Below are 115,343 nucleotides of genomic sequence, written 5' to 3' on the forward strand. Positions count from 1 at the left end.
AAACTATTATTTTTCGACTGGGAAACCACGGTCACGCATCAGTGCATCAACCTTGGCATCACGGCCTCTAAACTTACGGTATGCTTCGGCAGGGTCCATAGCGTTACGCACAGAGAATAGGTAGTCGACTAAACGCTCTGCTACGTCTTCATCATAAAAGCCACCTGGTGCTTCCGCGAATGCCTCTGCAGCATCAGAAGTCAGTACCTCGGCCCATAAGTAGCCATAGTAACCAGCAGAATACCCTTCGCCAGAGAACACATGGCCAAAATGCGTAGTACGGTGACGCATGACAATTTCTTCAGGCATACCAAGCGCATTCAGCTGTGACTTTTCAAACGCAACGGGGTCGCCAATTTTATCTGGATCTGTGGTGTGGAATAACATATCCATAATCGCAGACGCTAAGTATTCGGTGGTCGCGAAGCCTTGGTTAAAGGTGGCCGACTTCTTGATTTTCGCAATCAGCTCTTTCGGCATCGGTTCGCCGGTTTTATAGTGCACCAAGTAACGATTGATCACTTCGTCTGTGGCCAGCCAACGCTCTAGCAGCTGTGATTGGAACTCAGTGTAATCACGTACCCCTGAGTTTGAGCTTGGGTATTTCACTTGTGATGATAGCGCGTGCAGAGCGTGACCGAACTCATGGAAGTAAGTTTCTGCGTCTGACCAAGAAATCAACGTTGCTTCACCTTCTGGGGCTTTAACAAAGTTAGAGTTGTTTGAGCTCAAGACATTTTGTTTGCCATCAAAGGTAGTGTGATTACGGTAAGATACTGCCCAAGCGCCAGAGCGCTTACCTTTACGAGCAAATGGGTCTAAGTACCAAAGGCCAACGTTTTCACCGGTAGTTTTGTCGGTGACTTCCCATACTTTTACGTCTGGGTGGAATACCGGCACGGTGCCCTTAGCAACTGGCGTAAATTCAAAGTTAAATAAGCGTCCTGCAACATAAAACATGGCTTCACGAAGCTTATCTAGCTGTAAGTAAGCCTTCACTTCATTTGAGTCAAGCTGATACTTAGCTTGGCGAACTTTCTCAGCATAAAAGCGATAATCCCATGGCTTAATAGTGATATCCGCATCTTCTTTGTCGGCAATGGCCTGCATATCTGCCACTTCTTGCTCAACACGAGCGATGGCGGCTGGCCATACTTTCTTCATTAGTGCCATGGCATTGTCTGGCTTTTTCGCCATACGGTCTTCTAAGCGCCATGCAGCATAATTGTCATAACCGAGTAAGTTTACGCGTTCGTGACGTAATTTTAAGATTTCAGAAATAATCGCCTTATTATCTGCTTCATCACCATTGTTGCCGCGGTTGTAATAATTATTCCAGACTTTTTCTCTGATCTCACGCTCAGTGGAGTAGGTTAAAAATGGGTCCATTGAAGAGCGAGAGTTAGTAATGGCATACATCCCCTCTTTGCCACGCGCTTTCGCTGCCGCTGCCGCCGAAGTAATAAACGACTCAGGCAAGCCAGCAAGCTGCTCTTCGGTTAAATAGACCACATAGTTTTCTTCATCAGCCAGCACATTGTTAGCAAACTTAGTATGCAGTTTTGATAATTCTAAGTTTATTTCTGCGTAGCGTTTAGCATCATCGCCCGTCAAGGTAGCACCATTGCGGGCAAAGCCATCATAACGCATTTTGGTAATTCGCTGTTCCTCAGGGGTCAGCTTTTGGAACTCTTCGCCCTCGTAAACCGCTTGAATGCGTTTAAATAATTTTGTGTTTTGGGTGATTTTAGAGCTGTAGGCTGAGTACTTTGGCACCACGCGAGATTGAATATCGCGAAATTCTGGACTCGACAGGTTAGCGCTCCAAATACCGTAGTAGGTAAAAATGCGATCTAAAGCCGCGCCTGATTTTTCTAGTGCCACTATGGTGTTTTCAAATGTCGGCTTAGCGGGGTTGTTGGCAATTGCCTCAATTTCTTTGAGGTTGTCTGCCATTGCGATATCTACCGCAGGCTCTAATAGCTCTAAATCCATCTTGTCAAAATGAGGAACACCTTGGTAAGGTCCTGAAAACGGTTTTAGCAAAGCATTGTCATACTGTTTATCTTGCAGTAGTTTAACTTGTTGTGGTGCTTTATCTGCAGTACCTGCGCAGCCCGTAAGTGCCAAACACACAGCTGCACTTAGTAGAGTAATTGAAGGTTTAAACATAATGTTCCATCGCTTGTTGTTATGTTAGCCACAGATATTACCCATAGCAGACAAAAGTGCAATGTGTTTGCGAGCGGCATGCAATCACAAGCGATAGACTGACATCCCTGAGAGGCCCAGCACAACGCTTGATAGGCTAAGCTAGGCTAATTTTTTTCATCGATTGTTACAATTTAACTTGAAAAATAGGCCAAGATCAGCCAAGTTAGTAAAAAACTGATCTGTAAGGCAAACTGATGGAAGTTGGCATTTTCATTTATGACGGCGCGGAAAGTTTAGATTTTTGCGGACCATTCGAAGTATTTAATACGGTAAAACGGTTTATCGATACTCCCATCAATATCAGTATTGTTGCTCCCAGCCATATTCCAATTACTTCTCGTGGGGGAATGAGTGTAAACCCCCATTACAGTATTTATTCCCACCCCAAGTTCGACTTACTCATTGTCGTAGGTGGATTACATCAAAACATTTGTCGTGACCACAACGTCTTAAATTGGTTAGCAGAAACCGCTAACCACACCTCGCAGTGCGCCGCTGTTTGTACTGGCGTGTTTCTGTATGCCGAAGCAGGCTTAATTGATGGTAAACGCGTCACGACTCATTGGCAGAACTTAGATCAACTTAAAGAACTGTATCCGACACTCGAAGTAGTGGAAAATGCACGCTATGTTATGGATCAGAATTTTACTAGCTCTGCGGCAGTGTCGGCAGGTATTGATATGAGCCTCGCTTTAGTAGAAAAAAAGTTTGGCCAAGCCATTGCGATGGAAACCGCAAATTACATGGACTACGACTGGTCAGCAAACGAGTAAATAGTGTGGCTATTGTGAACTCCAGTGAAGGCGCTAATGCAACGCCTTCACTTCGTCTCCTTTATTTATACTTACCCGTTATGCTCATAAAGCAATGCCATTGCGATTATGATAACGTTGATAATCAATATCGGGACCCGCTGGCACCACCTGCGTTGGGTTGATCATGGTATGGCTAAAGTAATAATGACGCTTAATATGCTCAAAATTCACGGTCTCGGCTATTTCTGGCTGTTGATACAAGTCACGCACATAAGCACTTAAATTTGGGTAGTCTTCAATTTGCTTAAGGTTACATTTAAAGTGACCGTGATAAACGCTGTCGAAGCGGATCAAGGTGGTAAATAAGCGCCAATCGGCTTCAGTCAGTTGACCGCGCACCAAATAACGCTGAGCTGCTAAGCGTTCCTCAAGCTTATCCAGTGCTTTGAAAAGCTCAGTCACCGCTTGTTCATAAGCCGCTTGAGTAGTAGCAAAACCGGCTTTATACACGCCATTGTTGATGTTGTGATAAACGAACTCATTGATCTCGTCTATTTCTGCCGCTAATGACGCCGGGTAGTAATCGTCATAATTGCCTGTAATGTCGTTAAATGCACTATTGAGCATACGAATAATCTCACTCGACTCATTGCTGACAATACGGTCGCGGTGTTTATCCCACAGCACGGGTACCGTAACTCTGCCAGAATAACTAGGATCGTTTTTCGTATACAACTGATGCATAAAGTCTAAGCCAAACAGTTTGTCACCCACTTCTTCTCGTGCACTATTAAAGCTCCAGCCATAGTTGAGCATATCTGGGTCAACGATGGAGACATCAATGTGGGATTGCAATTGCTTTAACTGACGAAAAATCAGCGCGCGATGTGCCCAAGGGCATGCCAAAGAAACATAAAGATGATAACGCCCTGATTCAGCCTTAAATCCTCCCTCACCAGAAGGTCCCGCTTCGCCATTGGCCGTGACCCAGTTTCTTAATTTAGCTGATTCACGCTGAAACTTTCCTTCACTGCTTTTGGTGTCATACCACTTATCATGCCAAGTGCCATCAATTAATAATCCCATGCATCCTCCTAAACAATATCGCCAAAACGGCCTTGTTGATAGTCTCTCACCGCTTGGTGTAGCTCTTCTTGAGTGTTCATTACAAACGGTCCCATATGGGCAATACGTTCATTAATGGCTTTTCCGGCCAAGATGAGAAACCCCGCAGATTCTTGTGAGCGCAGCACAATGGGGTATTGGCTATCAAGCTCTAATAATGATTGTGTGCCATACTGTTGTAATTGGCCACTGTGAATATAAATCAACACTTTATCAAAGTGTGATAGGTCTAACTTCAGCTCATCGCCTGGTTGCAAACTGACATCGGCAAGTGCCCCCTGCCCTGCTAATTGTTGCAAAGGAGAAGCTAAGGTCTGCTCGCCAAGCTGCCAGGTTCCTGCCAGCGCTTTAAATTGGCTACCCGACCCTAAGTCTGTTACCGGCGCTGGATTGTCGGTGGTGTCTTGGTATTTGGGTGCACGCATTTTGTCTTTTGCTGGCATATTGAGCCAGATTTGAAAGCCATGCATCCCCTCACTGTCATTTAATGGCATTTCTGAATGCACCACTCCTCGACCAGTGCTCATCCATTGGACATCGCCGCTGCGGATCGCCTTTACATTGCCCATTTGGTCTTTGTGTTCAAACCCGCCTTTGCGGATATAAGTAAAGGTCTCAATACCGCGATGAGGATGTGCTGGGAAACCAGCCATAAAATCTTTTTTATCATCTGATTTAAGTTCATCAATCATTAAATAGGGATCAAGGCTTTTACCATCAAAACCAGCTATACGGTTAATTTTGACCCCAGCACCATCTTGAGTTGCTTGAGCACGCTTTAATTGTTTGAGTTTCATCTTTAGTCCTAGCAAAACTTATCTTGACACTAGAGTAGCAAAGCATAGTAAGATTAAAATTAGCGAAAATCGTCGCTTTCATTCGTTTTAGCAGAATGAAAAAGACAATTGTCTTAATGTAAAGCCCCATTACAGCTCCTTAGTTTGCAGCTTTTCTGCTGCTTCAAAATATGACTTTTGTCAGTGTTTTTACTGACAACCATCACTGTTACTTGTTACTAGCAAGCGCGATACTGAGCCTAACTTAACAAAGGAGGCCAGTTATGGAGCAGGTCATTAATATACAAGATATGAACTTTGCCTACGGCGAAAAAGAAATACTGCAACACCTTAACCTGAGTATGGTTAGTGGCAAGATCTACGCTGTCCTTGGGCCCAATGGCGCAGGAAAAACTACCCTCATTAATATTCTGCTCGGGCGACTTGCACCACAAAGCGGTCACGTTAGTATTCTTAATCGGCCACCAGGCAGTGATGATTGTCGCGCCCGAGTTGGTGCTATGATGCAAACCAGTAGCTTGCCTTTAAATATCAAAGTGAACGAGTTTTTACAGTTATTCTCGAGCTACTACCCCAAGCCATTTCCTATCACTGAACTGGTTACTCTGTGTCAGCTTGAGGGTGTCAGCGAACAAACCTTTGAAACCTTGTCAGGCGGACAGAAACAGCGTTTATTTATGGCATTGGCTCTGATAGGTAACCCCGACATTGTGATTCTGGATGAGCCCAGCGTTGGCATGGACGTGGAGTCAAGGCAACAGCTTTGGCAAGCGATTTTGGCACTAAAGCAACAAAATAAGACAGTACTATTGACCACCCACTATTTACACGAGGCAGAACACCTGGCCGATGAACTGTATGTTTTACAAGCTGGAAACTGCCAACCTTTAGCGGACATTCCAGAGTTCAATAACCATTATAAACGCTCTGAGATCCGCTTTTGCTGTGATGCCTCTGCTGCCGCTATTGTCTCGGCTTTACCGTTAGTGGAAATCAGCCATCAGCAAGGCAAATACACTATTATGACTGACAGTCCCAACCAGGTGTTATTGCAACTGCTATCACATTTTTCTGTGTCAGAGCTTGTGGTTTCCCCCCACTGCTTAGAGCAGAGTTACCTTTCTTACATGAACGCGAGGAGTGCTTAATAATGTTATCGTCAACGTCTATGATATTAGAGTGTAAAACGGACTTGCTGAGTACCTTTAGAAACAAAAGTTTTGTCATTCCAGCCACACTGTTCCCATGCCTGTTTTACCTCTTTTTTGGCATTGTGTTTAGCCCAGATAAAGCCCAAAGCTATATGTTTATCAATTATCTGATCTTTGGCATGATTGGACCGGCCTTGTTTTCGTTTGGGGTTAATGTCGCGCTGGAAAAACAAAATGGCTGGCTCACGCTTAAACAGTTAGCGCCAGTATCGCCCTACCAGTATTTAGTGGCAAAGTGTGCCAGTGCTATTTCGTTCTCGCTGATTGTCGCGCTATTAATGAGTGGGTTAGCACTCATGGCAGGGGTGAGTCTCGCCCTAACGCAATGGTTGATGGTTGTTGCAATTGCGCTTATTGGCACGCTACCGCTGTGTGTTTTAGGCTTGCTATTAGGAATGTCAGTATCAGTAAAAGCGGCCCCAGCCATTGTCAACCTAGTGTATTTACCGCTGTCTTTGTTATCGGGTTTATGGCTGCCAATCCACCTCTTTCCGGAAGTAATGCAGTGGTGCGCATGGCTATTACCGAGCTTTCACATTTCACAACTGGCACTAAAAGCGATTGATGCATCACTTGGCTATGTGTGGTGGCAGCATTTTCTGGTATTGCTATTGCAAACCATAGTGATGGTGGTCGTTGCTAAAGGTAAGTTTCAGTCGTAGTAATTAGTCAGCCCCCTTTCATTTAACCACTAGAACTTAATAAGCTTCCAGCCCAATATGTAACAATTGTGGGCTGGAAGTGGATGACAGAGGCTACTGCTGACGTGTAGCTAGCTTATGATCAATGCTCCATTGACCTGCACCGGATACCGCCAGTGCCAAAAAGCCACCCGCCATTGCGATATTTTTAAAGAACATCAAAAACTGCATTTGATCGGCTAAATCAAAATGAAACAACAAGGCACTGACGACACTAAATAAAGCAAATGCCAGTGCAGTCAGCTGGGTAAGGACACCGAATAGAATAAACACCCCACCTACTAATTCAAAAGCAATCACCAAAGGCAATAGCTCACCAGGTAAACCACTGGCAGCCATATAGGCTGCATTACCATCGTAATATTGGATTTTATTCACTGCCGCCAGAGTAAAGATGGCCGCCAATCCAACTCGTCCAAGTAGGGTCAAAAGTGCTGCAAACGGTGTGTTAGGCTTAATAATGTTGATCATGTTCATTTTTCTTTCCTCAATAACTGTTTGAAAAAACCACCTAGTGGCTAGTTGTTGAGAGAAAGTATATATCCGAAATAAACAAATAAAATTTATATATTTAAAACTACTTATTCTGTTTTTCAGAATTTAAGCGCTTGGTTTAATAATTAACTCAATATGAGCGCTTCATGGCACAAGTTGACATGGCAGCCGCTCATTACAACATACCCAGCTCAGCCCTTCCCCCTTTATTGTGGTTTGTCGTCAACGGCAGCAACAAGTAAGTCACGGCTCACCCAAAAACCACAAATACTGAGTACGACTAAGAATATGCCATACATAGAGCCAATATAAATCCAGTCAGTTTGATTGAAAAGCAAGCTTAACTTAGTGCCATCATTAAGGAAAAATACGTTCAGTAATGCGCTAAAAATGGTTATACGAAAGTAAATGGGCTTGTCCATATGACTGGCAAATGCAGCAATAATTAGGGCAAACAAGCAGACATAAAATCCAATCACCGACATGGCACCGGTGAGCATGCTGGGGTAAAACGCGACGAGCGAGAGGGTTACGGCGGCCCAGCCGGTGACGCTGTAAATCATTATCAATTCCCTTGAAAATGTAAATGGTGTTCAACATATAAGCAGACGGAAGTATGAGGTAATTTATCTCTTTTAGCAACTAAATCCGAGTCAAAACGCCGTGCCTTTTAACCTTCTGCTGGTTTAGCTCGACTCGGCCAACAGCTTTTCCACCCTGTGCTGCAAAATAGGTAGCTTGAGTTTCTCAAACCACGGATTCTTTTGTAACCAAAAGCGGTTTCTTGGGCTGGGATGGGGTAACGCTAAATAATGGTGATTTTGGTAGTCGCAGCTACTTACATTGGCCGTTAATGTACTAGCCGCGGTTAAATAATACTTTTGCGCGTACTGCCCTATTAGCAACGTCAGTTTGGATTGACGTAATGTGGCTAAAATAGAGCGATGCCAAGTTTGAGCACAAATTGATGGCGGCGGTAAATCACCGGATTTGCCTTTACCTGGGTAACAAAAAGCCATCGGAATAATAGCAAACAAGCTTGGGTCGTAAAATTGCTGCGAACTTACTGCTAACCACTCACGTAAGCGCTTGCCGCTAGCATCATTAAATGGTGTTGAGCTTTGGTGCGCCTTGATACCCGGCGCCTGCCCTATAATAACAATCCGCGCCCGCTCACTGCCTTGGATTATGGGGTTAGCTCCAAGTGGTAGTGAGTCATGACAAAGCTGACATGCGCGAACTTGTGAAAAGATATCCTGCAAACTAAAGCCTCAAAAATAACTCAGCGCTACGCTAACAAAATGCCTGCATAATTGCATTTCATTTTATTGTGAATGTTAGCACTCGAGGTTTAAAGGCTGTTCAGCAAATAAAAGCAAAACAGGCACAGTAAAACAACTGATAATCACTATCATTTAGCTGTTTATTCATGGATAATACTCGCTTATTTTTTGTTGATTTAAGAGGTCTATGCTGTGCCTGCGCTCGGTAACGCCAATCCGTTATTAAGTACTTATCAAGTACAAGTCGTTATTCGTTTTTTCATTGCAATAGTAGGCGGCTATTTTTTCACCGCCCTATGCGCCTCATTACTGGCATTATTATTACCAACCACGCACCTCGACGCGCTGCTATTCGCCTTATCAAGCAGCCTTATTTTTTATACCTTGGTGTTTATTGGGGTCTTTAGTTGCCGCTCATTTCGCCGCCTTTGTGTTGTTAGCACAATGACATTAACCCTGCTCTATGCCTTGCTGATATCACTTGGAGGGACGCTGTGAAAGACTCTTTTTTCCGCAGCATGAGCTGGTTACACACTTGGGTTGGGTTACTCGTCTGTTGGCTGTTATTGCTTATTTTTTTCGCCGGCACGACCAGCTTCTTTCGTCATGAGATCAGTTTTTGGGCACAACCAGCGGTTCATGACTTACCCGACTATAACCCAGCTTTACAACGCCAAATCGTCAGCGACAGCATTGCTAAGCTGCAACAGCAGGCCGCTGACGCCCGTTCATGGCGTATTGAAATGCCCACCGAACGTCGCCCTAGCCTGCTATTAATTACTTCGCAACAACCTGAAGCCGGAGAACGTCGTGGTAAACGCGAATTTAATTACTATAATCCTTTGACGCTTGAGCCATTACCTGACTATCGCGAAACCCGCGGCGGTAACTTCTTCTACCGCTTACATTTTGACCTGCATTATATGGATGCCATTAGTGCACGCTGGATAGTCTGTTTTGCTAGCTTATTTATGCTGATCGCTTTGGTCTCGGGCGTGGTGATCCACAAACGTATTTTTAAAGATTTATTTCAGTTTCGCAGCGGCAAAGGACTCAGGAGCTGGTTAGACGGCCATAATGTGTCTTCGGTTATTGCCCTGCCCTTTCATATTATGATCACCTACACCGGATTGGTGACGTTGATTTTTATGCTGTTGCCACAGCCACAAAAACAGCACTTTGGCGACCGTCAAGCCGTGCGCGCGGAGCAATTTCCTTTCTCAGCCAGTATTGAAAAAAGTGGCCAGCCTTTACAGCAGATAGCACTTGGTACCATTCTGGATCATTATTTTACTAACAATAATGACCTACCCATTCGCCGCATTAGTATCTCATCGCCTGCGGATGCCAATGCCACAATAAAAATCTATGCTAATGCCGTGCGCCAAGTGCAGGACGATCCACCTGGTTGGATGTATCAGGCTGCCAGTGGTGAGTTGCTGGCCACTCAGCATACCGAGTTGTCAGCAGCAGAAAAACTCTATGGTGGCATGATTGCACTGCACACTGGTCGCTTTGCTGAGCCTATGCTACGTTGGCTCTATTTCCTTTGTGGTTTGGCCGGCTGCGCCATGATTGCCACGGGCGCGGTGATGTGGGCAAAACGACTGCGACAAAAATCTAAAGCGACCGGTAAGGGTCCCTTTGGCTTGCGCTTAGTGGAAGCATTGAATCTCGCCACCATCATGGGGCTTCCAGCTGCCACTGCGGCTTTTTTTCACGCTAACCGTCTGCTGCCTATTGACCTTATAGGCCGAGCCGACAAAGAGGTTTTGGCCTTCTTTATAACTTGGGGCGCATTCACATTGGCTGCATTCGTCAGTGCCTCGCGGCGCTCTTGGTGGTTTGCTGCACTGAGCAATGCCCTATTATGGGGCACATTACCATTGGTGAATATGCTTGTAACATCAGACAACACCCTAATTTATCTCTACCAGCAACAGTGGCTTCTGTTTGCTGTTGATGCAATTGCCATTATCACAGCAATTGGTTTTCTAATTCAGGCCAATAAACTGAAGTTAACAGCAAGCTCCTCTGCAGCTAAAGGTAAGCGCATTAAACGCGAGGTAGTCGATTCATGATGTTGGTTGCTTTAATACTGTGTTTAATGGCCTTCGTCGGCTTTGCGCTCAGCAAACCAAACCACTATAAAGAGGTCATGGGCTGTCGGCCTTCAACACAACTTTGCCGCCAGCTCAATCTGCTGAGCTGGGTTCTGCTCAGTATCAGTTTTGTGCTAGCAATTAAAGAGAGTGGGGCATATGGTAGCCTTGAGATACTAGGTTATATGACTTTCTCGGTGTTGTTGTTGGTGTCGCTATTGGCGTTGCGGCCAACCTGGTTGAGATCATTATTTTACCTACTTCCTGCTGCGCTTATTGTCTCCTTACTGATATAGATCAGAGTTTAATCAAGGCGCCGTAACTGGCGCCTTTTTTGGATCATGATTTTACTAGCTTTGGATTGTTAAGCCATTGAAGTAAAATGTTTTTGTCTAAAAATCACACAGTGTTATGGCAATACAACAAGGATTTACTAACTTATTGCCCATTAAGTTAGTAAAAAGCTGATCTATTAGTTCGCACGCCTATCATTAGTTAGTAAAATGCTGATCTCTACTAGCAAACACATTAACTAGGTTAGTAAAAAACGGATCTGTGTAATGCCATTTCCGCTTTTGTTGGTATAAGTCTGATCCATATTATCAGCCCCGATAACACAACTAAGTAAAATACTGATCCATAAACATTGAGTTAGTAATTTGATGATCTCTAATGCTAGCAGAGGAAAACACGATGAGTGGCTAGAATTCTTTTATAAGCTAAAAACACAACGAATAAATGCAAAAAGAAGGGTGGTAATAAATGCAAGACTATCAATTTAACATAATAATCTAATCACTACATTTATCGTCTCTCTAGTGATCGCGGTTAACCGTTTCATCATGACAGCACAATTAAGTCATAAAACAAAAGATACCCAAGTAAACACGCTTATGTTTACTTGGGTTATAGCGCTAAGGCGTATTATTCTTGTTGCCACTCAAGCTGCATGTCCCACACATATCGATGCTCAGGCTCAAGGGGCTGCTGAGAGTCGTCTACTTGTTGCAGCACATTTTGTGCCTCAACTAGGGTAGCATCGCGACCAAACAAGTAACTTTGCTCAGCAACTATGGTTTTATAGGCTTTATTCAAAGCCAACGCTCGTTCTTTAGAAGGGGTAATTAACTCATACAAATTAGTGGCGGATTTGACCTTTTGTTTATTCACTGTTCCGTCTTGATTGAACCAACGCATTAGCATTTCTTGGTTTTGTCTAAACTCATCGCCACCGCCGACACGCATCATATAGGTTAAGAACTCACCTTGCGTTTCGCCCTTATTTGGCACGTCAGTCATGGCTTTTAAATCAATGTAGCCCCAACCAAGCTTACCTTCTACTTTTCTGGCAAAAGAAAATGTTTGATCATAGGTTGAGCCAATGGTCTTATGACAACCATTGCAAAAAGCGAGCTCCTGTTCATGCTGTGGTCGTAACTGCCCCTCTTTATCCTCTATATAGCCATTTAGAGTCCAACCAAAGTTATTATTAATTCCTTGGTCACCTAAATAAAGCGTTTGTGGATAATTTTCAAAGGCTTTTTCTTTTGCCTCGCGGTAATAGGCTGCGCCCAACGATTGCTTTGACTTGAAGTTGTGCTTTTTCATATAACGCACTTCTTTCATTCTTGGTGCATTAAAGATATTCCCTTGCTCATCTACTCCAATGTACCTTACGGTATGTAAAAACTCTGTATTCTCAGGGTACAGTTCGTGAGCCAGCTTGATGCTGTTGGCATCGCCGACATAGTATTGTCTGGCTTTAATTTTAGTGATGCGACTAAGCACACCATCGCCATTCAAGTCCGTACCAATTTGCGATTCTGAAATTTCTGGAGTAGTTATGGTGTCAAGCCCCTTTACAGCCATCTCCACCAAACTGAGGTTGGCAAGGTAGACGTCTTTGCTGAAGCTGCCAGAGGTTTCCCTAAAGGCATCGGCAAGGCGGATCATGACATCACCGGTGGAGCCATTGGTTGGCCAAAAGGTACTAGGAAAGGGCTTGTAATTAAACGCCACCCAACCACTGCCGTCTTTAGCAAAGCCTTGCTCATCGAACGCCTGCTCAGGATAAGCTAAATTTTCAATCGGGGTAATCTCGCCCTTCCAGCTTGGATCGGCTTTTAGCTTTTCAATCAGGGGAGCGTAGTTGTCTTGATTGACCCAGTTAGTAATATCTTGATCTGAGATATTGGCAATAAGCTCAGAGCGATCTTTGAATAGGTTTTTCCAATGGTTCTTAAAACCTAAATCAGAGAATTCATAGGCACCTTGTAAGTTGCCATCACGCATCATATTAGGTCGCTTTTTATCATCATAAGACTGGTGACAAGCGTAGCATGGGTTATTCACGCCATCGGTTTTGGTGTAGCACTGCGGCGGGATCACCGATTCAGGGTTATATACTTCATCATGCGCCATAAACGCCGTAGCAGGAATATCATCTCCCTCAGAGTAGGGCGCAGTGACAGGGGAGCTCAGCACCTTGGTGCCGTTTGCGGTAACAACTGGCGGCTCCTGGCACCCTGTCATGAAGACAGCTAAAGAGACAGCAATAAAGCTAACGTATTTCACTTTTATGACTCCAAAAAATAGTTAAAAAAAGGCAGTGCCTTAGGCACCGCCGGGCGTAATCTAAATCCGTTATCGATTACTGTGCTTTAGGGTCATAAAGCCAAAGCGTATTGTTTTCTTGGAAGCCATCTTCACCGATGATGATACGGCCGTCTTCCATTACGATGACGTTATCAGGCTGAGAAAGCTGGTTTACATCGCAGCGTTCTGCCCCTGTTAATGACGAACGGTAAGTGCCACCCATTACCACAGGTTCAATGCGCGTTAGGTTGTAACTGTTATCAATATGCGCACGGTATACACCACCACAGTCTTTCACTCGTGCAGATAGCTGAATATCACCCTTACCATTAGTCATGGTTTTATCGATATCCGCAATGCCGATATACATATAAGCTTTATCTACGACTTCGCCAGCCACCACATCTTGACCAGTCACCGCTTCTAACACGCGATTATGATTGATGCTGATCCCTTCAAGCTTACGCCATTCGGCCGTAGCACCCATTTGACGAGCGGCTTGACGAGACTCTAGGAAGATTGCACGATTGTCCATCGGCTGACCCGCTGTCACCAAACCACCGCCATTTTCTACGCTAGGATAGTTAGCAGCGCCCTCGGCCCATGCTTTAACATCCGCCACTGATAAGTAGCTGGTTTGGCCATCAACGTAGTCTGAGGTATCAATGTTGTCGTATTGTGCAACCCAAGTTTCTATTTCAGCATTGCTTCCGGAGCCCAGTTCTACCCATGAAACATCAAACCCGGTTACCGCTGGATCGGATAGTCCTGCGTCTTGAGTAAGTTTGGCTGCATACAAAGTACCAGAACTTAGGTCTTCAGGCTGATCAGCAACAAACTTAAATAGCACGCCACCGGTATCATCTTGTGATGAGTAAACAGTGCGACGGTCAGGCATAACTACTGAGTTTTCATGCTCATAACGACCAATAGTGAAATGCTTAACGACATCCGGAGTATCTGATGTTGGGTTTTGAATTTCAGCAATATAGCCATAGCGATATGGATTAGGGAAGTCAGGGGCAGTTAGCGCTTCCATGGTATCGTTACCAGTTTCGCTAGGGTCGTTCCAGGCTGGGTCTTGAGTTGAATCAACCGATGACCAAACGATCCACTCTTCTGAAGTCAGTGGCGTGCCCCAAGGAGATACTGAGCCAAAACAGTTTGCTGCCGTACCTTTAACGCCATCGAAGTCCACCATCATGGCTTCTTCGATAGACCATTGACCACTGGTCGCTTTGCTCATTTTTAAGCGACTTACGCCACCAGGGTAGGCCTCCCAGTTAGTAAACAAGTAGCCCGTATCGGCATCAACAGGAATGAAACCATTAAAATCAGGGTTGTCATTTTTAATGATTTCTTCACCGGTAGAAATGCTGTAATGAACGCCTAAACCGCCCGCTAAACCTTTGTCGCCAAGCTCATCAAAGGTATCGCCAGTTTGGCCAAGAATTTGATATTGGCCAATCGCCGACACCACGGTTTGCTGTTCCATGGTTGATGCCGGCACTGGAGCGCTGGCAATGGCCGCTGGTAGGTTATTAAAGTTAACCCCAGTTAGAACACCTACAGTACCGGTATTAAATGGCTTGCTGTTAAAGCTGTCGGTTTCCGTATTGCTGTCATTAGGGTGCTGAACGTTAAAAAATAAATCCCCACCTTCTGATAAGAACAAGCCAGTTACTTCTGCACCTGCAGGTACCGTGGCTATGCGCACTAGGCCAGGTACGCTGTAACTGCCATCACGACCATCTACGCCATCTTGACCATCTTGACCGTCTTGGCCGTCAGTGCCATCTTGACCATCCGCACCGTTTTGGCCGTTACTACCATTACTGCCGTCAACGCCATCTTGGCCAGCACTGCCTTGTTCACCTTGAGGACCAGCAGGACCAACAGGCCCTTGCTCGCCATCATCGCCATCACACGCTGTGAGAGACATTGCAACCGCCGCTGCAATCAGAGAATATGCTACACGCTTCATGTTTTACTCCAGTTCCGATGTATTGTTTTTGTAAGCGTGCAATAGTGTGCAGTGTCCCTGTTACAGTTAACCGACTAATTTATTAACCCTTTCCTACAGGATTAAGACACTGGTGTGAATACCCAATACAGGTAAATTTGTACAGGGGGTTTACAGTCAATATAAATAGCCTTGCAGTGGTTATTGTGAAATGGGTTTATGCTCCATAAATATCAGCTCATCGCTAGCAAAACCTTTTTCTGTGGCTGTTGCGATAAAATTATCCATTACTGCTTCATCAACTGTGGGGGTTCTAGACAGTAACCACAGGTAATCACGGTTGTAACTGGTAACATAGGCATATTGATAATCGCTGTCTAATTCAAACACCACATAGCTGCCATAGAATGGCCCAAAAAAGGAGACCTTTAAATGTGCGGTATTCTCATCTTCAACAAATTTAGCTTTGCCAATGGCCTCTTTCCAGGTTTGTTCTGCAGTAACATACCCTTTATTGATTACTTTAATGCTACCATCATCATTTAAGCTATATGCCGCTGTGACGTTTTGCATTCCTCGCTCAAAGGAATGGTCTAAGCGCGCAATTTCATACCAAGTACCGGCATAGCGCTCTACATCAAACTGTTTTACCGGCTTAATATTTTCTGGTAACCCCGTGCATGCAGTTAACAGCAGCATAAAGAAAAACAGGGATAGGTGTTGATATTTCATTATTTATTTCCTTCTTCAAACGCCAATAATACGAGAAAAATTTCCATAAAGTTTAGCTTAAATATCATTTTCGCCATATTGGGAAAGGATTTATTAAGTGCTTCTAACCAGCGATTGTTTTACTATTTAGTATAAACTCTCTCTAGAGGTCGCAATGCAAAAGGAACAGAACAAAAAAATACTAACTCGAGGGCTGGGTGCTGAAAGTGGCTTACTTGCTTTCTACATTGAACATGCGCCCCCTTTACCTCCTTACCAGGATTGTCAGCAAGTGCTGCCTCTGGCACTTGGAGAAGTGGCTCATATTGGTGCTCAGTGTGGCAATGGCTGGCGTAAAATTTTTAATGTTTTTGCCAAAACCTTGGCCGCTGGCGCTTTTTTAGATCATCAAATTACTAACTATGAGCGCTGGCAAGACTACCGCGACAACCAATTACTGCAATCCAACTCACAAGAAGCGCTGCTGTTCAGTCCACCAGACTTAGCTGCAAACCGCTATCAATGGCACATTATCGCAGGTCGCACCTATGCAAAAAAGCTACTCAGAGATCACGTTTTTACTAACAACTTGGTTTGGTTAGACAGCGAATTCGCGGTTGACTATGAGCGCCGCCTAATCGTTTCACCGTTTCTTGACTATCGGCAATTAAGTAACATTAAAATCAATAAGTTAGTTAATATAATTAAACAGGCTTCCGGATCGAACAATGATTAAAAGAAAAAATAATTAACGACTGAGATCAGCTTTATACCTAGTAATATACTGATCTCTACTTGTTAGTTGCAGACTGTAAAGATTAAGAGATCAGGATTTTACTAGCTAACCTGTAAGATTTTTCTTTTATTTCAATAGGATCATATTTTTACTAAGTTAGTATTCAAGCCATGCCGTAAGGGTGAGCAGGGTACTTAGTATTTTTGCGTATTGTAGCCGGCAAAACCGAGCGCTTTAAAGTAAGGCCTCGCCGGCTTAAACCCAGCATTATCAAGCAGTTCAGCCAAGCGCATTTTATCGAGTGGGTAAAATTCCCGTTCAAAGTTCACCCTCATGCGCTGCTCGCCGGCGTCCGTTAAGCCTAGCTGTTTGCATACCAAAAGCTGTGCTTCACGCTCAAATGGAGTGACAGGGCGCTCAAGGTCGGCTAAGAACAAATAGCCGCCATTTTTTACTTGCTGCCCCATTAACCGAAATAGCGTTTCTTTATCACCGTTATCGCTAACAAAGTGCATAACGAGCAGGCACAACACCACATCGACCTGATACTCATCGGCTTGCAGCGGACCATGATGAAGCGTGACACGCGAATCTAGTTCAAGCTTATTAAAGTGCTGCTCTGCAATTGCAAGCATATCAGCCGATGTATCTTGGGCAATAAACGTCCAACTGGGGTTTATTTTGGCCAGTTCAATAATCTCTTTTCCTGTACCGGCACCAACCACCAAAATTTTGGCTTGTTGTGGATACAGCGCCATAAGTTGCGCGGCGGTTAATTGATGCAGTAATTCATAACCTGGCACCAACTTTGTAATGCGCTTATCGTAATGTAGTGCTTCCTCACCGTTAAAAGTAGGCATATTCTGCTCCTTAAATTACTGAATGCGTAGTACTCGGCACATTGTTAAGACTCAGGAATGAAGGTTAACGCCGAATACCCGCCGGGCCGCTTATTCACGTGTATGCGGGTAGCAATACGTTCACTCATTTGCGCCACATGGGAAATCACCCCCACTTTACGCCCTTGAGACTGTAAGGCATCCAAGGCATCAATAGCAACCGCCAGAGTCTCTGGATCTAAGGTACCAAACCCCTCATCAATAAACAGCGAGTGGATCTGCACCTTATTGGCCGACAATGCCGCCAAGCCTAACGCTAGTGCCAAAGAGACTAAGAAAGATTCGCCACCAGATAAGGTATTGACGCTACGCTGTTCATCAGCCATATCCTTGTCAATAATAGCAATGTCCAAAGATTGCTCAATGGTAGTCAGCACATAGCGCTTCGACAAGCTGCGCAACTGCTGATTTGCGTATTGCAGTAAAATCCGTAGGGTTTGCGTTTGCGCCCAGTTACGCAACTTTTTACCTGTGGCATCGCCAAGCAGCTTGTCTAATAAATACCAGTGTTCGTAATCTTGCCGCTGTTGCTCAAGTTGGCTGGCTTGGGCGGCAAACTTTTCGCGGTTTTGGCTGTCGAGTTCTAGATGTGTTTGCACCTGCAATAATTGTTGCTGAGTTTGCTGCAACTGCTGCTGCAATTCATTCAGTTGCTGTTGCAACTGCTGCTGCAATTCATTCAGTTGCTGTTGCAACTGCTCCTCATCAACTCCCTCAGGGTAGTGGGTGAGAAGCTGTTCGATTTCTTGCTGTTGGTGCTGCTGCTGTAATTTGGCTTCATGTTGCTGCTGGGTTAATTGGTTATATTGGCGGATCACTTCCTCTGCTGGTGCCAAAGGCTCTCCCAGCAAAGCGTGTAACTGCGCTACATCTTCAATGCCATGATCTTGCGCCAGCCATTGCGCTATACGCTCATTGAGGGTGTGTAATCGTTGTTTTAGATCCTGTTGCTGCGCCTGCAGTTCCGTGATGCTGTGCCTCGCTTTCTCAAGCTCTGTAACAGCCTGATTATAGGCAATCACAGCGTCATGAAGCCTCTGCTGTGCCTGCTCAAGGCCATGTTGATACTCTGCAATCCATTGCTCTCGAGTTTTGTCCGCTGGCAAATAGGCTTGCCGTTCAGACGCCAGCTCCTGCAGCGCTTGTTGGTGCTGATCTCGCTGTGACTCAAATTGCCTAAGCTGCTGTTGTTGGTAACTGCGCTTTTCTTGCTCAGCATCTTGTTGCTGTAGAGTGTTTTTTATTTTTTCTTGCAGCGTCTCAACGTGTTGGCATAACTGTAACCAGCTGCTCACCTGACTTTCTAATTCCTCCAGTGCCTCAGTGTCGCTGTCACTAAAGCGCTGCCACCAAGCTGGTTGCGGTAGCAATTGCTGCAGTCGCTGTTGCAGCTCATGGACGCTGTGTTGATATTTCGCCACCTCACCTTCAAGTTGCGCCTGTTGTTGCGTAAACGCGGTTTGTTCTTGCTGCGACGCCGTGAGTTGTTGCTGTATGGCATCAAGCTGCTGCTGAGCTTGCTGGCATCGTTGCCATTGTTCATCCTGCTGAGTTCTTAATTGATTGAACTGAGCGCGCGCTTGTTGCGCCTCTTCGAGTCGCTGCTGTGCCAGCTCGCTGGTTACATTGTGATAGTCGCTAGGGAGCGCATTCAATTGCTGTTGCTGTGTCTCAATGGCTCGCTGAGATTGCGCCAATTCATGTAGTGTGGACTGTAATAGGGCGTTTTCACGCTCTTTTTGTCCAACTAATTCATTGTAACGTTGCAGCACTTGTTCTCGCGCTTGCTCCGCTGCATGAGTCTGTCCACGGAAATCCTCTAACAACTGTTGCCAATGCTTATCAATGTGTTCGACGGCATAAGGGTGATCTTTAGCGCCACACACCATACACTCTTGTCCTGGCTGTAACTGGGCTCTTAAGTGGCTAATACTGTCGCTGGCACGAAGCTGTACCTGCGCTAAGTTGTCCTGCGATAAGGCAACCCGCTGCTTAGTCAGTTCATCTTGTTGTTTGGTGTCTTTAAGCTGCTCTTCAAGACGTTGCAGCGCTATTTGATGTTGGGTTTGCTGGATCTGCAACTGCGCAAGGTGCTCTTGCTGTTGTTCGAGTTGCTGACGGCTCTGTAGTGCTTGAGTCCAGTTGCTGACTTGCTGATTAACATCAAGGTCTTTAAAGCCAGCTAGTTTTTGTTGCAATGCGCTCAGTTGTGATTGTTCATTTTGCTGCTGTGATTGCGCTTGTTCAAACTGCTGACCTTGCTGTTGCAACCGCTCAGCTAATTGTTGCTGTTGATTTGGTAAGCTACGTAATTGTTGTTGGCGCTTAGCCAATTGCTGTTGCTGAGTGATTAAATCTTGAAATTGTGGCTTTAGCGCCGACCACTGCTGGGCAATACCAGCAAGCCACTGCTGTTGTTCTTGCTTCTTTTCTAGGGCTTGCAACTCAGCCGTTACGTCTGATACTTGCTGTACCAGGGCTTTGATACGCTTATCATATTGCTGCACCAGCGACTGTGCTTCTTCATAATGGCGATTTACTTGTTGCTGTTGCACTTGATGCTTGGCGTGCTCTTCATCAATTTTTTTCACTGCAGCAAAACTATCCGAGAGGCTATCAAACTCTGTCTGCAATTGCTGTAAAGTGTATTGCTGTTGTTGTTTATTTTTCTCACACGCGGCAATCTTAGCCTCAAAGTCTTGTTCACGTAGATGTTTTAGACGTTGTTCCAGTTCATGCGACTTTGCTTGAGCCTGTGTTTGTTGCTCAACATTATCGCGCATTGAGTTAGCTTTGCTGATTTGCTGTGCTTTTTCTTGCTGCGGTGCTAACTGAGCAAGTTGCTGCGCTAGCGTCTGCAACTTCGACTCGACTTGATTAAGCTGCTGTTTTCGTTTTGCTAGAGCATCGAGCCACTGTCGCTGCGCGTTAGCAGTATTAAACTGTTGCTGATGGGAATCTCGTTGCTGAATGAGTTGCTGTTGTTGTTCATGCAATGTGTGCTGTTGTTCTTCAGTGAGCAGTTCAATCTCACCGAGCTTGTCCTCTTGGCGCTGCAGTAGCTGCTTTTTTTCTTTGTGCGCTTCGAACACCGCTTGACCTATTTTACTGAACTTCTCTGTGCCAGTAAGACACTCAAGCAACTGGGCGCGCTCATCACCACTGGCTTTTAAAAAAGCGGCAAATTCATGCTGAGCAAGTAACACAGCTCGGGTAAACTGCTCAAAGTTCAAACCAACCAACTGTTCAATTTTTTGCTCGGTTTCACGTTTACCCTCACACACCAAGGTCTCTTGCGGCCAGGTATACAACTCCAGTTTCGCTGTTTTCAGTTTTCCAGCGCTCTTTTTTCTCGCCCGCTCAACCGACCAACAAGCCAGATAGCGTTTACCGTCTTGGGCTAAAAACTGAACCTTAGCCGAGCCGGATACGCAACCACGACGTAATAGGTTTCTAGGGTCATTGAGTTTTATATCATCGCCATTGAAGGCCACCGTCTTTTTATCATCTGATTTCAATCTGGCTGTTTTGCCATACAACGCCAAACAAATAGCATCCAATAAGGTACTTTTACCGGCGCCAGTGTCACCGGTAATCGCGTATAAGCCAGTATCACTCAGCGGCGCAGCAGTGAAATCAACGTCCGCGTCAACAATTGAAGCCAAGTTTTCTATGGCTATTTTTTCCAGTTTCACCGGTTAGTCCTCCATGGCTGTGATAACGGCGGCAAGTTTGTCATGTAACGCTTTAGGTGCCGTCTGTTGCTCGGGGTCAATATTACGGTAAGCAATATCCAGTAGCGTATTCACGCTTAACGACTCCACCTTACCAAGATCTTCAAATTGCGATTCTTTATCCTCATCCGCTTTACTTACCCGTTCGATACCGCAAAACAGTAGCGGCTTATCTTTTAAAGCGGCATCAATCTCTGCCCGAAAACGACTGCTAGATTCAGTAGCACTGAGGCGCAAACGCACATAAGGTTTTTCTTCATATTGCCCAAAGTCAGTATTGCTTATTTGTTCGCATAGCTCATCAAGCGTGGCAGCACCTTGCTCTGGGATATAAAGAAGGTGTTGAAATCTTGGAATGTAAAGGGGCTTTACATCCAGCAAGTCGCTATCAGAAAACTCTAACAGTAAAACCTGGTGCTGATAGTTACGTTCAGAAAAGGACATTGGCAGCGGGGTGCCGCTATAACGAATTGCATTTTGCTTTGCAACAGTTTGTGCCTTATGCAAATGACCAAGCGCGACATAATCAAATTGCTCGCCAAACACGTTTGCAGAAACAGCATCAAAGCCACCGATATTGATATTGCGCTCAGAATCTTCAGAGATACTGCCACCTTTAGCGTGTAAGTGTCCCATTAAAATAATCGGGCCTGATGGCTTGGCAATAGTTTCGATGGCTTGTTGGTAGGCCTGTGCAACCCCTTGTTGGTAGCTATTATCGCCACTTTGACGGGGTAAATCGCCACCACGCAGGAAGGGCATAGCAACCACATGAGCGGTTGTCGTTGCGGTTGCTAAGGTTAGTACCACCTGCTCTGGTGCGTTTTTGTCAAAGTGACCCACGACATGGGTATTAAAGGATTGCAACAGCGGCTTGGCGGTTTCAATGCCACTAGCAGAGTCATGATTGCCAGCTATCAACACAATATGGAGCTGAGGTAATTGTTTTGAGATGTGCTGAATGAAGGTGTAGAGTTGTTTTTCGGCGCTGGCAGGGGGAGTGGCGGTGTGGAAAATATCCCCGCTAATAAGCAGAATATCAACTTGATGCTGCAGCAGCGTATCGCTTAGCCAATCTAAAAATTGCTGATGCTCAGCTGCTCGTTCATGTTCATAAAACGATTGCCCTAGGTGCCAATCAGATGTGTGTAAAACCTTCATTTAGCGTTCCTTTTCCAATAGAAACGCTAATATAACATCGTCTGGCGATGTTCGTCTTGTGCTTATTCAATGGTGTTAGCTCAATGGCTCAGTTGCCACCATGCCAACATAATCACTGGCAGTGCCAATAAAAAGAACATCGCTGGTACTTTAATGACACGCTTTTGCTTTTCTTGCACTCGCTTGATCGCGGATTTTTCATTGCAAGCGGCTACCTTATCAACGTAAAAATAACCTTCGTCTAAGTAACCTTTACAATTTTGTTCGTCTGCTGGAATTGCAACAAACTTCTCTTGTTTTTTTAGTATGTAGAAATCCATACTGCCCACCACATTTCTTCGCTAAACGGGTATTTAGTACAGAGCAAAACTAACGCCAGTTTTACCCAGAGCTTGTGAAGTGCGCGATTTTAAAGACAAACTTGGGTCAATATCAACCACTAATTCTGTTTTTTTTATTTATTTATAAAATAGAGACAATAAGCTAACAAAATACCTTCTTGGCATGTTAATTTACGAGCCAGACTCAACTAATAATATGACTGTATAACAACCACTTATAAACGTAGGTGGTAGAGGTATCCACGCCGTCAGACAATTTTGTTACTTTATCTCAAAATTTTGCTTTGTGAAGTATTCTTTGTCACTTTATTGACACTGACGATCCGCTTGCAACTGCTACACGAGCGCTAAACTTAATTTTGCGTCATAGCACGGTGGCCAGCCTTAACCTATTGAGAAAAAGAATGATAAGAACGCTCACCTTACTCACGCTGCTGAGCAGCGTAACCCTTTCCACCATGGCAAACGCCAATGCCATAAAGCAAACCAAAGGCAGTTTTGAAGACAAGTTTCGCCAACTCGACGAGACGCTACCTACCGCCAACGTCTATCGCAGTGCCGCAGGAGCCCCTGGGGAGCGCTATTGGCAACAACAAGTAGATTATGACATTGATGTCATGCTGGACGAACAAGCGCGTCGTTTGAGCGCCAGCCAAACTATCCGTTACCAAAATAATTCTCCCCATCAATTAAAATATTTATGGCTACAACTGGACCAGAATATCTTCAAATCGGATTCCATGGCCGAGCGCAGCGCTACTTTTGGGAATGAATTACAGAGTAATCCTATCGCGAAGCCGGCAAAAATTTCCCTCAATCAGCTGCGTCGCCAGCAATTTATGGCCGACAACGAACTGGGTTTTGTGATCAGTAATGTCACCGACAGCAATGGCCAAGAATTAAAAGTGACTATCGTTGATACCATGATGCGGGTCGATTTAAACCAACCACTGGCAAGCAATGAAGCGACCGAGTTTTCGCTCGACTTTGCCTTTAATATTGTTGAAGAAGATGCTGTGGGCGCACGCTCGGGATATGAGCACTTTGAAAAAGATGGCAATGATATTTTCTTGCTGGCGCAATGGTTTCCACGCTTAACTGCTTATACCGACTATGAAGCTTGGACCAATAAAGCCTTTTTAGGCAGTGGCGAGTTTACCCTCGAATTTGGTGACTACGACGTTGAGATCACCGTCCCGGCAGATCATATTGTGTCAGCCACCGGTGAGTTAGCCAACCCCAGTTCAGTGCTCACTAAGACACAGCAAGCACGTTTAGAACAAGCAAAAACAGCCAAGCGCCCGGTTTTCGTTGTCACCGAAGAAGAAGCGTTAGAGAAAGAAAAATCACACAGCAAAGACACCAAAACCTGGCACTTTAAAGCGCAGAATGTCCGCGACTTTGCTTGGGCCTCATCACGTAAATTTATGTGGGATGCCAAAGGTTACCAGCAAGGCGGGGATGAGCAGCCCTTGGTGATGGCAATGTCGTTTTATCCTAAAGAGGGCGGCGACCTTTGGAAAAAGTATTCCACTGAGTCAGTGATCCATACCATGGAAGTCTACTCACGATTTTCATTTGATTACCCATATCCCACCGCACAATCGGTCAATGGCCCAGTAGGGGGAATGGAGTATCCGATGATCACCTTTAATGGTCCGCGCACCAAGTTGCAAGAGGATGGTACCAGAACCTACTCCTTAGCAGAAAAGCGCTTTTTAATTGGGGTGGTTATTCATGAAATCGGCCACATTTACTTTCCTATGATTGTCAACTCCGACGAGCGCCAGTGGACTTGGATGGACGAGGGCTTAAACAGCTTTTTAGATGGCGTGGCTGGGCGTGAATGGGATCCTACCATCCCGTGGGGCGTTGAACCACGAGATATTGCCGCTTATATGAAGTCGGAGCATCAAACCCCAATTATGACGCAATCTGACAGCGTGCTAAGACTGGGGCCAAATGCCTACACTAAGCCTGCAGCGGCACTGAATATTTTACGCGAAGTGATTCTCGGACGAGAGCTATTTGATTTTGCCTTTAAAGAGTATGCTCAGCGCTGGAAATACAAACGTCCCACTCCAGCAGATTTTTTCAGAACCATGGAGGAAGCGTCTGGGGTTGATTTAGACTGGTTTTGGCGCGGCTGGTTTTACAGCACCGACCACGTTGATATTTCACTGGATAAAATTTACCAGCTGAGAATTGATACCAAAAATCCCGACATTGATTATGGTCGCTTACGCGAATTTGAAAAAAACAAGCCCATGTCCTTGTTTGTTAAGCGTAACCGTGAAGAGGGTAGGGCACTGTGGGTTGACAAGAATCAAGATATCCAAGATTTCTACGACCAAAACGACCAATTTACGGTGACCAATAAAGAGCGCAACGAGTATCAGGAATTCCTCGACAAATTAAAACCTTGGGAAAAGCGCACGCTGGAACGTGCGGTGGCCGAGGACAACAACTACTATGTTATGGAATTTAGTAATCTTGGCGGCCTGGTTATGCCTATTTTGTTAGAGTTAACCTATCAAGATGGCAGCAAGGAAGAACGCATGATCCCAGCGGAAATTTGGCGTAAAAATGCTCGCCATGTCAGCAAGTTGATCATTACAGACAAAGACAAGCCACTGGCTTCTGTTAGTGTAGATCCGCGCTGGGAAACGGCTGACGTTGATATTGAAAATAACCACTATCCCAGACGGATCATTGAATCACGTTTAGAAGTGTTTAAGAGAAAGAAACGCGACGGCAAAGTACATCGCGATATTATGCAAGACAGCAAAACCCAGATAAAAACCGATAAAGAGCAAGAGGAAGACTAATGAAAGCTTGGCTTATCGCCATTGTGGTGGTGCTCATAGCGCCACCGAGCTTTGCGCATCAGCTTAAAGCCGCGATCACTACGGTGCTATTCAATAAGCGCACCGGCAACATCGAGATCATGCACCGCTTCCATTTGCATGATACCGAGCATGCCGTAGAAGGGATTTTTGATGATCACGCTGATTTATTTAACAGTGCGGAAGATCGTGCTCGATTCGCTCAATACGTTGACGAGCGCGTAGCTATGCGCATTTCTCCTGCTCAGCCGCTGCCACTCGAACTCGTTGGAGCCGAAATTGATGGTCGATTTTTTTGGGTGTATCAGCAAACCCCCATTCCCAAACAGTTTGATACACTGGAAATGCAGCACGGTGTGTTGCGTGATATTTGGCCACAACAAGTTAATCTGGTTAACTTTGAAGGGTTAGGCAAAGTCAAAAGCTTGAACTTTAACGGTGATGATAACTGGCTTAGCGCCTCTTTCTAAATCATTTAGCCCGCCACAGTGCTGAGCGGGTCCGTCCCACCTTAATAAACTAGCAACAAACATAGCAAACCGCCCTTTCGTGAACTAGAGTTAGAACAATGCGTTGTGTTGCCGTGAATAAAATAGGTAGGGAGAAAGGAATGAATACCTTCTATTTACTGACGTTCTATGTCGCAGCTTGGTTGTTTTGTACACCTCTGCTTGCTACCGATATCGTTCGCTACAATATCTCTCAACAATATAATGATCCCAAACAAGATTATTATATCGCTTTGCTACGTATGGCACTTAATAAAAGCAGAGAACGCTACGGACCGTATCAGCTATTTGAAAACTCCTTTGATCACACCCCACAAGGCAGAACTCTGGAACTTGTTGAGCGAGGTAAATTATTAGATGTGCATTGGAGCATGACCTCTAAACAGCGGGAAAAACAACTCGGAACCGTGTATGTGCCATTACTGAAAGGCATGATGGGCGCTAGGCTGCTTTTAGTACGAGAAGATACCCTAGACAAACTAGGGCTCATTAATTCTCCAGCACAGCTTACCGACTTCACCTTGGGCAGTGGCTCAGATTGGCCAGATACAGCAATATACGAAGCCAATGGCTTTGTGGTGACCACCAGCAATGCCAGTACATTACCTAAAATGTTTCAACAGCGTCGTTTTGACTTATTCCCACGAGCTCTTCATGAGCCATGGACCGAACTGAGTGGCTACCAAAAGGTCAGCGTAGGACCGAGATTTGCCTTGTGTTACCCCGCCGCCATGTACTTTTTTGTGACAAAACACAATACCCGATTAAAAGAGCGCCTCGAATATGGGCTCAATCAAGCCATAGACGATGGTTCGTTTGATCAGCTCTATTTTTCGCACCCCATTCCTAAAGCCGCCATAGAAAAAGCGCAATTTAGTTCGCGGGAGACACTTAAACTGCATAACCCCAACTTGACAAGACATACCCGAGATGTGCTTTATGATGAGCGCTATACTTGGCAGCCAATTCATCAGTGTATTGCGCCAAATTAATACGGCTCAACAAATACTTGAATAGTACGCTAAGGCCTTAGTAAAGTCATAGCACGAAAAGATCGGCTAAACACTGCATATATGGAATTACCTCCACACATCCCGCGTGCCAACAGCCCCTTAGGTCGAGCGATTGGACGATTGATGCTGAAGCTACTGGGCTGGAAGGTTCATGGTCAGTTTCCTAATAGGAGTAAGTTTGTCGCTGCTGTGGCACCGCATACCTCCAATTGGGACTTTTTTGTTGCCATCGCCGTTAAGCTCGCTTTAGATGTCGACATTCGCTTTCTGGGTAAGCACAGTATTTTTATTCCGCCTGTCAGTTGGTTGCTGCGTCACTGGGGTGGCATTGCGGTACGTAGAGACTCACCTCACGGTATGGTTGAGCAAGTCAGTCAGATTTTTGCTGAAAAGGATGCCCTGGTGCTTGGACTCGCACCGGAAGGCACCAGAAAATACACCCTTGAGTGGAAAAAGGGCTTTATTTATATCGCGCAAGCCGCCCAAGTCCCCATTGTGCCCATGGCCATCGACTACCGTAACAAGACCTTTATTATTATGCCGCCGCTACAACCGGATGCCGAAGCCGATGTCGATATGCTGCTTGCCAAAATAAAGTCTAGGTATAGCAAAACCATGGCAAAGTATCCCAACCAAGTCTCTGGAATGTAGCAACTTAAAAGCAACAGCACCTATCCGTTTGCAATGCAGCTTGGGGTTTCATTGCATTAGAACGAGTTAAAATCGAAAAGTGTAAATAATTGTTAATGAAACTTAACCATAGTTATCATGAAGATATTTCAATTTAATGAATTAAAATGAAAACATAAAGTTAAATTAAGGTTGCAATAAGTAATTACTTCTGAATATTATTTCAACATTGAAACATTGCTTTGATGATGAGATGAATGAATGCGTGTATTTATAGTAACCATACTCCTAACGCTAATTACGGCCGCTTTGTGGGCCTTAACGCAATACAGCACCACAACCCCAGCGGATGAAACCGTGACGGCTAAACCAAAGCCACAGCTTAGCGCTGACAAAGCAAAAATCACCACAACACCTGAGCCTAAGGTAACAAAAGAATTAGATAAAGGCGCTGAGCCGCGCTTGCCACTATCTGATTTTTATGCCGTTAATAAGCCCTCCACAAAGGCAAAACAAGTGTTGCAAGGGGCAAACGTATTACCTAAAGATCTCCATAATGAAGCCTACATTGAGTTTGACTTGGACTCGTTAAGAACACTTGAACCTGGCCAAAACTTCGAATTATTGATCCCACAAACACAAGCCTCATTTATTGCTGAAGTGACCGCAATCTCGGAGTCAGGCAATGGCGATAAAAGCATATTTGGCAAAGTCACTGGCGTTGATGGTCGTTTTCATACCACGGTCTTAACGGTTGGCGAGAATGCCGTTTATGGTCAGCTAACCGCCCCCAGTGGCAACTATGTGTTTGAATCTAAAGATCAGTATGGCTGGATAGCAGCCAAGCGCGACCTCTACCGCTCACACCAAGAAGAAGAAATGCATCCATCACACGCGAAGGAACACCATACAGGCGTGCAAGAAGATATCTTTAACCCAAAAAGTAACATTAACTAAAAGAAAGGAAGAAAAATGGAAACAACAGTAAAGGCACTATCGCTGGCAACAGCACTTACGTTATCGTCGGCGGCATCAGCGCAAACCATTGATATTGGTATTTTATATACCGATCAATCTGCCGCTGCAACAGCTAACATTAACACCAAGATAAACCAGCTGGTTTCATTCACCAATCAAGTGTATAGCCAAAACAACTTGAACCTTAATTTGCGCCTAGTAGGCACTCAAAACCTAGGTAATTACGACATTCGGCCGACAGGCGACTGGTTAAACAGCGTAACTGACAGCGGTTACTTAGCCAATTTACGTAATAACTGGGGTGCTGATATGATCGCAGTGATAGGCACTGCTGAGCGCACCGCTCGTGGAACAACCTGTGGTATCGCATGGGTGGGTCAAGGCAGCAGCGCTACGGGTAACCTAAACCCCAGTGCCTCTAGCCGTATGTACAGCATTACCGCTGTTGATTGCGGTGCTACCACATTCGTGCATGAGCTGGGCCATAACCAAGGGCTTACCCACTCACCAGCACAAGGTGATAGCAGTGGCGGTGTGTATGTGGATGGCATGGGCTATGGTGTATATAACCAGTTTGCTAGTATCATGGCTTATCCGCATGTGTACGGTAATGCCACTCAGTATGACTACTTCTCTAACCCAAACTGGTCGGTGAATGGCCTCGCTTATGGTGAATGGGGCAAAGCATTTGCTTGGAAAACAGTCGATGCGACCAAAGCGAGCATTGCTAACTTCAAATAAGCCTGTATTAACCCTTTAGGCAAAACACAAAAGCCCGTGAAAACGGGCTTTTGTGTTTCATATTGCAAGGCAGACTTATTGCTCCATCCATTTTTCAATTTCACGCTGCATAAAGTCACGGATCAAAGGCTGAGCTTGCTCATTAGGGTGTAAGTTATCGTCTTGCATTAAATCCGGTTTACCGGCGATTTCCAGCATAAAGTAAGGCATTAAGTAACTATCTGTGGCCTCTGTCACCGCCTTATAGCTGGCGGTAAACATTGACGTGTAACGTGGCCCAAGATTCGGTGGAATTTGGATCTCCATCACCGCCACTTTCGCCCCTGCTTGTTGGCTAGCACGAACCATCTCAGTTAAGTTCGAGCGCAGGCGCTTAACTGGAAAGCCGCGCAAACCATCATTGCCCCCGAGCTCAATTAACACATGGCTCGGTTGAATATCCTGAAGCTGTTGCGCTATCTTGGCAAGCGCGTTCCCAGTGGTTTGCCCGCTGACGCTGACATTGACGATTGCGATCGATTTTTGTTGCGAATCGTATTTATTTTGTAACAATTTTACCCAACCATCATCTTGTTTCATGCCATAGGCGGCGCTTAAGCTATCACCAACTATCATGAGTTTTTGCTTGGCATTTGCGCTCAAAGGCGTCATAAAGATAACAAGTATGAACAACAACTTTAGGAAATAGTACTTCATGTCAGTGCTTTCTCAGTTAAATATGATCCAAGTAAAGAGCCTAACCAAACAGGTCTCTACCGTCGAGGGTGAGCTCACTATCCTTAGTGATATCGATTTCACTGTCAAGTCGGGAGAGTCCGTTGCCATTGTCGGGGCCTCAGGTTCTGGTAAATCCACCTTACTCAGTTTGTTAGCGGGGCTCGATGTTGCCAGCCAAGGGGAAGTGTTTCTTGATGGCGATGCGCTACAGTCCATGAATGAAGAAGCCAGAGCGCAGCTACGTGCTGAAAAAGTCGGCTTTGTGTTTCAGTCTTTTATGCTAGTGCAAAGTTTAACTGCGTTAGAAAACGTGATGTTACCTGCTGAGTTGGCGGGAGACAAAGGGGCCAAACAACAAGCCACAGAATTACTCGAAAAAGTTGGCTTAGGGCATCGCTTAACGCATTACCCATCGCAGTTATCCGGTGGTGAGCAGCAGCGTGTTGCTATAGCCAGAGCCTTTGTTGGCAAACCAAAGATTTTGTTTGCCGATGAGCCATCGGCGAACTTAGACAGCAAAAATGGCCACCTAATTGAGAAGTTACTGTTCGAACTCAATAAAGAAAATGGCACCACCTTGGTGTTAGTCACCCACGATGAACAACTGGCACAACAGTGCGATCGCATCATTCACATTGAAGGTGGTAAGCTTGAAGTGATAAAGCAAGGAGCAGCAAAGAATGTGGTTTAAGTTAGCACTTACTCTATTCTCGCGAGAGCTGCGTAGAGGGGAGCTAACCATTATCCTTGCAGCTATCGCACTGGCGGTGTTAACGGTGTTTAGTTTATCGTCCATCACCGAGCGGATCCGCCTTAACATTGAACAAAAGTCGGCTGACTTTATTGCCGCCGACAGACGCCTATCCAGTAACCATGACTTCGACCCCAGCTTTGTCAGTACGGCCCAAGAATATGGCTTGAACACCGCCAAGCAAGTGTTTTTTGACTCTATGCTGTTCGCCAATGACGAGCTGGTACTGGGTTCAATTAAAGCCGTCTCAGAGTCATACCCACTAAGAGGGCAAGTGACCCTTAAAGATACCATTGACGGCTCAGAGTACTTAATACAAGGTGCACCTAAGCCAGGCCACGTGTGGCTTAGTGAAGGACTATTTTACTCCTTAGGGCTTGCCGTTGGTGACTCAGTGGAAATTGGGGCAGGGCGTTTTCAAGTCAGTAAAGTGCTAATTAACGAGCCCGATGCGCCGTTTTTCTCCCTCGCAGGAAATAAGCGAGTACTTATTAACTTTTCTGATATTCCCACTACCAAAGCCATACAACCAGGCAGTCGGGTGTTTTATCGCTTGCTGTTTTCAGGCTCTGAGACACAGCTAAGCGATTATTACGCTTGGCTAAAGCCACAATTAAAAAACAATCAGTCTTGGCAAGGCATTAAAGACCGGCAATCGCCGCTGGGCGAAAATCTAGCGCGCTCAGAGAGCTTTTTATTGTTAGCGGGCCTGTTCGGTATTATGTTGGCAGCGGTGGCCATGGCGGTATCAGCCAAACGCTACTGTGAGCGTCAATACGACCCTGTGGCGATGATGAAAACCCTTGGCGGCAGTCGTACTACCATCCGCCGTATTTACCTTTTACATTTAAGCTTAGTGACCGTGTTTTCGATGGTGATTGGTTTGGCCATTGGTTATGCGCTGCAAAGCGTAGGGGCTTCTTACCTTATCGCCTTTATGGATACCAGCTTACCTGTGGCAGGACCTCGTCCTTGGCTGCTGAGCATTGCCGTTGGTGTGGTGTGTGCAATGATGTTTTCATTAAAGCCACTGCTGGACTTATTTGATATTCCACCACTGCGGGTATTGCGCCGTAACCTTGGCGATAGCATTGCCATTAGCCGTATTCACATGGGGTTATCGGTGGCCACTATTTTTGCCTTAATGTGGCTATTCAGTCGTGACATTAAGATCACTGCGATTTTATTCTCTGCCACCGCCTTACTAATGGCGGTATTATTTGTGGTGTCGCGGTTGCTGTTTAAAGCGGGCCGCAGCCTGGGCCTAAGCCCAGGGTCAAGTTGGTCTTTGGCAATAGCAACCCTACAAAAGCGCGCCAATGCTAATGCCATTCAGCTGATCAGCTTTGCGCTGGCGATAAAGCTAATGCTGTTTTTGGTGGTACTGAAAAATGACATGATTTCCGACTGGCAAATGCAAGTTCCACCTGATGCCCCCAATGCTTTTTTCATTAATATTAATGAACGTGAAATTGCACCAATGGCAGCCCAATTTGAGCAAAACGCCATTCCCCATGAACACTTTTACCCTGTTTTTCGTGGCCGAGTTAATGCCTTAAACGGCGAAGAGTTTGCCCGCAGAGCCTCATTACAAGAAGGTGAGCAGCAAGACGAAGAAGCCAGAGAAGGAGTCGGTCGCGAGCTGAGCCTTACTTGGCTTAATGAGCTGCCTGAAGGCAATGAAATTGTTGCAGGGCAATGGTTTGATGGCACCGAGCAATTACAGGTGTCGGTTGCAGAAGGAGTCGCTGAAAGAGTCGGCATTGCGGTTGGCGATACCCTGAGCTTTTTGATTAACAACCAAACCATCGAGGCTGAGGTAAGCAGTATCCGTAGTGTAAACTGGGGCTCACTGAAACCCAACTTTGTGATGATTTTTAACGCTCAAATTGCTGGGCAATTTCCAGTAACCTACTTTACTGCAGCCAAGCTTGGTAGCGGAGACAATGAAACCATCAGCGCACTATTAAAGCAGTATCCAACCATTAGCATGATTGATATCCAAAGCCAGATAAAACAAGCCCAGTCGATGATTTCGCAAGTATCAATGGCAATCAGCTTTGTTTTAAGTATCGTGCTAATTAGTGGTTCTTTGGTGCTTATTTCACAAGTGCAAGCCAGCCTTGCTGAGCGGATGCAAGAAACGGTGATTTTACGGACTCTAGGTGCCAAAGGCCGACTGATTAAGCTCGCTACCTTATATGAGTTTTTGATGTTAGGAGCGTTAGCGGGACTGGTTGCAGCCATTGTTAGCGACATCACCTTATTTGTTATCCAAGTGCAAACCTTTGATGTGGCCGGAAGACTACACCCTTATATTTGGCTGTTAGGGCCGACTACTGGGGCACTGTTTGTGGCCGCAATTGGCTACTTTATGGTGGCTAAAACCATGCGCCAAAACACCCAAGGCTTGCTCCGAAAGCTTGCCTAACCAACCAAGGGCCTGACAGCTACACAGCCTGTCAGGCTCGACCTTCTCAGCGCCTTAGGCTGTGGTGATCTTTACAAACCCCAGCTACGTACCTATCTTTAATGAATAACTCAACACAGCGTTGCATGTTAAGGATACGACATGGATAGAATACCAGTGCAAGGTATTATTTTTGATCTCGATGGCACTCTTGTCACCTCAGAGCTCGACTTCTCATTGATAAGAGCACAAATAGGCTGCCCCAAGGATACCGATTTATTAAGCTTTATTGCCGATTTACCGTCCCCTTATATGCAAGAGGAGGCCATGAGCATTGTGCATCAACATGAGCTATCCGATGCCCAACATTGCAGCGTCATTCCCGGAGTACCAGAAACTTTAGCTCAACTTATTCATCATGGTGTGCCTTTGGCCGTGGTAACCAGAAACTTTACCAAGGCCGCTGAGCTAAAATTAAAAACCGCTGGCTTGCCCATACCGCTTCTGCTTACCAGAGACGACGCCCCAGCCAAACCCGATCCCAGCGCCTTGCTGCATGTTGCTCAGTCGTGGCAGGTCGCACCAAGCCAGTGTGTGTACGTTGGCGACTACTTGTACGACATTGAAGCGGCCAAAAACGCCCAAATGCGCTCTTGTTTATATGCTCCCGGAGTAATACCGCATTATGCCGACCAAGCGGATATGGTCATCGACCATTTTGAGCAGTTGATTTCAGCGCTTTGCCAGTTTGCACCGTCAAAGTCTAAAGACTATGCCTAGCAGGCGAAGCACTGGTCGATGTAATGCCCCTTTACAGCCAACCCCAGCGAGGTATTTTCGTTACAGTGACATGATAACAGTGACCGTTACCGAATAGCTGCTATTGGGTATAGCCCAAACCCAAATGTCTTGGTAAAATCTTGTGCAATCTTTTTAAAAACGAGAATTAAGATGGGTAGAGCATTTGAAGTCCGTAAAAACGCCATGGCAAAAACGGCGGCGGCAAAAACAAAAGTGAACTCCAAATACGGAAAAGAAATATACGTGGTGGCTAAAAACGGCGGCGCCGATCCAGACATCAATTTGTCATTACGTCGCCTTATTGATAAAGCGAAAAAAGATCAGGTTCCGGCTCACGTTATCGATAAAGCTATTGAAAAGGCCGCTGGCGGTGCAGGCGAAGATTACTCTCCTGCACGTTATGAGGGATATGGCCCAGGTAACAGCATGATTATCGTTGACTGCCTAACAGACAACATGAATCGTACCATTAAAGATGTACGCTTACCGTTTACCAAAACTGGTTCTAGCCTAGGTAGCCCAGGCTGTGTTGCACACATGTTCGACCACTTTGCTATTTTGGGCTTTGCTGGTGATGACGACGAGTCAGTTTTGGAAGCGCTAATGATGGCCGATGTTGACGTAACGGATGTCGAAGTAGAAGATGGCAAGGTATCGGTTTTTGCACCGCACACAGAATACTTCAAAGCCAAAACGGCACTCACAGAAGCGTTTGATGGCATTACTTTTGAAGTTGACGAAATTACTTGGGTACCACAAACCCACGTAGAAATTGACGACGAAGAAACCATCGAAGCGTTTGAAAAACTCATCAATATGCTTGAAGACGTTGATGACGTTCAAAACGTCTATCACAACGCCATTGTGACCAAGTAAATCACACTAAAATAGGCCGCCAATGCGGCCTTTGTTATTTCTTGTAGTCGCGCAGCAGTATCAGAGGGAACAACAATACTAATGATTGCGATAGGGTATACATCACCCAATTGACGTTTCTCGCCACAGGAAAATAGCCCAAGCCATTATTACCGAACAACCAAAACTGCCCAATAACCGCATCAGCTAAGGTGGCTAGTAAAAAACCCGCCGCCACAGCCATCAGCATAATATCGTTGCGCCTCAGCGCGAAGGTCGCCAATATAACCGCAAATACCCCAAGGTTTGCCATTAATACAGTGTACCCCCCAGCCAGCAACAGTGAGTAGTGACTCGCCGAGTTCAGCGACATCATCACAAAACTCAGAAACCCCATCCCCGTAGCCAATGCAGTGGCAAGCCATAGAGCATTGCTTGAAAGCCCTAATACTTGGCGTAAAAAACGCAGCAGCAGATACAACAGCAAGCCATAACCGGGGGCAAAAAACCAAATAGAGTCGATTAAATAGTCATGGCGAATAACGGGGTCTTGACGATGGTATTGCTGCCATAGGTTTTGATTGACCAGATCGCCTACGCTACAAAACAACACGCTCACCCAGCATGTTTTAATTGCTGTTATAGCGTAGGAGGGGGCATGGTTCAAGGCAACGTGTTTAATCCGCCACGCCAAGCATATCAAACAGATAATGGTTATCGACGGCAACACAACCTGCAACAGCAGCTGCTGACTGCGCCACAAAACGGTACTGGCTAATGCAGCCGTCATAACCGCCATAGCACAAGCAATCCCCGCAAGAGGGTAGTAGCGTATTTCCTTTAGCATCTGTTGACCGATCTTGAGTAGATGATGTTATAAAGCTAGTTTACTAATTTATACTGGTTGAAAGCTTCCTTTAGTTATTGTGTTGGGAAGCTGCTTGAGCAACTATCAATACTAATTAGTATTACAAGTTTACCGAAAAAATAGCAGCCGCCATAAAAGCAGTAAGAAAGCGTATTTTGTTAATTCTTAGCCTCTTCAATAAGGCTAGAAATCTGGCTAACTGTCAGAGCGCCACTGCTTCTTTTGAACTCAACTCCATCACAAAAAATGATGACTGTCGGTAGCCCTCTCACGGCAAGTGACTTACTTACAGTGGAGTTTAATGAAGCATCCACTTTAGCAACAAGAACTTCTCCGGAATACTTACGAGAAACATCCTCAATAGCACTATTCATCAACAGACAAGGTCCACACCAGTCAGCCCAAAAGTCGACCAGCACGATATCGTGTTTTGAAACCAGTATTTTTAATTCTTCTTGCGAGGATACCTCAACAATTTCACTCGTCTTTGTTCCATCACGGCGTGCTAGTTTTGCAATTGCGACCAATGGCCACCGAAGGAGTGCCAACATGTTGGTTAGAATAAGTGTTAGTAAGAGAATAAACCAAGCAACAAGTTTTAAGGGAAAAAAATAAGCTGGGGAATTCGCTGTGAATGACTCTAGCTGGTTCAATTTACCGGTAACTTTATCTGTAATGCTCAATTTTTCCTCCATTGAGTCTAACCACCACGAACAAAAACGTATTGAGTTATTTTTTTATGGCTTATCAAATCCATGGTAGCACTTTATTGACTACGTTTAAGTAATTGTTATATCAGATATTCACTCAAACGAATAATAGTTTCTACTATTCGCTCAAACCTACCATCAACAACGCTGAGATCCAACCTCTTAAAATTATAGTAACCAATCCTTAATCAATGCCTTAATTAGAAAATTGTTTACCTATTGTAAGTAGGCTCAGCCTTCAAACCAGTCAATAGGAGAGCCAATTAAGCTCTTAAAAAGTTTTCTACTCGCTATTTCACCACAACGCCAATAAAACAATATCCGTGAAAATAGAACCAGATTACAATACAATGCCCTTATCACCGTAGCTGGTAACAGCGCATTTTCTAGAGGGTCGATTATGTCTAATCTTAAACTCAATATTGCTCTATCTTGCTCAGTGTTAGCCTTAGCATTTTCTGGGTTTAATGTTATTCAAACAAAGTTGGCATCCAGCCAAGTGAAGCCAATGCAATACTTACCTAAAGATGATACTACGCTTACACAGCCTGAAGTCATTATTGATGCCCCCGAACATTCAGGTCCAGCAGACAAGATAGCGGCATTGCAAGCGCGGATCGCCAAGCTAGAAAAGCGGCTTGGCAGCACAAACCAAAGCACAGATACCGCTTATGTCGAGTCTAATGCCGAAGACTTCGAATCCTTAGTCTTTGCCCTGATAGACAAACATGAGGAACAAAAAATAGCAGCGATGAAAGCCGAAAACCCCATTTATGGCTTTTATGAAGACCTGCCCGATGACTATGAAATGCGCATCAAAACCGACCCTGAATACGCCACCCAAATCAGTAATGAGCTGAAGCAAAAGGTCCTCAATAGCAGCCTACCGGCGGCTGAGCGGCTGGCCGCAATGAGCCAATTACAAATGAATATGTTTATGCTAAACCGTAACGAGCTTGAGCAATACGATTATCAAGCGGTGGAGTCGATTCTCAATATGACCCACAGCATGAGCGATGAAAAACTGCGTTTGCAAGCCTTAGAGTTGGTGTCGCGTACCCCTATTGTCGATGAGCGGTTGTCACAATCGTTTGTCAAAATGCTCGAGCAAGAGCCCAATGATTATGTAAAGAGCCTGGCAGCTGAGGGGTTAATGTCGCAATACTTTCAATCGGGTTCTAAGCCAAAGCAACAACGGAAAATTGCCCAAGACTTATTATCCTTGTATGAACATGCGTCCGATCCTAAGGTAAAAGCCATCTTGAAAAACTTAATGGGCGATGAGCGCATGCTGGAAGAATTACAGCGCCAAGCCAACGGTTAATTGTGAGCTGTTGCCGTTTGGCAACAGTTTAGCTGCCGCGAGAAAAATTTTTTACTACTTCTGCTACTGATGACCTTACAGCCCTTATAGCTTGGCTGAAGTGCATGCAAAAAATATTTCACTGTCGTTGTCATACCCCACCAGCGCGCTGTGACTTTTCCACTAGGATACCACGTAGAACAATCACCAGCTCCCTCTGTTGCCAATGAGCAACAACTTAAGTTATTGATTTTTATAGGATAGTAAAAGACCCAAACAATACCTGTTGCCAAATAGCAACACCCAGCCTGAACCCGTTCTTAACAAAATCCCAGAAAGAAATTTAACACATTGTTTTTAAATGATTTTTAAATTATGGCATCAAAGTTGGAATAGTCTCTGTGAAAGCACAATTTGGCTGCTCAATGTAATGAGTACAGCAACAACAAGTTACTTAACAGGAGAGACATTATGAAAACAGCAATCACAGCAGTAAGCGCATTATTAGCATTAGCGTCACTTGGCGCGCATGCCACATCCACATTTGATCAATACGACAGCGATGGTGATGGTTACATTTCTCTAAGTGAATCAAAAGCCAACCCAAAGCTGATGGCACAGTTTAAAGACTTAGACGCGGATCAAGATGGTCAACTTAGCCCTGAAGAATTCGCTCAATTCAAAGGCTAAAACCAACATCATTGGTAAGTAAAATAAGGAGAGTAACATGAAAAACCTATCAATATTGATTGCAACAGCAGCGTTATCACTGAGTTCAACAGCGGCGTTTGCCAAGGCTGATTTTGCGAAATACGACCTTGATGGTAACGGCACCATTAGCATCAAAGAAGCACAGGTTGACGAAGCCCTAGTCGAGCAGTTTAACGACCTAGATAGCAATGCCGATGGCGTGTTAAGCAAATCCGAGTTTGCCAAGTACTAATACCAAGCTTGCTTAAATATTGAAACATAGTGAGGAGAATGGCTATGAAAATTAGAAATGTATTTATGACTACCGTGGGTATTTTGGTCAGCACCATGGCATTGGCAGCAACTTTATCTTTTCAAGATATTGATAAAGACCAAGATGGTCAGATCAGTGAGGCGGAAGCCGCCGTTTCAAGTGAACTACTAGGACAGTTCAAGCAATTGGACAGCGATAAAAATGGCCAATTGAGTGCATCGGAGTTTGCTAACTTCAAAAAATAGTCTGGCTGGCAGCCTATGACGTTCCGTTCACTGTTATTACCAATAATAGGCTGCCTTTATCGCTCATTCAGCAAGGAGTTTGGAATGAAAAAAACACTATTAATCATCAGTACTTTCAGTGCAATGTTTGCGGCACAAGCCATGGCTGCAGACTTTAAAGACTACGACTTAGACCAAGATGGTTTTATTTCGAAAAGCGAAGCCGCTTTATCTGAGTCTCTGGCGTCTATTTTCGATAAGTTAGATAGCGACGGTGATGGCAAGCTATCAGAGCAAGAGTTTAATCAGTAAGCTTGTGATATTCACTATCACGCCTCCCCAAGCTCGGTATTGCCGAGCTTTTTTTGTGAGTCACCGGCAATTTTTGCTAACAGTACCCTCATTGTCTGGCAGTTCTTCTACCCAGCGTAGCTCACGGATCCAACGCAGCATATGAGGAAAGCCGCGTTCAGGGCAGGTCATCTGCCAAGCCGATAGTAAGGGTTGACCAAACAACCCTCCTTGTTGAAAGATATCTATTATTGACTGACTCCCCCCTCTGTATGCGTGTTCATGCATCACCACCTCCAATGGTAAACCTATCTTTTTGCTTGCTGCAACCGACCAAGCTGTGGCTGCAATTTCTTCACCGTGCATTGCTTGTTTTTCCCGCCCCAGTAGTAAGCCGTTACGGTAGACATCGGCATTAAGATAAGGCCTAAACGCCGGCTCACACACAGCAATATGACCAGCTTCATGAAGTATATCGCCAGGGTATTTCAAACTTTCTACATCGATATGTAAGACGCCATTGTGGGTCTCTAAGCCTGGTAGGAAGCTGCCATTCGACAACGCACACAACTTAAATGGCAACCCTATCTCGCTCAGAAACTGGCAAATGCGAGTTATTTCAGATTGCATCATCTACTCCCTTTATCATCAAGGTTATCCTAACGCTTTGCCATGCTGCTTGACATTACCTTAGCTTACAGAAGCAAGTAGTTTACTGGCAAATATTGACCAATGCTGTTTTTTTACACAAACTAGATGATGTTGCAGTTATCAGCAAGGAGCCTGCTATGCTTTTGACAGAATTACTCGGTATCTCCATTCCTATGATCCAAGCCCCGATGGCTGGGGTACAAAACTGGCGTTTGGCTGCTGCCGCTGCAAATGCCGGAGCCTTAGGGTCTATTCCCTGTGGCATGTTAAGTCCAAACCAAGTTGTCGATGAAATCGAAGCCTTTAGAGAAAATGCATCCGGGCCCTACAACTTAAACTTTTTCTGTCATGACATGCCAGAGCGCAATCCATACCAAATGGAGAATTGGCTGAAAAAGCTGTCGCCCTACTATAAGGTCCTGGACCTAAAACCCAATACTCAAACCAGTGCCAGCTTACGCATGCCATTTGATGCACAAATGGCGGCTGCCATTGCGCCCTATAAGCCCCCGGTGATTAGTTTCCATTTCGGCCTTCCAAGCCCAGAGTTGGTCGAGCTGATAAAGTCGTGGGGAACCACCATCTTGTCTTCGGCCACCACCTTAGAAGAGGGTAAGTGGCTTGAACAGCATGGCGCTGATATTGTGATTGCACAGGGAATTGAAGCCGGTGGCCATCGTGCAACCTTCACCTCCGCGCGTATGCAATCGCAGCTACATACTAGGCAGCTGGTCACAATTCTGGCCGATGCCCTGAGCATTCCTGTGGTTGCCGCCGGTGGCATCGCCTCACATCATGATGTAAAAATGATGCATGATTTGGGTGCCTGCGGTACTCAAGTGGGTACATGCTTTTTACTCTGTGATGAAGCCGATACCTCTGCAGTGCATCGAGCCGCATTAAAGTCGTTAGCCGCCCCTTCTGCCATTACCAATATTTTTACTGGAAAACCCGCTCGTGGCATTGAGAATAAGCTCATGGTGGAACTCAATTATATGTCTAAGGATGTGCCCGACTTCCCTTACGCCGCCGCGGCTTTGGCGCCATTAAGAGCTGCCGCGGAATCCCAAGGCCGCAGTGACTTTAGCCATTTGTGGTCAGGGGCAAATCGGCAAGGGTGCCGTGAAATAAGCACTAAAGCCATGATTGATTTGCTCTGGCAAGGACTAGAATAGTGTATTAACGTTGCGAGCCAACGATATACCAGCGTTGGCTCACACTTTGCTCCTTCATCTCTCCCTGACTCAATAAAAAAACACTTAGTTAACATTTTTGACACACTTTGAGTTTATGCTCTACCTTTAGATTTCAGCCACCTGTGCTGTTCATCTGAATTTTAATTAACATAAATATAACTTGGAGTCGTGCATGAAATACTCTCTTTTAGCCGCAGCGATATGCTGTGCTAGCAGCGCTGTTGCCAACCCACAATGTCCTAACTTAGTTGAGCTAGAGACCCGCTATACAGCCCCAGATATGACAGATCGTAGCTTTAACAATCCACTCAATCGTTACCTTTCTTGGCTGCCTAGCTACCACATGGTGCACGACCAAATTAGCGCTGCAGAGCAACCCATTCAGCTTACAGCAAAATTCGATTACGGCAGCGTCAGCCACAAAGACTTAGAGTTTGAAACGGTAGAGTTTTACTATCGCGGTGAAACGGATAGCCAATGGCGCTATGTCGGCCAGCAAACCACCAACGGTGATGGCAAAGCGTTTATCACCTTACCAGGCTTACCCGCTGGGCAATACCGTGTATACGCAGGCGTACCCGCTGATGGCACTGGCGCAGAAGGATTTGTTACAGTGGTGGAACCTGGCACTCAAGCCGTGCTATTTGATATTGATGGCACCTTAACGCAATCTGATGCTGAGCAAATCGGCGACTATACGGGCATTAAGTATGCCGACCCCAAAGACGCAGCCTTTGATTTAGTACAACACTATCTCGACCGCGGCTATCAGCCGGTGTACTTAACCGCACGAGTTTATTGGTATGCCAAAGGCACCCGCAGCTGGCTAGAATGGATGGGGTTACCGCAAGGTTTCTTACGCACTTCGTTAAGCAATGAGACCAGTTTGTTTAAAACGGCTGAATACAAAACCGCTGAAATTAATCGCCTTAAAGCCCAAGGGTTAGACATTGTTCGTGCCTATGGCAATGCAAAAACCGATGCCGAAGCCTTTATTACTGCCGGGATCCCAGCAAGTGATGCCTTTACCATTGGTCCTGATGCTGGTCACTATGGCACCACCGCCATCACCACAGACAGCTACCGAGCTCACTTAGGCGACTTAACGTCATACCCCATCGCCAACTGCCAATAAAGCACTCTGGGCGAGTTACTCCTCGCCCTCCAGTTAACAAAACCCTAACCTTTTCATCATTCTGGCTTGACCTCTTACCAGCCTGTTCTACAGTGTATTTTGTTACTATTTTGTAACAACTGGAGCAAGTACATGAAAAAAATAATTACACTCACCCTGACGGCACTGCTGTTGCTAGCTAAACCTGCCTACAGCAATGAGCCACTGCAATACCCCGTGGTATTAGTACACGGCTTATTTGGTTTTGATAACTTACTTGGGGTAGATTATTTCTACCGTGTGCCACAAGCAATGCAGGCGGTGGGCGCAGACGTCCATGTTGCAGAAGTGTCGTCCGCCCATAATTCCGAGTTACGAGGGGAGCAGTTGCTGCAGCAAGTGGCACTAATCAGGGCCGTTACTGGCAAAGACAAAGTGAACCTAATAGGGCACAGTCAAGGAGCGCAAACCATTCGTTATGTCGCCTCAGTGAAACCACAATGGGTGGCCTCAGTGACCAGTATCGGTGGTGTTAACTGGGGCAGTCGCTTTGCCGATGTGGTCCGCGGCAACGTCGATAACGGCTCTTTTTCAGAGCAATTTCTTGCTAGTTTAGCCAATGGTCTGGCTGGATTAATCGATTTGCTCTCCGGCAAAGCAACCGCACCCAAAGACGCCATTGAGGCACTAGAAGCGCTGACCACTTCTGGCTCAATAGCGTTTAATCAAAAGTATCCCGAAGGGGTTCCAGAACAATACTGTGGAGAGCAGCAAAGTCTGGCTGAAAATGGCGTGCATTACTTTTCTTGGAGTGGCAGCAAAGCGTGGACCAATGTCTTTGATCCCGCAGACAATGCCCTGGCTTTATTTTCCCAAGTATTTGATGAACCCAATGATGGACTAGTTTCGGCATGCTCAAGTAACCTCGGCTTTGTGATCGGCAATCAGTTCAAAATGAATCATTTAGATCAGGTTAATCAGACGCTTGGGATCCACCACTTATTTGAAACGGATCCATTAACCTTATATCGCCAACATGTCGCTCGGCTAAAAGCATTAAATCTATGAAGTACTGGATCACGGCATTGATAGTCTGCCTCACCATCGGCTGGTGGGGCGGACTCTCTAAAAAAGCACCACCGATTGCAAGTAACGACAGTGATAACAGAGTGGACACAGAGCTTAAGCTCAGCCAAGCACCTCTAGTGAGCTTGAAGGTTCATAACCCAGATACATGCCCAGCAATCACTTTAGCAGATAAGCATACGCTGGATGACTGGGTGCTACAGCTACAACAGCAGCAACGCACCGCGCAGTGGCAAACACAGCTATCATCACTGCCTCAGTGCTTACAGCCTCTGGCACAGCGTTATTTGAGGTATCGACAAGCGCTTACCAGTGTTGATGATACCCTCAATTTAGTCGAGCGCTTGGAACTACTCACCAGCCTACAACGGCAGTTTTTTTCAACCCAGCTCATAGCGGTTTGGTTTGCAGACGAAAATGACTGGCACCAGCACGCATTAGCGCGTTGGCAGATTTTGACTGATCAGAGCCAAAGTGATGCACAAAAGGCACAATTAATTGCCACCCATATAAGCCAATTAAATGAAGATGACCAAGCTATTGTGGCTAAACAACAGCACTTACAACGGCTCGCTAAGGAATGGCAAACAATGAGTTATAATGAGCTGGCCGATAAGGTGGGAACAGCGGCTGCTACTCGATTAATGAAAGCACAGCAGCAGCAACAACTATGGCAAAGTAGAGTGCAAGCTTTCGTCACCCAAACAGCGCAAATACATGCTCAGTATGGTGATACTGCTAGGGCAAAGCAGGAAATAGCACGGCTTAAGCGCAGCGACTTTAGTCCAAATGAACGTAAACGCTTGGCGGTGCTTGTGCCTTAGTGATTTTGCTTTATTGCTAGTAAGCTATCAAATATAAAACACCCAATTTGAGCCAACTTATGATTATCGAGCCGTCACGCTGGGAAGTTTATACTGACTGTTTTTTTCGCCCCATTAAGCCATTAAGCCCCGATAGTGAAGGGGCCATTATCAGTTTGTGGAATCCGCTTGGCCAGGTTTACTCTGTAGCGGCTAACCGTCGCATTACGCGATTTTGGCAAGGGGCTTTACAGCGCCAGCAAAGTCCCCATCAACTGTTGTGGGGTGGTGATAAGCACATGCAGTACCGTGAACTCAGTGTGCTGCTAGCATGCAACTTAAACGACGCTATTCATTGGTCACAGCGTATGCAACAACTGGCGTTTTACTTTGTCGAGGACCACAGCATCACCTTGTTCAATACCCAGTTTCCGAGTCAACATCAGCAACTCAAAGGCACCTTTGCAGAGCGCATTGGTTATCAGCGTCTGCCTAAGCGCAACCAGGCCACGACGTAAAGCACATTTATTATCATGCTGATTTTGTCAGTAATGCGGTGATCATATTGCACACCGTTTCTACGCGACGGGGTAAACTCGCCATGCGTTTGGTACACAAATACAGGGGTTCGCTCACCGGATGTGCCAAGGTATGAAGGCTAATTTTATGCTGATTAGCGTAGCCGGCCAGCGCTTGGCTCGGCAATACCGTAAACCCAAGCCCCCGGCTAACAGGCTCAGCTATTAAACTAATTTGATTACAAAACCCCGATTTTTTTATTCCCTCAATACGCTGAAACTCGGCAAAGTTTTGACTTAATAACAGACTGGCATGATGGCCACCATCAGGGTGGTCGATAAACCCAAGTTGTTGTAATTTTTCCCACGTGGGGTTGCATAGCTTTGCTGGCGTTACTAGCACCAGAGTGTCCTCACCAATAAGCTCGCTGTCAATATTAGGCTGTGCATTAGAAGCAGTCATCAATCCAATATCAACTCGGTTATCGAGTATCGCTCGCTCTATGTCTTGGTTTGGCGCAAAGCGGTGATCTATTGTCAACTCAGTATGTTGTTGTTGCAATTCAAGGAGTGCAGGGTAGAGTTTCAGTCCGATGCTTCCGGGGCTCATTACCTTTACTTCTCCGATATAAGGGGAATCGACCCGTACACTTTGCGCCAAGTTTTCTAGTGCCAGCAATACATCAGGGGCTTGCTGATAGAGACGTTTGCCAGCATCAGTTAAAGAAAACTGCTTACCCTCTCTTATCAGCAAGCCTGTGCCGACTTGCGCTTCTAGCTTGCGAATGTGCTGACTGACACCCGATTGCGTCATATAAAGCTGCTCTGCGGTACGAGTAAAGTGCTCAAGCTCTACCAAGGTACAAAATGTTCGCAGCCAAGTGGTATTTATCATTACAAAATGTACTTAAAAATATAAAAAATGATAATTTAACTTAATAGCACAACAGAATTAAGCTGTCACCAACATCAATGAGGAGACAGCAAATGACTAACACTTACCCGAGAAGTTTTTCACATATCGGTATCTCAGTGCCAGACCTTGAAGCCGCAGTAAAATTCTACACTGAAGTCTTAGGTTGGTATTTAATTATGAAGCCAACTGAAATCATCGAAGATGACAGCGCCATCGGTGAAATGTGTACCGATGTATTCGGTGCTGGCTGGCAGAAGTTTAAGATAGCCCACTTGTCGACAGGGGATCGAATTGGCGTTGAACTGTTTCAATTCCAACAACAACAAAACCCCGAAGACAACTTTGAATACTGGAAGACTGGCGTATTTCACTTTTGCGTTCAGGACCCAGATGTAGAAGGTCTAGCAGAGCGGATCGTCGCGGCGGGAGGTAAAAAGCGCATGGCAAAGCCGAGATACTACTACCCTGGTGAAAAACCCTATCGCATGATTTATATGGAAGACCCGTTCGGCAATATTTTAGAAATTTACAGCCATAGCTATGAACTAACTTACAGTGACGGGGCTTACTAATGTAACTCTCACCTTGCCATGGGTTGCCTCAATCAAATAGTGAGGCAACCGACCTAGATTGATGGCTCCGTGATTAATCTAGCGATGAGCTTTTTCATCAGCCCAGCCATAGTTTATGGACGGGTTTTTCTTCTTTAATGGCAAACTCGTCTACCCATACTTTAAGGTTTTCTATACTCATGGGTTTAGCAAAGTAAAAACCTTGAACGTGCTGGCAGCCTAGCTCTTTCAAACGCGCGAGTTGTCCTTCTTGCTCCACCCCTTCTGCTATCACATGCAGCGATAGGCTTCGCGCCATAGATAAAATAGCATTAACCAGCACGGCAGCATCTTGGCATTGGTCGAGGTCTTGAATAAACCCTTGATCGATTTTTAAGGTATTGATGGGGAAGTGTTTTAAATAACTCAGTGAAGAATAACCGGTACCAAAGTCATCGATTGCTAAGCTTACACCCGTTGCCCTTAAGCTCTGTAACCAATCGGTAACGGCATTGTCGTCTTCCAACAGGATACTTTCAGTGATCTCGAGAGTTAAATTATGGGCCCGAAATCCTGAGGATTGCATGGCCTTTTTGATGGTGGTGGCATTAAACCCTAAACGATATTGCTGACTGGAAACGTTTACTGTAAGGTAACAGTTCATGCCCAATTGCACGTTCATACTCTGAATGTCGCGGCACGCCTGTAACAATAGCCACTCTCCAAGTGGTGCAATTAAGCCACTTTCTTCAGCAACGGGGATAAACTCAGCCGGTGAAATAAAGTCCCCAAAGTCAGTCGGCCAGCGCATTAAGGCTTCAACGCCATACAATTTCCCAGTGGCAATATCAATGATCGGCTGATAATACACTGTGAGTTTTTGCAGCTCTAATGCCGCACGTAAATGCTGCTCTAACTCAACACGTCGATTGACCTGCTCTTGCATTTCTTGGGCAAAGAAATGATATTGGTGCCTGCCGGCTTCTTTGGCTTTATACATGGCCAAATCAGCTAAGCGTAACAACTCTTTATGATCTTGCGCGTCTTCTGGCAAAATGGCAATACCAATGCTGGCTCCGGTAAAGACTTCAAAGCCACTAATATCAAACGGCGCACTGAGCGCTGCAATAATTTTATCCGCCACTTGTGCTGCGTGGTCGGGGTGAGCAACTTGGCTAAGCAATAACACAAATTCATCGCCACCAAAGCGGCTTAGGGTATCACTTTTACGGATAAGATCACTCAAGCGGTCGGCGACCGCGATCAATAAGGCATCGCCAGCTTCATGTCCCATGGTATCATTGACCCGCTTGAAGCGATCTAAGTCGATAAATAACACCGCGCTGTGATGGTTAGTACGTGACATGCGCTTAATGTCTTGCTCGATGCGCTCAAGCAGTAAAGTACGATTAGGCAGCCCTGTTAGGACGTCGTAATAGGCCTGATATTCAATTTGTTCTTCTTGCGCTTTGCGCTCTGTCATGTCCGATAAAATGGCGACATACTGCTGTACTTGGCCTTTGTCATCGTTTACCACACTGATGGCCAACCACTCTGGATAAATAGAGCCGTCTTTGCGCTTGTTCCAAATTTCACTGGCCCAATGGCCTTTACTTTCCAGCGTTGCCCACATCTGCTCATAAAAGTGTTTGTCATGTTTGCCAGAGCTTAAAATACTGGGCTTCTTACCAATCACCTCGTGCTCTTGGTAGCCAGTTATTTTAGTGAAAGCAGGGTTAATGGCGGTTATTTCCAACTTAGCATTAGTGGTCATAATGCCCTCTTGGGTGGCATTAAACACCGCAGCCGCGGTTTTGAGCTGAGCACTGGCGCGTTTTTGTGCTGTGATATCTTCATTAATGGCAATAAAGTTAATCACTTCACCTTGCTGGTTCTTAATGGGCGATATGGAAGCATACTCCCAATAATAATCCCCTGATTTTCTGCGATTATGGAACTCCCCTCGCCACACCTCACCGCTATTTATCGCTTGCCACAGTTGCTTATTATCGGTAAAGCTTTGCTCCGCACCGAGCATTTTGGGCGTTTTACCTTTCACTTCATCGAGGCTGTAACCGGTTATCTTTTCAAATTTAGGGTTAACGTATTCGATTCGCGCTCGGGTGTCGGTAATGACAATGGAGGAGGGGCTTTGCTCAATGGCATGACCCCATTTGCGTAGCTCTTCTTCGGCTTGCTTAAACAAAGAAACGTTGACGCTAACATACACTTGTCCGCCATTGTGGGTTTCAGTCTGTTTAACCTGTAACCAAGCTCCTTTGTCGGTTTTATGCAGGTTGGCATTATCACAAAAAAACGCCGCAAAACGTTGCTGCCAGTCACTGAGCTTTTGCGGTAACTCGTCTTCGTCAGTAAAGCCAAAATGACTGCGCCAAGCTTTGTTGCATAACATTAGGTTCCCAGCGCGGCTAAATAACGCAAAGCCCTCAGTTAATCTTGCTACGGCGTCGGAGAGTGTTTGGCTGGTACTTTGAATCTTTCTTTTCGCTGCGTTTAAGCGATTAGCAGCAATGATCAACACCAAAAACAATAATATGGCGATGGCCAATAACACCTCACTTAGGTGTCTAGCATCTTCAATGGTTGTGGTATAAAAATGATTATAGGCGCTGTTGAGTTCACTAAAGGTTTGCTCGGTAGGAATAGCTAAAAAAGCCTGCTTGGCGTCGCTCAGCTCAGTACCTGCAGCGGTAGCCACATCAAAATGGCGGTTAACCAATTGGCTAAGTTGCGTGCCAGACAAAGGCGTCAGGGCCTTTGCTTGGGTACCTTGGTAGAGTTCACTCAGCATCAGCTGAGTTAAGTTTTTATTTGCAAGCTCTGCATGTTCTGGACTAATTTGTTCCAGCTCAGCAATAAGTTCAGGAAGATACAAGACACTGTTACGAATCGTAGCTGCGGCTGTTTTAATTGACTCGAGTTGTTCAGACTTTTGCTGCAACAGCTGCAGATACTGCTTGAACTGATGTTGAATGGCGCTTGGGGTTTGCTCGAATAACTCCACCGACTCTGGCCGTGTTAGTTGCTCTACAGCGTGGGTCAGTTGCGCCAAACTGTCGTACTGGTTGAGTTGCGCACTGAGCATTTGCAGTACCGCAGTATCCAATTTGGCATCTAAGCTTTTGGCCTCAATTAACAAGGCCACTCGCGCCTTATGAGCTTGTCCGCTCACCTCTTGCTGAGAGTAAAAATAGGAAAACAAGGCCACAGGCACACACAATAAAAGCGCCTGCACTCCAGCGAATGCTTTATTCTTCATTTATACTGTCCACGTCCATCTCTTTGTGTTTTCCTGCTAAGCTACCAATAAATGCGGCGATTTTGCTAATGTCAGAAGCAGGTAAAGAGCGACCAAGTTGGTACTTTGCCATTGTGGCTATCGCCGCTTCTAAACTGGCATGACTGGCATCATGAAAAAAATAAGATTGCTTGCTGGCGAGTCGTAGACTCGGCACTTTAAAAACAAATTTATCTTTTTCCTTTCCTGTTACATTATAGCGGCCAAAATCAGATTGCGTCACACGTGTTCCTCGATCGGCAAAATAATCACCAAAGGTCCCCATTTTAGCAAACATATTGCCACCAACATTTTGCCCTTGGTGACAACTAATACAACCATAACGCTTAAACAGATCATAGCCAGCTAACACTATCTCAGGTAAATTATAGCCCTTATCTTGTAACCAGAGGTCAAAAGGCGCATCGGTCGTTACTAGGGAGCTTTCGTAAGCGGCAATAGCATCTTTAATACTGTGTTTGGTTAATCCATTGGGGTAAATTGCATTAAACTTTTTTACCAAGGTCTTATCTTGGTTTAACTTCGCCACCAGCAAAGGCCACTCCATGTCGTGTTCGTTGCGATTTTCAATCGGTGACTCAACTTGTTCATACAGTGACCCGGCACGACCATCCCAAGCCTGGCGTACATTCCACACCACATTATAAATAGTTGGGGTTTTTAACTCGCCAGTGCGACCATTAACCCCAGTGGAAAGGGGCTTTACATCAGCACCATGAAGCGCCAAGCGGTGACATGAAGCACAGCTGATCTGGTCACCTTTTGATAACCGCCGATCATGAAATAACGTTCGGCCTAATGCCACTTTATTAGCGTCGAGTGTGGCTATTGGCTCGAGTGGCAGGATCGGTTCACTTGCAAATACCCATACAGGAAACAGCCCAAGTAATACTATCCAAATACCCATATATTCACCGAAGTTACTGTCTTGATGTTCAAGATAACAGCAATTTAAGCACTAAATTTTGATTTAAAATAAGCTTGTTGGATTCAGCTCAGCGACCCGAGTCCCGCTAAAAGAACCATGGCTTATCACTTCCTCTGAGTAGCAAAAGAAAATTCAACCGCTGTTTTTGTTATTAATACTGTCAAAATAAGTAATTCAGCCTAAGCTTGAAGGAGTCACCTGCATCCAAGGAGGATAAATGGAACATCTAGTGAAAGGCTATATATCAGCCTACAACCAGTTCGATATTGACAGCATGCTGGAGAAGCTGACCGACGATATCATTTTTGAAAACCACGCCAATGGCGAAGTGATCACTAGAACAACCACTAAAACGCAGTTTGCCGAGCTCGTAAAGCAAGCCGCTGAGCTGTTCTGTGAGCGCCAGCAAACCATCTCGAGTACCACCGCAGACAACGACATGGTTATTGTGCAATCTAGCTACCACGCGAAGTTAGCCCATGATTTAGCGAATGGCATGAAGGCAGGACAAACCGTCTCACTGCAAGGTCGCTCAGAATATGCCTTTCGCGATGGCAAAATTTGTTTTATAAAAGACTTTCTGTAGTTATTTACAGCGCATTACGATGCTTTGTTAAGAGGTCGCCAAATCGCGTTGATAACCACAGAAAGTATCTCGCTAAAATGAATGGCGTAATTAACTTAACACAGTGCTGACAAGCAACAGCAAGCATAGATTAGGAGCAAGGCAATGGGACTATTGAGTGGATTAATGGGAAATGCCAGTGAAGTAGAAGGCAAGGACATCGACGAGTTATTGGCCGATACGTTAATTGCAGATGAAGAAGTCGCGCAAGCCTATAAGGTTATCCGAGACTTATTTATTTTTACCAATAAGCGTTTAATTTTAATCGATAAACAAGGCATGACTGGCAGTAAAGTGGAAATGCTCAGTATTCCTTACAGTAAAATTACTAAATTCAGTAAGGAGTCTGCGGGCCATTTTGATTTAGATGCTGAGTTAAAAATTTGGATAGGCTCTGATCCCACCCCCATCAGTAAAGAATTTAAAGCGGGAGATAACATCAATCAAGTGTATAAAATTATCTCGCAATACTGCTTGTAAAATAAGCCACATAGCCCGTATCGATGATTACAGCCTGTAAGCATCATCGGGCTGCAAAAATCGCTTTGTCTTACTATGCGAAACAGTGATTACTAATAGCGATGACCCCTTACCCTAGGCATAATGACACTTTGCACTCGTGACTTGCATTTACGGGCTTTGTCCCCCACAATTATGTAACCATTTTTAGTTACCTTTTAAAAAGTAACCAATATAAGTTACATAAAATGATACCATCACCTTTTTATGCCGTGATCACCGCCGATATAGTTGCCTCGCAAACCCTATCTAGGCAGCAATTAGAGCAACTACAACAACAGTTAGCAATATACTTAGCGGAGCTGGCGCAGCGGTATCAAGGCAATTACCAGTTTTATCGTGGCGACGGCTTCCAACTTGTGATTGCAGCGACCAGCGAAGTGTTTCGCTGTGCAGTCTGTATTAGGTTACTGCTGCGCAGCTTGGCCAGTGATGCTAGGTTGAGCTTAGCAACAGGCAGCATCACCAGTGACATAACCGATTTAGCTACCGCCTCTGGGGCTGCATTAACCGCAGCAGGGCGGGGCTTAGATACCATTGGCCAACATCGCTTAACCTATCATGGCGATTGCTGTGACCACTTTGCACTTAACATTGCCTTTATTGATCAGAAAATAAGTAGCTTAACTAAACGCCAAGCTGAAGCACTTTTTATTCATCTGTCAGAGCCGCAGTTAAACCATGCAGGAATTGCTAAGCGGCTTGATAGCAGCCGTGTCAATGTCACTAAATTGCTCAATAGCGCACACTATGATTTGTTCGACGCGTTTTTACGCCTTGCCAGCAAGGTGACCCAGAGCCAGTACAAAGGTGTATAAATGAAAGAATGGTACGTTTTACTGTTATGGTTGGTTATCGCCCACACCTTAGCAGACTTCTACTTGCAGCCAATGAGTTGGGTTAATCACAGAAATAAACAACATTACCGCTCAATTAAGCTTATTTGGCATGCTTTGCTGCATGGTGCAGCGGCCTGTAGCGCTGTGGCCGTTTGGCAAGCCACGCTGGGATGGGGACTGGCGATTTCAGCGCTGTATTATGCGCTGGGTATTGCCGCGTCCCATTACCTGATTGACTTAGCAAAATCCTATTCCAATAAAGGCGTGATACCATTTTTACTGGATCAACTCTGCCACCTGCTAGTCATCTTGTTCGTTGCTTGGCACGCTGCAGAGCCGCCGGTGACTCTAAGCGCACTACTGCAGCCGCTCAATAACATCTCCTTTTTGGTGCTCATTACCGGTTATTTGTTGGTACTACAGCCTGCCTCGGTATTTACCCGAATGTTATTAGAGCGCTGGCAGTTTACTAACCCAGATAGCACCAGTCTTCCGCAAGCAGGTAGCCTTATCGGGCAGTTAGAGCGACTGCTATTATTAAGTTGCGTGCTGTTAGACAGCTGGGCTGCCATTGGCTTCATCTTGGCTGCCAAATCTATTTTCCGATTTGGTGACTTAACGCAAAGTCGAGACCGCAAGCTCACCGAGTATGTGATGCTTGGCACACTCATCAATGTCTTAATTGCTTTGGCCATTGGTACCGCAGTTAAATCATTTCTGACGCTCACGCCATAACACTTGACATTGCCTAGGATGCCTGCAAAATATTCTGCAGGCATCGACCTCACCATTCTATTTCAGGAGCCGCCATCACCATGAATAACTAAGCCTATTGTAACTGTCGAATGTATTTTTCTTTCCAGTGCAAGGCTTTGGTATTTTTGTGATGCCCACCTTCTTAAACCAACGTAACTTTGGGTCTAATACTACTCGCTTATGCACGCCTTTAACTAGGAGCATATTGGTATGCCAAGAATACAGTTAAAAGATGCAGGGATCATGCTGGCTGATGGCCGCCCCCTTTTTCAACACCTCGATGTTAATCTCACCCAACAGTTTATTGCCATCACCGGGCCCAATGGCGCAGGTAAGTCACATCTACTTGCGGCGATGGCAAAACAAACGCCACTAACTTCAGGGCATCAGCAAATCCAAGGTCAATATTATTACCTGCCACAAGATGCCGCACATCGCTTTAATTCGATTGCCGCAATGCTGGGGATCGAGCAAAAACTCAACGCGCTGCAGCGTGCTCAGTGCGGTCAAGCGGATCCCCATGACTTTGCTATCATTGCCGATGATTGGCAGCTTGAGCACCGTTGGCAGGCGCAATTACAGCCACAGCAGTTAGCATTGACAACCCCCTTTACGGACAAAAGCCCAGGTCAACGAATGCAAAGCTTTATCGCCGCATTGCTTAGCGAGCCCGCTATCTTGTTGTTAGATGAGCCCAGTAACCACATGGACAGTAAGCATCGTCATTGGCTCGCCACGCAATTGCAGCAACACAGCGCTGGGGTCGCCATTGTCAGCCATGACCCTGTGTTATTAGATGCAGCGGATCATATTCTCTATCTGGAAAACGGTGCTATACAACATCATTCCCTAGGGTTTACCGCGCTGCAGCAAAGCCTTGCTCAACAACAGCGTAAGTTGCAGCAACATCATCAGGCACAAAAAGCCCAGTCTCGGGCATTACAACAGGCCTTACACAAAGCTCAAGCGCAACAGCAACGGCAACAATCAAAAGGCAAGCAAAAGGTACGTGCTGGCAGTCAAAACAAATTAGAGGCTGACTTTAAAGCAGATAGAAACGCAAAACGGTTGGCCCAGCAAAGCCATAAATTGCAGCAGTCACAGCAGCAACTTAAGCAAGACTCACAGTACTATAACGATAAACAGCAGCGGTTTTACTTTAACCAATCAACTCAGAGTAGGGCCGTTATTGAGCTGGCCGATGCGCAACTGCCTTATGTACAGCAGCCACCGCTAAATGTGCGTTTTACCACCGCTCACCGTCTGCGCTTGTTAGGAGGCAATGGCACAGGAAAGTCTGTATTACTAAAAACTCTGGCAGGGCAATTGGATATTGTCCACGGCCGCATTGCTTGTCCTACTGAGATGATCTACCTCGATCAACATTGCAGCTGGTTAAGCGATGAGTGCAGTTTACTTGATGCCGCTTGTCGCCGACTCGATAAACCGCAACATGAAATCATCACCGCTTTTGCCAGCGTCGGGATCACTGTAAATCAGGTATCTCAGCCCATAACGCAATTAAGTGGTGGAGAAAAAGTAAAAGCGGCAATCATTATCGCCATCCAGTTAGAGGGTTACTTATTGCTCGATGAACCAGACAATCACCTCGATATTAACGCGCAGCTCGAGCTTGCGGCGGTGTTAAACCAAATCCCAAACGGTTTTATGCTGGTCAGCCATAATGATTATTTTTGTCAGCAACTCGAGGAGGTTAGGACAATGACTTTGACCACAACTGGGGTGTTATAGCCTAACGTCTGATAAAAAAAGGGGGAGGAAGGAACGCCTCCCCCTTTGGCACTTAGTGGCGTCTCTGTAATAACCACTAAACTGACGTAGCTTACGGCGACTGCTGTGCCGCTAGCTACTTTGGACGGTTACGGTATTAAAGCGGTAATACCTCAAGTGTGGTGACATAACTGCCAACACGCTTACTAGCAGGGGCTTGTGCGCGTTCATCTTGGTACTCAACTTCAAGCCAATACATCCCAGGTTGCGACAATGTCATGGTTACCTCACCATTGGCATCCGCAGTGTATTTATTGGCCGAGGCCTTATCACGGTACTTTTCATCTTGGCGTACTAGGGTCATTTCAGCTCCCTTGGCCGCTTCTCCATCCATGGTGAACTGTAAAGTAAAGGCTTCGCCAGTATATAAATCATTAGGGTGGCTAATGGGGTTAAGTTCCAATCCCTTACCTGTGGGTTTTAGAGCAGTTTGGTTAGGCGCGCCTAAGGTGACAAACACCTCCAGCCTTCTGGCGACATCGGTAACCTGTAAATCCTCTGCTGTTTTCGGCACTTGTTGATTAAAGTCAGCCAGCGTTGCCACTTTGCCACGACCTGGCCAATAACGCTTCTTGCCATCACTATCAGTCCAACGTGCCACTAGCGAGCGACTTTGATTGAAGACTTTATAGGTACCAGGCTGAGTGAGCTCTAGATCAAAGACACTGCGGTATTTCAACTTTGCTTTATTTTGCAGAGCCACGTTATTTCCCGAAGGAGATAGGGCAGTCAACCGCTCTACAGGATAAGCGTAATGATCGGGATTAAAAATACCATTGGCAATTGCCGCGTCAAAGGTCACCCACTCACTGTCGCCAGATACCACCGTGGTGCTGGGTTTGATCCACACTCGGTGGGCTTCACTAAGTGGACTGTAGGCAGCGAGTGCAACTAAAACAGTAGAAACGAGTGATGAAATTTTCAAAATTAGGGCTCCATAGTTAATATTATTGTGGCAAGCTCAGACTTACCTTCTGCAATCACAGTGACCGGTTTGGTGATCGGCAATGAGATAGGTAGCTTAATGACCTCGCGACCACCCAGCTCACGGGCAGCTTCGACAAACAGGGTATAGTCACCGTTAGGCAGAGCCTTAAATTCCTCTTGCCACGGTGATAGATCTATTTTCGCCTTACCGGGCCGTCTGGTTGCGCCTGTGACACCGTCAATCGGTAGAGATAAGCTGCGGCCACTGCGACGCCACCATAAGCGCATATCTTTCAACCACTTTTCTCCCTCGCGCTGCGCTAGGTTAATGTCGTACCAAATGGCAATATCAACCACGCGGCGCTGTTTACTATTCGCTAGCCAAACGGCGACATAAGGAGGATGGTACTCCGCGACATTAAGACGCGGAATGTTCACTTCCAGCGTATCGGCTTTGGCATGAGCCGGAAACATCAACACCAAAGCCGGTAATACCAATCCTGCAGCCACCAGCGGCCAAGTCGACTTCCGGGCTCTGGAATGTTTATACAACAGCCATAACCCCGTTACTGAAAAAACCACACACGCTAGTGAAAAAACATCAATAAACATACGCCATGCAAATCCTGTATTTCGTCCTTTATGAAGATCGTTGAGATAGGAAACCCAACCCCGGTCGGTTATTTCTTGATAAAACTCGCCACTGTCGAGGGCAACACTAAACCAACCATCGCCACCTGCACGCGGCATAGCAACATACAGCTCATAGTCACTCCACTGCAGCTGTTTTAGAGCAGGTAAGGTCGCGCCGGTTTGCGATTGATACCAGGACACAAAACTGTGCGGTAAGGTATTGTTTGCTGCCGATGCTTTTAATGCTGACAACAGCGCTTCCGGCACCACGGCTTCATGGGCCTGAGTATGAGGCTTGGCCTCAATCTCACTGGCGTGGTTCAAAGTGATCCCCGTCAGGGCAAATAGCAGCAAACCCACTAAGCAAACCGCTGAACTCATCCAATGCCAAGTGCGCCAATCAAATAGCTTTTTCAGCCGTTTTTTTGGGCGCTTGGCTCGCTGACGTGAGGTCGTCATTAAAAGCTCCATGCCAATGAGGCCCAGTAGCGACGACCGTCCTCAATGTAACCGTATTCCGCTTCTGTGATCTTTTCATCAAACAGGTTATACACCCCAACACCGAGTTTGATACTGCGGTTGAGCTGATAGTTGGCCCCCAGATCGGTTAAATTATAGGAAGGCGCAACTAAGCTACGCTGTGATGGCCCAGTCACAGGCTGACTTTCCTCGCCACGATAATGGAAGCGCAGCCAGCTGCTTAAGGCATTGCTGTGTTGATAGTTCAATGAAGCTTGAAATAAATGCTTCGGCAACTGATTTAATGGGTTGCCAGCATAAGCACCGGTTTTTTGTTCCGAGTCGGTATAGGTGTAGTTGGCATTGAGTTTTAATTGCTTAGTTAACTGACCGGTAAAGCTGACTTCTCCCCCTTGGGTGGTGGCTTCATCGACATTGACATAAGTAGTTGGTAACGAACCAAATTCATTTGGGCCATCGGTGCACTTAGTTAACGGGCACGATACACGAGAAATCTTATCATCGAATTCATTATAAAATACCGTCGCAGAGGCTGAGACACCGTCATTGAAGTCAACATACATGCCTAACTCGTAATTAAGCGACGTTTCTGGGTTTAGATCTGGGTTGCCGTAAATGTTGCCGCCACGGCTTACCTGTCCCCATGCTGCGGTACTTTGCCTTAGGTTTGGTGCTCTAAACCCGCTTGATATGCCACCTTTTACGGTGACTCTATCTGACGCATTAAACACACCATATAAGCGTGGGCTAAGGTGACCACCAAAGTTACCATCTTTGTCATAGCGCAGTCCCATTGTCAGGGCAAAGGGCTCTACTAAACGCCATTCATCTTCAGCAAAAACCGACCACTGATCGTTATCAACTTGCTCTAGATCGCTGATCCGGTTACTGGTTTTGTCGCTTAGATCCTCTTTTAGATACGCCACACCAATAGAGCTGGTGTGCAGTTCACCCAGCGGCAGTGTCCACAACGATTGTAAGTTGGTGTTTTCAACCACCATCTCACGAGATTTATTGTCAAACTGCTCATGCTTTAGGTAAGTTCGAGAGCTACCAAATGACCAATAACCATTGTGCGCCAGTGACACCGATTCACTGTCGTATTCGGTGGTGGCTGACTCAGGGCAACCGCGACGTCCACACGGTTCACCGGGTGCCAATGGGGCCACCGTCTTGCCTAATGTGGCATCTAGGGTTTGCGAGGCCATGCCGTAATCAAACAGCCACTCATGTTGCTCAGATGGGGTATAAGCCAACTTCACCTTTAGGGTGTCGGCATCACGGCCTCTAAAGCCGGATACTAAGTCATCTTCATCTCGCTGAGTGGTCTGGCCGTAAACTTGTATACCTAAGGTGTCTTTTACCAAGGCGCCAGCGGTAAAAAAGTTTGCTTGGTAAATATTGCCAGAGCGACTGTCCTCTTGGCTGGTGGTATCAAGGCGGACCTCACCATGCCAGGCATCAGGCGTCTTTTTAGTAATAATATTGATCACCCCACCAATGGCATCAGAGCCGTATAGAGATGACATCGGGCCGCGTATAACTTCAATGCGCTCAATCGCCGCAACAGGGGGTGTCCATGCGCCTTCCACGCCCGGACCATCACTGTTGGGGCGAGTTTCACGGGAGTTTTGTCTCTGGCCATCCACCAAAATAAGGGTGTATTGGCTGCCCATGCCTCGTAGGCTGATATCCTCTCTGTCACCTCCACCGGTCACCACAACGCCAGGCACATCAGTCATTGCGTCAGTTAAGTCACGATAAAAACGTTGCTGTAATTCCTCTTGGTCGATAACACTGATCGAGGCTGGAGCATTTTTTAACAGCTGTTCAAAACCAGAAGCCGAGACGACTATCACCTCTACCGCTTCTTTTGTGGGTGTTTTTACATCACCCTGAGCCAAGCTAGAACACGGCAATGCAGCTGCTATAGCTAAAGAAAGTGGCGCCAAACTACGACAGGCCATCAACATCGAGAAACCTCCATGATAGAATATAAAGTAAATAGCAATTATTTTCATTTGTAATGGTATGATGATTGCGTCTTTTCGAGCAATGCGGTTTTTCTTAAAGGTATTTTAAGTAGGTCTTAACAATGAATCAGAAGTTAACACGAGGGCTCAGAGTGTTTGCCAAAACCGTTGAGGTGGGCAGTATGAGTAAGGCCGCGGAGTTATTACATATGACTACCTCAGCAGTGAGTCAGCAAATTAGTAAACTAGAACAAGACTTAGCCTTAAGTTTATTTAATCGCAATACCCGTAGCCTTACGCTTACCGAGGCAGGTAGCATTTACTACAAGTCAGCAATCCAAATCTTGCAAACCGCGGAGCAGGCCGAGCATGAACTGGAGCTGCTACAACACACGCCTTCTGGGGTACTAAAAATATCTGCCCCCATAGGGTTTGGTGGCGGGTTGTTAAGCAAACCTTTGCAGTATCTCAGTGAGCAGTTTCCACAAATCAAGGTCGACTTAACTCTAACCGATGATGCCATCGATATTATCGCTAACAGCATCGATTTAGCCATCTGTATAGGCCCTTTACAAGATTCCGGCTTAATTGCCAGACACCTTGCTGACTGGCAGCTGATCCCCTGTGTGAGCTGCCATCACCCATTAGCAAAACTCAAGGTTTCACACCCTGAGAGCTTAGTTGCCCACGCGCTAATTGGTCACTCTAGTGCTAAGACTAACCCCTACCAATTGCAACATCAGTCAAGCCAAGAGCAATTAACATTGTCGGCACCAAGGTTTATGGTCAACAACATGCAAGCATGCATTCAATTGACCCTAGACGGCATTGGCTATGGTATCTTGCCGGAACCTGAGATCAGACACCACCTGGCCACAGGTCGCCTGAAGCGACTTTGCCCACAATGGAGTTTGCCTCACTACAGTGTCTATGCTGTGACTCCACATCGCGATACTGTGGCTGCAAAAACCACCGCGGCCATCGACAGTTTAAAGCAGTGGTTTACTCAGGTTTCAACGGATAACCAAGTCTTTGTTGGTAATGAATAAATAATGAAGTTAAGCACGTTTGCGTGATGAAATAATTTGCCGCAACAGCACTTCCTTTTATCTGGAGGCGGCAAATTGGGAGAATGGATAGTGGTGTTTAATAATCATGTTTACTACATGGTTCTGTAATTTAAAAATAACGGCACGGGTTACGCTCAACCACATCAACCGCTGTAAAGTCACTATTTAAGATACATAAAAAACAAACTCATGTAAATTAATTTTAACATTTAATATACATAACTTCCCTTTTAGATTCTCTTTCCGTTTTCGGCACATAAACAAAAACGCCGACTTAAATAAGCCGGCGTTGCAATCAGGGTGTTATATTGATTTATAGGTCAAATGTGCGCGACACAGATAACACCACACGCTCATCAGCCGTGTCCCAATCTAGGTTGGTATTTTCTGCAGCCACTTCAATGTTGAAGCCTTTAAATGCGGTTTGGTAAGCCAAACGGTAATGGTGGTAAGAAGAGTCATTGCCATCCCATGCATACTTATTACCATCTAATGAGTTAGACACATCAAAGCTGGCTCTTAAGGCATGACCTTCAGCAATCTCGAACGTATGCGCTACCATAGCAATGGTGTGACCTGCGCCAGTGCCGAAGTAATCCCAGCTGTACCAGAAATTAAACTCAGTTTGGCCGTATTCACTGGCATAACCAAACTTACTGTATACTTCTGGGTAGTTACCATCACTGGAGTTATCACCACCATGATAGCTGTAGTAAGCGATACCGTAGTCAACACTCCAGTTCGAGTTTAGCTCTAGGTAACGGCCAACGTAAAAGTCCCACTCAAGATCGGTGTCACCACCAAAGTCAACATTAGACGCCCAGCTGCCAGCGTAAACGCCGTTGTCGAATGCTTTGTCAATGCTGCCTTGCAGTGCAGGGTCGTTTTGCGTTTGGCTTACACCGTTAAAGGTGTAATCAGATACCCCAGTTAGTGTTGCAGACCAATCCGCTGCAGCGTGCGATGATGCTAATACTAAAGGTAATGCGCAAAGTGTTTTCTTAAAAGTTGTCATCTGGTTGTATCCCTAGTTTACTGATTCAATTTTGTTAAAGTCGACTAAATTATCTTTTGGTGAGCTATCGATATTGCTCACGGTCTTGAACTTGCTGTAGCCAATATAGGCAAAACAAGAGAAGAACAGACCGATCACTAACGCACCAACCCACTGGATCTGCAGGAAGTTAAGCTTAAATAGCAAGGTCAATAGCGATAACGCGACGATATTAAATAAAATATAGTTTCTTTTTCCTAAACGACTAACAGTTAGGTTCAAGTTATCGGTATAAAGTCGAATGAGTGAGTCAAGTGAGTTAATTACAAATACCACACCGACGAACACCATCGCGAAATTCTTGATACCCGTTGTTGGGATCCCCGCCTCATGGTAGTGATAAAGCACGCTGAACCAAGCTGCGATAGGAATAGATGGGAACACCAACATCGCCGCTAGCACTTGGTAGGTCTTCAAACCACCCACAAAGCGTGAGGTAAACTGACCAATCATGATGCTCCACGCGAACCACCAGAATAGGTAGAACTCATGGTAATCATTCAGTGGCAAGACAAACTGATGGATATTGGCAAAGTAATCACCAAGTAAGACTAGATTGTCCGTGTAAGCCGACATTTCACTGTCGCCAAACAAGAATGCAGCAGCCCACATAAAGGCGATTAAACCAATAAATACCCAAGTGGTAGTGATACTTAAAAAGCGCACATACTTAAGGCTAGTACTTGAATATACCGCAAACGCAATAGCAGCGAATACAATCAAGTAGAAGGTCGGAATAACCGACTCGCCGTCACCCACGCTCGGTAAATACCAAGGCAGATTCGACAACAGTAAGAATGCCGTAAACGCACAAGTACCGATGATCACTAGGTTATTAATAAACTTCACCCAAGGAATTTCAAAGAATTTCACTTTGGGCTCTATTACGCAGAAATAAAAACACGTAAGAAAGTAGAACCCCCAGATTAAGAACCCCCAGAAACCAAATTCAATGGCTAATGGGTTGGTAAATCCATATTCTGGGCTTGCTTTTATGTCTGCGTAACCCGCAAACTCCGTAAGCGGAAACATGATAAGGCCAACGTCGAGGCCAGAAGTAAATAAGATAGCAATAAACGTAAACGTTTTAACCGGTGTCACACCGACGCACTGTAGGTTACCCCACTTCACTAAAATAAAGGCGATTGCCAATAGAGTGAAAATGATGCCTGCACTAAGCCATACTGTCATTATCACCCTCCCAAAATAGATAGAAGTAACTCATTTTTTCTCCGTTTTTATATTATAGATAAACTAAGCTCGCATTAATGCCGCACGAAATATTCATGCGGCATGCCACTGCAAGTCCCACATGAGGCACGAAACTTCCTCACACGGGTGGCAAATTTAAATCTCCGAACTGCGCTGCACTTGTTGCCAATTTTGCGTCATCGCGACATTGACGTTTTCTTCAGCTAAAGGTGGATTGCCCAAGATCATGTCCGCCGCTTTCTCGGCGACCATGATGGTTGGCCCGTTTAGGTTGCCATTGGGAATGGTTGGGAAAATCGATGAGTCAACGACTCGCAAGTTTTCCACACCACGAACACGGGTTTTCGAGTCCACCACAGCCATGTCGTCTTCACCCATTTTGCACGAGCAAGAAGGGTGATAAGCACTTTCCACCGCTTGGCGGACAAAGGCATCAATCTCTTCATCGCTTTGTACCTGCTCACCCGGTTGAATTTCGCTTTCACGGAACTCATCAAAAGCACTTTGCTCAATGATTTCACGGGTTAATCTGACGCAGGCTCTGAAGCCTTCAATGTCTTCTTGTGCTTGGAGGTAGTTAAATAAGATCTTTGGCGCCACCGTCGGATCCGCTGACTGGATCGTCACTTCACCGCGACTCTTAGGTTTATTGTGACCCACATGCACTTGGAAACCGTGCCCTGCAAAGGCACTCTTACCATCGTAACGGATCGCTGCTGGTAAGAAGTGATACTGCAGGTCTGGCCACTCAACCCCAGCCTTAGAGCGAATAAAGGCACATGATTCAAAGTGGTTAGTCGCACCTAAACCAGACTTATTTAATAACCATTGAGCACCAATTAGGCCTTTTGAGAACAGCCCCAACTTGCCATTTAAGGTGATCGGCTGCTTACACTTATATTGAAAGTAAAACTCCAGGTGGTCTTGCAGGTTTTTACCCACACCCGGTAAGTGATGTTTCACTTCCACACCAGCGGCTTCAAGCGCTTCACGGTCACCAATACCAGATAACTGCAATAGGTGCGGTGAACCAACAGAGCCGGCACTCAGCACCACTTCTTTGTTGGCAGTGGCGGTTTTTACTTGACCCTTAACGCGATATTCCACCCCTTTGGCCACCTTGTTGTCATCCACAATGACTTTTTGCGCTAAGGCGCCAGTAACCACAGTGAGGTTACTACGGTGCTTAATGGGGTCTAAGTAAGCGCGGCTAGATGAACAACGTTTGCCGTTTTTCACCGTCATGTGCATAGGGCCGAAGCCTTCTTGCTGCTCACCATTGTAATCTTTGGTGAAGGCATAACCTGCTTGTTCACCAGCGCTAATAAAGGCGCGGTAAAGCGGGTTGGCCATTTCATTACCATTATTGGTACCCAGTGGACCTTGGCCACCACGGTACTCATCCTCACCTAAGTACCAAGACTCAGCACGCTTGAAGTAAGGCAAACAAGATTGATAATCCCACCCTTCAGCGCCATGTTGCTGCCACTCATCAAAATCTTTAGCATGGCCACGTACGTACACCATGCCGTTAATCGATGATGAGCCACCTAAGACCTTGCCCCGCGGGCAGTGCATCACGCGGTTATCCAAATACGGCTCAGGCTCGGTGTGGAACTGCCAAGCGTATTTGTCGGTATTCATAGGGATCGACAAAGCGGTTGGCATTTGAATAAAAATACTCTTATCACTGCCACCGGTTTCCAGCAGCAGTACTTTATGAGCCGGGTTTTCTGACAAACGATTGGCTAACACACAGCCAGCAGAGCCCGCTCCAACGATAATATAATCAAACTCAGTCATAGTACTCCTCGATTAAAATGGGCTTTCGATATCACACATGCCAACGTATACCGACTTTGTCTGGGTATACTGGTCTAGTGTCTCGACGCCATTTTCACGGCCAATACCGGACTGTTTATAACCCCCCACTGGCATTTCAGCAGGAGAGTTGCCGTAGCTATTAATCCAGCAGATCCCAGCCTCTAATTGATGAATTACACGATGTGCACGTTGAATGTTTTGGCTAAATACCCCAGCCGCTAAACCAAGATGGGTATTGTTAGCACGCTCGATAACCTCTTGCTCGTCGTCGAACACCAGCACTGACATCACTGGGCCAAATATTTCTTCTTTTACTATGGTCATATCGTCATGGCAGTCGACAAAAACCGTAGGCGCTACAAAATAGCCCTTAGGTGCAGACTCTGGCTGAATGGCTTCACCACCAGTAAGTACTGTGGCCCCTTCCGCTTTGCCTTTTTCGATGTAACTCATGACTAGCTCATGGTGAGGCTTGGAAATAAGCGCGCCAAGATTGACATTAGGGTCTAACGGATCGCCTGCAACAATATTATTTTCTGTGCGCTGCTTCAGTTCAGCAAGGAAGGCATCGTAGGCATCGCGGTGCACAAATACGCGCGTACAGTTAGTACACACTTCACCTTGAGTGTAGAAATTACCGAGCATAGCAGCACTAACCGCTTGAGAAATGTCGGCGTCTTCAAAGACGATAAGCGGTGACTTACCACCTAGCTCCATGGTCACTTCTTTGAGATTGCTAGCAGCGCTTTGCATGACCTTTTTGCCTGTACCCACTTCACCGGTAAACGAAACTTTTTCAATCTCAGGGTGAGTCGTAAGCCACTGACCAACCTCTGCAGCGCCTTGCACTACGTTGAATACGCCAGCAGGAACACCTGCTTCAATAAAGATTTCAGCCAGTTTAATCGCACCACGCGGGGTTTCTTCTGACGGTTTAAAAATTAACGCGTTCCCCGCGGCAAGAGCAGGGCCTGACTTCCAGCACGCAATCTGTAGCGGGTAGTTCCAAGCCCCAATGCCAGCACAAATGCCTAATGGTTCTTTGCGAGTGTAAAAGAAGTCATCGCCTACAGGCTGTTGTGAACCAATTTGTGCAGGTGCAAGTCCAGCAAAGTACTCAATCACATCGGCGCCTGTTTGAATGTCAACGCACTCAGCCTCTTGCCATGGTTTGCCAGTGTCTAGCACTTCAATCTTTGCCAGCTCATCATTGCGTTCGTGCAATAAAGCAACGGCTTTATGTAAAATTCGGCTACGTTCAATTGGAGTCATTTTTGACCAAACAGCAAAGCCTTCTTTGGCACTGTTAATGGCAGCTTGTTGAATGCTTTCATCGGCGACTTCGACTTCGTAAATCACCTCATCTGTTGCAGGGTTTTTAACAGCAAACGTATCGCCTGAACGATTCGCCAAAAACTGGCCATGAATAAAATTTTGGTATACAGGGACTGTCACATTATCCTCCAAACTGCTCTATTAGTGATTGAATGTAGCGCTTAGCCAGTGCTTCGCTGTGTGCAAAGGCTTGATGGTCGGCTTTACTGAGAACGGCCCTAAGCCATAAACCATCAATCATACCCGCAGCCAACTCAGCGGCTTCTTGTGCTTGGGTACGGGTCATAAATGCTGCAAATGACACCGTTAAGTTACTTTGTAAACGTTTGCTATTGACCCGTTGTAGTCGGTGTAACTCTTCGTCGTGCATGGACTGCGCCCAGAAACTCAACCAAGTACGCGTGGCATTCGATTGCTGTTGAACCATGGCAAAGTTCGATTCAACGATAAACATCAACCGCTCCAGGGGGCTGCAGTTGTGGCTGGTTTTATCCAGCAGGGCATACTTAAGGTTATTTAATAAGTAGCGCACTGTTGCTTCAATTAAGCCTTGTTTACCACCAAAGTAATGGCTAATGATCCCTGATGAGAGACCCGCCCTTTTACTAATACTGTTGATGGTCGTTGCTTGTAATCCGAGTTCCGCAACAGACTCTAATGTGGCGTCAATTAGCTGCTGACGACGAACAGGTTCCATTCCGACTTTTGGCATAGCTTTTTATTAATTGACCGTTCAATTAAAATAAATGGTAGAGTGATAAAAATGAGACTTCAAGGTTGACTTTTTGTAAAAAGCCAATTTTTTGACGTGTGTACCTAGCTTAATCCCATGATAGCTAAGGGGTTTCGCGGGTTACAAAAAATATTAAAAAAATTTCAAAAATTCGGGAATTTGCAGCAATTTGAGGGCATAAATCTTAAAATTCTCGAAAAATTATGCGCTGAAAGGGCTCATCGCCAGATCAAAGGCAGTATGAAATGAGAGTAAAAAAGCCAAAATGGCTGCCATAATCTAAAGGGAAAGCTAAACGGTGGGAAATAACGGCGAGGCGAATTAGCAATGCAGCCACATTGAGCCAAACGATTTAATATCCAATCAACTAAAATAACAGGCAACATAAGAACCATATGCTGCAGTGAAATCACGTGGCTATGGCGGTGGTGAAATACCGCGAAAATGACCATCACTGCGGTAGCTATTCACCAGCAGCTCTATCTGAGGCTTTAGTTGGCCAATCGCATCGTTAATACGGGCTTGTTCGAGCTGATTAAAAGCCCCTTTACGCAACAACATATGCACTTGATTGTCATGCACCACATATGGCCATACTTCCGCTTCTTGGTTGCCCAGCTCATTAATGAAGTAACTTCCAGTAATAATATCGTCAACAATGAAATCAACACGGCCTTTCATCAGCATCTCAACTCGGCTTTTTGCACTGGCAATACTGACAAAGTTGTCTTGATAGCTCTCTATCTGCTTTAGCTTTTTTAATTCGTCACCATAATACGAACCAATACTTAAACCGATACTTCGTTGCTGTTTCAGCAAGCTTTCTAAGCTCGTTATTGCAGTGGCAGGGCGCAGCGAAAACAACCGCATCCTTTCAAAGCGGTAAGGCCGAGTAAAATCACCGTATTGCTCGCGCTGTTTGGTATAACTGGTCATCAAGGCAACGTCAATAACGCCTTTAGACATTTCCTCAAACGTTCTTGCACTGGAGGGAAGGCGGATGTAATTGGTGCAGATGGTAGTATGCTGGAAAACTAATTCCGCTATTTCAACGTCCAGCCCCCATGGACCATGCTGATCAAATACCGTCAAGGGTGGCCAATCGGCAACCACACCAATATTTATGGTCTTCTTGCAGGCACTCGCGGCGCTACAAAACAACATCAAGCCACAGCAAAGTAGTAGCCATTGGAGCTGTTTTGTCAGACAATCGAATTTCGTCATAGTGCCTCTGTTATTTGCTCGACAACGTACAAAAGCAGTTCTTAAAACCCATCGGTGTTATCTCAAAGCGACTTAATTACATGGGTGGAAATAAAATTAGGTTGCGACTTTCAGGGTTATTAACAACTTAGCAATAAGAAGAGAATAGATGACAAGCGCATATAATGACACCCAGTGCCTTAAAAAAGTACCGGGATGACATCAGATCAAGGTTTTATTAACTGCGCGAAAATGTTCAGTATCACTGAGATTAATTATGCAGTGGCAGTCAAATAGCGGATTGAATATGCCACATCGAGTAATGTAAAAATAAAAAATGCACGAGCCTAGAGCGGCAGCGGCAAAAAGCAAAAATCCTGATCCAAGCCGTATTTGGGATTAAACATCAACGGTTCAGTGACTGGCGTCTTACCTCTGATACTCAAACACCGACTCAATGGAAGTATTAAACACCTTGGCAATTCGAAAGGCCACTTCAAGAGAAGGGGAGTATTTCGCCGCTTCAATGGCCATGATGGTTTGTCGCGTAACACCAACTAAATCGGCTAATTGTTTTTGCGTCATTTCATCATGTAAGAAGCGCAGTTTTCTAATATTGTTTTTTATTGGCAACTCAGCCATAACTGGCTCCTCTATGCGCCTGCACAAGTTGCGTTCCATAGCCCACCAGCTCCGCCAAAAGAAAAGACACCACTAAGATGTGTAACGCTAAAAATGGAACCGCAATAGTCGCCCCTTGCGGCCAACCATGTGCTTCTGCAGTATATTGGAATATGGCTACACACACACCAGATTGTAATACCCAGTAGGCTGGCTTAAGCCCAGCTAAGGCAATAAGTCGTTGGCGTTCATCTAAGGGTTTATCGACATTATCATCACTGACAAAAGCTAATAAGACACGCCCTGCAATAGAGACAATAATTGAAATAACAACGACCTTTAGCAGCAACCCGGAGACCCAGCTTGGGTCTTCACGCATAACGTCACTGGCGCTAAGCAACTCAGTGGCATAAAAGTAAAGTACATAGCCGGTAACCAGTAACTCCACCGTAATGGTTAAATCACGAAAACTAAGAGAGTCTAAAAAAGCCTTGAGCTTATTGTCATTATCCATGTTAAATACACCATACTCTAAGTTAAATATTTTTTACATTGATAGGTTAGAATTCAACCAAGACAATGTCAAATAAATTTTACCTCAAGAAAAATAAGTTTGACCTATCACCAAAAAAGGCCGGGAAACCCGACCTTTGCTCTGACATCAAAAATAAATTTAACAGGGTGCTTAGCTAAGCCATTATCCCAGTTGGCGTTTGTACGCTTGACGATATGCATGCAGCAGCGGCTCGGTATAGCCATTGGGCTGCAGCTTGCCTTCAAACACCAGTGCAATCGCCGCTTTATAGGCCAAGTTTTCGCCTAGCGGCTTACCTTCTTGCACCATAGGCTGGTAGTGTGAGTCATGCTGACTTTGACCATCTACGACCACTGCCATACGCTGAAATGTTTTCTCAACTTGCTCGGCAGTACAAATGCCGTGATGTAACCAGTTGGCGATATGCTGACTGGAGACCCGTAAAGTAGCTCGGTCTTCCATTAAACCAATATGATTAATGTCAGGCACTTTTGAGCAGCCGACGCCTTGGTCTATCCATCTCACCACATAGCCTAAAATCCCTTGCACATTATTATCCAATTCCGCCTGAATATCTTCTGCCGAGAGACGGTTGTCTAGCATTAATGGTGGCGTTAACAGACTGTCTAACGAGGCTTGCTGACGGGTTTTAATTTCTAGTTGCCGAGCAAAGACATCAACATAGTGATAGTGCATGGCGTGTAAGGTTGCTGCGGTAGGTGACGGCACCCAAGCAGTATTCGCTCCCGACTCTGGGTGACCTTGCTTTTGCTCCATCATCAAGGCCATCTTGTCTGGCATTGGCCACATGCCTTTGCCGATCTGGGCCTTTTTGCTAAAGCCCGTTTTTAAACCAATATCGACATTTTGATCTTCATATGCCGCTATCCAAGCCTGGCCCTTGATTTGCGCTTTAGGCAGCACAGCGCCGGCAAGCATCGAAGTATGGATTTCATCACCGGTTCTATCTAAAAAGCCAGTGTTAATAAAGACCACCCGTTGCTTTGCAGCTGCGATACACGCCTTGAGGTTCACTGAAGTACGGCGTTCTTCATCCATAATCCCCATTTTTATGGTGTTTTTAGGTAACGCTAGGAGCTGCTCTACCGCACTGAATAATTGTTCGGTAAACGCCACCTCTTCGGGACCATGCATTTTTGGCTTCACAATATTAATGCTGGCCGCGGTGGAGTTTTTAAATGGGCTGTTGCCTTGCAGATCATGCAGCGCAGCCAAACTGGTCATTATTGCATCTAAGATCCCTTCAAACTGCTCATTCCCCTGCTGATCGAGCACCGCCGGTGTGGTCATAAGGTGGCCAACGTTTCGCACAAACATCATCGAACGCCCCTTAAGACTAAAACGCTGACCGTTTAAATCATAATAGCTGCGGTCAGCATTTAAGCTACGGGTCATGGCTTTACCCGATTTCGTAAAGGTTTCAGATAGGTCGCCACGCATAAGTCCTAGCCAATTACGATATACCAGCACTTTGTCCTCGGCATCAACCGCGGCAACCGAGTCCTCACAGTCCATGATGGTAGTTAACGCCGACTCTAACACCACGTCTTTGATCCCCGCTTTATCTGCCTGACCAATAGGGTGGTGAGGGTCAATTTGAATTTCGATGTGCAAATCGTGATGACGCAATAAAATGGCACTGGGATTTTGTGGCTCGCCTTGATACCCCACCAGCTGCTCTGGTTGCTTCAGTGTGACCTGAGATGAGTCGTTTAAGGTAATAATCAACTTGCCATCGAGAACCGCATAGTTACTGCTTTCAATGTGTGAACCTTGCTCAAGTGGCAGGGCGCGGTCGAGAAACTGCCTAGCGTAAGCCATGACCTTAAAACCCCGAGTGGGGTTGTATTGTGCAGTGCGCTCAGCGCCATCCTCTTCAGATAAGACATCCGTGCCATACAAGGCATCATAGAGCGATCCCCAGCGGGCATTAGCAGCATTGAGAGCAAATCGCGCATTATTAACAGGTACCACTAGCTGTGGCGCGGCGGCGGCTGCTATTTCCGGTTCGACGTGTTGCGTTTCAATAGTAAAATCTTCTGGCTGTGGCTGTAGGTAACCAATCTCTTCAAGAAATGTCCGATACTCTTCAGCCTGCCAATCAGGGTGTTCACTGTGATAGTCATCAATTTGTTGTTGCAAGCTATCTCTTTTCGCTAATAGTGCCTGATTGATGGGCGTCAGCTTGGTAAAAATATCAGCCAGTCCTTGCCAAAACTGCTGACTTTCAATGCCTGTGCCGGGAAGAAGTGACTGCTCGACAAATTGCGCAAGTGGGGTCGCGATTTGAAAGCCGGAGTGAGAGACGTACTTGCTCATGAGAAATCCTTGATAATTTTTTGAACGGATAGGTCAAACATAAAACAAATCTGACAAAAACAAACCCCTTTTACCATTCATGTTAAATATACTCACAATAACAACTATAAATTTAAAAAATCTAAAAGTTCGGCCTAGTGTTTAATTAAGCGCGGCATCGACACCTCTCACTCTGCTCAATGCCGCAAACTAAACAACCAGAATTAATTTGATTAATGCACCCGTTCAAAGGAAGTTTATTATGTCTCAGTATCAAACTCAGTTAGACCGCTTCGCAAGCCTTTGCCAAAGCCAAGGAGCAACATGGCAGTCAATCAACCCAGAATTTGCCAGCCGTATGCATTTGCAAAACCGTTTTAAAACCGGCTTAGACATTGCCAAATACACCGCGAAGGTGATGCGCGAAGACATGGCGGCCTACGATGCTGATAGCAGTCAATATACTCAGTCACTAGGTTGCTGGCATGGCTTTACGGCACAGCAAATGCTAATGGCCATTAAACGTCACCAAAAAACCACCAAACGCTCTTATGTGTATTTAAGTGGCTGGATGGTCGCAGCACTGCGCTCTGAGTTTGGTCCGTTGCCCGATCAAAGTATGCATGAGAAAACCGCGGTGTCGGCACTCATTGAAGAAATTTATACTTTCTTGAAGCAAGCCGATGCCCGTGAACTAGACCACCTTTACAAAGCGCTAGATGCCGCTAAAGCAAGTGGTCAAGACACCAGCGAGATCATTAGCCAAATTGACAACTTTGAAACTCACGTGGTGCCGATTATTGCCGATATTGACGCCGGTTTTGGTAACGAAGAAGCAACTTACTTACTCGCTAAACAGATGATCGAAGCGGGGGCATGTGCAATCCAAATTGAGAACCAGGTTTCTGATGCCAAACAGTGTGGCCACCAAGCAGGTAAAGTCACCGTGCCGCACGAAGACTTTTTGGCCAAAATAAACGCCGTTCGTTATGCCTTCTTAGAACTAGGTGTTGAAGACGGAGTGATCGTTGCCCGCACAGATTCATTAGGTGCAAGCCTGACACAAAAAGTACCAGTATCAAAAGCGCCAGGTGATTTAGCGAGTCAATACACCAGCTTCTTGGATACCAGCCCGATTAACTCAGCTGCGGATCTAAACGATGGTGAAATGGCAATAAAACTCAATGGCGAACTGCAAAAACCGGTGCGTTTGGATAATGGCTTGTATCAATTTAAAGCCGGCACTGAAAAAGACCGCGTGGTACTTGATTGCGTAACCAGTTTGCAAGCAGGTGCCGACTTGCTCTGGATTGAAACCGAAAAGCCCAACATTGAGCAAATTGCTGAGCTGGTAAATCGAGTGCGCGAGCAAGTACCTAATGCTAAGTTGGTATACAATAATTCACCGTCGTTTAACTGGACGCTGAAGTTCCGTGAGCAAGTTTATCAACAGTGGCAAGAGCAAGGCAAAGACGTAAGCGCTTACCCGGATCCAAGTCAAGATGCTAAAGTCTTGATGGCACCTGAGCTTGATAGTTCGGAGCTGGCAACAGAAGCGGATCAGCTGGTACAAAGCTTCCAGCGCGACTCAGCCAGAGAAGCGGGTATTTTCCACCACCTGATCACCTTGCCAACTTACCACACCGCAGCGTTGAGTACCGACATTCTGGCAGAGGGTTACTTTGGCGAGGCAGGTATGCTGGCTTATGTGCGCGATGTTCAACGTCAGGAAATCCGTCGCGAGCAAGCCTCAGTTAAACACCAAGACTTAGCAGGCTCTAACATTGGCGATACCCACAAAGAGTACTTTTCCGGTGAAAATGCACTCAAAGCCGGTGGCGAAGCCAATACCATGAACCAGTTCTAGTTCATCTTACTTAGGTAGTTCCTTATAGCAAAGGGCCGCAAGGCCCTTTTATCGTTACCAGCAAAGCAACCGAGATCACGATTTTACCAAGCAACATTAAGGGATCAGCTTTTAACTAACTAGAGCGTATTAGATCATCATTTTACTAAGTAAAACACGAAAGATCGCGATCATCGATTTAAGATCATTGATCTCCATAATAATCTGGGCAATTTTAACCCATCCTCACTGCTACAAAACAAATTTTTACTAACTAGATGGGTCACAGGTCACATTTTTACTAACTTGGTTAGTAAAAAACTGTTCTGTATTTGAGTTACGTCATAAAGCAAAATTTTACCAACTGGAAATGTAAACCCCCTTTACATGCTCCATATTTCCACCACTTTTTTCGCGCAATATTATTGTGAACTTTCCCAATTAAAAGCAAATTATGAGCGCGCTATCTATATTAATACCTCTAACCATGTTGTGTTTGGCATTTCGCTGCGATGCCAATCAAGCAGTCATCGATGAATTAAGAAGCCTTGAAAAAGCCGGTCACTATGAACAAGCCTTGGCTAAAATTGAACAATTTCAACAACACCAAGATGACACGGTTCGATACGAATCCTTACTGATTAAAGCCATGATCCATAGAAAGCAGGGGAATCATGCGAAATCCATTTCTACTTTACAGTTTATGGAACAAAGCTTTTATCTAACTGATAACAGGAAGTACCATATATACAAGGAGCTCGGCATTAACTTGCGGCGGCAATCGAAACTAGAGCAAGCCGAACAAAATTACTTAAAAGCCTTGGCAATTGCACAAACCCTAGAAGACCAAGAGAAAATCGCACAAACCTACAATAATTTAGGTGTGGTGGCGGAGAACAGAGAGCTATTAGCACAAGCGCTACATTATCACATGCAAGCCTATGAGATGCTCAAACACAGTGATGATCATGAAAAACGCGGCGCAAACTTTTATAATCTCGGTGACATATCACTGCGGTTAGGGGATTTAGACAACGCCGAGTACTTCTTCTCAGAGGCGCTCATTGCCGATAAAGCGAGCAAGGAGGTACGTAATATTGCCGGCACAGCATTGCGACTTGCCGAACTTAAGTTTCGTAACAAAAAATACCATGCCGCCAACACTCAGATCGATGAAGCCATCGATTACCTTAAACAAATCGGTGCCAATGCGGCGTTAAGTCGCGCTTATCGCACTGCGGCATTGGTTGCCCGGGAACAACAACGGCTTGATTTAGCGCTAACTCATGCCCAAGCAGGCCTTAAAGCGGCACAGACCACCGATTCTCATATACAGCGCTTTTATGCCAACCTCACCGTGCTAGAAATTTACATAGCCAGACAAGAGACGGAGCATACCGCAGCACTGCTCACCGAGCTTGATAAAATCACCGCAAAAGAAACAGCAGACACATTACTAGAGCGGTATTATTACGCTAAAGCACAGGCCTTAGCGATGACCAAGCAGCACTCACAAGCGTATGAATTAATGTACTCCGTGGCCAATTTACAACGCCAAAATAACGAAGCACTGCTACAAAAACGAATCAATAGTTATAAAAAGAGCCTCGATGTCCTAGTGCAACAACAAAAACTGGATCAGGCTAAAAGCGAGCAGGCATTAACGCTAGTGAACTTAGAAAATGCTCAGCTTTCAAGAAAGCTTTGGGTTATTGCTGCGCTCGCCATTTTATTTGCCGCCCTAATGGTTATTGGGTTCTTTGTTTTCAAGCATCGTAATGCCACCTTACAGGCAAAAATGTATCAACATAATATTGAGCACAAAGATAAAATGCTGGCCGACATTTCTCACGAGTTGCGTACGCCACTGAGCGTACTGAAGCTGCATATCGAAGCCATGGAGCATAACCTCATTGATGATGACACCTTAGCTTACGCCAAGATAAATAATAAAATAGACCAGTTAAATCAGCTTATCGCAAACGTGTATCAATTGTCGCAAGCCGACCATGACGCATTAAAGCTATCGGAACAACAGCACTGTGGCCGTACCGTCATTAATAGCTACGTATATGATGTCGAGCGTTTAGTAAGCAGTTACCAACTGCAGTTTATTGCAGACATTCAGGCCGATGATATGAGCCTGTATATCGATAAGCCTAAGCTCGACCGCGTTATTGATAACTTGGCTAAAAATGCCTGTTTATACACCGATAAACCCGGCAAAGTGCGGCTCAAAATTCGCTTAAACACTCAAGGGCTCTTTATTCAAATGGATGATAGCGCTCCTGGGGTGCCAGAAGCTGAGCAAATGAAGTTATTTGAAAGGCTGTATCGCGTTGAATCCTCTCGAAGTCGCGCCACCGGAGGGTCGGGACTTGGGTTGTCAATCTGTCAGAGTTTAATTACCGCTATGGCAGGCAGCGTTAGCGTTAAAACCGGCAAAATGGGGGGCTTGTGTATTCGTATCGAGCTACCAAAGGCGGTAACAAGCGAAGCGCTGCGAGCAAGCTAAAGAGCAGCAAGGTCAAAGGGATTTGACCTTGCTGAAAGCTTGTATCAAATGTTTAGAAGCGGTAACTGATATTACCGTAAACAAATCGCCCGTCGGTGTTATAGGCGGAGAAGCCAGAGTAAGGGAACACCTGATTAAAGGTGCTGTAACCAATATTACTCACCGTGTCCTGTGGGTATTGATCGAATAAATTGTTCGCCCCAAGTGCTAACTTCCATTGTTCATCAATGGTGTAAGCCACTTCAAGGTCAGTTATCCATTTTGCTGCCAATACCTCATCGTTTTCAATGCTACTTGAAGAGTCCACCGTTTCCCCATAGCGCGTTGCACGCAGCGTGGTTTGCAAGTCGCCATATTGCCAAATCGCAGCAAGGTTCCACTTGTCTTTTGGCGTACCATCTTCAAAACGCGCGATTTCGCGACGTGCAAAGTACTCATAACTATCACCTAACGCTTCCAGCTCCGCAGGATTTGCCTTAACGTCTGTGACTTCAGTGTCATTAAGGTTTAACGCGGCGCTCAATCTGACATTACCGTAATCAGCCAAATCCAAGCTGTAGGTCGCCACGATATCGACGCCTTGGGTGCGCGAATCGATGGCATTGGTAAAGTAGCGAACGCGTTGAGTATTAAACTCACCGGCTTGTTGTAAAATCGCTTCCACTTCAGGGCCGCTCAGATTTTCCGATAACACGATGCGGTCATCAATCTCTATGCGGTAGGCATCCACAGTAAACGATAATGCCCCTTGGGTGTACACAAACCCAGCGGTCATATTAACGGATTCTTCCGGCTCTAACTCCTGCGCTCCCAGTGCTTGCGCCGCAGCAGTATCAACTGGGAACAAGCCAACTTCGTTAGGCACGCCGTTTTCGAATACCGTAGCAATCGATTTGTATGAGGTTTGCGCTAATGAAGGCGCTCTAAAACCAGTACTTAAGGCGCCGCGCAGTGATAAGTTATCCGTCATCACATAACGTGTGGCCAATTTCGAGGTAAAAGTACTGCCAAAGTCACTATAGTCCTCAAAACGACCCGCTAGAACTAGGTTCCAGTCTTGGCTCAAATAAGTATCGAGTTCTGCGAATAACGCGACATTGTGGCGTGACTCGTCCACCGCACTCTCAGGCCCAAAGCCCGCCAATACTTGCGCACCACCAGCAGCAACAGGATTGCCTTGTTGATCGAGCACAGTCTGATACGATGCCAGCTCACCCATTTCGATTTCATATTGCTCGCGGCGATATTCGGCGCCAACGGTGAAGAAAACATCATCAGGCAAGCCTAAATCGAGTACCGTCTTAGCGTCTGCATTCACCAACCACTGCGAGTAAATAAGCGCACCATTGTCAAACTCAGTCTGACTATTAGCCCCTAATGAGGTGTTAAGGCTGTTGATAACGCCTAAAGAGAAGTCATTAGCACCATAGTTGCTACTGATGTCATAGTCCCACTCACCGCGACTGCCTTTAATGCCTAAAGCCAACGAGTAATCATCAACATCGCTGACAATTTGCGGCAAAAAGCCATTGGGATAAATGCTAGGCGTGTTACGGCTGTCTTTTGCACGGCGGTAAAAACCACCAGAGTTGCCTTCACGGGTTGAGTAACTGCCAAAGGAGTAGACTTGAGTGTCATTGTCTAAGTCATAACCGGCGTTAAAAAATAGCGCAATATCTTCAATTTCCGCTTTACCGAAACGGTGATTATAGCGGTCAAAAGTAAACTCTCGAGGGTCTAGAGCACCATTTTCATCGCGCTCATACTGCTCTCTGGGATCAAAACCGGAACGGTTCGTTGGTTTTTTATCACGCAATTCAGCGGCAATATTGATAAAACCATCATTGCCTAATGCAAAACCAGCATTGGCGCCCAGCGTCGTGGTGCCACCATCATGGCGGGTACGATCGTCACCAAGCACGAAGTCTAGGTTGCCGTCGCCATCGGCTCGTGTTTCTAATAGCTGCGCAGCACCGGCCATTTGAGTATTGTGCTCACCATAGGTCAAGCTCACGCTACCGCCTTCGCTGGCATCTTTTAAGACAATGTTGATGACCCCGGCAATGGCGTCAGAGCCGTACTGCGCAGCAGCGCCGTCACGCAACACTTCAACACGTTTAATCGCAGCAGCAGGAATCGTATTCAGGTCAACGGCAGTAGAGCCACGACCAACGGTGCCATTGAGGTTTAATAAGGCGCCAGCATGGCGTCGTTTTCCATTAACCAATACCAGTGTGTGATCCGGTGCTAAACCACGTAAAACTGCAGGTCTTGCGTGGTCAGTGCCGTCTGCTAGCGTCGAGTTAGGAAAGTTAAAGCTAGGGATAAGCGTGGTTAAAACTTGGCTTAACTCCAGTTGCCCAGTGCTATTAATATCATCAAGTGAAATCACATCCACAGGTACCGTACTTTCGGCGACGCTACGAAGGCTGCGTCGCGTGCCGGTTACTTCGATGACTTCAACATTTTCCTGAGCTTGTGTTTGCGAATCCTCTGCCATGGCTTGTGGCACGAGTGAAGCAAATAGAGCCGTACCAATGGCTAAAGAAAGCGGCTTTACAAAAAGGTTACTCTGGTTGTGTCGTGTTCGTTGCATAAATTGTCCCGTGTCCTGAACTTGGCATTTGAAACCGTGTGGCACTTAGCCACGGTATGAGACTCATCAAGGCATGGTCTTGAGCCTCTGATTTAATAACATACATTGTGCATTCATGACTATGCGACTTCTGGCGCATAACCCAAATTGCTTCATGGCAATTTTTTCATTACTCATGACGCAGCAGTAATATGAAAGGGAGCGGATTTTAGATCTGTTTTAAGGGACAAGTTAAAGAACTTTTTTGTCTAGCTTATGACGCATGGTTTAGTTCCTTAGGTCACTATAACGCCTGCCGTTACTGGTCTGATGTTTATTAACTCCATTTTTACTCCACATTGCCACGTTTAAATACAGTCATAACGAAAACGGAGCATCACCATGGCACAACGGACAATGAAACATTCAGATTGGCTGAAAGTAGTGGAATCAAGAACCAAAACTAAGCCAAGCAAAACACCATCTAAGCCAGTAAAGCATTATAAGTTACTGGTATTAACACTTATCTTCACTTGTATTGGTGTGGTTGCAAGCCAGTATAACAATACTGAAAGCGTAAATGTAAAGGGGCTTGACGCCGCCGCAGAGCAACGCATTTATCGCTATTTTTCGAAGCAGTATATGATGGGAAGCTGGCAGTTTTCTCATTTAAAAACCAGCACTAGCGAAGTCAATGTCTATATCAGAATACCAGAGCGCTTGGCATTGCAAGGCGAAGCCTTAAATGGGTATATCTCACAATCTTTATGCCCTCCTAGCAATAGTGCTATTTGGCATGACGTCGGCAGCTTAACGGTATTTATTCACCTTTACAGCGAAAGTCCTAGACGCAGCGATTTTGCAGCCTGCCGTCCTAAAGAGCAGACTTTGCTTAGTGGCGCATAGTGACGGCCGAGGCTTATTCTTTGCTCTGTGAGTTATCGGCTATTGCTTCATTTGGCTCAAGTTCCAGCTTGGCTTTATCTTGCAGTTCGGTCGGTAACTCTTTTACCACAGCAACGCCTAACTCTTTAAATTCGCTGGCTTGTTTTATCAGGTTGCCTTTGCCCATGTACAACTGTGAGAATGCCTTATCATAACTTTCTCTGGCTTTATCGAGCTGTTTGCCAACCCCTTCCATACTGTGGAGAAAGTTATTGAGTTTGTTATAAAACTTCTCCGCCCGTAAGGCCAATTCGCGAGTATGCTTGCTTTGTTCCTCAAAACGCCACAGCTGCTTAACGATATTTAAGCTGGTTAATAAAGTAGTGGGGGTCGCCACTAACACATTATTTTGTAGTGCATCTTGATACAAGGTGGGTTTGTGTTTCACGGCTTCGACAAAGGCGGATTCCACCGGGATGAACATGATCACCACCTCGGGCGAATTAAGACCTGGTAAGCGCTCATACGATTTACTTCCAAGCTCTTTTATACGCGCGGTGACCGCCTCACAGTGCGCTACGATGGCTTGATTGGCTTCACTGTCAGTGGCGGCATTAATATAACGGGTATAGGCATTTAAAGAGGTTTTAGCATCGATTACTAAGTGCCTAGACTGGGGAAGGTAGACCACCACGTCGGGACGAAAATTGCCCTCTTCGGTAGTAAAGTTCACTTCTCTTTGGTAATCGCTTCCAGCTCTTAGGCCTGCACTGTCCAGCACATTTTCGAGCATCAACTCGCCCCAGTTGCCTTGCGCCTTTTTTTGCCCTTGTAAAGCACTGGTGAGCTTGTCGGCTTGCTCGGTCATGGCTTTGTTGTTGGCTTGCAGGTGCAGCAATTCGGTTTGCAGTGAAGCCCGCTGTTTTAACTCTTCACTGTGGATAGCTTCCATTTTATCACGAAAGCCTTTGAGTTCACCTTGAACTGGCTGTAGCAGCTGTTGTAGCTTTTCTTTGCTTTGATGGCTGAAACGCTCACTTTTCTCTTCGAAAATTTGATTCGCTAAGTTGTGAAACTCTTCTTTGAGCTGCGCTTTTGCTTCTTGTAATTGCGATAACTGTTGCTCAAAACCGATCTGCTTTTGCTCAAGTGTGGTTCGCAGGTTTGCCATTTCGACTTCTAATTCATGAGCATGAACCTGTATTTCCTCTTTAGCATCTTGCTCACGCTGCCACAACTGTTGATATTCGCTACTTTGCCTTTGCCGCTCGGCCAGTCGCGCTTGCAATTGTTGTAGTTGACCGTGATTTTGTAGTTGTTGGGTTTGCAGCTGTTGCACTTGCTGTTGGGCCAAGTCAACTTCAGCTTGTTTGGCGGCGCTCAGATCCGATAACTGTTGCTTGGCTCGAGCTCGTGTGAGCCACAACCAAGGCGCCGTGACTGCAACGCCAGCAGCAACTAAACTGAGACTGTACCAAAGAGGGGTGTTTAAAAGCATAGACCAAAGCATATCGACTTCTCTGCAACGAACCTGCTTTAATCATACCTTAGATAATAATTTCAATCACTTATCATTTGTCTATGTGGTCGCCATTGAAGCGATAACCGGCACCATAAACGGATTCAACGACTTTAGTCGATACACCTAGTAACTTGATTTTTTTACGAATATTTTTTATGTGGCTGTCTATGACCCGATCTGAAATATCGAAGTTATCGGGCTGGATATGATCGAGGATCTGCTGTCTGGAAAACACTCGGTTCGGCGCGTGATAGAGCAGGGCAAAGACATCAAACTCAACCTTGGTTAATGGTAATGGCTGACCATTTAACTTGACGTTGAGCGCCGCGTTATCTACCTCAATCGGCTTTTGATAGGCGTTGGTATTGGCACAGCGACGCAAAATCGCCCTCATCCGCATCACCAGCTCAGCGGCACTAAATGGCTTACAGACATAATCATCAGCGTCAAATTCCAAGCCTTTTAAACGGTCGCCTTCCGTCACTTTTGCCGTCAGCATGACTATCGGAACCTCCGAAAAAGCGCGAATTTGTTGTAAACAACTCACGCCATCTTGGTTAGGTAGCATGATGTCCATTAAGATAGCATCTGGCTGGTTGCGCTTTACCCAGGAAACCACTTCAGCACCATCATCGATGTGGTGCATATCAAAGCCTGAGGCACGGAAAAACAGCAGTACTTGTTCGGCAATATCAAGATCGTCCTCAACAAGTAGGATCTGGGCAGGGGTCGACATGAACTTATTTACTCTTTGCTTTTAACTGTTGTAATTGTTGTTTGACTTGATTTTTTAGCTTATCGGAAAGCGTTTCATCAAACAATAACATGGTTAATATACTCGCTAAGTCTTCTGAGCTGGCGACTTCATGCAAAAGATCATAGTCTGTTGTTGATTGCGTCTCAATAAAGTTTAGCTGTGAAAGCGTAGTGGCGTAGTGGCGTAGTGGCGTAGCAAAGCATAATTTCAGTTCCAGTTGTGTGATATCCGTTATAGCTATTAAAAGCCAAGAATATGGAACAAAAATGGAGCAGCGAAAAAAACCAACTTTTTTGTCGAGTTAATTTGTGACATCGGATTGATGAAAAAAGAAAAGCCAGCTTTTCAGCTGGCTCATTACAATCAGTAACAAAGGGGAAATCAACATATGCCTACTGCTAAACGATTTCGCAACAAGCATAACAATAGACTTAGCCACTCAGCGATAGTTCAAAATTATTTTTAATTTTTTATCAACGCCAGCATTTGCGATTCGTCGAACTGGTTTAATTTCACTCCAGCGTCGGCAAATAGAGCATCAACTAAGGCTTGTTTGTCTCTTTGCATCTTGAAAACTTTTTCTTCTATGGAGCCTGCCATCAGTAGCTTATAGACAAATACCGGTTTATCTTGGCCAATTCGATAAGCGCGATCCGTTGCTTGATTTTCAACAGCTGGGTTCCACCAGGGATCAAAGTGGATCACCGTATCGGCCTGCGTTAAATTTAACCCCGTACCACCAGCTTTTAGGCTGATCAGAAATATATTACAACGACCTTCGGTAAAAGCGGCAATGGCATTATCGCGCTGCCGAGTTTGTCCTGTGAGCATAGTGTATTTTAGTGCCTGCTCCTGACACTGCTGCGCAATTAACTCTAAGACACTGGTAAACTGGCTAAAAATAATAATTTTCCGGCCTTCTTTTAGTAACGTTGGCAGATGTTGCGCCAGCCATTCAAATTTCGCCCCACGGTACTCGGTTGCGGTTTTGTCCACTAACTGAGGATGACAGCAAATTTGTCTCAGCTTGAGCAAAGCGTCTAAAAAGGCCAGCTTGCTGCGCTCAACTCCCTGCTCATGGAATAAAGTAACCAGTTTATTTTCCACTTGCCGTTGCACACTTTGATACAGTGCATGCTGGGATTCAGAGAACTCCAGCTCTTTTACCAGTTCGGTTTTGTTTGGCAGCTCTTGCACCACTTCAGATTTCGTCCGGCGCAAAATAAATGGCGCGATAAGACTACGTAACTCTCTCGCTTTAGCGCTGTCTTGCTCTTTTTCAATAGGAATTTGAAAATGCTGTTTAAACTGTTGCTTAGTACCCAAAACATCGGGCATAACAAAGTCCAACAAGGACTTTAGCTCCAATAAATTGTTTTCCACTGGCGTACCACTTAAGCACAGTTTAAACCGCGCCGCTAAACTTTTAACGCATTTTGAGATTTGCGCCGCTTCGTTTTTAATGTATTGCGCTTCATCTAATACAATGGAATCAAACGCCAAGTTTTTATAAAAGCTAGCATCTCTTTTCAGCAGCGGATAAGTGGTAAGAATAAATTTCGCCCCTTGCACCTCATTTAGCGCTTTATCACGATGTGCACCATGAATAATCGTTAGCGGTAAATGCGGCGCAAAACGCTTAAATTCATCACGCCAATTACCCACTAAACTGGTTGGGCATACGATTAAGCTCGGTTGCGATACTAGGGTATTATGCTGAGCAATAAAATAGGCAATCACCTGCAAGGTTTTGCCCAGCCCCATGTCATCGGCAAGAATACCACCGAGCTGATGGCGATTAAGAAACTTCAGCCAATTTACTCCCTGTATTTGGTAATCACGCAAAGTAAAGTTTTGCCCTTCGCTGGCCGGAATAACTTGTTGCTCTTTAATGGGCTGCTCAATTTCAGCTAAATAATCGAGCAGCTTGGGATCGTCAGACACCGCCTCAAGGTGGTCCAGCTGGAACAGCTGCTTAGCGTATGACAAAGGAAATTTAAATTGCCCGCTCGAAAGGTAATAACTAAAACGGGCTTTTAACCCCATCAGGGCATCATATACGGCCTTAGGTAAGGCATAGAATTGCTCACCAATGCAAACATAATGATAGTCATGTGCCAGGTTATTGAGCTCGTGGCTCTCAGACTTCTCCCAGTTAAGAGTGATGGGTTTGTCATCAAACATCACTTTACCTAGCACATGATGCTGCTTATCACGCTTGAGGTAGATTTTCACCGTAGGCGTAATTACTTGACTGTCACCGTGCAACTCATCAACCACCCAGCGCTTAACTTGGAGATATGGCCGCACTTCTTGATTGAACCAATGAATGGATACGCCATCGTTACTTGGCAGTGAAAAGGTATCTCCCTCATGGCTGAAGCCTAAGCCGCTGAGCAGTTGTTCACAGCGCGCTTTGTGTTTGCTCTTGGCAGATTTTGCTAATGGCTCAATTCGAAAGCCTGCCGGTCCTGCTTTATCTAACTTTATCAGTCGTGCCACCTGAGCTTGCTGCTGGGCAAGCTGCATTAATCCTTGCGGCGCAGCGATGACATCGTCATTAAAGATATCCTGAAAACGTGCCATCACTTGCTCTATTTTTTCTTCGCTGACGGCGGGCATGGTATGTAAATGGGCAATTTCTTGAGCCGTTAAATCGGTTTCAATGCGCCCGACAACAAGCTTATCGGTATCAAGATAAACTGGGGGGTCGGTTTTTATTAAACGCCATTGTTCCACCCCGGCTAGGCGGCTACGTAGCTGATACTGGCTGCCTTGTTGATGCCAGTAGAAGTCTAGACTTTGTTTGTGACCAAATAGCAGAGGCTGGCGGTCGTTTTGATAGTAACAACGATGGCTGTGAATAAGTTGCGTTAAGGCATTAAAGCCCCAGCTGCCAAATAATTCAAAATGACCTGGGGTATTTTGTGAGCGGATCCAACTGAATAATCGAAAATCACTTTCCAGCAGTCCTGAAGGCGCCACCTGACTGTTCAATTGTTGCTCAGTTAAGGCTCTACCCAAAGGATACTGACCGTCTGGACGGTTAGGTGACACCTTGGGGTTGACCAGAATTTCATTGGCCCGAGGCTCCAAAACAAACAGTAACACGTTATCAGCATCTTGATGCTCTATTGACTGTAACTGTGCTAATTCATTAAACCAGTCATTGACTAAAAATGCCTCACCGAAACCGCCAGAGTGTTCAATTTTGAGTTTTAATAATACCGCAGCAATATGCCGGCATTTGGGATTATTGGAACATGAACAGTTGGCTTCAACGTGCGCAGATCCTTGTTTGTGGGTAATTTTGATGTGCTGGGTAAAAGTATTGCCATAGTTACCTAAGACTTGGGCGTCGATTTGGGCAAAATTGTCGCTGTGATGTAAGTAACAAACCTGATCGTCTTGCAGATACTCTTTGGCCTTATTTAATAAAGCCGAGTTAAAGTACTGTCTAAGAAAGCGCTCAGACAATGGAAACTGGTTCGCTTGCTCTTGTTTGATCTCTTCAAATAAGGCGAAAAGTTGCTCTTTTGATAACTGCGATGACATTAGTAGCACGTAGACTGAAAACTAAAGAACCAGTATATGAAATTCGGGTTTTGAGCTAAAGAGAGAAATGCGAGAAAAAGGGTAAAAATAAACTGGTTGGAGCTCAAGTGTTGCTAAATAACCCAAGTTGGCCGTAAATTTGACCAACCTGGGGTTAGGGTAATTAATTGTAACTACCGAGCAGCTTTTGCAGCTGTTCTAAACGCTTATCGGTTAAGACGCGATTATCAATTTTAACCGTAATATCACCGCTTTTAAGATTGCGCTGCAGCTTGACGTAATCGTTCTCAAGGATCGATTCAACTCGACTGCTGTTTTCACCAAAGGTGGTCAAAAATTTAGTGATCTGCAGTGCGCGCTTTTCGTCGCTCATCGATTCATTCATAAAGCTTTGCTCTGGAAGCGCGCGTACTCGCTCAGCAAAGTTTTCAGGTGAATCAGACTTGGCGTTAATCAACTTTTTCGCTGCTTCTCGGCCTAAATGATTGGCGGTAGGGTATAACTTCAAAACATCAACCGGAATGCTTTCAAAGGCTTTAATGGCATCAGCGATGGCGGTATGTGATACGCCTTCGACAGCAGCGATTTCACGGTAAGATCCTTTTTGTCCCTGCGCTACTAGACGCTGCTTTGTAGCCGCATACGCCTGACCTAATTCCCATAAGCTTGGAGCAATGTATTGATCCGAAGACACAGCCAAGACTTTGGCGTCTTCATCACTAAAGTCCGCTGAGCTTAGAACGACATAATCGGCTTTTGCCAGCATACAGGCTTTTCTGCGACGCGAGCCTGACAACACTTGTAACTTGCCATTATGCTCCCAACACAACGCAGGATGAAGGTTGCGCTTATCCTTTTCAATTGCAGGCAATATGTCTGCGACGGCTTTTTCACCAAGCAAGGTTTGCTCTCTGCGGTTTTGACCATACACACAGGTACGAGACTCTATTTCAGAGAAAGGAATGATCTGACAGGTTAAAACAATGGTTTTATTAGGATCGCTTGGTGCGGGCATGGTAACCACATCACCGACTTTTGCCTGATCCAGTAGATCATCTAAACTGCTTCCTTCCACAGCAGTGGCGAAAGGATCCATACGGGTATCATTTTTACGTTTTCTAGCCATTTTTTAACCTTTATTATTCTGCTAGTGAAGATTGCGTTGACGGCCAGTTAGAGCGGATCAGCATCTCTAATTCATCAACCACATCTTTGATGTTTTCCTGTGCTTTTAATAGCGCTTCTCTACTGGCTAAGCTATCAGAAGTTTTTTGATCAAAAATAGTGTTAAACGAGGATGAACTGGCGGTGATTGCAGAGCTATGGTTAATTGGGTAGCTCATTACTTGGCGTCCAAACGCACTTCTTACATCTTTGACAATATCGCGTTGCGAGTGATTACCTTTTACATAATTGGTCACTAGAAATTGCATAAAGTCCCAACCTTCATGACCGAGTGCAGCAACGGTATGGTAAATTTCCCCCAAACGCTTGAGGTATTTGTTGTTGGCATCAAAGTCTACGGCTTCCGGGTGAACCGGTATTAGCATCGCGGTTGAAGCCATTAAGGCGTTGTAGAACATGAAGTTTAACGACGGTGCCGTATCGACCAAAATAATGTCGAACTGATCCGCTACCGGGTCGATGACTTTTTCCTTAAGCTTATGGTAATGCCTGGTTTTTTCATAGCTTGAGCTTTCTTTTAATTCCGTTGCGGTTTCATGCTCAAAGTAAAAGTCATCCATGCCAGAGGGCAGTACTCGAATATTAGGGATATGAGTGGTTTGAAATGAATTAGACACTAAATCTTGCCAGGTCTCACCCTCATCTAGTTCGATGCAGTCACGCATTAGATCGCCCACAGTAATGGGTTCGTGCTCTTTAGCAGGAAAGAAACTGGAGGACGATCCTTGCGGATCTAGATCAATGATACCAATTCGATAGCGTTTAATATTGGTAGTGGCCAACGCGGCTGCAATATTAACCAAGCTGGTAGTTTTACCACAACCACCTTTTAGACTGTTGATGACAATAACTTGAAGCTTATCATCTGCTTTTCTTTGATCAGCCTCGACACCAAGCACTTCAGCCATGGCAAAAATATTGGCTAATGTATAAGCATAGTGACCATTGGCACCTTTTTTAATATTGATATCATCGAAATCGCCTTGATCATGACGACGTTTCAAAGTCCGGTTATTAACACCAAGCAGGTCGGCCGCGGCTTTTTGCGTGTAAGTTCTTAGTTCCTTATCTTCAGTTTTTAGGTGTGCCCTATAATGTTGGATACGACCTGCTAAAGATTTTTCTGCAACTTCTGCCGTTGCTTTTAACAAACGGTAAGTTGATAGCGCGTTGTTATTTATCGACATACACATTATCCTTTATTTGATGCCGTTTATTATAATGTCCATATATTTACCTGTAAACACAAAAAAATAAAGACATTTATTGATTACCTTGCCTCTAAGTATAAATAAAGAAGTTTAGATATGGTTAAATATATAGGTATTAAAGGCTAAGGTACCAAGATCTTGTTTTTACTGATTGTTTTATATGAATATTTTTTAAAATACCAGATCGCTTTTTTACCTAGTTAAGATCCGATCTTTTATAACTAACAGATCACCTTTTTACTAAGCCATATTTCATTTTGCTATATATAAACAGTTTATACACAGGGTTATCCACTTCTGTGTTCGCTGAGATCAAAATATTACTAAGTAATATCAGTGAGTTATTCACACTCAGCAGATGATCTACCGATGTTCACTAGATAAGGATCTGATCTCTACTTAGAAGAGATCAGATCTTTACTAATCAGAAAGCTATTTTTCCACAGCTTCCTTGCGATGACCACTAAATTCAGAGGCTTACAGCCTGTAAAAAGGGCTGGTTAACTGTAAAGATCTCTCTTAGTTAGTAAAATTTTGATCTCTAAGCCTCACACAGTTAGTATAATCATGATCTCGATAAAAAAGTGTTCTCAGATCACTTTTTTACTAACTTTAATAATTAACTTTTTTCGTTGAATATGTTGTTATTAAGCGTCACGATTTTTTGGAAGTAAAAACAATGAGCCGAAAGGTGAACATTTCTGTAGACAACCTGCCAGATTCACTGCGTGGACAGATCCATGGAGTTGAAAGTGCAATCGATAACGAAAGCTTGGCATTGTTCACTGATAATAAAGATGTTCGAGTATCTCTTGAAACTGCACATGGGTTAAGAGCCTACTCAAATACGTTTAATCATTATGACCTTTGGGGTCGTTTTGTTCGTTCTGGACATAAAAAACTGGCGTTGGAAGATGCTCCGAAGAAAACAATCGTAACCAGAAAAATATCAGAAAAAGTTGATGGTATTCTTTACGAAGGTGAAATTAAGATAACACCGGCTGTAGTAAGCACTAAAAAAGATGGTGATGAAGAAGAATTCTTAGTTTGGCCGTCTGATAGAGAAGAAAAAGTTGAACGAGCTCTCATTCGTTTAGCTTCAAAAGGAAAAATCGTAAAAATTAATTTTAAGTCCGGTATTCAATACGCGGTTATTTTTTCCATGAATGAACTGGCGCAAGAACTAAAAGCGGTTGGTCAATCAATGCCATATCCGCAAATCAAAGAATCGTTGGAAGCGTTGCAAGGTTCAAAACTCTCTTTTAAATACACTGCGACAGACACTAAAAACCCAGATATTGATGACTCGTTTTATGAGTCGAACATGAACTTTTTATCCTCATTGCATTTTAGTGGTAAAAAAGGGCAGGGCGGTAACATCAAATGCGTCGCTTGTTTAAATGCGTTTGTTCATAATATGATCGATAACCTTGAATATAAGGGTTACTACTTTAATAGCGCGCAAGAATTGAAACGAGGTTTATCTCGTTGGATGATGCTTCGCCTTTATCACCTTTGGCGTTATGCGGCACCGGGTAAAACTTATCACTTCAGGCTCATTTCCATTATGGAAAAATACGGCTCAATTTATGCGGATGACAAAATTACCGATAATAAGTTAAAAGCATTGCGTCGTGATATGACCACAACGATGAAAGATTTAATAGAAAAAGGGGCAATCTCAGAATATAACATTTCCAATGTTAAAGATGAGAAAACCGGTAAAATTATTGACTACGTCTATGAAATGCATCCATCGGCACAGTTTTGTGATGAAATTTTGGCATTGAACAAACACCATAAACGCATTGAGATTCAAGGCGGAAAGCGGATAGTTGAAAATGCCGAAGTCATTGACGAAGACACCCTCGAAGAAATTGTAAAAAAATAACTTAGCGTGGAAAGGCGCTAATTATTTTTTTGCAAAGTGCCAAAGAATGTTCTTACCATACCCTATGAGTACAATGTCATTACAGTCATTGTACTTTCTTCTTTATGGCACTTTTCTATCTTATCTTTATCATTCCTTCCGAGTTAATACCTACTGACCAATAAGTATTGTTATTCGTGTAAAAATCGCGGATCACTGAACTGCCAAACATTGCGAAGCAGAGTGACTTTGCTGTTTTATTTCAATTATGGATCATAGCCAATTGTCATCCATTTTTGGGTTATTTGAAGCAGTAAGTTTGCTGCAAGTGGTGGACAACTCAAGACAAAATTACCGACTTGCTTGTATAAATGAGAGTAATACTTTGCCAACAAGACATGAGAGCTGTGTTACCGACAAAAGTTTCTTCTCTCAAACCTTCTTCATGAGGCAAATGAGTATCAAAGCAATATCAACAGTAAGGTTTTGGCTTTTATTGAGGTAAAACAGAATAACGAAATTGCTCGACTCGCGGAGTATGACTAAGAAATAAAAATATGATTGTGTTCTACTTTTGACACTCATAGCAGGCATTATTATTTTTTTATCTGAGGGAGTAGCAAAGGCGTTAAACGTTTCTTACTTAAAATAACTTACTTGCAGAATGACTTGTTCTAGATGCAAGGGAGCTGACTGGCAAAATTATTCTTGTCAGTAACTCGATGACGAAATTAAGCAAACTGCTATTAGGTATTGCTCTACTGACTAAATGCATTGCATTTAAAGTCAGTTAGTACCAACAAACCAATGCTTTGCTTTTGAGTTTATTTGCGTTCATTTTATGAGACTAATTAGTCTAACCTCGATTTCCTAAGTTTATAAATTATTAGCTATTAATACTCTTTATTTTAAAGTAAGTGTGTACTCACTATAAAATATGCTATACCATAACAGCAATATTTATGAAGCAGATGTTGCCACACAACTTTATAATATTTATTCGCTGTAACGCTAAAAAATACACCTTAGTTCAGTTCTGTGAGTGGCCACCTGAAAATAAGTTTATTTTTAAGTTGTTTGAAAACTTGCTAATGGTGGAGATTCTTTTGCTATTTATGTTTTGGCATATATACAATAGCTTGAAGCAGTGTAACTAATGGCCATTATGTCTTAAATGCTCAAAGACAAGGGAGTATATGATGATTCATACCGATATAAGTATGTAAGTGCTAACTATAAAAAGATGCTTTAGACTTACTCGTTAATACGACTCATATATAATCAACACCTATACTCGCTTTTATAACTAGAGGAATCTAACAGCAACCACTACGAGAGAGTTTGCATACAGCAAGATGTAGAACACATCATACTTATATTGATAAAGCATATGATTATGTTAAATCGTATGCTTGAACAGGTTATCAGACCATAGGTGTTAAAAATGCTTCTAAAAACGCTCGAGGTAGATGCGGTCAACTAAGAAATTATATTGGCGTTTTCTTGGATGGCTTTCATTTTGAGTATAATTACTGAGCTCGCCAAGTTTGGTCTCTGGATTCGGATTCAAAATGATAAAAGGCAATGCCGCACTCACATGGTAGCGATTTTGGGCTGAGAACCGAACATTCACTTCTGGGGTTACGCGAGTGGGGCGACGTATCCGTAATTTGGTATCTTCGGCTAAACTGGCAACTCGGTATTTTTCTTGTTCAACTAACTGTAACCATTGCTCTTGGTCTATCCTTCTTGGGTTAGCATAGTTAGATGAACGGTTTAGCATTTCAAGTGCGACCTTTTTGCTTAATACTTTTGTTGCGTGCTTTTTCATCCATGTAAACCTAACGGAGTAAGGGGTTTCTGATTCAAAGTGGATCTTTCGATATGCGGCTAAAGTAAGTAAGTCGGGAACGGCAGCATGGACGGCCTCAAATCGGGCATCGTTATTTTCTATTTCTAAAATTGCTTTTTTAAATTCATCTTTCGCTTTATTCACGGCTTGAAGTCGAGACTTTATATTGTTGTTTCGATCGTTAATTAGCAGCAAACCAGGGTAACGTTGCACTAATTTTCCGCTTGCTTTGTCTTGCAAAAATAAATCTTGATATGCTTGCAAACAAAACTTCAATGCTTGTTCACCTTCATACTTTTTAACTTGGATTTCTTCAGGAGCTACTTTTTCATCTTCTTTTGTTGCTTTGGGTAAAGCATAAAAAGACGCTTTTTTTACGTCGGCATTTTTGATTTCAGCAACGAGTTGATTAATATGTGTGTTTAAAATATCAAAGGTTGAACGTATAGAAAATGTTGTCATACTTGTATGATGTGTTCTTTTAATAAGACAATTATATCAAATTTTCCGTATTTAGGGGGTAGTTAATCGTTTAATTATCGAAATCATTAAGGTTTACTTATGCACTGCTTTTTGAATATCTACCTAACTATAGCTTCAATTTAAAATTCTTTAAGAATTAAGTGGTATGATGTGTTCTTTATTCTCACGCGATGATAAGCCAATCCTTAAAGGCTCGCAATCGCTTAATGCAAATATTCATATCTGCCACAGTTGGATACCAAAAAAACGATATCGGACATAGTGGTTAAGAAGATATAGTAAGACAGCTTGTCTCGCTGCGATTAGTTAACGCGATTCTAAATAGGGTATAGACCTTGCAATTTTTAAATACAAAAAGCCTGGTCAATTCAGTACCTTTTAATCTTCGGGGGTAATAACAACAATAGGATTTGCATTGGGGGTTATTAATCAGCAAAACTCCCATAGGTCTTACAACAATACTTCCAACAAGGCAGAAGCTACAAAAGCGCAGAATCACTTAAGAAATAAAAGCCCAAGAACTTTTTAAGGATCTGCGCTAATACATTGAAATGGCTTCAGGCGATACGACGTAAAACATCCACTTACTGCTACTTATTTGCTCAAAGCCCGTTGCTTTTTTAAACTCAGATTAACTAAGCATGCATATTTAAATCGCAAAGCGAACCTTTGCTTTTGTCAAATGTATAAAAAACAAATGACATACTAGCTATAATATAAAGTTAAATAGTATGATGTGTTCTTGATTTACTACATTTCTCTTGATGTAACAGGTCACATGGGGTAGTGTTCATGTGTGGTAACACATATAGGAATGAGGAAATTATAATGGCCAATTGGAGCCCAAGTAGCTGGAGAGATAAGCCTATCCTGCAGCAGCCTGAATACCCAGATTCAGAGCAGTTAAAAAAAGTCGAATCCGAACTGAATGCCGCACCACCTTTGGTGTTTGCTGAAGAAACAAGAAGCTTATATAAAAGTTTAGCGGATGTTTGTGAAGGCAAGGCATTTATATTACAAGGTGGTGATTGTGCCGAGTCTTTTTCAGACTTCAGTGCAGCAAATATTCGCGACACCTTTAAAACCCTTTTGCAAATGGCCGTTGTGCTTACCTACGGTGGCAAATGCCCAGTGGTAAAAATTGCCAGAATGGCAGGGCAGTACGCAAAACCACGTTCTTCTGATTATGAAACAATTAATGGCGTGTCTTTACCATCATACCGTGGTGACATTGTTAATAGTTTTGAATTTACTGAAGATGCGCGGATACCCGACCCACAGAGGTTGATGAAGGCCTATCATCATAGCGCAGCGACGCTTAATTTACTTCGCGCATTTGCCCAAGGTGGTCTTGCTGATTTACACCAAGTCAACCGCTGGAATATGAGTTTTGTTGCTGCGAATCCACTTAAAGATAAATTCCAGATGCTCGCGGAGCGAATTCAAGAAGCGCTTGAGTTCATGGAAGTGTGTGGTGTGGATTCAACCGTAGCCCCTAGTCTAAAAGAAACTCAGCTTTATACTTCCCACGAAGCCCTATTGCTAGGATACGAAGAAGCGTTAACTCGCCGCGACCACTTAAGCGGTGACTGGTATGATTGTTCTTCGCATTTTGTTTGGATTGGGGAGCGTACAAGACAATTGGATCATGCTCATATTGAGTTTTTCCGCGGTATTAAAAACCCAATTGGGGTTAAAGTCGGCCCAGGTATGCAAGAAGATGAGCTTATCAATCTTATTGACGCGCTAAACCCAGACAATATTCCAGGTCGCTTGACGCTTATTACGCGGATGGGTGCCGATGTATTGCCGGAAAAACTACCAAAACTAGTGCGCCGAGTGCAGCAAGAAGGACGAAAAGTCATTTGGACGTCCGATCCAATGCACGGCAACACAGAAAAGTCCAGTACTGGCTACAAGACCCGTAGTTTCAATAATATTTTACGTGAAATTAGCCAGTTTTTTGCTGTTCACAAAGCAGAAGGCAGCTACCCAGGTGGCGTTCACTTGGAAATGACTGGTCAACACGTCACGGAATGTACTGGCGGTGCCTATGGTCTTTCTGATGAAGATTTATCACAGCGTTATCGCACCCAATGTGATCCGCGTTTAAATGCAGACCAAGTACTTGAACTTGGCTTCTTAGTTGCGGATCTTTTAAAAGACGCTAGAAAATAATAATACCTTTTAGTGGTTAAAAGAAAGGCTGCAGCAGCAGCCTTTTTTAATACTTATGGCGTTTAAGTCCTGTCTCTGAAATAATCTTGGCTGATATTTCTTCAACAGAATATCGCGTGCTGTTGAGAAAGGGCACCTTATATTTTTTGAATAACATCTCAACTTCCCGTATTTCAATACGACATTGTCTTATTGATGCATAGCGAGAGTTGGCCATACGTTCCTGTCTTATAGCGGCAAGACGCTCTGCGTCTATGGTTAGGCCAAATAGTTTCTTTCTATATTTATCTAAACATTTTGGTAAGCGGCCACTTTCTAAATCCTCTTCAGTCATAGGGTAGTTTGCAGCCTTAATGCCATATTGTAATGCCAAATATAAGCTAGTAGGTGTCTTACCGCTACGGCTTACTCCCACCAAAATAATATCTGCTTCGTTATAATCTTTTATATTTGCGCCGTCATCATTGGCTAAAGCATAATTAACCGCATCGATTCTAAAGTCGTAACTGGATTCGTGAATACTGTGTGTTCGGTGCATTTTAGGAACTGGTTTTACTTTCAATTCGCGTTTTACTATTTCACTGGCATAAGATAAAAAGTCATAACACACTCCTTGCGAAGACGCGATAATGTCAGATAACTCTGGATTAACAAAAGTAAAAAATACCAGCGGCTTTTGCCCAGAAGATTCGGCTATTGAATCGATTAAGGTTTTAATTTCATTCGCTTTATTAGTTGTCTCAACAAACGGAATGGTCTGATGATTAAAATCAACAGGAAACATAGAAAGCGTTGCATGACCGAAGACTTCAGAGGTGATGGCGGTGCCATCCGATATATAAAATGCGGTTCTCATATGGCAATTATTCATTCAGAAATTAGTGAAAATAAGCCGTCGTGGTTTACGAAGACTGCCTTACCGTTGTAGAATGCACTCGACCTAATGGAAAGGTCAAATAATCTCTCACATTTAATACAATTTGTTTTGGAGACAGTTCCGTGCAAGACTACGTTCTCTGGTATCAAGAGTTAGGTATGCAAGACGTACCTCGAGTTGGTGGTAAAAACGCTTCTCTAGGTGAAATGATATCTAACCTTGCTAACGCTGGTGTACAAGTGCCAGGTGGATTCGCTACAACCGCTGAAGCATTTAATGAGTTCCTTGAACAATCAGGGCTCAATGAAAAAATCCACAGTATTTTAGATTCCCTCGATGTTGACGATGTCAACGAACTGGCCAAAGTCGGCGCCCAAATACGTCAATGGGTCATCGACACACCTTTCCAACCAGAACTAGACGCAGCAATTAAAGACGCCTATCAGCAACTTCACGGTGATGCTAACCAAGATGTGTCATTCGCAGTTCGCTCCTCAGCCACCGCAGAAGACATGCCTGACGCCTCCTTCGCAGGCCAACAAGAAACCTTTTTGAATGTTCGTGGTATCGATGCCGTTATGGTAGCGATTAAACACGTTTTCGCATCACTCTTTAATGACCGTGCAATTTCATATCGTGTTCACCAAGGTTATGACCACCGTGGTGTAGCACTTTCTGCAGGTATTCAGCGCATGGTTCGTTCTGATAAGGCCGCTTCTGGAGTCATGTTCTCTATTGATACAGAATCTGGTTTTGAGGACGTGGTTTTTGTCACCTCGAGCTATGGCTTAGGTGAAATGGTAGTACAGGGCGCCGTTAACCCGGATGAGTTTTATGTTCATAAGCCAACGCTTGCCAATGCCAAACCCGCGGTGTTAAAACGCAATATTGGTTCAAAAGCCATTCAAATGATTTACTCAAGCGATGAGTCGCACGGTAAACAAGTTGAGATTGTGGATGTTGACTCTGCACTTTCAAACCGCTTCTCAATCACTGATGCTGAAGTAGAAGAGTTGGCAAAACAAGCGGTAATCATCGAAAAGCATTATGGTCGTCCAATGGACATCGAGTGGGCTAAAGATGGCAATGACGGTAAGCTTTACATCGTTCAGGCTCGTCCAGAAACCGTTCGCTCTAACGAAGACGCTAACGTCATGGAGCGTTTCCAGCTTAAACAGAAATCCAACGTTATTGCCGAAGGCCGTGCCATTGGCCACAAAATCGGTAGCGGTGTTGTCAAAGTGTTGAGCTCGATTGATGAAATGGACTCAGTTAAACCTGGCGATGTATTGGTTACTGATATGACCGACCCTGATTGGGAACCTATCATGAAACGCGCCTCTGCTATTGTAACTAATCGCGGCGGCCGTACTTGTCATGCTGCAATTATAGCCAGAGAGCTTGGCATTCCAGCCGTTGTAGGTTGTGGTAATGCTACGGATTTAATCACTAACGGTACACAAGTTACGGTATCGTGTTCAGAGGGTGACACAGGTTACATTTACGAGGGTGAACTTGAGTTTGACGTGATTTCTTCACGCATTGACTCTATGCCAGACATTCCCATGAAGATCATGATGAACGTCGGTAACCCAGACAGAGCATTCGACTTTGCCAAGCTACCTCATGCCGGTATTGGCTTAGCGCGTCTTGAATTTATCATCAACAGAATGATTGGTATTCACCCCAAAGCACTGTTACATTTTGATAAACAAGACGCTGCGTTGCAGGCCGAAATAACAGACATGATTGCCGGTTATGATTCGCCTGTTGAATTCTACATCAATAAACTGGTTGAAGGCATTGCCACCTTAGGTGCTTCTTTTGCACCAGAGCGTGTTATTGTGCGTATGTCCGACTTTAAGTCGAACGAATACGCCAACCTGGTAGGTGGTCAACAGTTCGAGCCGGAAGAAGAAAACCCAATGATTGGTTTCCGTGGCGCATCACGTTATATCTCTAAAGACTTTAGAGAATGTTTTGCTCTCGAGTGTGAAGCCATCAAACGTGTTCGCAATGACATGGGTTTGACCAATGTCGAAATCATGATCCCGTTCGTGCGCACATTAGAAGAAGCCGCTCAAGTCATCCAATTACTTGAAGAACACGGTCTAAAACGTGGTGAAAATGGCTTAAAAGTAATTATGATGTGCGAACTGCCATCGAATTGCTTATTAGCGGAAGAGTTCCTTGAGTATTTCGATGGCTTCTCTATTGGCTCGAACGATTTAACTCAGCTAACTCTTGGCCTTGATAGGGATTCTGGCTTAATCGCACATTTATTCGATGAGCGCAATCCTGCGATTAAAAAGCTACTGTCAATGGCGATTCAAACTGCAAAAGCCAAAGGTAAGTACGTTGGTATTTGTGGTCAAGGCCCTTCTGATCACGAAGACTTTGCAGCCTGGTTGGTAGAACAAGGTATTGATTCGGTCTCACTCAATCCAGATACGGTATTAGAGACTTGGTTATACCTAGCAGAGAAATTTAAAGCATAAAAATAATGGCCTCGATTTTTCGAGGCCTATTTTTTAAGTAGCTGGTCAAGTTTATAACAACCTTCTTTAAACATAACCTGAGTACGTCTTAACGGTTTTCTAGCATTTGGGTGATTAATCGCAAAGCACAGCAATGCGGCAAGTAAAAACACCACCGATGGACCCGGTACAATAATAAAGATTAGCGCTAACACGACAAACAAAGCACCTAGAAAGTCATAAAAATATTTCATATTTCGTCTCCTCTAAATCTAAAGTATACAAAGCTTCGTAAAATATAATATTTCGATTTGTAACAAAGCATAAAATTCTCAATTTGATGTGACACGCTTCGTGTTACAATCACGCTAAACAAAGCAGTGTAGACCGTCATGATCGCAAAAATTAGCCAACAAGATTCAGCCAACCAAGTAATTAATCTTTATCAGGAAAAGCTAAAATCCGCGGGGTTTCTTGGTGACATAGATACGAGTTATGCTACTCGACTGGTCACTTCAACTGACAATAGTATTTATCAGCAAGTGCCACAAGCGGTACTGTTTCCGAAATCAGATAAAGACATAAAACTCGCTTTAGACATTGCGCAACAAGACCCTTTTTTATCTTTAACGTTCGGGCCTCGTGGTGGCGGTACTGGTACCAACGGCCAATCACTAACACCCGGTATAGTAATTGATCTTTCACGGCACATGCGTGAAATTTTAGAAATTAACGAAAAAGAAGGGTGGGTTCGTGTTCAAGCCGGTGTAATTAAAGATCAACTCAATGACTTTTTGCGCCCTTATGGCTATTTTTTCTCGCCGGATCTATCCACCAGTAATCGCGCAACCATTGGCGGCATGATTAATACCGACGCATCAGGGCAGGGCTCTTTGGTTTATGGTAAGACAAGTGATCATGTTTTAGGGTTAAAAACATTTTTAGTGGATGGTACAGAACTAAACACGTCTCGTTTGGCCATAGACAAAGCACAACTGCTCGCAGAACAACCAGGGAAAGTGGCAGAAATCTATCAGCAAGTTATTGATATCTGCAAGAATAAACGCGAACTTATTGTGCAAAAATTCCCCCGTCTAAACCGTTTCTTAACCGGTTATGACTTAGAGAATGTGTTTGATGATTCCCTTACCAGCTTCGATTTATCCAGGATCATCACCGGTTCCGAAGGGTCTCTTGGGATTGTAACGGAAGCGAAATTAAATTTAACACCAATACAACCGTTTAAAACACTGATCAATATAAAATACGATTCCTTTGAATCAGCACTGCGCAACAGTCCCTTTTTGGTTTCGGCCCAAGCAACATCCGTAGAAACAGTTGATAGTAAAGTACTGAATCTTGCTAAAGAGGATATTATCTGGCATTCAGTATCGGACTTAATAACTGAGGTGCCTGGTGTTTCTATGCAAGGCCTTAACATGGTCGAATTTAATGGTGAGTCGGAAGAGGAAATACGCTCAAAAGTCGACAGCCTTTGCCAACGCTTGGATCAACTTATTGCCAATAAAGAAGCTGGGATCATCGGTTACCAATTAACTAACGATAAAGCGGATATTCTTAAAATTTATGCGATGCGGAAAAAATCGGTTGGCTTATTGGGAAATGTCAAAGGCGCAAAAAAACCATTAGCCTTTGCAGAAGATACGGCAGTACCACCCGAAAACTTAGCTGATTTTATTATGGAGTTTCGGGATTTACTCGATGCCCATCAACTTGACTATGGCATGTTCGGCCATGTTGATGCTGGGGTGCTACATGTGAGGCCGGCACTTGATATGTGCGATCCGGAACAAGAAAAATTGCTCCGTACCATTTCCGATGAAGTAGTTAAACTCACCGCAAAGTACAAAGGGTTAATGTGGGGTGAGCATGGTAAAGGATATCGTAGTGAATATGGCCCAGAGTTTTTTGGTGAAGAACTGTTTACCGAGCTGCGTAAAATTAAAGGCTTGTTTGACAAGAATAACCGCCTAAACCCCGGAAAAATTTGTACACCACTTGATTCAAAAGAGAGCCTAGTTTCTGTTGATGACCAAAAACGCGCTTGGTTTGATAAACAAATTCCTACTGCGGTTAAAAGCAATTATGAGGCGCCGATCAATTGTAACGGCAACGGTCTTTGCTTTAATTACGATGATAACTCGCCAATGTGCCCATCTTATAAAGTCACCAAAGACCGTCGTTTTTCACCTAAAGGTAGGGCAGGACTATTTAAAGAATGGCTAAGACTACAAACTGAAAAGGGCATTGATTTAGTAGCAACAGAAAATCAGCTTATTGACGGCAACAAAACAAGCAGTTGGTGGCAACGACTGCGTAATTCAAGAAACCCAGAAGATTATGATTTTTCCCATGAAGTAAAAATGTCCATGGATGAATGTTTAGCTTGTAAGGCATGTACCACTGCTTGCCCGATAAAAGTGGATGTGCCCACTTTCAGAGCAAAGTTTTTAAACTTCTACTACAGCCGCTACAACCGACCTTTAAAAGATTACTTAGTTGGTAACTTGGAGAAGTGCTTACCAACCATGGCTAAGGTCCCGAGCTTGGTTAATTTTATACAAAATTTACCACCAGCTAAATATATAATTGAAAACTGGATTGGCTATATTGATTCGCCACAATTAAGTAAAAGACAGCTGCAACAACGTATAGACAAAAAGTTTTTCTATCATCCACAACAATATACACAGTTAAGTAAAGAAGAGCAGAACAAGGTTGTTTTTATTGTCCAAGACCCGTTTACCAGCTTTTATGAAGCCGAGCTAGTATCTGACTTTGTCGAACTAGTAACAAAATTAGGCTTTTATCCGCAAGTGTTACCATTTCATCCAAATGGCAAACCGCAACATGTGAAAGGCTTTTTACGTCAATTTAAACAAACAGCGAAGAACACCAGCGATTTTCTTAATCAAATAAGTCAGCATAACAGACCACTTGTTGGTTTAGATGCTTCCTTAGTCATGTGTTATCGCGACGAATACAAAGACATTCTACAACATCAAGGTGATTTTGAAGTCAGTCTTGCTCACGAATGGTTGAGCACGGTTGAGCTGCCATCACTGCAAGCAAAACAAGACAATGATTATTTGTTGCTGACTCACTGCACAGAGACTACGGCTATGCCGGAGTCAAAACAAGTATGGCAACAAACTTTTGCCCACTTTGGTTTAACGTTGCAAGGCAAAAATACTGGTTGTTGCGGTATGGCGGGTACCTATGGTCATGAAAAGCAAAACCAAGAAAATTCCAAAGCCTTGTACGCCAGCTCTTGGCAACCTATGATTGAGCAAGCCGGTGAGAAACAAGTGTTGGCAACAGGCTTTTCTTGTCGCTGCCAAGTAAAAAGGTTTAGTAACAATAAACCTAAACACCCAATTCAAATTCTAAATCAATCTCTAAACTAATCTGCAAAAGAAACCGAGTTCAAAGCTCGGTTTCTTTATATCATCAGCCCTTTGGAAATTCTCTAAAACACGCTTTTTAACATAACCTAGATGCGACTAACTTTTAGTATGATGTGTTCTTTTAGCCCAACCAAAAGGCTATATTTTAGTTGCGGTAAAGGCGTCCTAATATTTTTTACAGCACAGTGTGAATCGAGGCCAACCCAGTGATAGAGTTTCTATACTTATTTAAACCAAATATACTCTTTTTAAAAGCTAATAGATAATTATAAAACTAATCTAATTAAACTCTCTTATTAAAAATAGCAAAGAAGTAATTACTGGTTAGGGTTAAATGCCACTGTATTACTATGAAATTATTAGTATCTAACATACTTGTTATTTTAAATAGAAACTGAAAAGGATAGGGTGGTAAGATTAAAGAGACGCAATTATTTTCCCACCATGATCCTAAATGGAATTGGCCTTTGACTCTCAAGTTGCTTTAACTTATCTATGGATTTTTCAGTGAAAACATGGCCCTTTGGCAACAATAAAATACCTTGATTACTATGTAGTGCAAGGCCAAGCTTCATGCCTACTTTAAGCTTATCCGTGGTTAGAATATCAATACTACCTACTTTTTCTGGCGCCAGCTCTTTGTTTTTGATTGCAGCTTCTAAGGCATCGACTACCTTCGGTGAATAGAAGCTGCCTTTATATGCCTTAATTAAGTCAGCAGCCGTTGTCGATTTTTCCTCATCGTTACCCACTGCATTTTCGATATTACTGTAGTAATCGCGAGCAACGGCAAGTATTTGTGAACCAGTTGGTATTTCTTGTTGCTTCAACCCTTTAGGTATACCTTGGCCATTGTATTTTTCAAACTGATGATATATTGATTCAGACACTTCAGATAAATGCTGTGCTGGCATTAGCATAAGTTGTGCAATAGTAGGGTGGGTATAGTATATTTTCTTTTTTTCTTCAGAAAGGCGTCGCGGACTCGATTTATACAATTCAGGGTCCATCGCTAATAACCCGACTTCAGCAAGATAGCCTGCCATCATGACTGTTTCCGTGGTTTGCTGACTGGCCTGAATGTTTTTACTTATAATACGGCAGAGTTGCGCTACGTTTTTTGCTTTTTTACCATCTAAATACGGATTGGCATTAATAAAATTATATAACAGTTCAACCGTTGCTTTGTGTTCTTTCTTTTCTTTCTTATTGGCTTGCTCTAGCTGTGAGAGCACTTTTCTTATTTGCGCTGTGCGTTTTTGGACTAACTCTTCAAGGTTATTATTGAGCTGCTGTAACTCTTTGTTCTTCTCTTGGAGTTCAGTATTCAAGCTAATATTATGTTGTTTTAATTGATATTTTTCCGCACACTCTTTGATTGTATGAAGCAGCAAGGTGTTATCCCAAGGCTTTTGAATATACGCGTGGATTCCACTTTCATTAATTGCCTTTACTGTAGAAGCTAAGTCAGAATACCCCGTTAGTAGCACCCGTTGGGTATTCGGTTTTGCCTCTTTTACTAATTTTAAAAACCGAGCCCCATCCATTTCCGGCATCCGCATATCGCTTACAACTACATGAAAGTCCTCTTGCTTAACAGCATCAAGAGCCTCAGCAGCAGAAGTAAAAACGGTGGCTGAAATATTATGCTGACGAAAGAAACGAGCCAATGACTTAATCACGTTCGCTTCATCGTCTAAGCACAGTACTTTGATATTGCTCTGAGTTACAGCGGTAGTGGCCTCAACCTGCAAGGTAATATCTCCTAAAATCAACATTCTAAATTTAGTCTAGTGGTTCGATAACACAAGCTCGTAGATGCAATTAATAGCCATAATAGGGTATTTCATTATTTTCAATAGCTAATTGTTATAAATAAGTAATACAACACCTTATCGATCACTGATCAGAAAAGTTATCGATGATTAGGTCGTGCAAGAAACGCTCTTTGAAGCCAGCTAAATAAATTATCTATTTATTTATCAATACAATAGAAAAAGGTGAAAGCTTGGTTTGAACACGGGGGATGTTGACGTAAGCGGCAACATAAACACCAATACATCTTGCCATCTTGAATTTTTATGTTAGCTTTATGTTGTTATTGTTAATATTTTAAAACAAAAGGTCGGAGGACCAAAATGACACAACAACATGTAAAGACAACGGCGGTGAGCGTTATATCCAGTGCCATCATGGCATTGTTTGCAAGTAATGCCAATGCGCTCGATTGCGCCAGTATAGCTCCTTGGAATGCCGAGCAAGCTTACGTTAAAGGCGATACAGTTAAACAATCGCAACAAGCATTTGAAGCAAAATGGTGGACTAAAGATTCGCCCATTGAAAATTCGGGTCCCTGGGACAGTTGGAAAAAGCTGGCCGACTGTGACAGCGCTGTCAACAATCAACCTCAATTGAATAGCCTTTTACCGCCGGACAATAGCCAATTTAACCCCAATGACAGCGTTGCCATATCGGTTAATGCTACTGACAGTGATGGTCAAGTAGAGCAGGTTGAATTTTTTATTGATGGCAACTCCATAGGCATTGATAACACGGCGAACAGCCAGGGAAGATACGAGGTAAACTGGATTGCTTTAACAGGCTCTCATGTTGTCTCGGCTGTAGCCACCGACGATGACCAAGCTACCTCAAGCGAGCTGAGTCACCGTATTGAAGTAAACGCGGCAAACAATGAATTGCCCACTGCGACACTGACTATCAATACTGACACCAATGTCGATAAAGGAAGCGAAGTAACAGTACAGCTGCAGGGTCAAGATCCTGATGGCCAAATAACCAAGCTAGAGTTATTTATCAATGACAACCTGGTGCTTGAAAGTGCCGTTGCGTCGGCGACCTATAACTGGACAGCAGACACACTTGGGCTGTTCGATTTTAAATTGATTGCTCACGACAATGAAGGAGCGACACATCAAACAGTTCAACAGATAGAAGTTGTAAGCATTCCCCCTGTGGCCAACCGCTGCGTGCCTCATGGTCTATATCAAACCCCAGGAACAACGCCTAATTATTGCGATATTTATGATCAAGATGGCCGCGAAAAAATGGCTGCGGATCACCCCCGTAGGGTAATTGGCTATTTCACAAGTTGGCGCACAGGTAAAAACGGCCAGCCTGCCTATTTAGTTGATGATATTCCATGGGGCAAAATCACTCATATTAATTATGCATTCGCGCACGTCAATGCCGACAATGAGCTTTCTATTGGCGACCCTAGTCGCCCAGGTAATCCGGCAACCAACATGACTTGGCCAGGAGTAACCGGCGCTGAAATGGATCCATCACTGCCATACACTGGCCACTTTAATTTATTAAATAAATTTAAACAGCAATATCCAGACGTTAAAACGCTTATCTCTGTGGGTGGTTGGGCCGAAACAGGGGGATTTTTTGATGACAATGGCCAACGCGTCAACAGTGGCGGTTTTTATACCATGACCACCCACGCCGATGGCAGCGTCAATGAAGCTGGGATCGATGCCTTTGTCGCCAGCTCTGTAGAATTTATTCGTAAATATGGCTTTGATGGTGTTGATATTGATTATGAATACCCATCATCAATGAAGGATTCCGGTCACCCTGATGACTTTGCCATTTCGAACCCTCATAGAAGTGCATTAAATGCTTCATATCAGGTACTCATGAAACGGTTGCGTGAGGCCTTAGATAAAGCAGGTGAACAAGACAATACCCATTACCTGCTCACCATTGCGTCGCCTTCTTCAGGATACCTTCTGCGCGGAATGGAAACCTTCCAAGTCACCAAGTATCTAGATTACGTCAATATTATGTCTTATGACCTTCATGGTGCTTGGAATCAACATGTCGGACATAACGCCTCACTGTATGACACCGGTGAAGACTCTGAATTAAAACAGTGGAACGTCTATGGCACCAAAGAGTTTGAAGGGATCGGTTACCTTAATACCGATTGGGCGGTGAAATATTTCCGCGGCTCAATCTCGGCAGGCAGGATTAATATTGGTATTCCTTATTACACTCGTGGTTTCAGAGACGTAACTGGCGGCACTCATGGTTTGTGGGGGCAGGCCGCTTTGCCTAACCAAGCAGAGTGTCCGCCAGGCACCGGAAGTGGTGACAAGGACAAATGTGGTAACGGTGCGGTAGGCATCGACAACTTATGGCATGATAAAAATGATTCAGGCCAAGAAATACCGGCTGGCTCTAACCCACTCTGGCATGCGAAAAATTTACAACAGGGTATTGAACCCAGTTACCTCAATGTTTATGGCTTAAACCCAGACAGTAATCCAGCACATCAACTGATAGGGAATTATGAACGCCATTACGATAGCGTTGCTGTTGCCCCTTGGCTTTGGAATGCAGATAAAAAGGTCTTTCTTTCAATGGAAGATCAACAGTCGATGGCCACCAAAGTCGATTATGTCATTGACCAAGGGCTTGGCGGCATTATGTTTTGGGAGTTGGCAGGCGATTATGACTTTGACGATAACAACAATGAATATTTCATGGGTAGCACATTAACCACGCTAGCCTACGATAAGTTCAACCAAAATGGCGCCCCTTACAGTGTTATTCCTGGTAGCAAAGATTTTATTGTCCCGACTCAGGCAGTAGATGTTAGTTTCAATGCTAACAACTTCCCTTCTGGCGACGATAATTATCCCATCGCGCCAACCTTTTCATTTACTAACCACTCAAATATTGATTTATCGGGGGCAAAAATCAGCTTTGATGTCCCGGTCGCTACCTCAGCCATATTTAAATCCAATTGGAATGCCCAAGAGAAACTGGGTATGGCAGTAGAAGTCAACGGTTCCAATACCGCAGGCAACAATATTGGCGGCTTTGAAAATGAATTCCACCGCTTTTCGATTACCTTGGTCAACGAGTGGGGTGGGCAAGTGAAATCGTTTGCCCCGGGCGAAACAGTCAATGCTGAAGTGATGTACTACATGCCCATTTCCGGCCCACAAAACTTTGTCATTGAAAAGGATGGTAAACGCTACGCATTGGCTAGCGAGTATAAAGACTTACCAACGGCTCAGCCTGGTGATGATACTCCTACACCAATCACTTTATGCCAAGGAACCGCAATCAGCGACATAGTGATCTACCCAGAATTACCACAGGGGACACATGCCTTGCAAGGCGATCTAGTCATCGACGGTAGTGGCATTTATGAAGCCAAATGGTGGACCAACAAACAGCCATCAACCTCCACTGACTATGAAAAAGTATGCCGTCTTTAGCTCAAGGGGCCTCGGCCCCTTTCACCGGAGAAGCGTAATGAAAGTGATAAATAAGCCACTGTTTTTATTTAGTATATTTAGTAGCGCCATGATGCTTTCTACACAGCTTATGGCACATGGCTATATGGATTTTCCCAAGGCTCGGCAAGCCTATTGTCAACAACAAGGCGGATATTGGTGGCCCAAGGATGGCTCTAACATACCCAATCAAGCTTGCCGTGCTGCTTTTTTACAATCAGGCCATTATCCGTTTGTACAACATCATGAGTTTGCTAAAAATGTCGCTGATTACCAAAGCTTGGCAGCAGTCAAGCGTGCCATACCGGATGGCACCTTGTGCGCGGCAGGCGATGCTAATAAAGACGGTATAAATTTACCCTCTCGTCATTGGCAGCGTACGGCCCTTGAGCCTGATGGCAGTGGTAATATAGAGGTGAGATTTCGCGCCACAACCCCACATAACCCAAGCTTCTGGCAGTTTTTTTTAACCAAAGCCGACACTGAAATCGGTACCAAAGCGCTTAATTGGCAAGACTTGCAACTAATTGCCGAGCTCGGTGATCAAGAGGTCGTTATCGACCCAAATGGCAACCGCTATTATGAAATGCAAGTGCCTATCCCTGCGGGTCGCACTGGCGATGCCATCTTGTATACCCGCTGGCAGCGTGAAGACGCAGCGGGAGAAGGTTTTTATAACTGCTCTGATATCACTTTAGTTGACCCAAGCATGCCTACCACATGGTTTGATTCCGGTTTCTTTATTACACCGGGCCAACAAGCCGAGCCAGGAGATAGCGTAAGGTTTCGGGCTTTTGATGCGTCAGGCGATGAGTACATTAGTGCCAGCTTAGCCATTAATCAAAACAATCAAAACCAGTGGGTAACAAATTTCAGCCGTGTATTAACTGAGCGTTATGCCAATAAGCTGAAAATAGGCGTCAGAAACGAGGTCGGGGAAATTCATTTTGACTCAGATAATTTGCTCAGTAATGTGGTTTATCTCACCGAGCCACACTTTACCGCCACACTCTCTGTAATTAAAGCGCAAACTAATACGCCGCCCGTTGTCGAGCCCATTGCGGATGTGGAATTAACTGCCAATGAGAGTGTCACTATTGTGGCGCAAGCATTTGATGAGCAAAATGACCTTCTCAATTATTCTTGGCAACTGCCTGCTGAGCTGCAATTCACAGCAAGTGGTGAGCAACTCGTCATTACTGCCCCAACTCTAGAACAAGACACTCGCTATACCAGTACCTTAGCCGTCAGTGACGGTAAAAGCAGTTCAGAGATTGCGTTTTCGGTCTTAGTCACCAGTCCCAACACTCAACCCCCAGCCACATGGCAAGCTAATAAAGTCTATGTTGCCGGGGATAAAGTGACATTTGAAAACGCAGTTTACCAAGCTAAGTGGTGGACGCGTGGCGAACAACCAGGGGCTGCCTTGGTATGGCAAGTATTATAACTAACCCGATACGGGTACAACATGTAAATCAAAAGGAAAACATTATGAAAATCAAACAACTCAGTTGCGTTATTAGCTTAGCGCTACTTTCAAGCGCAACAATAGCGGCACCATCAACGCCAACCTTAGACTGGCAACCGCAGAAATACTCCTTTGTCGAGGTAAACGTTGATGCCATCGGTTCTTACAAAGAGCTCGTCAAGGCGAAGGATGCGGTCAATATCAATATTAAATGGAATGCCTGGAGCGGCGAGGGTGGCGATAGTTATAAAGTGTATTTTGATGACACCCTGGTCAACCAGGGTAACCTTGCACCAGGAACGAAAAGTGGCGTGATTGAATTCCCCTATACTGAGTCCGGTCGCCACACGCTATATCTAGAATTGTGTCAAGGTGAGACGTGCGCCCGCAGTGCAGGCAAAGAAATCGTTATCGCTGACACCGACGGTGGCCATCTTGCACCACTGCCGATGAATGTCGATCCTAATAATCGTGACAATGGCACCATTCCAGGACGTGTAACGGCAGCCTATTTTGTAGAGTGGGGAATTTACGGTCGCGACTTTGACGTCACTAAAGTACCGGCTCAGAACCTCAGTCATATTCTTTATGGATTTATTCCCATTTGTGGCGAGAACGAATCACTAAAAGCGATTGAAAATGGCAATAGCTGGCGCGCTTTACAAACTGCCTGTGCCGATTCTGCCGATTATGAGGTGGTTATTCATGACCCTTGGGCGGCAGTACAAAAGTCAATGCCAGGTGTTGATGCAAAAGATCCCATCCGCGGGGTTTACTCGCAATTAATGGCCTTAAAACAACGCTACCCTGAGTTAAAAATATTACCGTCCATTGGTGGCTGGACACTGTCAGACCCTTTTCATGGCTTTACTGAAAAAGCCAATCGCGACACCTTTGTGGCCTCGGTGAAAGAATTCTTAACCACTTGGAAATTCTACGACGGCGTTGATATTGACTGGGAATTTCCAGGCGGTGATGGCCCCAACCCTAATTTAGGCGATCCGGTCAATGATGGTCCAGCCTATGTGGCGTTAATGCAAGAGCTGCGTGCCATGCTAGACGAACTCGAGGCTGAAACGGGTCGTGAATATGAACTTACTTCAGCGATTGGTGCCGGTTACGACAAAATAGAAGACGTAAATTATCAGCAAGCACAGCAATACATGGATTATATTTTTGCCATGACCTACGATTTCCATGGTGCGTGGAATAATGTAACTGGGCATCAAACCGGCATTTACTGTGGCTCTCATATCAGCACAGATGAATGCAACGGCAGCGGTGTTGATGATAATGGCGAGCCGCGAAAAGGGCCAGCTTACACAGGTGATAATGCCATACAACTGTTGTTACAGCAGGGCGTACAACCACAAAAGCTGGTGATGGGTGTGGCCATGTATGGCCGCGGCTGGGAAGGCGTACTCGATAGCAATACTAGCATCAGTGGAAACCCGATGACGGCGCCTGGTAATGGGCCACTGCAGGGCTCTTCTAGCGAGGGCGTCTGGGAACCTGGTATCATGGACTACAAAGCCATTGCAGCCAATGCAGTAGGTAGCAATGGTTCAGGTGTAAATGGCTTTGAAGTGGGTTACGATGAACAAGCCCAAGCGGCGTATGTATGGAACCGCAGTAACGGCAAACTTATCACCTATGATAGCCCCAGAAGTGTGGTTGCCAAGGGTCAATACGCCAATACCCATCAACTGGCAGGATTATTTGCTTGGGAAATTGATGCTGACAATGGTGACATACTTAACGCCATGTACGACGGCCTAAGTGCAGGTGCAATCCCAAATCGCGCCCCTGTAATAGGGTTAGAAGGGCCATTTAGCATGGCTTCAGGCGAGACATTAACGCTCCAGAGTAACGCCACTGACGCCGATAATGATACGTTAACTTATAATTGGCAAGCTGAGACTCCGCTGGTGATCTCCAGTAATAACGCAGCAGAAGTTACAGTAACCGCGCCGCAGGTTACTCAAGCCACCGACCTCAGCATGACACTGACCGTCTCCGATGGTCAAGCGAGCAGTGAAAAGCGCTATATCATCACCGTGCTTCCTGAAGGAAGTAACCAAGCACCCGAAGTGGCGCCCATATCAGATATGACACTAACTGCTGGGCAAACGGTCGCTGTAAATGCCACAGCAAGCGATCCCGATGGCGATGCCTTAACGTATGTTTGGCAAGCAGATGCTCCGGTTGCCATTTCTGGTAGTGGTAATGTGGTAGAGCTCACTGGCCAAGCAGTGGATGCCGATACCCAAGTCACCGTCAGCGTTAGCGTCAGTGATGGCAACCTTGCTACCACACAAAGCTTTGTGGTAACCGTTGAAAAGGCTCAGAAAAGCTATCCTACTTGGGACGCGGGCAGTGTTTATGTTGGCGGTGATAGGGTAAGCCATAATGGCGAAAGCTACGAAGCGAAATGGTGGACTCGAGGCCAAGAGCCAGGCACTGCTATGGTATGGAAATTACTCAGTGAGTAACTGCTTTAGCTTATAAAGTACCAATCTCGGAGCCTGGAAGTGTCAGGCTCCTGCTTATCTGCAAACGTATTGTCATAAAAGCCTTTCTTTTTACCTTATTGTTCTCCTACTATTGTATATATACATTGGTTATCGGTTTTATGACTGCAGTGAAGTTATCTATCTGTTTAATTGCCACTCTGGCATTATGCTTTACCTACAAAGCGGTTGCGTGCAATAACGAAACAACGTTAAAGGTGGGGATAGGCTCTAGTTGGCCACCTTATGTAATGTATGGCGAACAACCGTATGGCATTGACGTAGAAATCACCAAAGTGGTCTTTTCTCAAGCAGGGTATTGTGTTGATTTTGTTACCTTGCCTTCTTCAGCCCGAGGTATCACCGAGTTAGAAAAGGGCGAGATCGATGTGTTACCTTCTGCCAGCTTTAATTTAGAACGCAGCAAAGTAGCGTATTTTTCCACCCCCTATCGCCGAGAAAAAATGCGCTTATTCAGTGCCAAAGTCATCTCACAAACTAGCACCCTGACAGAATTATTCTCATTGGGATTCAGTTTTACCGCAAACCCAGGGGCTTACTATGGTGAGGAACTTCAACAACTAAAGAAAATAGCTTGGTATGAAAAACGGCTATTTTTAATTTCCAGCTTAGACCGTCGCATCGAAATGGTTGCCAAAGAGCGAGTGGATTTTATGATTGAAGATCAACAGGCTGGAAATTATTATATTAACCAATTAGGGTATAAAAAGATGGTTTTACACCCTTACGTAGTCAATGATAATGCCATACACTTTATGCTAGGTCGGCACCGCTTTAGTCAAGCTGAGGTCACACGCATAAATCAAGCAATTAATCGAGTCGAAGATGGCATTCCAGCTATCATAGAAAACTATTAACGATACCAAGCAACTCCTTTCCATGCATGTATACTGCTTGTCTAACGCTTTGCTGGTAAACGTTCAATTGCTATCACACACAAAGCCGTAATAAGGTCTAGGATGAATCACACTCAAGCAATAGAGCACACATTAAAGCGGGTATTTGGTCACTCAAGCCTGAGACAAGGACAACAAGAGGTGGTCGAGTCTGTATTAAATCGCCAAAGTGCGATTGCAATTTTTGCAACAGGCGCAGGCAAATCATTGTGTTATCAATTGCCTGCTGTCATTTTACCTGGTACCTGTGTGGTGGTTTCTCCGTTATTAGCATTAATGCACGAACAGTGTGACTATTTAACTAACTTGGGGATTTCAGCGGCCTGCTTAGACAGTAGCCAGACTAAAAGCCAGTTGCAAGCGACTGAAGCTGCACTATTAAACGAGCAGCTTAAGGTATTATTTATTTCAGTGGAGCGCCTCAATAATCCTAGAACAAGACAGTTACTGCAACGAAGTGCTGTTTCCATGTTGGTGGTTGATGAAGCCCATTGTATCTCTGAGTGGGGACACAATTTTCGTCCCGATTATTTAAAAATCGCAACGTATCGCCAACAGCTTGGTATTGAGCAAGTATTATTACTGACCGCCACAGCGACCCATAAAGTCGCCAATGACATGGCTGATAAGTTTGCCATTAGTCATGAAAATATCGTTCGAACGGGTTTTTATCGTGAAAATTTACACCTAACTGCACTGGCCATCAGTGAAGCCGAAAAACTCAATTACACCATCCGTTTCTTAACCAAAGCCTCAGGCTGTGGAATTATTTACGTAACCCAGCAAAAGCAAGCTGAAGAGCTCGCGCAAGTCATTGCTGCCAGTGGCTTTAAAGCCAACGCTTTTCATGCGGGCTTAAACAGTGACACCAAAGCCCAGCTTCAAGCTGAGTTTCTCGCCGCCAGTGATATGGTCATTGTCGCCACTATCGCCTTTGGTATGGGAGTCGATAAGCCTGATGTGCGGTGGATATTGCATTACGATATGGCAAAATCCATTGAAGGTTATAGTCAAGAAATTGGTCGCGCGGGCCGTGACGGTGAGACTGCTCATTGCGTTATTTTGTTAAATAACGAAAAGACCGCTATGTTAGAAAACTATATTCATAGCAATAAGGTAGAACATTACGCCATTAAAAAATTGTTTGCTGCTATTTTTGCATCCGATGATGATTGCCACATCAATGAATACGACTATGCACGGACTTGTAATCTAAACCAATTGGTCTTGAAAACCCTGTTAGTACAACTCGAGCTCGAAGGACTAATAGAGATAAGTTATAGCTATTTCAAAGACATCAGCATTGCCTTTACAAGCAGCAAAGAAAAGCTTTTAGCGCAATTTGACCCCAATCGCCAAGCTTATTTAAATCAGGTATTTAGTTGTTTTGACTTTAAAAAGAAGTGGGGCGCGCTGAACCATGCGCAATTGTCGCAACAGCAGATCCCCGAGCAAAAGTTACAGCAAACACTGGATTACTTATCCGAGCATGGCCTGATTGAAATTAAACTGGGAAAGTTTACCACCGTATACCGTAAACCCACGCCAGCGATTAATATCGATGCACTGGTAGAGCAATATTTGGCAACCACACAAATTAAAGAGCAAGGCGAACTGCAGCGACTGCGTTCATTGATGCAGTTTTTCCAAAGTAACAGCTGCTACCATTACTCCTTGGCACACTACTTTAAGGATGACAATGCCCCCGAACAATGCGGTCATTGTAGTGTGTGTAAGGGTAAAGTGGTGACCGTGCCTGTGATTGCAGAGCCAGATTTGTCTATTGAACAAATCCGCCCAACTCTTCAGCATCTGCAAAACTATGCTCAACAATGTGGTGTACCACTGACACGCCATTTAGCCACTTTGTTTTTACTCGGGTTACATTGCCCCTATTTTTCACGCTATAAATTTCGCCAATTAGACAACTTCGCCATGTTAGAAGGAATAAAATACAATCACGTGTTCGATTTAGTCGCTATGGAACTACCAGTATGAAAACCGATATCGAGACTCTAGCCACACTTGCCCAGAAACCCACTAAGCTAGTTTTAGGGCTAATGAGCGGCACTTCCCTGGATGGTTTAGACTTAGCTTTGTGTAAGATAAGCGGCACTGGAGTGCAAACGAAACTAGAACTGTTGCAATTCCACACCCACAATTACAGCGAACAACAACGCCATACTTTGAGCCAATTTAGCTCAGTGGAGCAGGTTAACTTGGCCTCACTTTGTCAGTTAAACGCTTGGTTAGGTCAATTATATTCCGACATTGTGCTGCAAACCCTCAAACTGTGGCAGATCAAACCAGAGGCCATAGACTTAATTGCCAGTCATGGCCAAACCATTTATCACCATCCTAGAGCTGAATTTGTTAGCGACACAAAAATGAATAGCACATTACAACTAGGAGACGGTGACTTAATCGCCAGTAATACGGGGATTATTACGCTCTCTGATTTTCGCCAAAAACACATAGCCAAAGGTCTTGAGGGAGCGCCATTAGTGCATTATGGTGATTTCTTGTTATATCAGAGCAAGGACATTGACAGGGTATTACTGAACCTCGGCGGGATTGCAAATTGCACCTTTTTGCATAAAGGTGGTGAGCTTGCTGACAGCCTCAGCAGCGACTTAGGCCCAGGCAATAGCTTAATCGATAAGTATTGCCTTCAGTATTTTGATGTGGCCTATGATGAAGGGGGCAAACTGGCCGCGCAAGGAACCATAAACCCGACCTTATTACAGCAGCTACAAGCACAGCCATTTTTTACTCAACCGCTGCCTAAGTCCACCGGTCCAGAGCTTTTTAATCTGGATTTTATTGCACAAAACCTTACTAAGGTGGCAACACCAATCAGTCATCTCGATGTTTTGGCCACTCTAACTGAGCTTACTGCACGCGAAACTGCCAAGGCCATAACTCAACAATGTGACTCTGCAACTGAGCTTTACATAACTGGCGGCGGATTGCATAACCAGTATTTGATGAAACGACTCGAGGTTAACTTGCCAAGCAATATTGAAATCTGTGAATTTAACCGCATCGCATTTAACCCCGATGCCAAAGAAGCGGCTTTATTTGCCCTGTTGGCTAACGAAACGCTTTCTGGTGATGAACAAGGCTTACCCTTTTCGATGGGCAAACTGTCACTGCCCCGCTAAAAAACCGACAGTACCGCACTAAATGCAGAATTGAAAAAGCGTTTCAGGCCAGAGGGGCGCTTGGGTTCAGGTCTTGTAGTGGCTGTACTATGGATTTCATTAGCAAGACGAACATTGAACTCGACAGTGTTTTTGAGGAAATTGTTTAAGCCAAGCAAGTTAATTTGCATAACATACTCCCCAGCACTTAACGCCGTAGCGATGTTTACGCTTAGCACCTTGCTTAAGTAACTTTCAGCGTCCACCCGATAGGTAAGGGCGCAACTATTACCGCGAGCACCGCGCTTGGTGAGCACCAATTCTATGCTGTCTTCAATACGAGCATCAAAAGGTAACTCAATCACCACATACGCCGCGTTAGCTTGACTTTCTAGAGTCAAACATTCGTACGGCTGAACAGCGCGATAACGGCCACGAGTTGCGGTGGCTAATTGCGCTGTGTTGAAGCTAAAAATGTCAAGCTTGTGGTTCATGATGATCGTCTTAGTTATTCTAACAACTGCAATTATCGCAGTCATAGATTACAGAATTATGACTTTTGGTTTTAAACAATAAAAAAGCCCGCCTAAAGCGGGCTCAATCTAAGGCAATTAATTAACGTACTGCCAGCATAATTAAGCCAGGGAACACAAAGAATGAACCCAATACATAGGCCAGTGCCGCAGGCTTGTTACGAGAGCCAAGGTCAGCAATTTTCTCAGCTAACGTCAGCGGGATCTCTCTTAGCAGTGGCAGACCATAAATAAAGGTCACGGCAAACACATTAAACATTACGTGAACCAGTGCGATGGTCAGGGCAACTTCCGCTGCAGCACCCGTGATAGAGGTGGCTGCTAACAGTGCAGTAATGGTAGTGCCAATGTTGGCACCCAGGGTAAACGGATAAATTTGACGAGTATTAAATACACCACTACCTGCCAGTGGGATCATTAAACTGGTTGTGGTTGAAGACGATTGCACCATGATGGTCACTAGGGCACCAGAGCCAATACCAACGAATGGACCACGACCAATGGCACTGTGTAATAACTCTTTAGCTTTACCAACCAAGGCTTTTTTCAGCAATTTGCCAAGGTAAGTAACGGCAAATAAAATCATCATGATACCGATAATCACCATGGTCACACCGGCAGCCGTTGAATCTAAGAAACTCACTGCATCTTTGACAACATTAACACTGGGTTTTACCAAAGGCTTGATGAAGTTATAGCTCTTCAGCGACAAATCGGCATCGCCAACAAATACGTGCGCTAAGCTCGATGCAAATTTTTCCAAAATGCCGAACATAATTTCCAGAGGAAGGAAAATAGCCACCGCCAACAAGTTAAAGAAGTCATGAACGGTTGACGCTGCAAACGCGCGTTTAAACTCTTCACGACTACGAATATGTCCAATTGAAACCAAGGTATTAGTGATTGTTGTGCCGATGTTAGCACCCATAATCATAGGAATAGCAATACCAATAGGTAAACCACCAGCTACTAAGCCCACTATCACCGAGGTGACAGTAGAGGAAGATTGTACCAAAGCGGTGGCCAGTGCACCGAGTAATAGAGCAACCACAGGATTGGTGGCAAAAGCAAAGATTTCTCTTGCGCCCTCACTACCGCCTGATGCCAGTTTAAAGCCACCGCTAACGGTGCCAACGGCTACAAGTACCAAGTAAACTAACATTGCAATAGCAAACCAATTTAATAGCTTTGCTGATGTCGACTGAGTTTGATTAACCATAAGTGTCTCTTTGTCTAAGCGTGAAACGCTTCATTACATTTTTGTGTCAGCGCGCATTTAAACACCCAATTGTTACAGTTATATTTCACTTTTAAGAAA

The 115,343-nt window shown here is 44.7% G+C and carries 90 protein-coding genes; 46 read left to right on the forward strand and 44 right to left on the reverse strand.

The genetic code is table 11. The annotated features are described in order from the left end of the window. Positions 1–6: 6 nt before the first annotated feature. Positions 7–2,172: a M3 family metallopeptidase gene (locus tag R3P39_RS02315; RefSeq protein ID WP_336565401.1), complete on the reverse strand. Its 2,166-nt coding sequence runs from the start codon at positions 2,170–2,172 to the stop codon at positions 7–9. A gap of 236 nt (positions 2,173–2,408) precedes the next feature. Between R3P39_RS02315 and R3P39_RS02320 the strand changes: the two genes are divergently transcribed. Continuing rightward, positions 2,409–2,987, forward strand: a complete 579-nt coding sequence (locus tag R3P39_RS02320) for a DJ-1/PfpI family protein (RefSeq protein WP_336565402.1) — start codon at positions 2,409–2,411, stop codon at positions 2,985–2,987. A gap of 84 nt (positions 2,988–3,071) precedes the next feature. On the opposite strand, the gene R3P39_RS02325 is transcribed toward R3P39_RS02320, so the two are convergent. Together R3P39_RS02325 and R3P39_RS02330 are read right to left on the reverse strand one after the other, a co-directional pair. After that, positions 3,072–4,055 (reverse strand): glutathione S-transferase family protein, encoded by a 984-nt coding sequence (locus R3P39_RS02325; protein WP_336565403.1) that lies wholly within the window; start codon positions 4,053–4,055, stop codon positions 3,072–3,074. An 8-nt stretch (positions 4,056–4,063) separates the two neighbouring features. Beyond that, the gene (locus R3P39_RS02330; protein ID WP_336565404.1) at positions 4,064–4,891 is read right to left on the reverse strand and encodes a pirin family protein; all 828 of its coding nucleotides are present in this window, start codon (positions 4,889–4,891) and stop codon (positions 4,064–4,066) included. A 263-nt stretch (positions 4,892–5,154) separates the two neighbouring features. Between R3P39_RS02330 and R3P39_RS02335 the strand changes: the two genes are divergently transcribed. Continuing rightward, positions 5,155–6,039, forward strand: a complete 885-nt coding sequence (locus R3P39_RS02335) for an ABC transporter ATP-binding protein (protein WP_336565405.1) — start codon at positions 5,155–5,157, stop codon at positions 6,037–6,039. Positions 6,040–6,041: 2 nt separating this feature from the next. Next, a complete protein-coding gene (locus tag R3P39_RS02340) occupies positions 6,042–6,764 on the forward strand; it encodes an ABC transporter permease (protein WP_336565406.1) in 723 nt (240 codons plus the stop codon). Between the two features lie 93 nt (positions 6,765–6,857). On the opposite strand, the gene R3P39_RS02345 is transcribed toward R3P39_RS02340, so the two are convergent. The 3 genes from R3P39_RS02345 to R3P39_RS02355 all read right to left on the reverse strand — a co-directional run bounded on the left by R3P39_RS02345 (position 6,858) and on the right by R3P39_RS02355 (position 8,560). Further along, a complete protein-coding gene (locus R3P39_RS02345) occupies positions 6,858–7,280 on the reverse strand; it encodes a DoxX family protein (protein ID WP_336565407.1) in 423 nt (140 codons plus the stop codon). A 224-nt stretch (positions 7,281–7,504) separates the two neighbouring features. Next, positions 7,505–7,861 carry a hypothetical protein gene (locus tag R3P39_RS02350; RefSeq protein ID WP_336565408.1) on the reverse strand — a complete coding sequence of 119 codons (357 nt, stop codon included), beginning with the start codon at positions 7,859–7,861 and terminating at the stop codon, positions 7,505–7,507. 123 nt (positions 7,862–7,984) lie between these two features. Next, on the reverse strand, positions 7,985–8,560 hold the full coding sequence (locus R3P39_RS02355; protein ID WP_336565409.1) for a uracil-DNA glycosylase family protein: 576 nt from the start codon (positions 8,558–8,560) through the stop codon (positions 7,985–7,987). Positions 8,561–9,075: 515 nt separating this feature from the next. Here R3P39_RS02355 and R3P39_RS02360 point away from each other — a divergent pair. Beyond that, the gene (locus R3P39_RS02360; RefSeq protein WP_336565410.1) at positions 9,076–10,662 is read left to right on the forward strand and encodes a PepSY-associated TM helix domain-containing protein; all 1,587 of its coding nucleotides are present in this window, start codon (positions 9,076–9,078) and stop codon (positions 10,660–10,662) included. Continuing rightward, entirely contained in the window at positions 10,662–10,979 is a 318-nt protein-coding gene (locus R3P39_RS02365) for a DUF3325 domain-containing protein (RefSeq protein WP_336565611.1), read from the forward strand. The genes R3P39_RS02360 and R3P39_RS02365 overlap by 1 nt, the downstream gene beginning before the upstream one ends. 628 nt (positions 10,980–11,607) lie before the next feature. Here the strand turns inward: R3P39_RS02365 and R3P39_RS02370 are convergent. The 3 genes from R3P39_RS02370 to R3P39_RS02380 all read right to left on the reverse strand — a co-directional run bounded on the left by R3P39_RS02370 (position 11,608) and on the right by R3P39_RS02380 (position 15,973). Next, positions 11,608–13,215, reverse strand: coding sequence for a hypothetical protein (locus R3P39_RS02370; RefSeq protein ID WP_442962074.1), 1,608 nt, complete (start codon positions 13,213–13,215; stop codon positions 11,608–11,610). A 118-nt stretch (positions 13,216–13,333) separates the two neighbouring features. Beyond that, positions 13,334–15,262, reverse strand: a complete 1,929-nt coding sequence (locus R3P39_RS02375) for an alkaline phosphatase PhoX (RefSeq protein ID WP_336565412.1) — start codon at positions 15,260–15,262, stop codon at positions 13,334–13,336. Between the two features lie 180 nt (positions 15,263–15,442). Then, positions 15,443–15,973 (reverse strand): lipocalin family protein, encoded by a 531-nt coding sequence (locus R3P39_RS02380; protein ID WP_336565413.1) that lies wholly within the window; start codon positions 15,971–15,973, stop codon positions 15,443–15,445. A gap of 154 nt (positions 15,974–16,127) precedes the next feature. On the opposite strand from R3P39_RS02380, the gene R3P39_RS02385 reads away from it, so the two are divergent. Continuing rightward, positions 16,128–16,688 carry a DUF6942 family protein gene (locus R3P39_RS02385; protein ID WP_336565414.1) on the forward strand — a complete coding sequence of 187 codons (561 nt, stop codon included), beginning with the start codon at positions 16,128–16,130 and terminating at the stop codon, positions 16,686–16,688. 194 nt (positions 16,689–16,882) lie between these two features. Here R3P39_RS02385 and R3P39_RS02390 read toward each other — a convergent pair whose 3' ends face one another. The 4 genes from R3P39_RS02390 to R3P39_RS02405 form a co-directional block, all read right to left on the reverse strand. Next, positions 16,883–17,548, reverse strand: a complete 666-nt coding sequence (locus R3P39_RS02390; RefSeq protein WP_336565415.1) for a class I SAM-dependent methyltransferase — start codon at positions 17,546–17,548, stop codon at positions 16,883–16,885. 44 nt (positions 17,549–17,592) lie between these two features. Next, on the reverse strand, positions 17,593–21,282 hold the full coding sequence (locus R3P39_RS02395) for an AAA family ATPase (protein ID WP_336565416.1): 3,690 nt from the start codon (positions 21,280–21,282) through the stop codon (positions 17,593–17,595). Positions 21,283–21,285: 3 nt separating this feature from the next. Further along, complete coding sequence (locus R3P39_RS02400; RefSeq protein ID WP_336565417.1) at positions 21,286–22,482, reverse strand: exonuclease SbcCD subunit D C-terminal domain-containing protein; 1,197 nt, start codon at positions 22,480–22,482, stop codon at positions 21,286–21,288. A gap of 80 nt (positions 22,483–22,562) precedes the next feature. Then, positions 22,563–22,802 (reverse strand): hypothetical protein, encoded by a 240-nt coding sequence (locus R3P39_RS02405; RefSeq protein ID WP_336565418.1) that lies wholly within the window; start codon positions 22,800–22,802, stop codon positions 22,563–22,565. Positions 22,803–23,227: 425 nt separating this feature from the next. Here R3P39_RS02405 and R3P39_RS02410 point away from each other — a divergent pair, with 425 nt between their 5' ends. From R3P39_RS02410 to R3P39_RS02435, 6 genes are all read left to right on the forward strand, one after another. After that, positions 23,228–25,651 carry a M1 family metallopeptidase gene (locus R3P39_RS02410; RefSeq protein ID WP_442962073.1) on the forward strand — a complete coding sequence of 808 codons (2,424 nt, stop codon included), beginning with the start codon at positions 23,228–23,230 and terminating at the stop codon, positions 25,649–25,651. Then, positions 25,651–26,139: a DUF6702 family protein gene (locus R3P39_RS02415; RefSeq protein WP_336565419.1), complete on the forward strand. Its 489-nt coding sequence runs from the start codon at positions 25,651–25,653 to the stop codon at positions 26,137–26,139. The genes R3P39_RS02410 and R3P39_RS02415 overlap by 1 nt, the downstream gene beginning before the upstream one ends. A gap of 140 nt (positions 26,140–26,279) precedes the next feature. Then, positions 26,280–27,170, forward strand: coding sequence for a hypothetical protein (locus R3P39_RS02420; RefSeq protein ID WP_336565420.1), 891 nt, complete (start codon positions 26,280–26,282; stop codon positions 27,168–27,170). A gap of 144 nt (positions 27,171–27,314) precedes the next feature. Further along, entirely contained in the window at positions 27,315–27,842 is a 528-nt protein-coding gene (locus R3P39_RS02425; protein WP_336565421.1) for a 1-acyl-sn-glycerol-3-phosphate acyltransferase, read from the forward strand. 240 nt (positions 27,843–28,082) lie between these two features. Beyond that, the gene (locus R3P39_RS02430) at positions 28,083–28,778 is read left to right on the forward strand and encodes a hypothetical protein (RefSeq protein WP_336565422.1); all 696 of its coding nucleotides are present in this window, start codon (positions 28,083–28,085) and stop codon (positions 28,776–28,778) included. A 15-nt stretch (positions 28,779–28,793) separates the two neighbouring features. Next, positions 28,794–29,540, forward strand: a complete 747-nt coding sequence (locus tag R3P39_RS02435) for a reprolysin-like metallopeptidase (protein WP_336565423.1) — start codon at positions 28,794–28,796, stop codon at positions 29,538–29,540. A gap of 75 nt (positions 29,541–29,615) precedes the next feature. On the opposite strand, the gene R3P39_RS02440 is transcribed toward R3P39_RS02435, so the two are convergent. Further along, positions 29,616–30,236 (reverse strand): arylesterase, encoded by a 621-nt coding sequence (locus R3P39_RS02440; RefSeq protein ID WP_336565424.1) that lies wholly within the window; start codon positions 30,234–30,236, stop codon positions 29,616–29,618. On the opposite strand from R3P39_RS02440, the gene R3P39_RS02445 reads away from it, so the two are divergent. From R3P39_RS02445 to R3P39_RS02460, 4 genes are all read left to right on the forward strand, one after another. Then, a complete protein-coding gene (locus tag R3P39_RS02445) occupies positions 30,235–30,948 on the forward strand; it encodes an ABC transporter ATP-binding protein (protein WP_336565425.1) in 714 nt (237 codons plus the stop codon). The genes R3P39_RS02440 and R3P39_RS02445 overlap by 2 nt on opposite strands. Then, positions 30,938–33,439 (forward strand): ABC transporter permease, encoded by a 2,502-nt coding sequence (locus R3P39_RS02450; protein ID WP_336565426.1) that lies wholly within the window; start codon positions 30,938–30,940, stop codon positions 33,437–33,439. The genes R3P39_RS02445 and R3P39_RS02450 overlap by 11 nt, the downstream gene beginning before the upstream one ends. Before the next feature lie 141 nt (positions 33,440–33,580). Next, entirely contained in the window at positions 33,581–34,198 is a 618-nt protein-coding gene (locus R3P39_RS02455; protein WP_336565427.1) for an HAD family hydrolase, read from the forward strand. 171 nt (positions 34,199–34,369) lie between these two features. After that, positions 34,370–35,095, forward strand: a complete 726-nt coding sequence (locus R3P39_RS02460) for a YebC/PmpR family DNA-binding transcriptional regulator (RefSeq protein ID WP_336565428.1) — start codon at positions 34,370–34,372, stop codon at positions 35,093–35,095. Between the two features lie 34 nt (positions 35,096–35,129). Here R3P39_RS02460 and R3P39_RS02465 read toward each other — a convergent pair whose 3' ends face one another. Beyond that, positions 35,130–35,921 (reverse strand): hypothetical protein, encoded by a 792-nt coding sequence (locus R3P39_RS02465; RefSeq protein ID WP_336565429.1) that lies wholly within the window; start codon positions 35,919–35,921, stop codon positions 35,130–35,132. 179 nt (positions 35,922–36,100) lie between these two features. Beyond that, entirely contained in the window at positions 36,101–36,625 is a 525-nt protein-coding gene (locus R3P39_RS02470; protein WP_336565430.1) for a thioredoxin family protein, read from the reverse strand. Positions 36,626–37,052: 427 nt separating this feature from the next. Here R3P39_RS02470 and R3P39_RS02475 point away from each other — a divergent pair, with 427 nt between their 5' ends. The 5 genes from R3P39_RS02475 (at position 37,053) to R3P39_RS02495 (ending at position 39,455) form a co-directional block, all read left to right on the forward strand. Then, a complete protein-coding gene (locus R3P39_RS02475) occupies positions 37,053–37,976 on the forward strand; it encodes a hypothetical protein (protein ID WP_336565431.1) in 924 nt (307 codons plus the stop codon). A gap of 450 nt (positions 37,977–38,426) precedes the next feature. Continuing rightward, a complete protein-coding gene (locus R3P39_RS02480) occupies positions 38,427–38,645 on the forward strand; it encodes an EF-hand domain-containing protein (protein ID WP_336565432.1) in 219 nt (72 codons plus the stop codon). Between the two features lie 37 nt (positions 38,646–38,682). Then, on the forward strand, positions 38,683–38,898 hold the full coding sequence (locus tag R3P39_RS02485) for an EF-hand domain-containing protein (RefSeq protein ID WP_336565433.1): 216 nt from the start codon (positions 38,683–38,685) through the stop codon (positions 38,896–38,898). Between the two features lie 44 nt (positions 38,899–38,942). After that, positions 38,943–39,164: a crotonobetainyl-CoA--carnitine CoA-transferase gene (locus R3P39_RS02490; RefSeq protein WP_336565434.1), complete on the forward strand. Its 222-nt coding sequence runs from the start codon at positions 38,943–38,945 to the stop codon at positions 39,162–39,164. Positions 39,165–39,248: 84 nt separating this feature from the next. Further along, on the forward strand, positions 39,249–39,455 hold the full coding sequence (locus R3P39_RS02495; RefSeq protein WP_336565435.1) for an EF-hand domain-containing protein: 207 nt from the start codon (positions 39,249–39,251) through the stop codon (positions 39,453–39,455). 60 nt (positions 39,456–39,515) lie between these two features. On the opposite strand, the gene R3P39_RS02500 is transcribed toward R3P39_RS02495, so the two are convergent. Continuing rightward, on the reverse strand, positions 39,516–40,064 hold the full coding sequence (locus tag R3P39_RS02500) for a hypothetical protein (protein ID WP_336565436.1): 549 nt from the start codon (positions 40,062–40,064) through the stop codon (positions 39,516–39,518). A gap of 158 nt (positions 40,065–40,222) precedes the next feature. On the opposite strand from R3P39_RS02500, the gene R3P39_RS02505 reads away from it, so the two are divergent. The 5 genes from R3P39_RS02505 (at position 40,223) to R3P39_RS02525 (ending at position 44,802) form a co-directional block, all read left to right on the forward strand. After that, entirely contained in the window at positions 40,223–41,260 is a 1,038-nt protein-coding gene (locus R3P39_RS02505; RefSeq protein WP_336565437.1) for an NAD(P)H-dependent flavin oxidoreductase, read from the forward strand. 193 nt (positions 41,261–41,453) lie between these two features. Further along, a complete protein-coding gene (locus R3P39_RS02510; protein ID WP_336565438.1) occupies positions 41,454–42,416 on the forward strand; it encodes an LNS2 domain-containing protein in 963 nt (320 codons plus the stop codon). 132 nt (positions 42,417–42,548) lie between these two features. Then, the gene (locus R3P39_RS02515) at positions 42,549–43,463 is read left to right on the forward strand and encodes an esterase/lipase family protein (RefSeq protein WP_336565439.1); all 915 of its coding nucleotides are present in this window, start codon (positions 42,549–42,551) and stop codon (positions 43,461–43,463) included. Next, on the forward strand, positions 43,460–44,305 hold the full coding sequence (locus R3P39_RS02520; protein WP_336565440.1) for a lipase chaperone: 846 nt from the start codon (positions 43,460–43,462) through the stop codon (positions 44,303–44,305). The genes R3P39_RS02515 and R3P39_RS02520 overlap by 4 nt, the downstream gene beginning before the upstream one ends. A gap of 59 nt (positions 44,306–44,364) precedes the next feature. Continuing rightward, entirely contained in the window at positions 44,365–44,802 is a 438-nt protein-coding gene (locus R3P39_RS02525) for a DUF3293 domain-containing protein (protein WP_336565441.1), read from the forward strand. 13 nt (positions 44,803–44,815) lie between these two features. Here the strand turns inward: R3P39_RS02525 and R3P39_RS02530 are convergent, their stop codons facing one another. Next, complete coding sequence (locus R3P39_RS02530) at positions 44,816–45,697, reverse strand: LysR family transcriptional regulator (protein ID WP_336565442.1); 882 nt, start codon at positions 45,695–45,697, stop codon at positions 44,816–44,818. A 92-nt stretch (positions 45,698–45,789) separates the two neighbouring features. On the opposite strand from R3P39_RS02530, the gene R3P39_RS02535 reads away from it, so the two are divergent. Further along, positions 45,790–46,290, forward strand: coding sequence for a lactoylglutathione lyase family protein (locus R3P39_RS02535; protein WP_336565443.1), 501 nt, complete (start codon positions 45,790–45,792; stop codon positions 46,288–46,290). Between the two features lie 97 nt (positions 46,291–46,387). On the opposite strand, the gene R3P39_RS02540 is transcribed toward R3P39_RS02535, so the two are convergent. Together R3P39_RS02540 and R3P39_RS02545 are read right to left on the reverse strand one after the other, a co-directional pair. After that, positions 46,388–49,549, reverse strand: a complete 3,162-nt coding sequence (locus R3P39_RS02540) for an EAL domain-containing protein (RefSeq protein ID WP_336565444.1) — start codon at positions 49,547–49,549, stop codon at positions 46,388–46,390. Continuing rightward, positions 49,539–50,495 (reverse strand): cytochrome-c peroxidase, encoded by a 957-nt coding sequence (locus R3P39_RS02545; RefSeq protein WP_336565445.1) that lies wholly within the window; start codon positions 50,493–50,495, stop codon positions 49,539–49,541. The genes R3P39_RS02540 and R3P39_RS02545 overlap by 11 nt, the downstream gene beginning before the upstream one ends. 238 nt (positions 50,496–50,733) lie before the next feature. On the opposite strand from R3P39_RS02545, the gene R3P39_RS02550 reads away from it, so the two are divergent. The 5 genes from R3P39_RS02550 (at position 50,734) to R3P39_RS02570 (ending at position 55,007) form a co-directional block, all read left to right on the forward strand. Next, a complete protein-coding gene (locus R3P39_RS02550; RefSeq protein WP_336565446.1) occupies positions 50,734–51,102 on the forward strand; it encodes a nuclear transport factor 2 family protein in 369 nt (122 codons plus the stop codon). Between the two features lie 144 nt (positions 51,103–51,246). After that, positions 51,247–51,621 carry a PH domain-containing protein gene (locus R3P39_RS02555; protein WP_336565447.1) on the forward strand — a complete coding sequence of 125 codons (375 nt, stop codon included), beginning with the start codon at positions 51,247–51,249 and terminating at the stop codon, positions 51,619–51,621. Between the two features lie 227 nt (positions 51,622–51,848). Continuing rightward, positions 51,849–52,478: a hypothetical protein gene (locus R3P39_RS02560; protein WP_336565448.1), complete on the forward strand. Its 630-nt coding sequence runs from the start codon at positions 51,849–51,851 to the stop codon at positions 52,476–52,478. Continuing rightward, on the forward strand, positions 52,479–53,234 hold the full coding sequence (locus R3P39_RS02565; RefSeq protein ID WP_336565449.1) for a DUF3307 domain-containing protein: 756 nt from the start codon (positions 52,479–52,481) through the stop codon (positions 53,232–53,234). It abuts the gene before it with no gap. A 231-nt stretch (positions 53,235–53,465) separates the two neighbouring features. Next, positions 53,466–55,007, forward strand: a complete 1,542-nt coding sequence (locus R3P39_RS02570) for an ATP-binding cassette domain-containing protein (RefSeq protein ID WP_336565450.1) — start codon at positions 53,466–53,468, stop codon at positions 55,005–55,007. Between the two features lie 136 nt (positions 55,008–55,143). Here the strand turns inward: R3P39_RS02570 and R3P39_RS02575 are convergent, their stop codons facing one another. The 3 genes from R3P39_RS02575 to R3P39_RS02585 are packed head-to-tail and all read right to left on the reverse strand — an operon-like array spanning position 55,144 to position 59,059. Then, on the reverse strand, positions 55,144–55,971 hold the full coding sequence (locus R3P39_RS02575) for a DUF4198 domain-containing protein (RefSeq protein ID WP_336565451.1): 828 nt from the start codon (positions 55,969–55,971) through the stop codon (positions 55,144–55,146). Between the two features lie 2 nt (positions 55,972–55,973). Further along, complete coding sequence (locus R3P39_RS02580; RefSeq protein ID WP_336565452.1) at positions 55,974–57,065, reverse strand: PepSY-associated TM helix domain-containing protein; 1,092 nt, start codon at positions 57,063–57,065, stop codon at positions 55,974–55,976. Beyond that, positions 57,065–59,059, reverse strand: coding sequence for a ligand-gated channel protein (locus R3P39_RS02585; protein WP_336565453.1), 1,995 nt, complete (start codon positions 59,057–59,059; stop codon positions 57,065–57,067). The genes R3P39_RS02580 and R3P39_RS02585 overlap by 1 nt, the downstream gene beginning before the upstream one ends. Positions 59,060–59,181: 122 nt before the next feature. Between R3P39_RS02585 and R3P39_RS02590 the strand changes: the two genes are divergently transcribed. After that, complete coding sequence (locus tag R3P39_RS02590; protein WP_336565454.1) at positions 59,182–60,108, forward strand: LysR family transcriptional regulator; 927 nt, start codon at positions 59,182–59,184, stop codon at positions 60,106–60,108. 334 nt (positions 60,109–60,442) lie between these two features. On the opposite strand, the gene R3P39_RS02595 is transcribed toward R3P39_RS02590, so the two are convergent. From R3P39_RS02595 to R3P39_RS02635, 9 genes are all read right to left on the reverse strand, one after another. Continuing rightward, positions 60,443–61,144, reverse strand: coding sequence for a TorF family putative porin (locus tag R3P39_RS02595; RefSeq protein WP_336565455.1), 702 nt, complete (start codon positions 61,142–61,144; stop codon positions 60,443–60,445). Positions 61,145–61,156: 12 nt separating this feature from the next. Then, complete coding sequence (locus tag R3P39_RS02600; protein ID WP_336565456.1) at positions 61,157–62,374, reverse strand: BCCT family transporter; 1,218 nt, start codon at positions 62,372–62,374, stop codon at positions 61,157–61,159. Between the two features lie 156 nt (positions 62,375–62,530). After that, positions 62,531–64,198: a choline dehydrogenase gene (gene betA, locus R3P39_RS02605; protein ID WP_336565457.1), complete on the reverse strand. Its 1,668-nt coding sequence runs from the start codon at positions 64,196–64,198 to the stop codon at positions 62,531–62,533. 12 nt (positions 64,199–64,210) lie between these two features. After that, positions 64,211–65,674, reverse strand: coding sequence for a betaine-aldehyde dehydrogenase (betB, locus tag R3P39_RS02610; protein WP_336565458.1), 1,464 nt, complete (start codon positions 65,672–65,674; stop codon positions 64,211–64,213). Between the two features lies 1 nt (position 65,675). Then, complete coding sequence (gene betI, locus R3P39_RS02615) at positions 65,676–66,251, reverse strand: transcriptional regulator BetI (RefSeq protein ID WP_336565613.1); 576 nt, start codon at positions 66,249–66,251, stop codon at positions 65,676–65,678. Positions 66,252–66,704: 453 nt separating this feature from the next. Beyond that, positions 66,705–67,511 (reverse strand): substrate-binding periplasmic protein, encoded by an 807-nt coding sequence (locus tag R3P39_RS02620; RefSeq protein ID WP_336565459.1) that lies wholly within the window; start codon positions 67,509–67,511, stop codon positions 66,705–66,707. A gap of 408 nt (positions 67,512–67,919) precedes the next feature. Next, positions 67,920–68,132 carry a helix-turn-helix transcriptional regulator gene (locus tag R3P39_RS02625; RefSeq protein WP_336565460.1) on the reverse strand — a complete coding sequence of 71 codons (213 nt, stop codon included), beginning with the start codon at positions 68,130–68,132 and terminating at the stop codon, positions 67,920–67,922. Further along, positions 68,125–68,625 (reverse strand): hypothetical protein, encoded by a 501-nt coding sequence (locus R3P39_RS02630; protein ID WP_336565461.1) that lies wholly within the window; start codon positions 68,623–68,625, stop codon positions 68,125–68,127. The genes R3P39_RS02625 and R3P39_RS02630 overlap by 8 nt, the downstream gene beginning before the upstream one ends. A 183-nt stretch (positions 68,626–68,808) precedes the next feature. Next, positions 68,809–70,986, reverse strand: coding sequence for a malate synthase G (locus R3P39_RS02635; RefSeq protein WP_336565462.1), 2,178 nt, complete (start codon positions 70,984–70,986; stop codon positions 68,809–68,811). 241 nt (positions 70,987–71,227) lie between these two features. Between R3P39_RS02635 and R3P39_RS02640 the strand changes: the two genes are divergently transcribed. Continuing rightward, positions 71,228–72,832, forward strand: a complete 1,605-nt coding sequence (locus tag R3P39_RS02640) for an isocitrate lyase (RefSeq protein WP_336565463.1) — start codon at positions 71,228–71,230, stop codon at positions 72,830–72,832. A gap of 433 nt (positions 72,833–73,265) precedes the next feature. After that, positions 73,266–75,326: an ATP-binding protein gene (locus R3P39_RS02645; protein ID WP_336565464.1), complete on the forward strand. Its 2,061-nt coding sequence runs from the start codon at positions 73,266–73,268 to the stop codon at positions 75,324–75,326. Positions 75,327–75,378: 52 nt separating this feature from the next. Here R3P39_RS02645 and R3P39_RS02650 read toward each other — a convergent pair whose 3' ends face one another. Beyond that, complete coding sequence (locus R3P39_RS02650) at positions 75,379–77,922, reverse strand: TonB-dependent receptor plug domain-containing protein (protein WP_336565465.1); 2,544 nt, start codon at positions 77,920–77,922, stop codon at positions 75,379–75,381. Positions 77,923–78,303: 381 nt separating this feature from the next. On the opposite strand from R3P39_RS02650, the gene R3P39_RS02655 reads away from it, so the two are divergent. After that, complete coding sequence (locus R3P39_RS02655) at positions 78,304–78,807, forward strand: hypothetical protein (protein WP_336565466.1); 504 nt, start codon at positions 78,304–78,306, stop codon at positions 78,805–78,807. A 13-nt stretch (positions 78,808–78,820) separates the two neighbouring features. Here R3P39_RS02655 and rmuC read toward each other — a convergent pair whose 3' ends face one another. The 5 genes from rmuC to R3P39_RS02680 form a co-directional block, all read right to left on the reverse strand. Then, positions 78,821–80,296, reverse strand: a complete 1,476-nt coding sequence (rmuC, locus tag R3P39_RS02660) for a DNA recombination protein RmuC (RefSeq protein ID WP_336565467.1) — start codon at positions 80,294–80,296, stop codon at positions 78,821–78,823. A gap of 61 nt (positions 80,297–80,357) precedes the next feature. Then, positions 80,358–81,044: a response regulator gene (locus R3P39_RS02665; protein ID WP_336565468.1), complete on the reverse strand. Its 687-nt coding sequence runs from the start codon at positions 81,042–81,044 to the stop codon at positions 80,358–80,360. A gap of 483 nt (positions 81,045–81,527) precedes the next feature. Then, entirely contained in the window at positions 81,528–84,620 is a 3,093-nt protein-coding gene (locus R3P39_RS02670; protein ID WP_336565469.1) for a DEAD/DEAH box helicase, read from the reverse strand. 163 nt (positions 84,621–84,783) lie between these two features. Continuing rightward, a complete protein-coding gene (locus tag R3P39_RS02675) occupies positions 84,784–85,746 on the reverse strand; it encodes a ParB N-terminal domain-containing protein (RefSeq protein WP_336565470.1) in 963 nt (320 codons plus the stop codon). A 13-nt stretch (positions 85,747–85,759) separates the two neighbouring features. Beyond that, positions 85,760–86,992 carry an AAA family ATPase gene (locus R3P39_RS02680; protein ID WP_336565471.1) on the reverse strand — a complete coding sequence of 411 codons (1,233 nt, stop codon included), beginning with the start codon at positions 86,990–86,992 and terminating at the stop codon, positions 85,760–85,762. Between the two features lie 703 nt (positions 86,993–87,695). On the opposite strand from R3P39_RS02680, the gene R3P39_RS02685 reads away from it, so the two are divergent. Beyond that, on the forward strand, positions 87,696–88,907 hold the full coding sequence (locus tag R3P39_RS02685) for a replication protein A (protein ID WP_336565472.1): 1,212 nt from the start codon (positions 87,696–87,698) through the stop codon (positions 88,905–88,907). A 1,429-nt stretch (positions 88,908–90,336) separates the two neighbouring features. On the opposite strand, the gene R3P39_RS02690 is transcribed toward R3P39_RS02685, so the two are convergent. Further along, positions 90,337–91,200, reverse strand: coding sequence for a DNA replication terminus site-binding protein (locus tag R3P39_RS02690; RefSeq protein ID WP_336565473.1), 864 nt, complete (start codon positions 91,198–91,200; stop codon positions 90,337–90,339). A gap of 849 nt (positions 91,201–92,049) precedes the next feature. Here R3P39_RS02690 and R3P39_RS02695 point away from each other — a divergent pair. Beyond that, entirely contained in the window at positions 92,050–93,399 is a 1,350-nt protein-coding gene (locus R3P39_RS02695) for a class II 3-deoxy-7-phosphoheptulonate synthase (protein WP_336565474.1), read from the forward strand. A gap of 46 nt (positions 93,400–93,445) precedes the next feature. Here R3P39_RS02695 and ppsR read toward each other — a convergent pair whose 3' ends face one another. After that, a complete protein-coding gene (gene ppsR, locus R3P39_RS02700) occupies positions 93,446–94,255 on the reverse strand; it encodes a posphoenolpyruvate synthetase regulatory kinase/phosphorylase PpsR (protein ID WP_336565475.1) in 810 nt (269 codons plus the stop codon). Positions 94,256–94,398: 143 nt separating this feature from the next. Between ppsR and ppsA the strand changes: the two genes are divergently transcribed. After that, positions 94,399–96,774 carry a phosphoenolpyruvate synthase gene (gene ppsA, locus R3P39_RS02705; protein WP_336565476.1) on the forward strand — a complete coding sequence of 792 codons (2,376 nt, stop codon included), beginning with the start codon at positions 94,399–94,401 and terminating at the stop codon, positions 96,772–96,774. A 26-nt stretch (positions 96,775–96,800) separates the two neighbouring features. On the opposite strand, the gene R3P39_RS02710 is transcribed toward ppsA, so the two are convergent. Further along, the gene (locus R3P39_RS02710) at positions 96,801–97,007 is read right to left on the reverse strand and encodes a PGPGW domain-containing protein (protein ID WP_336565477.1); all 207 of its coding nucleotides are present in this window, start codon (positions 97,005–97,007) and stop codon (positions 96,801–96,803) included. Between the two features lie 138 nt (positions 97,008–97,145). On the opposite strand from R3P39_RS02710, the gene ydiJ reads away from it, so the two are divergent. Further along, complete coding sequence (gene ydiJ / locus R3P39_RS02715; RefSeq protein ID WP_336565478.1) at positions 97,146–100,181, forward strand: D-2-hydroxyglutarate dehydrogenase YdiJ; 3,036 nt, start codon at positions 97,146–97,148, stop codon at positions 100,179–100,181. Positions 100,182–100,612: 431 nt separating this feature from the next. Here ydiJ and R3P39_RS02720 read toward each other — a convergent pair whose 3' ends face one another. Next, a complete protein-coding gene (locus R3P39_RS02720; protein WP_336565479.1) occupies positions 100,613–101,959 on the reverse strand; it encodes an HD domain-containing phosphohydrolase in 1,347 nt (448 codons plus the stop codon). A gap of 360 nt (positions 101,960–102,319) precedes the next feature. Here R3P39_RS02720 and R3P39_RS02725 point away from each other — a divergent pair, with 360 nt between their 5' ends. The 6 genes from R3P39_RS02725 (at position 102,320) to R3P39_RS02750 (ending at position 113,513) form a co-directional block, all read left to right on the forward strand. Continuing rightward, complete coding sequence (locus R3P39_RS02725) at positions 102,320–105,436, forward strand: glycosyl hydrolase family 18 protein (RefSeq protein WP_336565480.1); 3,117 nt, start codon at positions 102,320–102,322, stop codon at positions 105,434–105,436. 37 nt (positions 105,437–105,473) lie between these two features. Next, positions 105,474–106,901: a lytic polysaccharide monooxygenase gene (locus R3P39_RS02730; protein ID WP_336565481.1), complete on the forward strand. Its 1,428-nt coding sequence runs from the start codon at positions 105,474–105,476 to the stop codon at positions 106,899–106,901. A 44-nt stretch (positions 106,902–106,945) separates the two neighbouring features. Next, positions 106,946–109,414 carry a glycosyl hydrolase family 18 protein gene (locus R3P39_RS02735; protein WP_336565482.1) on the forward strand — a complete coding sequence of 823 codons (2,469 nt, stop codon included), beginning with the start codon at positions 106,946–106,948 and terminating at the stop codon, positions 109,412–109,414. A gap of 140 nt (positions 109,415–109,554) precedes the next feature. Then, on the forward strand, positions 109,555–110,310 hold the full coding sequence (locus R3P39_RS02740; protein ID WP_336565483.1) for a substrate-binding periplasmic protein: 756 nt from the start codon (positions 109,555–109,557) through the stop codon (positions 110,308–110,310). Between the two features lie 102 nt (positions 110,311–110,412). Beyond that, positions 110,413–112,347: a RecQ family ATP-dependent DNA helicase gene (locus R3P39_RS02745; protein ID WP_336565484.1), complete on the forward strand. Its 1,935-nt coding sequence runs from the start codon at positions 110,413–110,415 to the stop codon at positions 112,345–112,347. Beyond that, positions 112,344–113,513 (forward strand): anhydro-N-acetylmuramic acid kinase, encoded by a 1,170-nt coding sequence (locus R3P39_RS02750; RefSeq protein WP_336565485.1) that lies wholly within the window; start codon positions 112,344–112,346, stop codon positions 113,511–113,513. Before R3P39_RS02745 ends, R3P39_RS02750 begins: the two co-directional genes overlap by 4 nt. Here the strand turns inward: R3P39_RS02750 and R3P39_RS02755 are convergent. Further along, the gene (locus tag R3P39_RS02755; protein ID WP_336565486.1) at positions 113,510–113,986 is read right to left on the reverse strand and encodes a hypothetical protein; all 477 of its coding nucleotides are present in this window, start codon (positions 113,984–113,986) and stop codon (positions 113,510–113,512) included. The genes R3P39_RS02750 and R3P39_RS02755 overlap by 4 nt on opposite strands. A gap of 121 nt (positions 113,987–114,107) precedes the next feature. Further along, positions 114,108–115,244, reverse strand: coding sequence for a Na/Pi symporter (locus tag R3P39_RS02760; protein ID WP_336565487.1), 1,137 nt, complete (start codon positions 115,242–115,244; stop codon positions 114,108–114,110). Positions 115,245–115,343 lie beyond the last annotated feature (99 nt).

The organism is Pseudoalteromonas sp. UG3-2 (genome assembly GCF_037120705.1).
In the GTDB taxonomy this organism is placed as follows: Bacteria; Pseudomonadota; Gammaproteobacteria; order Enterobacterales; family Alteromonadaceae; genus Pseudoalteromonas.

Bases quoted from the DNA above. Each gene is read 5' to 3' on its own strand.
- R3P39_RS02315 (WP_336565401.1), bottom strand. From the start codon at position 2,172: ATGTTTAAACCTTCAATTACTCTACTAAGTGCAGCTGTGTGTTTGGCA.
- R3P39_RS02320 (WP_336565402.1), top strand. From the start codon at position 2,409: ATGGAAGTTGGCATTTTCATTTATGACGGCGCGGAAAGTTTAGATTTT.
- R3P39_RS02325 (WP_336565403.1), bottom strand. From the start codon at position 4,055: ATGGGATTATTAATTGATGGCACTTGGCATGATAAGTGGTATGACACC.
- R3P39_RS02330 (WP_336565404.1), bottom strand. From the start codon at position 4,891: ATGAAACTCAAACAATTAAAGCGTGCTCAAGCAACTCAAGATGGTGCT.
- R3P39_RS02335 (WP_336565405.1), top strand. From the start codon at position 5,155: ATGGAGCAGGTCATTAATATACAAGATATGAACTTTGCCTACGGCGAA.
- R3P39_RS02340 (WP_336565406.1), top strand. From the start codon at position 6,042: ATGTTATCGTCAACGTCTATGATATTAGAGTGTAAAACGGACTTGCTG.
- R3P39_RS02345 (WP_336565407.1), bottom strand. From the start codon at position 7,280: ATGAACATGATCAACATTATTAAGCCTAACACACCGTTTGCAGCACTT.
- R3P39_RS02350 (WP_336565408.1), bottom strand. From the start codon at position 7,861: ATGATTTACAGCGTCACCGGCTGGGCCGCCGTAACCCTCTCGCTCGTC.
- R3P39_RS02365 (WP_336565611.1), top strand. From the start codon at position 10,662: ATGTTGGTTGCTTTAATACTGTGTTTAATGGCCTTCGTCGGCTTTGCG.
- R3P39_RS02370 (WP_442962074.1), bottom strand. From the start codon at position 13,215: ATGACAGGGTGCCAGGAGCCGCCAGTTGTTACCGCAAACGGCACCAAG.
- R3P39_RS02375 (WP_336565412.1), bottom strand. From the start codon at position 15,262: ATGAAGCGTGTAGCATATTCTCTGATTGCAGCGGCGGTTGCAATGTCT.
- R3P39_RS02380 (WP_336565413.1), bottom strand. From the start codon at position 15,973: ATGAAATATCAACACCTATCCCTGTTTTTCTTTATGCTGCTGTTAACT.
- R3P39_RS02385 (WP_336565414.1), top strand. From the start codon at position 16,128: ATGCAAAAGGAACAGAACAAAAAAATACTAACTCGAGGGCTGGGTGCT.
- R3P39_RS02390 (WP_336565415.1), bottom strand. From the start codon at position 17,548: ATGCCTACTTTTAACGGTGAGGAAGCACTACATTACGATAAGCGCATT.
- R3P39_RS02400 (WP_336565417.1), bottom strand. From the start codon at position 22,482: ATGAAGGTTTTACACACATCTGATTGGCACCTAGGGCAATCGTTTTAT.
- R3P39_RS02405 (WP_336565418.1), bottom strand. From the start codon at position 22,802: ATGGATTTCTACATACTAAAAAAACAAGAGAAGTTTGTTGCAATTCCA.
- R3P39_RS02410 (WP_442962073.1), top strand. From the start codon at position 23,228: ATGATAAGAACGCTCACCTTACTCACGCTGCTGAGCAGCGTAACCCTT.
- R3P39_RS02415 (WP_336565419.1), top strand. From the start codon at position 25,651: ATGAAAGCTTGGCTTATCGCCATTGTGGTGGTGCTCATAGCGCCACCG.
- R3P39_RS02420 (WP_336565420.1), top strand. From the start codon at position 26,280: ATGAATACCTTCTATTTACTGACGTTCTATGTCGCAGCTTGGTTGTTT.
- R3P39_RS02425 (WP_336565421.1), top strand. From the start codon at position 27,315: ATGCTGAAGCTACTGGGCTGGAAGGTTCATGGTCAGTTTCCTAATAGG.
- R3P39_RS02430 (WP_336565422.1), top strand. From the start codon at position 28,083: ATGCGTGTATTTATAGTAACCATACTCCTAACGCTAATTACGGCCGCT.
- R3P39_RS02435 (WP_336565423.1), top strand. From the start codon at position 28,794: ATGGAAACAACAGTAAAGGCACTATCGCTGGCAACAGCACTTACGTTA.
- R3P39_RS02445 (WP_336565425.1), top strand. From the start codon at position 30,235: ATGTCAGTGCTTTCTCAGTTAAATATGATCCAAGTAAAGAGCCTAACC.
- R3P39_RS02440 (WP_336565424.1), bottom strand. From the start codon at position 30,236: ATGAAGTACTATTTCCTAAAGTTGTTGTTCATACTTGTTATCTTTATG.
- R3P39_RS02450 (WP_336565426.1), top strand. From the start codon at position 30,938: ATGTGGTTTAAGTTAGCACTTACTCTATTCTCGCGAGAGCTGCGTAGA.
- R3P39_RS02455 (WP_336565427.1), top strand. From the start codon at position 33,581: ATGGATAGAATACCAGTGCAAGGTATTATTTTTGATCTCGATGGCACT.
- R3P39_RS02460 (WP_336565428.1), top strand. From the start codon at position 34,370: ATGGGTAGAGCATTTGAAGTCCGTAAAAACGCCATGGCAAAAACGGCG.
- R3P39_RS02465 (WP_336565429.1), bottom strand. From the start codon at position 35,921: ATGCTAAAGGAAATACGCTACTACCCTCTTGCGGGGATTGCTTGTGCT.
- R3P39_RS02475 (WP_336565431.1), top strand. From the start codon at position 37,053: ATGTCTAATCTTAAACTCAATATTGCTCTATCTTGCTCAGTGTTAGCC.
- R3P39_RS02480 (WP_336565432.1), top strand. From the start codon at position 38,427: ATGAAAACAGCAATCACAGCAGTAAGCGCATTATTAGCATTAGCGTCA.
- R3P39_RS02485 (WP_336565433.1), top strand. From the start codon at position 38,683: ATGAAAAACCTATCAATATTGATTGCAACAGCAGCGTTATCACTGAGT.
- R3P39_RS02490 (WP_336565434.1), top strand. From the start codon at position 38,943: ATGAAAATTAGAAATGTATTTATGACTACCGTGGGTATTTTGGTCAGC.
- R3P39_RS02495 (WP_336565435.1), top strand. From the start codon at position 39,249: ATGAAAAAAACACTATTAATCATCAGTACTTTCAGTGCAATGTTTGCG.
- R3P39_RS02500 (WP_336565436.1), bottom strand. From the start codon at position 40,064: ATGCAATCTGAAATAACTCGCATTTGCCAGTTTCTGAGCGAGATAGGG.
- R3P39_RS02505 (WP_336565437.1), top strand. From the start codon at position 40,223: ATGCTTTTGACAGAATTACTCGGTATCTCCATTCCTATGATCCAAGCC.
- R3P39_RS02510 (WP_336565438.1), top strand. From the start codon at position 41,454: ATGAAATACTCTCTTTTAGCCGCAGCGATATGCTGTGCTAGCAGCGCT.
- R3P39_RS02515 (WP_336565439.1), top strand. From the start codon at position 42,549: ATGAAAAAAATAATTACACTCACCCTGACGGCACTGCTGTTGCTAGCT.
- R3P39_RS02520 (WP_336565440.1), top strand. From the start codon at position 43,460: ATGAAGTACTGGATCACGGCATTGATAGTCTGCCTCACCATCGGCTGG.
- R3P39_RS02525 (WP_336565441.1), top strand. From the start codon at position 44,365: ATGATTATCGAGCCGTCACGCTGGGAAGTTTATACTGACTGTTTTTTT.
- R3P39_RS02530 (WP_336565442.1), bottom strand. From the start codon at position 45,697: ATGATAAATACCACTTGGCTGCGAACATTTTGTACCTTGGTAGAGCTT.
- R3P39_RS02535 (WP_336565443.1), top strand. From the start codon at position 45,790: ATGACTAACACTTACCCGAGAAGTTTTTCACATATCGGTATCTCAGTG.
- R3P39_RS02540 (WP_336565444.1), bottom strand. From the start codon at position 49,549: ATGAAGAATAAAGCATTCGCTGGAGTGCAGGCGCTTTTATTGTGTGTG.
- R3P39_RS02545 (WP_336565445.1), bottom strand. From the start codon at position 50,495: ATGGGTATTTGGATAGTATTACTTGGGCTGTTTCCTGTATGGGTATTT.
- R3P39_RS02550 (WP_336565446.1), top strand. From the start codon at position 50,734: ATGGAACATCTAGTGAAAGGCTATATATCAGCCTACAACCAGTTCGAT.
- R3P39_RS02555 (WP_336565447.1), top strand. From the start codon at position 51,247: ATGGGACTATTGAGTGGATTAATGGGAAATGCCAGTGAAGTAGAAGGC.
- R3P39_RS02560 (WP_336565448.1), top strand. From the start codon at position 51,849: ATGATACCATCACCTTTTTATGCCGTGATCACCGCCGATATAGTTGCC.
- R3P39_RS02565 (WP_336565449.1), top strand. From the start codon at position 52,479: ATGAAAGAATGGTACGTTTTACTGTTATGGTTGGTTATCGCCCACACC.
- R3P39_RS02570 (WP_336565450.1), top strand. From the start codon at position 53,466: ATGCCAAGAATACAGTTAAAAGATGCAGGGATCATGCTGGCTGATGGC.
- R3P39_RS02580 (WP_336565452.1), bottom strand. From the start codon at position 57,065: ATGACGACCTCACGTCAGCGAGCCAAGCGCCCAAAAAAACGGCTGAAA.
- R3P39_RS02585 (WP_336565453.1), bottom strand. From the start codon at position 59,059: ATGTTGATGGCCTGTCGTAGTTTGGCGCCACTTTCTTTAGCTATAGCA.
- R3P39_RS02590 (WP_336565454.1), top strand. From the start codon at position 59,182: ATGAATCAGAAGTTAACACGAGGGCTCAGAGTGTTTGCCAAAACCGTT.
- R3P39_RS02595 (WP_336565455.1), bottom strand. From the start codon at position 61,144: ATGACAACTTTTAAGAAAACACTTTGCGCATTACCTTTAGTATTAGCA.
- R3P39_RS02600 (WP_336565456.1), bottom strand. From the start codon at position 62,374: ATGACAGTATGGCTTAGTGCAGGCATCATTTTCACTCTATTGGCAATC.
- betA (WP_336565457.1), bottom strand. From the start codon at position 64,198: ATGACTGAGTTTGATTATATTATCGTTGGAGCGGGCTCTGCTGGCTGT.
- betI (WP_336565613.1), bottom strand. From the start codon at position 66,251: ATGGAACCTGTTCGTCGTCAGCAGCTAATTGACGCCACATTAGAGTCT.
- R3P39_RS02620 (WP_336565459.1), bottom strand. From the start codon at position 67,511: ATGACGAAATTCGATTGTCTGACAAAACAGCTCCAATGGCTACTACTT.
- R3P39_RS02625 (WP_336565460.1), bottom strand. From the start codon at position 68,132: ATGGCTGAGTTGCCAATAAAAAACAATATTAGAAAACTGCGCTTCTTA.
- R3P39_RS02630 (WP_336565461.1), bottom strand. From the start codon at position 68,625: ATGGATAATGACAATAAGCTCAAGGCTTTTTTAGACTCTCTTAGTTTT.
- R3P39_RS02635 (WP_336565462.1), bottom strand. From the start codon at position 70,986: ATGAGCAAGTACGTCTCTCACTCCGGCTTTCAAATCGCGACCCCACTT.
- R3P39_RS02640 (WP_336565463.1), top strand. From the start codon at position 71,228: ATGTCTCAGTATCAAACTCAGTTAGACCGCTTCGCAAGCCTTTGCCAA.
- R3P39_RS02645 (WP_336565464.1), top strand. From the start codon at position 73,266: ATGAGCGCGCTATCTATATTAATACCTCTAACCATGTTGTGTTTGGCA.
- R3P39_RS02650 (WP_336565465.1), bottom strand. From the start codon at position 77,922: ATGCAACGAACACGACACAACCAGAGTAACCTTTTTGTAAAGCCGCTT.
- R3P39_RS02655 (WP_336565466.1), top strand. From the start codon at position 78,304: ATGGCACAACGGACAATGAAACATTCAGATTGGCTGAAAGTAGTGGAA.
- rmuC (WP_336565467.1), bottom strand. From the start codon at position 80,296: ATGCTTTGGTCTATGCTTTTAAACACCCCTCTTTGGTACAGTCTCAGT.
- R3P39_RS02665 (WP_336565468.1), bottom strand. From the start codon at position 81,044: ATGTCGACCCCTGCCCAGATCCTACTTGTTGAGGACGATCTTGATATT.
- R3P39_RS02670 (WP_336565469.1), bottom strand. From the start codon at position 84,620: ATGTCATCGCAGTTATCAAAAGAGCAACTTTTCGCCTTATTTGAAGAG.
- R3P39_RS02675 (WP_336565470.1), bottom strand. From the start codon at position 85,746: ATGGCTAGAAAACGTAAAAATGATACCCGTATGGATCCTTTCGCCACT.
- R3P39_RS02680 (WP_336565471.1), bottom strand. From the start codon at position 86,992: ATGTCGATAAATAACAACGCGCTATCAACTTACCGTTTGTTAAAAGCA.
- R3P39_RS02685 (WP_336565472.1), top strand. From the start codon at position 87,696: ATGAGCCGAAAGGTGAACATTTCTGTAGACAACCTGCCAGATTCACTG.
- R3P39_RS02690 (WP_336565473.1), bottom strand. From the start codon at position 91,200: ATGACAACATTTTCTATACGTTCAACCTTTGATATTTTAAACACACAT.
- R3P39_RS02695 (WP_336565474.1), top strand. From the start codon at position 92,050: ATGGCCAATTGGAGCCCAAGTAGCTGGAGAGATAAGCCTATCCTGCAG.
- ppsR (WP_336565475.1), bottom strand. From the start codon at position 94,255: ATGAGAACCGCATTTTATATATCGGATGGCACCGCCATCACCTCTGAA.
- R3P39_RS02710 (WP_336565477.1), bottom strand. From the start codon at position 97,007: ATGAAATATTTTTATGACTTTCTAGGTGCTTTGTTTGTCGTGTTAGCG.
- ydiJ (WP_336565478.1), top strand. From the start codon at position 97,146: ATGATCGCAAAAATTAGCCAACAAGATTCAGCCAACCAAGTAATTAAT.
- R3P39_RS02720 (WP_336565479.1), bottom strand. From the start codon at position 101,959: ATGTTGATTTTAGGAGATATTACCTTGCAGGTTGAGGCCACTACCGCT.
- R3P39_RS02725 (WP_336565480.1), top strand. From the start codon at position 102,320: ATGACACAACAACATGTAAAGACAACGGCGGTGAGCGTTATATCCAGT.
- R3P39_RS02730 (WP_336565481.1), top strand. From the start codon at position 105,474: ATGAAAGTGATAAATAAGCCACTGTTTTTATTTAGTATATTTAGTAGC.
- R3P39_RS02735 (WP_336565482.1), top strand. From the start codon at position 106,946: ATGAAAATCAAACAACTCAGTTGCGTTATTAGCTTAGCGCTACTTTCA.
- R3P39_RS02740 (WP_336565483.1), top strand. From the start codon at position 109,555: ATGACTGCAGTGAAGTTATCTATCTGTTTAATTGCCACTCTGGCATTA.
- R3P39_RS02745 (WP_336565484.1), top strand. From the start codon at position 110,413: ATGAATCACACTCAAGCAATAGAGCACACATTAAAGCGGGTATTTGGT.
- R3P39_RS02750 (WP_336565485.1), top strand. From the start codon at position 112,344: ATGAAAACCGATATCGAGACTCTAGCCACACTTGCCCAGAAACCCACT.
- R3P39_RS02755 (WP_336565486.1), bottom strand. From the start codon at position 113,986: ATGAACCACAAGCTTGACATTTTTAGCTTCAACACAGCGCAATTAGCC.
- R3P39_RS02760 (WP_336565487.1), bottom strand. From the start codon at position 115,244: ATGGTTAATCAAACTCAGTCGACATCAGCAAAGCTATTAAATTGGTTT.